The sequence below is a fragment of the Paraburkholderia atlantica genome (genome assembly GCF_009362785.1).
Classification (GTDB): domain Bacteria; phylum Pseudomonadota; class Gammaproteobacteria; order Burkholderiales; family Burkholderiaceae; genus Paraburkholderia; species Paraburkholderia atlantica.
This window is the reverse complement of record NZ_WHNQ01000006.1, coordinates 1-111,787: the sequence shown is the minus strand read 5'-3', so window position 1 is coordinate 111,787 and position 111,787 is coordinate 1. Positions and strand designations below refer to the sequence as shown.

Annotated in this window: 110 protein-coding genes, 4 tRNA genes, 1 pseudogene and 1 other annotated feature (1 of these 116 cut by a window edge); of the genes and pseudogenes, 59 read left to right on the top strand and 56 right to left on the bottom strand. The window is 64.0% G+C overall.

The window, feature by feature from the left end; genetic code table 11:
- The 3 genes from GCT19_RS11230 to GCT19_RS11220 all read left to right on the top strand — a co-directional run.
- On the top strand, positions 1-510 hold the 3' portion of the coding sequence (locus GCT19_RS11230) for an MATE family efflux transporter (protein WP_152851953.1). Its footprint begins 870 nt before the window's first position; only the last 510 of its 1,380 coding nucleotides appear in the window; the start codon falls outside the window, past its left edge; its stop codon occupies positions 508-510.
- Positions 511-990: 480 nt separating this feature from the next.
- Positions 991-1,563, top strand: a complete 573-nt coding sequence (locus tag GCT19_RS11225; protein WP_152851951.1) for a ComEA family DNA-binding protein — start codon at positions 991-993, stop codon at positions 1,561-1,563.
- Complete coding sequence (locus GCT19_RS11220) at positions 1,560-2,099, top strand: YidB family protein (protein ID WP_408582378.1); 540 nt, start codon at positions 1,560-1,562, stop codon at positions 2,097-2,099. The genes GCT19_RS11225 and GCT19_RS11220 overlap by 4 nt, the downstream gene beginning before the upstream one ends.
- 178 nt (positions 2,100-2,277) lie before the next feature.
- Here the strand turns inward: GCT19_RS11220 and clpB are convergent, their stop codons facing one another.
- The gene (gene clpB, locus GCT19_RS11215; RefSeq protein WP_018432081.1) at positions 2,278-4,875 is read right to left on the bottom strand and encodes an ATP-dependent chaperone ClpB; all 2,598 of its coding nucleotides are present in this window, start codon (positions 4,873-4,875) and stop codon (positions 2,278-2,280) included.
- 170 nt (positions 4,876-5,045) lie between these two features.
- Positions 5,046-5,576, bottom strand: coding sequence for an Rrf2 family transcriptional regulator (locus tag GCT19_RS11210; protein ID WP_018432082.1), 531 nt, complete (start codon positions 5,574-5,576; stop codon positions 5,046-5,048).
- A 252-nt stretch (positions 5,577-5,828) separates the two neighbouring features.
- Here GCT19_RS11210 and GCT19_RS11205 point away from each other — a divergent pair, with 252 nt between their 5' ends.
- Complete coding sequence (locus tag GCT19_RS11205) at positions 5,829-6,377, top strand: group III truncated hemoglobin (protein ID WP_152851950.1); 549 nt, start codon at positions 5,829-5,831, stop codon at positions 6,375-6,377.
- A 74-nt stretch (positions 6,378-6,451) separates the two neighbouring features.
- On the opposite strand, the gene moaE is transcribed toward GCT19_RS11205, so the two are convergent.
- From moaE to GCT19_RS11175, 6 genes are all read right to left on the bottom strand, one after another.
- A complete protein-coding gene (moaE, locus tag GCT19_RS11200) occupies positions 6,452-6,928 on the bottom strand; it encodes a molybdopterin synthase catalytic subunit MoaE (protein ID WP_018432084.1) in 477 nt (158 codons plus the stop codon).
- A gap of 59 nt (positions 6,929-6,987) precedes the next feature.
- Positions 6,988-7,245 carry a molybdopterin converting factor subunit 1 gene (gene moaD / locus GCT19_RS11195; protein ID WP_018432085.1) on the bottom strand — a complete coding sequence of 86 codons (258 nt, stop codon included), beginning with the start codon at positions 7,243-7,245 and terminating at the stop codon, positions 6,988-6,990.
- Between the two features lie 45 nt (positions 7,246-7,290).
- Positions 7,291-8,526: a molybdopterin molybdotransferase MoeA gene (locus GCT19_RS11190; protein ID WP_152852072.1), complete on the bottom strand. Its 1,236-nt coding sequence runs from the start codon at positions 8,524-8,526 to the stop codon at positions 7,291-7,293.
- 261 nt (positions 8,527-8,787) lie between these two features.
- Positions 8,788-10,239: a threonine synthase gene (gene thrC / locus GCT19_RS11185; protein WP_152851947.1), complete on the bottom strand. Its 1,452-nt coding sequence runs from the start codon at positions 10,237-10,239 to the stop codon at positions 8,788-8,790.
- Positions 10,240-10,247: 8 nt separating this feature from the next.
- Positions 10,248-11,579, bottom strand: a complete 1,332-nt coding sequence (locus GCT19_RS11180; protein WP_152851946.1) for a homoserine dehydrogenase — start codon at positions 11,577-11,579, stop codon at positions 10,248-10,250.
- 90 nt (positions 11,580-11,669) lie between these two features.
- Positions 11,670-12,917, bottom strand: a complete 1,248-nt coding sequence (locus tag GCT19_RS11175; protein WP_018432089.1) for a pyridoxal phosphate-dependent aminotransferase — start codon at positions 12,915-12,917, stop codon at positions 11,670-11,672.
- Between the two features lie 457 nt (positions 12,918-13,374).
- On the opposite strand from GCT19_RS11175, the gene GCT19_RS11170 reads away from it, so the two are divergent.
- From GCT19_RS11170 to GCT19_RS11115, 12 genes are all read left to right on the top strand, one after another.
- A complete protein-coding gene (locus tag GCT19_RS11170) occupies positions 13,375-13,749 on the top strand; it encodes an Mth938-like domain-containing protein (protein WP_018432090.1) in 375 nt (124 codons plus the stop codon).
- A gap of 119 nt (positions 13,750-13,868) precedes the next feature.
- Complete coding sequence (locus GCT19_RS11165; RefSeq protein ID WP_018432091.1) at positions 13,869-15,623, top strand: ArnT family glycosyltransferase; 1,755 nt, start codon at positions 13,869-13,871, stop codon at positions 15,621-15,623.
- 24 nt (positions 15,624-15,647) lie between these two features.
- Positions 15,648-16,019, top strand: coding sequence for an SMR family transporter (locus GCT19_RS11160; protein WP_152851943.1), 372 nt, complete (start codon positions 15,648-15,650; stop codon positions 16,017-16,019).
- A 176-nt stretch (positions 16,020-16,195) separates the two neighbouring features.
- Positions 16,196-17,347 (top strand): DegT/DnrJ/EryC1/StrS family aminotransferase, encoded by a 1,152-nt coding sequence (locus GCT19_RS11155; protein ID WP_018432093.1) that lies wholly within the window; start codon positions 16,196-16,198, stop codon positions 17,345-17,347.
- Positions 17,348-17,353: 6 nt separating this feature from the next.
- Positions 17,354-18,397 (top strand): glycosyltransferase, encoded by a 1,044-nt coding sequence (locus GCT19_RS11150; protein ID WP_013089324.1) that lies wholly within the window; start codon positions 17,354-17,356, stop codon positions 18,395-18,397.
- Positions 18,394-19,323 (top strand): formyltransferase, encoded by a 930-nt coding sequence (locus GCT19_RS11145; RefSeq protein WP_152851942.1) that lies wholly within the window; start codon positions 18,394-18,396, stop codon positions 19,321-19,323. Before GCT19_RS11150 ends, GCT19_RS11145 begins: the two co-directional genes overlap by 4 nt.
- The gene (locus tag GCT19_RS11140) at positions 19,320-20,366 is read left to right on the top strand and encodes a bifunctional UDP-4-keto-pentose/UDP-xylose synthase (RefSeq protein WP_013089322.1); all 1,047 of its coding nucleotides are present in this window, start codon (positions 19,320-19,322) and stop codon (positions 20,364-20,366) included. Before GCT19_RS11145 ends, GCT19_RS11140 begins: the two co-directional genes overlap by 4 nt.
- A gap of 10 nt (positions 20,367-20,376) precedes the next feature.
- Positions 20,377-21,270, top strand: a complete 894-nt coding sequence (locus tag GCT19_RS11135; protein WP_013089321.1) for a polysaccharide deacetylase family protein — start codon at positions 20,377-20,379, stop codon at positions 21,268-21,270.
- A gap of 179 nt (positions 21,271-21,449) precedes the next feature.
- Positions 21,450-21,911, top strand: a complete 462-nt coding sequence (locus GCT19_RS11130; protein WP_018432096.1) for a peroxiredoxin — start codon at positions 21,450-21,452, stop codon at positions 21,909-21,911.
- 355 nt (positions 21,912-22,266) lie between these two features.
- Entirely contained in the window at positions 22,267-24,114 is a 1,848-nt protein-coding gene (locus GCT19_RS11125; protein WP_018432097.1) for a PhoH family protein, read from the top strand.
- 211 nt (positions 24,115-24,325) lie between these two features.
- Entirely contained in the window at positions 24,326-25,411 is a 1,086-nt protein-coding gene (locus GCT19_RS11120; protein ID WP_152851939.1) for a C40 family peptidase, read from the top strand.
- A 51-nt stretch (positions 25,412-25,462) separates the two neighbouring features.
- Positions 25,463-26,269: an SDR family NAD(P)-dependent oxidoreductase gene (locus tag GCT19_RS11115; protein ID WP_013089317.1), complete on the top strand. Its 807-nt coding sequence runs from the start codon at positions 25,463-25,465 to the stop codon at positions 26,267-26,269.
- Between the two features lie 166 nt (positions 26,270-26,435).
- Here the strand turns inward: GCT19_RS11115 and GCT19_RS11110 are convergent, their stop codons facing one another.
- The 10 genes from GCT19_RS11110 to GCT19_RS11065 form a co-directional block, all read right to left on the bottom strand.
- Positions 26,436-27,446 (bottom strand): inorganic phosphate transporter, encoded by a 1,011-nt coding sequence (locus GCT19_RS11110; protein WP_018432100.1) that lies wholly within the window; start codon positions 27,444-27,446, stop codon positions 26,436-26,438.
- Positions 27,446-28,072: a DUF47 domain-containing protein gene (locus GCT19_RS11105; RefSeq protein ID WP_013089315.1), complete on the bottom strand. Its 627-nt coding sequence runs from the start codon at positions 28,070-28,072 to the stop codon at positions 27,446-27,448. The genes GCT19_RS11110 and GCT19_RS11105 overlap by 1 nt, the downstream gene beginning before the upstream one ends.
- A gap of 115 nt (positions 28,073-28,187) precedes the next feature.
- On the bottom strand, positions 28,188-29,576 hold the full coding sequence (locus GCT19_RS11100) for a replicative DNA helicase (protein ID WP_013089314.1): 1,389 nt from the start codon (positions 29,574-29,576) through the stop codon (positions 28,188-28,190).
- Positions 29,577-29,742: 166 nt separating this feature from the next.
- Positions 29,743-30,195: a 50S ribosomal protein L9 gene (gene rplI / locus GCT19_RS11095; RefSeq protein WP_013089313.1), complete on the bottom strand. Its 453-nt coding sequence runs from the start codon at positions 30,193-30,195 to the stop codon at positions 29,743-29,745.
- Between the two features lie 27 nt (positions 30,196-30,222).
- Positions 30,223-30,498: a 30S ribosomal protein S18 gene (gene rpsR / locus GCT19_RS11090; protein ID WP_008922421.1), complete on the bottom strand. Its 276-nt coding sequence runs from the start codon at positions 30,496-30,498 to the stop codon at positions 30,223-30,225.
- Positions 30,499-30,500: 2 nt separating this feature from the next.
- Entirely contained in the window at positions 30,501-30,800 is a 300-nt protein-coding gene (gene priB / locus GCT19_RS11085) for a primosomal replication protein N (RefSeq protein ID WP_013089312.1), read from the bottom strand.
- A gap of 68 nt (positions 30,801-30,868) precedes the next feature.
- Positions 30,869-31,243: a 30S ribosomal protein S6 gene (rpsF, locus tag GCT19_RS11080; RefSeq protein WP_013089311.1), complete on the bottom strand. Its 375-nt coding sequence runs from the start codon at positions 31,241-31,243 to the stop codon at positions 30,869-30,871.
- Positions 31,244-31,435: 192 nt separating this feature from the next.
- Positions 31,436-32,383, bottom strand: a complete 948-nt coding sequence (locus GCT19_RS11075; protein ID WP_018432101.1) for an anti-sigma factor family protein — start codon at positions 32,381-32,383, stop codon at positions 31,436-31,438.
- A complete protein-coding gene (locus GCT19_RS11070) occupies positions 32,373-33,257 on the bottom strand; it encodes an RNA polymerase sigma factor (RefSeq protein WP_018432102.1) in 885 nt (294 codons plus the stop codon). Before GCT19_RS11070 ends, GCT19_RS11075 begins: the two co-directional genes overlap by 11 nt.
- A gap of 187 nt (positions 33,258-33,444) precedes the next feature.
- Positions 33,445-34,359, bottom strand: a complete 915-nt coding sequence (locus GCT19_RS11065; RefSeq protein ID WP_018432103.1) for a LysR family transcriptional regulator — start codon at positions 34,357-34,359, stop codon at positions 33,445-33,447.
- Between the two features lie 171 nt (positions 34,360-34,530).
- On the opposite strand from GCT19_RS11065, the gene gcl reads away from it, so the two are divergent.
- From gcl to GCT19_RS11050, 3 genes are all read left to right on the top strand, one after another.
- Positions 34,531-36,306 carry a glyoxylate carboligase gene (gene gcl / locus GCT19_RS11060; RefSeq protein ID WP_152851937.1) on the top strand — a complete coding sequence of 592 codons (1,776 nt, stop codon included), beginning with the start codon at positions 34,531-34,533 and terminating at the stop codon, positions 36,304-36,306.
- A gap of 129 nt (positions 36,307-36,435) precedes the next feature.
- Positions 36,436-37,245: a hydroxypyruvate isomerase gene (gene hyi, locus GCT19_RS11055; RefSeq protein WP_152851935.1), complete on the top strand. Its 810-nt coding sequence runs from the start codon at positions 36,436-36,438 to the stop codon at positions 37,243-37,245.
- A 50-nt stretch (positions 37,246-37,295) separates the two neighbouring features.
- Positions 37,296-38,207, top strand: coding sequence for a 2-hydroxy-3-oxopropionate reductase (locus tag GCT19_RS11050; RefSeq protein ID WP_152851933.1), 912 nt, complete (start codon positions 37,296-37,298; stop codon positions 38,205-38,207).
- 263 nt (positions 38,208-38,470) lie between these two features.
- Here GCT19_RS11050 and GCT19_RS11045 read toward each other — a convergent pair whose 3' ends face one another.
- From GCT19_RS11045 to GCT19_RS11020, 6 genes are all read right to left on the bottom strand, one after another.
- Entirely contained in the window at positions 38,471-39,517 is a 1,047-nt protein-coding gene (locus GCT19_RS11045) for an asparaginase (protein WP_227749233.1), read from the bottom strand.
- A gap of 53 nt (positions 39,518-39,570) precedes the next feature.
- The gene (locus GCT19_RS11040; RefSeq protein WP_018432108.1) at positions 39,571-40,497 is read right to left on the bottom strand and encodes a CysB family HTH-type transcriptional regulator; all 927 of its coding nucleotides are present in this window, start codon (positions 40,495-40,497) and stop codon (positions 39,571-39,573) included.
- Between the two features lie 124 nt (positions 40,498-40,621).
- Entirely contained in the window at positions 40,622-41,680 is a 1,059-nt protein-coding gene (locus GCT19_RS11035; protein ID WP_018432109.1) for a sulfate/molybdate ABC transporter ATP-binding protein, read from the bottom strand.
- Positions 41,681-42,685 carry a sulfate ABC transporter permease subunit CysW gene (gene cysW, locus GCT19_RS11030; protein ID WP_018432110.1) on the bottom strand — a complete coding sequence of 335 codons (1,005 nt, stop codon included), beginning with the start codon at positions 42,683-42,685 and terminating at the stop codon, positions 41,681-41,683.
- Complete coding sequence (gene cysT / locus GCT19_RS11025; RefSeq protein ID WP_013089298.1) at positions 42,682-43,578, bottom strand: sulfate ABC transporter permease subunit CysT; 897 nt, start codon at positions 43,576-43,578, stop codon at positions 42,682-42,684. Before cysT ends, cysW begins: the two co-directional genes overlap by 4 nt.
- Positions 43,579-43,738: 160 nt before the next feature.
- Positions 43,739-44,785: a sulfate ABC transporter substrate-binding protein gene (locus GCT19_RS11020; RefSeq protein WP_018432111.1), complete on the bottom strand. Its 1,047-nt coding sequence runs from the start codon at positions 44,783-44,785 to the stop codon at positions 43,739-43,741.
- A gap of 311 nt (positions 44,786-45,096) precedes the next feature.
- Here GCT19_RS11020 and lexA point away from each other — a divergent pair, with 311 nt between their 5' ends.
- From lexA to GCT19_RS11005, 3 genes are all read left to right on the top strand, one after another.
- On the top strand, positions 45,097-45,747 hold the full coding sequence (lexA, locus tag GCT19_RS11015; protein ID WP_008922406.1) for a transcriptional repressor LexA: 651 nt from the start codon (positions 45,097-45,099) through the stop codon (positions 45,745-45,747).
- 102 nt (positions 45,748-45,849) lie between these two features.
- Positions 45,850-46,194, top strand: a complete 345-nt coding sequence (locus GCT19_RS11010; RefSeq protein WP_152851929.1) for a hypothetical protein — start codon at positions 45,850-45,852, stop codon at positions 46,192-46,194.
- A gap of 118 nt (positions 46,195-46,312) precedes the next feature.
- The gene (locus tag GCT19_RS11005; protein WP_152851927.1) at positions 46,313-46,921 is read left to right on the top strand and encodes a DUF2939 domain-containing protein; all 609 of its coding nucleotides are present in this window, start codon (positions 46,313-46,315) and stop codon (positions 46,919-46,921) included.
- Positions 46,922-46,992: 71 nt separating this feature from the next.
- On the opposite strand, the gene GCT19_RS11000 is transcribed toward GCT19_RS11005, so the two are convergent.
- Positions 46,993-47,460 (bottom strand): universal stress protein, encoded by a 468-nt coding sequence (locus GCT19_RS11000; RefSeq protein ID WP_013089294.1) that lies wholly within the window; start codon positions 47,458-47,460, stop codon positions 46,993-46,995.
- Between the two features lie 342 nt (positions 47,461-47,802).
- On the opposite strand from GCT19_RS11000, the gene nodI reads away from it, so the two are divergent.
- Together nodI and GCT19_RS10990 are read left to right on the top strand one after the other, a co-directional pair.
- Positions 47,803-48,717, top strand: a complete 915-nt coding sequence (gene nodI, locus GCT19_RS10995) for a nodulation factor ABC transporter ATP-binding protein NodI (RefSeq protein WP_018432114.1) — start codon at positions 47,803-47,805, stop codon at positions 48,715-48,717.
- 19 nt (positions 48,718-48,736) lie between these two features.
- Positions 48,737-49,564: an ABC transporter permease gene (locus GCT19_RS10990; protein ID WP_013089292.1), complete on the top strand. Its 828-nt coding sequence runs from the start codon at positions 48,737-48,739 to the stop codon at positions 49,562-49,564.
- A gap of 47 nt (positions 49,565-49,611) precedes the next feature.
- Here the strand turns inward: GCT19_RS10990 and GCT19_RS10985 are convergent, their stop codons facing one another.
- A complete protein-coding gene (locus tag GCT19_RS10985) occupies positions 49,612-50,034 on the bottom strand; it encodes a hypothetical protein (RefSeq protein WP_013089291.1) in 423 nt (140 codons plus the stop codon).
- Positions 50,035-50,315: 281 nt separating this feature from the next.
- Entirely contained in the window at positions 50,316-51,299 is a 984-nt protein-coding gene (locus GCT19_RS10980; RefSeq protein WP_018432116.1) for a LysR family transcriptional regulator, read from the bottom strand.
- A gap of 153 nt (positions 51,300-51,452) precedes the next feature.
- Here GCT19_RS10980 and GCT19_RS10975 point away from each other — a divergent pair, with 153 nt between their 5' ends.
- Complete coding sequence (locus GCT19_RS10975) at positions 51,453-52,877, top strand: M20 family metallopeptidase (RefSeq protein WP_152851925.1); 1,425 nt, start codon at positions 51,453-51,455, stop codon at positions 52,875-52,877.
- A 108-nt stretch (positions 52,878-52,985) separates the two neighbouring features.
- On the opposite strand, the gene GCT19_RS10970 is transcribed toward GCT19_RS10975, so the two are convergent.
- Complete coding sequence (locus GCT19_RS10970; RefSeq protein ID WP_013089288.1) at positions 52,986-54,038, bottom strand: NADP(H)-dependent aldo-keto reductase; 1,053 nt, start codon at positions 54,036-54,038, stop codon at positions 52,986-52,988.
- 168 nt (positions 54,039-54,206) lie between these two features.
- On the opposite strand from GCT19_RS10970, the gene GCT19_RS10965 reads away from it, so the two are divergent.
- The 6 genes from GCT19_RS10965 (at position 54,207) to GCT19_RS10935 (ending at position 57,958) form a co-directional block, all read left to right on the top strand.
- A complete protein-coding gene (locus GCT19_RS10965; protein ID WP_152851923.1) occupies positions 54,207-54,434 on the top strand; it encodes a DUF3820 family protein in 228 nt (75 codons plus the stop codon).
- A 248-nt stretch (positions 54,435-54,682) separates the two neighbouring features.
- On the top strand, positions 54,683-54,928 hold the full coding sequence (locus tag GCT19_RS10960) for a hypothetical protein (RefSeq protein WP_026228030.1): 246 nt from the start codon (positions 54,683-54,685) through the stop codon (positions 54,926-54,928).
- Positions 54,929-55,682: 754 nt separating this feature from the next.
- Complete coding sequence (locus GCT19_RS10950) at positions 55,683-56,048, top strand: hypothetical protein (RefSeq protein WP_321576785.1); 366 nt, start codon at positions 55,683-55,685, stop codon at positions 56,046-56,048.
- A gap of 123 nt (positions 56,049-56,171) precedes the next feature.
- Positions 56,172-57,173: a tRNA dihydrouridine(20/20a) synthase DusA gene (gene dusA / locus GCT19_RS10945; RefSeq protein ID WP_152851922.1), complete on the top strand. Its 1,002-nt coding sequence runs from the start codon at positions 56,172-56,174 to the stop codon at positions 57,171-57,173.
- Positions 57,174-57,262: 89 nt separating this feature from the next.
- Positions 57,263-57,338: transfer RNA gene (locus tag GCT19_RS10940), tRNA-His, on the top strand.
- Positions 57,339-57,688: 350 nt separating this feature from the next.
- Positions 57,689-57,958 carry a hypothetical protein gene (locus GCT19_RS10935; protein ID WP_013089283.1) on the top strand — a complete coding sequence of 90 codons (270 nt, stop codon included), beginning with the start codon at positions 57,689-57,691 and terminating at the stop codon, positions 57,956-57,958.
- 154 nt (positions 57,959-58,112) lie between these two features.
- Here GCT19_RS10935 and GCT19_RS10930 read toward each other — a convergent pair whose 3' ends face one another.
- Together GCT19_RS10930 and GCT19_RS10925 are read right to left on the bottom strand one after the other, a co-directional pair.
- Complete coding sequence (locus GCT19_RS10930) at positions 58,113-58,355, bottom strand: DUF6566 family protein (RefSeq protein WP_013089282.1); 243 nt, start codon at positions 58,353-58,355, stop codon at positions 58,113-58,115.
- Positions 58,356-58,465: 110 nt separating this feature from the next.
- Positions 58,466-58,663: a hypothetical protein gene (locus GCT19_RS10925; RefSeq protein ID WP_013089281.1), complete on the bottom strand. Its 198-nt coding sequence runs from the start codon at positions 58,661-58,663 to the stop codon at positions 58,466-58,468.
- Positions 58,664-58,821: 158 nt separating this feature from the next.
- Here GCT19_RS10925 and GCT19_RS10920 point away from each other — a divergent pair, with 158 nt between their 5' ends.
- Positions 58,822-59,082 (top strand): hypothetical protein, encoded by a 261-nt coding sequence (locus tag GCT19_RS10920; RefSeq protein ID WP_152851920.1) that lies wholly within the window; start codon positions 58,822-58,824, stop codon positions 59,080-59,082.
- 35 nt (positions 59,083-59,117) lie between these two features.
- On the opposite strand, the gene GCT19_RS10915 is transcribed toward GCT19_RS10920, so the two are convergent.
- The 4 genes from GCT19_RS10915 to ssuD all read right to left on the bottom strand — a co-directional run bounded on the left by GCT19_RS10915 (position 59,118) and on the right by ssuD (position 62,451).
- On the bottom strand, positions 59,118-59,333 hold the full coding sequence (locus GCT19_RS10915) for a TOBE domain-containing protein (RefSeq protein WP_152851919.1): 216 nt from the start codon (positions 59,331-59,333) through the stop codon (positions 59,118-59,120).
- A 66-nt stretch (positions 59,334-59,399) separates the two neighbouring features.
- A complete protein-coding gene (locus GCT19_RS10910; protein WP_152851917.1) occupies positions 59,400-60,425 on the bottom strand; it encodes an ATP-binding cassette domain-containing protein in 1,026 nt (341 codons plus the stop codon).
- A complete protein-coding gene (ssuC, locus tag GCT19_RS10905) occupies positions 60,422-61,270 on the bottom strand; it encodes an aliphatic sulfonate ABC transporter permease SsuC (RefSeq protein ID WP_013089278.1) in 849 nt (282 codons plus the stop codon). Before ssuC ends, GCT19_RS10910 begins: the two co-directional genes overlap by 4 nt.
- A 20-nt stretch (positions 61,271-61,290) precedes the next feature.
- The gene (gene ssuD / locus GCT19_RS10900; RefSeq protein ID WP_013089277.1) at positions 61,291-62,451 is read right to left on the bottom strand and encodes an FMNH2-dependent alkanesulfonate monooxygenase; all 1,161 of its coding nucleotides are present in this window, start codon (positions 62,449-62,451) and stop codon (positions 61,291-61,293) included.
- A gap of 222 nt (positions 62,452-62,673) precedes the next feature.
- On the opposite strand from ssuD, the gene GCT19_RS42685 reads away from it, so the two are divergent.
- Positions 62,674-62,814, top strand: coding sequence for a hypothetical protein (locus tag GCT19_RS42685; protein WP_018432127.1), 141 nt, complete (start codon positions 62,674-62,676; stop codon positions 62,812-62,814).
- A gap of 168 nt (positions 62,815-62,982) precedes the next feature.
- Complete coding sequence (locus tag GCT19_RS10895; RefSeq protein WP_018432128.1) at positions 62,983-63,408, top strand: hypothetical protein; 426 nt, start codon at positions 62,983-62,985, stop codon at positions 63,406-63,408.
- Positions 63,409-63,483: 75 nt separating this feature from the next.
- On the opposite strand, the gene GCT19_RS10890 is transcribed toward GCT19_RS10895, so the two are convergent.
- Positions 63,484-64,626 (bottom strand): enoyl-CoA hydratase/isomerase family protein, encoded by a 1,143-nt coding sequence (locus tag GCT19_RS10890; protein WP_152851915.1) that lies wholly within the window; start codon positions 64,624-64,626, stop codon positions 63,484-63,486.
- A gap of 46 nt (positions 64,627-64,672) precedes the next feature.
- A complete protein-coding gene (locus GCT19_RS10885; RefSeq protein ID WP_152851913.1) occupies positions 64,673-65,509 on the bottom strand; it encodes a TetR/AcrR family transcriptional regulator in 837 nt (278 codons plus the stop codon).
- Positions 65,510-65,614: 105 nt separating this feature from the next.
- Between GCT19_RS10885 and GCT19_RS10880 the strand changes: the two genes are divergently transcribed.
- Positions 65,615-66,589, top strand: coding sequence for an NAD-dependent epimerase/dehydratase family protein (locus tag GCT19_RS10880; protein WP_152851911.1), 975 nt, complete (start codon positions 65,615-65,617; stop codon positions 66,587-66,589).
- Between the two features lie 42 nt (positions 66,590-66,631).
- Here GCT19_RS10880 and GCT19_RS10875 read toward each other — a convergent pair whose 3' ends face one another.
- The gene (locus GCT19_RS10875; RefSeq protein WP_013089272.1) at positions 66,632-66,916 is read right to left on the bottom strand and encodes a DUF1488 family protein; all 285 of its coding nucleotides are present in this window, start codon (positions 66,914-66,916) and stop codon (positions 66,632-66,634) included.
- A 198-nt stretch (positions 66,917-67,114) separates the two neighbouring features.
- The gene (locus GCT19_RS10870; protein ID WP_152851910.1) at positions 67,115-67,402 is read right to left on the bottom strand and encodes a hypothetical protein; all 288 of its coding nucleotides are present in this window, start codon (positions 67,400-67,402) and stop codon (positions 67,115-67,117) included.
- Positions 67,403-67,688: 286 nt separating this feature from the next.
- Between GCT19_RS10870 and GCT19_RS10865 the strand changes: the two genes are divergently transcribed.
- Both GCT19_RS10865 and GCT19_RS10860 read left to right on the top strand, forming a co-directional pair.
- On the top strand, positions 67,689-67,880 hold the full coding sequence (locus GCT19_RS10865) for a hypothetical protein (protein ID WP_152851908.1): 192 nt from the start codon (positions 67,689-67,691) through the stop codon (positions 67,878-67,880).
- 80 nt (positions 67,881-67,960) lie between these two features.
- Entirely contained in the window at positions 67,961-68,350 is a 390-nt protein-coding gene (locus tag GCT19_RS10860) for a hypothetical protein (protein ID WP_152851906.1), read from the top strand.
- A gap of 46 nt (positions 68,351-68,396) precedes the next feature.
- Here GCT19_RS10860 and GCT19_RS10855 read toward each other — a convergent pair whose 3' ends face one another.
- Positions 68,397-68,735, bottom strand: a complete 339-nt coding sequence (locus tag GCT19_RS10855) for a DMT family transporter (RefSeq protein WP_152851905.1) — start codon at positions 68,733-68,735, stop codon at positions 68,397-68,399.
- A gap of 4 nt (positions 68,736-68,739) precedes the next feature.
- A complete protein-coding gene (locus GCT19_RS10850) occupies positions 68,740-69,237 on the bottom strand; it encodes a heme-degrading domain-containing protein (protein WP_018432135.1) in 498 nt (165 codons plus the stop codon).
- Positions 69,238-69,457: 220 nt separating this feature from the next.
- On the opposite strand from GCT19_RS10850, the gene GCT19_RS10845 reads away from it, so the two are divergent.
- The 7 genes from GCT19_RS10845 to GCT19_RS10815 all read left to right on the top strand — a co-directional run bounded on the left by GCT19_RS10845 (position 69,458) and on the right by GCT19_RS10815 (position 75,035).
- Positions 69,458-69,534: transfer RNA gene (locus GCT19_RS10845), tRNA-Met, on the top strand.
- A gap of 362 nt (positions 69,535-69,896) precedes the next feature.
- Complete coding sequence (locus tag GCT19_RS10840; RefSeq protein ID WP_152851903.1) at positions 69,897-70,442, top strand: NUDIX hydrolase; 546 nt, start codon at positions 69,897-69,899, stop codon at positions 70,440-70,442.
- 9 nt (positions 70,443-70,451) lie between these two features.
- Positions 70,452-71,189: a leucyl/phenylalanyl-tRNA--protein transferase gene (gene aat, locus GCT19_RS10835; RefSeq protein WP_018432137.1), complete on the top strand. Its 738-nt coding sequence runs from the start codon at positions 70,452-70,454 to the stop codon at positions 71,187-71,189.
- 102 nt (positions 71,190-71,291) lie between these two features.
- A complete protein-coding gene (locus GCT19_RS10830; protein ID WP_018432138.1) occupies positions 71,292-72,137 on the top strand; it encodes an arginyltransferase in 846 nt (281 codons plus the stop codon).
- A 125-nt stretch (positions 72,138-72,262) separates the two neighbouring features.
- On the top strand, positions 72,263-73,285 hold the full coding sequence (locus GCT19_RS10825; protein ID WP_026228034.1) for a quinone-dependent dihydroorotate dehydrogenase: 1,023 nt from the start codon (positions 72,263-72,265) through the stop codon (positions 73,283-73,285).
- 109 nt (positions 73,286-73,394) lie between these two features.
- On the top strand, positions 73,395-74,189 hold the full coding sequence (locus tag GCT19_RS10820; protein WP_013089262.1) for a cystine ABC transporter substrate-binding protein: 795 nt from the start codon (positions 73,395-73,397) through the stop codon (positions 74,187-74,189).
- Between the two features lie 186 nt (positions 74,190-74,375).
- Positions 74,376-75,035, top strand: coding sequence for an amino acid ABC transporter permease (locus GCT19_RS10815; RefSeq protein WP_013089261.1), 660 nt, complete (start codon positions 74,376-74,378; stop codon positions 75,033-75,035).
- Between the two features lie 34 nt (positions 75,036-75,069).
- Here the strand turns inward: GCT19_RS10815 and GCT19_RS10810 are convergent, their stop codons facing one another.
- From GCT19_RS10810 to GCT19_RS10790, 5 genes are all read right to left on the bottom strand, one after another.
- Positions 75,070-76,116 carry a Gfo/Idh/MocA family protein gene (locus GCT19_RS10810; protein WP_018432140.1) on the bottom strand — a complete coding sequence of 349 codons (1,047 nt, stop codon included), beginning with the start codon at positions 76,114-76,116 and terminating at the stop codon, positions 75,070-75,072.
- A gap of 190 nt (positions 76,117-76,306) precedes the next feature.
- Complete coding sequence (locus GCT19_RS10805) at positions 76,307-77,026, bottom strand: FadR/GntR family transcriptional regulator (protein WP_013089259.1); 720 nt, start codon at positions 77,024-77,026, stop codon at positions 76,307-76,309.
- A 338-nt stretch (positions 77,027-77,364) separates the two neighbouring features.
- Positions 77,365-77,928: a flavin reductase family protein gene (locus tag GCT19_RS10800; RefSeq protein WP_152851901.1), complete on the bottom strand. Its 564-nt coding sequence runs from the start codon at positions 77,926-77,928 to the stop codon at positions 77,365-77,367.
- The gene (locus tag GCT19_RS10795; protein WP_152851900.1) at positions 77,900-79,264 is read right to left on the bottom strand and encodes a sugar phosphate nucleotidyltransferase; all 1,365 of its coding nucleotides are present in this window, start codon (positions 79,262-79,264) and stop codon (positions 77,900-77,902) included. The genes GCT19_RS10800 and GCT19_RS10795 overlap by 29 nt, the downstream gene beginning before the upstream one ends.
- Before the next feature lie 115 nt (positions 79,265-79,379).
- The gene (locus GCT19_RS10790; protein ID WP_321576784.1) at positions 79,380-81,242 is read right to left on the bottom strand and encodes an alpha/beta fold hydrolase; all 1,863 of its coding nucleotides are present in this window, start codon (positions 81,240-81,242) and stop codon (positions 79,380-79,382) included.
- Between the two features lie 454 nt (positions 81,243-81,696).
- Between GCT19_RS10790 and GCT19_RS10785 the strand changes: the two genes are divergently transcribed.
- On the top strand, positions 81,697-83,166 hold the full coding sequence (locus GCT19_RS10785; RefSeq protein WP_152851896.1) for an oligosaccharide flippase family protein: 1,470 nt from the start codon (positions 81,697-81,699) through the stop codon (positions 83,164-83,166).
- Positions 83,167-83,174: 8 nt separating this feature from the next.
- On the opposite strand, the gene GCT19_RS10780 is transcribed toward GCT19_RS10785, so the two are convergent.
- The gene (locus GCT19_RS10780; RefSeq protein ID WP_013089254.1) at positions 83,175-83,708 is read right to left on the bottom strand and encodes a GNAT family N-acetyltransferase; all 534 of its coding nucleotides are present in this window, start codon (positions 83,706-83,708) and stop codon (positions 83,175-83,177) included.
- 368 nt (positions 83,709-84,076) lie between these two features.
- Here GCT19_RS10780 and GCT19_RS10775 point away from each other — a divergent pair, with 368 nt between their 5' ends.
- The 7 genes from GCT19_RS10775 (at position 84,077) to GCT19_RS10745 (ending at position 93,247) form a co-directional block, all read left to right on the top strand.
- Complete coding sequence (locus GCT19_RS10775; RefSeq protein WP_026228036.1) at positions 84,077-84,328, top strand: acyl carrier protein; 252 nt, start codon at positions 84,077-84,079, stop codon at positions 84,326-84,328.
- Positions 84,325-85,611, top strand: coding sequence for an acyl-CoA dehydrogenase family protein (locus GCT19_RS10770; RefSeq protein WP_152851894.1), 1,287 nt, complete (start codon positions 84,325-84,327; stop codon positions 85,609-85,611). Before GCT19_RS10775 ends, GCT19_RS10770 begins: the two co-directional genes overlap by 4 nt.
- Positions 85,612-86,685, top strand: coding sequence for an amino acid--[acyl-carrier-protein] ligase (locus GCT19_RS10765; RefSeq protein WP_018432147.1), 1,074 nt, complete (start codon positions 85,612-85,614; stop codon positions 86,683-86,685).
- Entirely contained in the window at positions 86,682-87,755 is a 1,074-nt protein-coding gene (locus GCT19_RS10760; protein ID WP_018432148.1) for a DUF1839 family protein, read from the top strand. Before GCT19_RS10765 ends, GCT19_RS10760 begins: the two co-directional genes overlap by 4 nt.
- A 15-nt stretch (positions 87,756-87,770) precedes the next feature.
- A complete protein-coding gene (locus GCT19_RS10755; RefSeq protein ID WP_152851892.1) occupies positions 87,771-90,461 on the top strand; it encodes a glycosyl hydrolase 2 galactose-binding domain-containing protein in 2,691 nt (896 codons plus the stop codon).
- A 629-nt stretch (positions 90,462-91,090) separates the two neighbouring features.
- On the top strand, positions 91,091-91,825 hold the full coding sequence (locus GCT19_RS10750; RefSeq protein WP_006048767.1) for a Crp/Fnr family transcriptional regulator: 735 nt from the start codon (positions 91,091-91,093) through the stop codon (positions 91,823-91,825).
- A 36-nt stretch (positions 91,826-91,861) separates the two neighbouring features.
- Positions 91,862-93,247 (top strand): undecaprenyl-phosphate glucose phosphotransferase, encoded by a 1,386-nt coding sequence (locus GCT19_RS10745; protein ID WP_152851891.1) that lies wholly within the window; start codon positions 91,862-91,864, stop codon positions 93,245-93,247.
- Between the two features lie 202 nt (positions 93,248-93,449).
- On the opposite strand, the gene GCT19_RS10740 is transcribed toward GCT19_RS10745, so the two are convergent.
- The 3 genes from GCT19_RS10740 to rpiA all read right to left on the bottom strand — a co-directional run bounded on the left by GCT19_RS10740 (position 93,450) and on the right by rpiA (position 96,753).
- On the bottom strand, positions 93,450-93,872 hold the full coding sequence (locus tag GCT19_RS10740) for a helix-turn-helix domain-containing protein (protein ID WP_041734613.1): 423 nt from the start codon (positions 93,870-93,872) through the stop codon (positions 93,450-93,452).
- Positions 93,873-94,367: 495 nt separating this feature from the next.
- Entirely contained in the window at positions 94,368-95,597 is a 1,230-nt protein-coding gene (locus GCT19_RS10730) for a glycosyltransferase family 4 protein (RefSeq protein ID WP_152851889.1), read from the bottom strand.
- A 460-nt stretch (positions 95,598-96,057) separates the two neighbouring features.
- Positions 96,058-96,753 carry a ribose-5-phosphate isomerase RpiA gene (gene rpiA, locus GCT19_RS10725; protein ID WP_152851887.1) on the bottom strand — a complete coding sequence of 232 codons (696 nt, stop codon included), beginning with the start codon at positions 96,751-96,753 and terminating at the stop codon, positions 96,058-96,060.
- A 206-nt stretch (positions 96,754-96,959) separates the two neighbouring features.
- Here rpiA and GCT19_RS10720 point away from each other — a divergent pair, with 206 nt between their 5' ends.
- Complete coding sequence (locus tag GCT19_RS10720) at positions 96,960-97,610, top strand: RNase A-like domain-containing protein (RefSeq protein ID WP_152851885.1); 651 nt, start codon at positions 96,960-96,962, stop codon at positions 97,608-97,610.
- Between the two features lie 41 nt (positions 97,611-97,651).
- Positions 97,652-97,945 (top strand): contact-dependent growth inhibition system immunity protein, encoded by a 294-nt coding sequence (locus GCT19_RS10715; RefSeq protein ID WP_018432156.1) that lies wholly within the window; start codon positions 97,652-97,654, stop codon positions 97,943-97,945.
- A gap of 92 nt (positions 97,946-98,037) precedes the next feature.
- On the opposite strand, the gene rlmB is transcribed toward GCT19_RS10715, so the two are convergent.
- Both rlmB and rnr read right to left on the bottom strand, forming a co-directional pair.
- Positions 98,038-98,781, bottom strand: coding sequence for a 23S rRNA (guanosine(2251)-2'-O)-methyltransferase RlmB (gene rlmB, locus GCT19_RS10710; protein ID WP_013089240.1), 744 nt, complete (start codon positions 98,779-98,781; stop codon positions 98,038-98,040).
- Positions 98,782-98,913: 132 nt separating this feature from the next.
- Positions 98,914-101,409 carry a ribonuclease R gene (rnr, locus tag GCT19_RS10705; RefSeq protein WP_152851883.1) on the bottom strand — a complete coding sequence of 832 codons (2,496 nt, stop codon included), beginning with the start codon at positions 101,407-101,409 and terminating at the stop codon, positions 98,914-98,916.
- Positions 101,410-101,831: 422 nt separating this feature from the next.
- Between rnr and GCT19_RS10700 the strand changes: the two genes are divergently transcribed.
- From GCT19_RS10700 to GCT19_RS10685, 4 genes are all read left to right on the top strand, one after another.
- A tRNA-Leu gene (locus GCT19_RS10700) sits at positions 101,832-101,918 on the top strand.
- Positions 101,919-102,145: 227 nt separating this feature from the next.
- Positions 102,146-102,232 (top strand) — tRNA-Leu (locus GCT19_RS10695).
- 155 nt (positions 102,233-102,387) lie between these two features.
- Positions 102,388-103,614, top strand: coding sequence for a tyrosine-type recombinase/integrase (locus GCT19_RS10690; protein ID WP_152851881.1), 1,227 nt, complete (start codon positions 102,388-102,390; stop codon positions 103,612-103,614).
- A gap of 973 nt (positions 103,615-104,587) precedes the next feature.
- Positions 104,588-105,550: a Gfo/Idh/MocA family oxidoreductase gene (locus GCT19_RS10685; protein WP_152851880.1), complete on the top strand. Its 963-nt coding sequence runs from the start codon at positions 104,588-104,590 to the stop codon at positions 105,548-105,550.
- A 201-nt stretch (positions 105,551-105,751) separates the two neighbouring features.
- Here the strand turns inward: GCT19_RS10685 and GCT19_RS10680 are convergent, their stop codons facing one another.
- The 3 genes from GCT19_RS10680 to GCT19_RS10670 all read right to left on the bottom strand — a co-directional run bounded on the left by GCT19_RS10680 (position 105,752) and on the right by GCT19_RS10670 (position 107,937).
- On the bottom strand, positions 105,752-106,741 hold the full coding sequence (locus tag GCT19_RS10680) for an ABC transporter substrate-binding protein (RefSeq protein WP_152851879.1): 990 nt from the start codon (positions 106,739-106,741) through the stop codon (positions 105,752-105,754).
- A 115-nt stretch (positions 106,742-106,856) separates the two neighbouring features.
- Positions 106,857-107,438, bottom strand: a complete 582-nt coding sequence (locus GCT19_RS10675) for a fumarylacetoacetate hydrolase family protein (RefSeq protein ID WP_152851877.1) — start codon at positions 107,436-107,438, stop codon at positions 106,857-106,859.
- A 316-nt stretch (positions 107,439-107,754) separates the two neighbouring features.
- Positions 107,755-107,937 carry a hypothetical protein gene (locus tag GCT19_RS10670; RefSeq protein ID WP_152851875.1) on the bottom strand — a complete coding sequence of 61 codons (183 nt, stop codon included), beginning with the start codon at positions 107,935-107,937 and terminating at the stop codon, positions 107,755-107,757.
- Positions 107,938-109,346: 1,409 nt separating this feature from the next.
- Between GCT19_RS10670 and GCT19_RS10665 the strand changes: the two genes are divergently transcribed.
- The gene (locus tag GCT19_RS10665; protein WP_152851874.1) at positions 109,347-109,841 is read left to right on the top strand and encodes a MarR family winged helix-turn-helix transcriptional regulator; all 495 of its coding nucleotides are present in this window, start codon (positions 109,347-109,349) and stop codon (positions 109,839-109,841) included.
- Positions 109,842-109,964: 123 nt separating this feature from the next.
- On the opposite strand, the pseudogene GCT19_RS10660 reads toward GCT19_RS10665, so the two are convergent.
- Both GCT19_RS10660 and GCT19_RS10655 read right to left on the bottom strand, forming a co-directional pair.
- A pseudogene (locus GCT19_RS10660) lies at positions 109,965-111,129 on the bottom strand (IS3 family transposase).
- Positions 110,781-110,898: a sequence feature (AL1L pseudoknot), on the bottom strand. It overlaps the preceding pseudogene by 118 nt.
- Positions 111,130-111,628: 499 nt before the next feature.
- Positions 111,629-111,787, bottom strand: a 159-nt coding sequence (locus GCT19_RS10655; RefSeq protein ID WP_152851873.1) for a transposase, incomplete at its 5' end; no start/stop codon positions are given.

Sequence of the window (111,787 nt, the reverse complement as noted above, 5' to 3'; positions counted from 1 at the left end):
TCGTCGACGCTGGTCGCGCAGGCGCTCGGCGCGCATCGGCCGCAAGCTGCGCGCACGCTGTCGCGTCATGGCATCGCGATGGCGGTTGCGATCGCGTGCTGCTATGGCGCGCTCGTGCTGGTGCTGCGGCCGTTGATCGTCGACGGCTATACGACGGACGCACAGGTCGCGGCGAAGGCGTTGCCGCTGGTGCTGATCGTCGCCTGCTACCACCTGTTCGACGCTTTGCAGATCACGACCGCGTTCGTGCTGCGCGCCTACAAGGTCGCGGTCGTGCCGACCGTCATCTATGCAGTGGCGCTGTGGGGTGTCGGGCTCGGCGGCGGCTATGCGCTCGGCTTCGACACGACCGGCCTCACGCCGCCCTGGCTGACCGGCGCGCGCGGTTTCTGGGTTGCGAATACCGCGAGTCTCGCGATTGCCGGAGTCGGCTTGCTCGTGTACTGGCGGGTGGTCAGCCAGCGCCATTTGCGCGAGATCGCTGCAGTGCGGGTTGATTCGGCGGTGTGAGGCGATGGGGTTTGGGAAGGCCCCGAATCGAATCAACCGGACGGTTAGTTGCGTCCAATCCTGGTGAGACAAACCCCCTCGGCCTCCCCCTTTCCCCTCCCCGCGCAGCCGGGCCCTCTCACGCTGCGGCCGCGGCCTCCTCTTCCTTCTACCTGGTCTCGAATATTTCCCGCGCCGCGAACACGTTTCCGCAACCTGAACGATGGTGAGCGCGGTCGAGTGTTTCGTGTCGGCGTTACCCGTTCTTTATCGCAAACTCTTTATCCCGACCGATATCGACCGATAAATTCACCGCAATTACATGCCGCTAAAAGTTTTAAAGATTGTGTGGCCGGATTTACTTGTCATCGATCGATGGGTATAAATCGTCCGCTATCTCAAATCGGGCCTGCGATTTGTCCTATGCTTAAACGCAGCGCCCGCTGACAGGATAGGTCGTCCGTTCCCGGCTAACTTTTCGCCCTCAATGGAGTGCTTGCCATGCTGAAGAAGCTTTTCATGCTTTGCGTCGCTGTGGCTTTGTCGCTGTCGGCCGGATTTGCCGCGGCTGTGGAAGTGAATACCGCCGATCAGGCCGCGCTCGAATCGGTCAAGGGCATCGGCCCCGTGCATGCGAAGGCGATCCTCGACGAACGCGCCAAAAACGGCCCGTTCAAGAACGCCGACGATCTGGCCGCGCGCGTGAAGGGCATCGGCCAGAAGTCAGTCGAGAACCTCGAAGCTGCCGGGCTGACGATCAACGGCTCGTCGGCGCCGCCGACCGGCGCGAAGACATCGACCAAGCCGGCCACGAAGACGCCGCTGGCGGCTCCCGCGGCAACCACCGCCGCCGCGCCCGCTGCCACGACGGCAGCGCCGGCCGAGGCTACTCCCGCGTCGGCCGCGAAACCGTCGAAGTCGAAGAAGAAGGCCGCTGCATCTGAAGCGGCAACCGCCGCGGCGCCGGCCGCCGCAGAAGCTAGCGCACCGGCCGAAGCATCCGGCACCAAGGCTTCGAAGAAGAAAGCGAAGAAGAGCAAGGCGGCATCCGCCGCGGCCGCGTCCGGCGCTTGAGGCCGGCGGGGCTGCCGCCCTTGCGTTTCACCGCGTCGCGCAACCGCGCGTCGTCGTCACCCGCCCGGCCGTCGTGCACGCGCCGGCATTCAAGAGAGACCGTCATGAGCCTACTCGACACCATCGGTTCCCTGCTTGGCAAATCGCCAGAAGGCGGCGGCCAGCAAGCGCTGATCGCAGCCGCGCTCGAATTCGTCAACAACCAGCCTGGTGGCCTGAACGGCCTGATCCAGCGCTTCCAGGAAAAGGGCCTCGGCGACGTCGTGTCGTCATGGATCAGCAACGGCGAAAACCAGCCGATCGCGCCCGACGCGCTGCATAACGTGCTCGGCTCGGAAGCCGTGAGCGGCCTCGCCGCCAAGGCCGGCGTCCAGCCGGATCAGGTGACGGGTCTGCTGTCGCAGATCCTGCCGCACGTCGTCAACGCAGCCACGCCGGAAGGCGAAGTGCCGGCCGATGGCAAGTTGAACGCGACGACGGTGCTCGGCGCGCTCGGCGGCCTGTCGGCGCTGCTCGGCAACAAGGGCAACGCTTAAGGACGCTGTGCGCGATGCGCTGACGGCGGCTTAGGCTGCTGCCGGTCAACGCCCGCGCCCGGTTTGAAAACGGCGGGTAAAAGAAAACCGGCAACGAAGTCGCCTCGTTGCCGGTTTCTTAACGTTGACGGGAACGGCTCGACTACCGCCGTCCCGTTGCGTCATCAGGCCAACGCGTTCAGTGCACGACGCGTTCGAATCGCAGCTGGCCGTCGTCCACTTCGACCGGAATGACATCCTTCGGACCGAACTTGCCGGCCAGAATCAGCTTCGCGATCGGGTTCTCGATCTCCTGCTGGATCGCGCGCTTCAGCGGCCGCGCACCGAACAGCGGGTCGTAGCCGACTTTGCCGATGTGCTCGAGCGCCGCGTCCGACACCACCAGCTGCATGTCGAGCTTCGCGAGCCGCTCGTGCAGACGCTGCAACTGAATCCGCGCGATCGACTGGATGTTCGAGCGATCGAGCGCATGGAACACGACGACATCGTCGATCCGGTTCAGGAACTCGGGCCGGAAGTGCAGCTTCACCTCTTCCCACACCGCGTCCTTCACCGCTTCCTGCGGCTCGCCGACCATCGCCTGGATCACCTGCGAACCGAGGTTCGAGGTCATCACGATCACCGTGTTCTTGAAGTCGACGGTGCGGCCCTGGCCATCGGTCATGCGGCCGTCGTCGAGCACCTGCAGCAGCACGTTGAACACGTCCGGATGGGCCTTCTCGATTTCGTCGAGCAGGATCACGCTATACGGCTTGCGGCGCACGGCCTCGGTCAGATAGCCGCCCTCCTCGTAGCCGACGTACCCCGGCGGCGCGCCGATCAGACGCGCGACGCTGTGCTTCTCCATGAACTCGCTCATGTCGATACGGATCAGGTGCTCTTCCGAATCGAACAGGAACGACGCCAAGGCCTTGCACAGCTCGGTCTTGCCGACGCCGGTCGGTCCCAGGAACAGGAACGAGCCGTACGGACGGTTCGGGTCCGCCAGACCCGCGCGCGAGCGGCGGATCGCATCGGCGACCGCGCTGATCGCCTCGTCCTGGCCGACCACGCGCTCATGCAGCTTCGACTCGATCTGCAGCAGCTTTTCACGCTCGCCCTGCATCATGCGCGACACCGGAATACCGGTCGCCCGCGACACGACTTCGGCGATCTCTTCCGCGCCGACCTGCGTGCGCAACAGACGCGGACGCTTCGGACTGTTCTGCTCCTCCGCTTCGGCGCGCGTGACTTCCTTCAATTGCGCTTCGAGACCCGGCAGCTTGCCGTACTGCAGTTCAGCGACCTTCTCGAGCTTGCCCTCGCGTTGCAGACGCACGATTTCCGCGCGCGTCTTCTCGATCTCTTCCTTCAACTGCGCGCTGCCTTGCACCGCTGCTTTTTCGGCGGTCCAGATTTCTTCAAGGTCCGAATATTCGCGGTTCAGGCGTTCGATTTCCTCTTCGATCAGCTGCAGACGCTTCTGCGACGCTTCGTCCTTCTCCTTCTTCACCGCTTCGCGTTCGATCTTCAGCTGGATCAGACGACGGTCGAGCCGGTCCATCTCCTCCGGCTTCGAGTCGATTTCCATCTTGATCTTCGACGCGGCTTCGTCGATCAGATCGATCGCCTTATCCGGCAGGAAGCGGTCCGTGATGTAGCGATGCGACAGTTCCGCCGCCGCGACGATCGCCGGGTCGGTGATGTCGACGCCGTGGTGCAGTTCATAGCGCTCCTGCAGACCGCGCAGGATCGCGATGGTCGCTTCGACCGACGGTTCGTCGACCAGCACCTTCTGGAAACGGCGCTCGAGCGCGGCATCCTTTTCGATGTACTTGCGGTATTCGTCGAGCGTGGTCGCGCCGACGCAGTGCAGTTCACCGCGCGACAGAGCCGGCTTCAGCATGTTGCCTGCGTCCATCGCGCCTTCGGCCTTGCCGGCCCCGACCATCGTGTGAATCTCGTCGATGAAGACGATGGTTTGCCCTTCGTCCTTCGCGATGTCGTTGAGCACGGCCTTCAGGCGCTCCTCGAACTCGCCGCGATACTTGGCGCCCGCGAGCAGCGCGGCCATGTCGAGCGACAGCACGCGCTTGTTTTTCAGCGTTTCCGGCACTTCGCCGTTGACGATGCGCTGGGCCAGCCCTTCGACGATCGCGGTCTTGCCGACCCCCGGCTCCCCGATCAGCACCGGGTTGTTCTTGGTGCGGCGCTGCAGGATCTGGATGGAACGGCGGATTTCGTCGTCGCGGCCGATCACGGGGTCGAGCTTGCCGGCGCGGGCGCGCTCGGTCAGATCGATCGTGTATTTCTTCAGCGCTTCGCGCTGGCTTTCCGCGTCCTGGCTATGCACCTGCGAGCCGCCGCGCACCGCGGCGATCGCGGTTTCGAGCGCCTTGCGCGACAAGCCGTGCTCACGCGCGAGACGGCCGACGTCGCCCTTGTCGTCGGCGACCGCGAGCAGGAACATTTCGCTCGCGATAAACGTGTCGTTGAGCTTCTGCGCTTCCTTGTCGGCCTGGTTCAACAGACCGGTCAGTTCACGGCCGATCTGCACATTGCCGTCGGTGCCTTGCACTTGGGGCAGCCGCGTGATCGCGTCGTTCAGCGCGGTCTGTAGCGGTTGTACATGCACGCCGGCGCGCGACAGCAGTGAGCGAGCGGAGCCGTCCTGCTGCGCGACGAGTGCCGCCAGCACGTGAACGGGTTCGATGTACTGATTGTCGTGGCCAACCGCCAGACTCTGGGCGTCCGCGAGCGCTTCCTGGAATTTAGTGGTGAGTTTGTCGATTCTCATCAAGAGACCTCCAATTTCGATTACCACCAAAATGAGGCGATTTATTAGGGTTTCAAGCGCTTTTTTGGCCTCGGTCGCAACTATTTAACATTTGAGCGCAAGAACTGCCGCGATCCCTCCCCACTGTGGGGTCCGGGCGGGTTTGCGCGCCGAGGAGCCGGCCCGAAGTTCTAGCTCTTGTGGCCCAACGTCGCCGAACCGCCGCCACGCGTGCTATCCGATGCCACCGGAATCGCCAGCGGCACCCTCTGTATGTTGGGCCCTAACCCAAGCAATGCCGCGAGCGGACTTTTCGGTTGCGCGACGTCGGCGATGGTAAAGCGATCGAGTTCGGCGAGAAAAGCGAGGTTCGCCGCCTGCAACGCGCCGCGCAGCCGGCAGTGCGGCGTGATGACGCAAGGCCGCTGTTGGCCCTGCCGGTCCGGCAGACAACCGACCAGCGCAAAGTCGCTTTCCGTGACCCGCACCACGTCGCCGACGGTCAGCGACAGCGATTGCGCGCTGAGTCGCAGCCCGCCATTGCGGCCGCGCACGGTTTCGACCCAGCCGAACTCGCCCAGCTGCTGCACGACCTTCATCAGATGGTTTTTCGAGATGCCGTAAGCTTCCGAAATGTCCTGAATCGTCGATAAGCCATCGCCCCGCACCGCCAGGTACAGCAGCACGCGCAGCGCGTAATCCGTATAGTCGGTAAGTCTCATAGGTCCTGGTATAGCTTGAAAAGCCGCGAGCAAGCGACTTGAACGTGTCCCATAACCGCGTCGACGCAAGGGTTGCCGTGAACCAGCGCCGCGCCCTAACATCACCGATTGGCGGCCTCGTTCCTCGAATCGCGTTGCAAAACTGTGTCGGATAGCAATAGTAGCTTTTTCCGCATCAACCGTTTGTTAGAAAAACCGGGGTTCGAAGTTCAGTTCGACCGCCACCGGCAACCGCATTTTTCTGGAATCCGCATGAATCCGTCTTTCCCCGCCGCGCCACCGGTCGAGCGCGCGGCCGAACCCACCGAGACCAATATCCGCGAGCTCGTCTACGGCTTTTACGATCGCGTGCGCGCCGATCCGCTACTCGGTCCGGTCTTCGACGCGAAGCTCGAGGGCCGCTGGGACGACCATCTGCCGAAGATGTGTACGTTCTGGAACAGCCTCGTGCTCGGCGCGAAGCAGTATCGCGGCAACGTGCAGCAGGTGCATCAGCCGCTCGAAGGCATCGAGCCCCAGCACTTCAGCCGCTGGCTGTATCTGTTCCTGGATACGGTCGAATCGCGCTATCAACCGGCCGCGGCGGTCCGTTTCATGGAGCCGGCGCTGCGAATCGCGCAAAGTTTGCAGCTGAGCCGTTTCGGCTGGGATTACAAGATTCCGGCGGAGCAGCAGGCGCTGCTCGAGCGGGTGGCGCCGAAGCGTCGGCCGCGCGATGCTGACGACGATGGCGAGCATCCGTCGCGGCCGGCTGGCGAGCCGTTTCCGGTGCCGATCATCGGACGCTCACGGGACCAGTGAACGTCGGTCGGGGCCGACGCGCCTGACACAAAGACGCCGTGTGCGCCGCCGCAGTTCCGCGGCCCACGCTTCGCCTACTCCGCAGTCTGGTTTCCCGATTCGATGCCCCAGCGCGCGAGTGCGGCGTCGTCGGTCACGCGCGCATCGACCCAGCGCTCGCCCGCGTCGGTCTTCTCTTTCTTCCAGAACGGCGCTTCGGTCTTCAGATAGTCCATCACGAATTCGCACGACGCAAACGCGTCGCCGCGATGCGCGGCCGTCGTCGCCACGAGCACGATCTGATCGAGCGGATACAGCTTGCCGACGCGATGTACGATCTGCACCTCGATGCCCGGCCAGCGCTGGCGCGCACGCTCGACGATCGCCTCGAGCGACTTCTCTGTCATGCCCGGATAGTGCTCGAGCTCCATCGTCTCGACCGCGCTGCCCTCGTTCAGGTCGCGCACGGTGCCGACGAAGCACGCGACCGCGCCGATCCTCGGATTGCGCGCGCGCAACGCGGCCACCTCGGCGCTGAGGTCGAAGTCTTCGGTCTGGACGCGAACGGGCATGGGTGACTCCTGAGGGCTTGTGACGCTGGCGGGGACGTGATGAGATGCTCGAGCCCGGTTCAGCCGCCGGTGACGGGCGGAAAGAATGCGACCTCGCAGCCCTCCGTGATGCGCGTGCTCGCGTCGGTCATCACGTGGTTGCAGGCCATGCGCAGCGCGCGGCCTTCGGCGAGCGTCTCGGCCCAGATGCCGCCACGCACGCGCAGCCACGCGCGCACGTCGCCGACGGTCGCGATGCCGTCGGGCACCTCGACGGTTTCGTCTGACGTACCGAGCGCTTCACGCACGCTCGCAAAGTATCGGAGTTCAATCTTCATCGGGTTACCGCCGGTTTGTGCCGCGCATGCCGCGGATGACCGGCCTCAGTTCAGTAGTTCGGAAAACGGAATGAAGCGCACGGTTTCGCCGGCGCTGATCGCGTGGTTCGGCGGATTGTCGATCAGGCCGTCGGCCCACACGGTCGACGTCAACACGGCCGAGCTCTGATTGGCAAACAGATCGAGCCCGCCCGCCGCGTTGACGCGCGCGCGCAGGAACTCGTTGCGGCGGTCGGCCTTGCCCTGCGTGAAGTCCGCGCGCAGCGACAGCGCGCGCGGCGCGACCGCCTGCACCCCGGCCAGCCGCAGCACGAACGGACGCACGAACAGCAGGAACGTGACGAAGCTCGACACCGGATTGCCGGGCAGGCCGATGAAAAACGTTTCAGCCGGCTCGCCTCCATTAGCACCACCCGTGCCCCCCGCGCCACGGCGCACCGCGCCGAACGCGAGCGGCTTGCCCGGCTTCATCGCGATCTGCCACATCGACAGACGCCCTTCTGCCTCGACCGCCGGCTTCACGTGATCCTCCTCGCCGACCGACACGCCGCCGCAGGTGAGAATCAGATCGTGCGCCTCAGCAGCTTCGCGCAGCGTCGCGCGGGTCGCGTCGAGCCGATCGGCGACGATGCCGTAGTCGGTCACGTCACAGCCGAGCTTCTCGAGCAGGCCGCGCAGCGTGAAGCGATTCGAGTTGTAGATCGCGCCGGGCTTCAGCGGCTTGCCGGGCATCGTCAGTTCGTCGCCGGTGAAGAATACGGCGACCTTCACGCGCCGGCGCACCTCGAGCTGCGCGCATCCGACCGACGCGGCAAGCCCCAACGCCTGAGGCGTGAGCCGCGTGCCGGCCGGCAGGATCACCGAGCCCGCGCGAATATCGGCGCCCTGCGCGGTGATCCACTCGCCCGCCTGCGGACGATGCACGATCGTCACTTCGTCGCCGGCCACCTCGGTCTGCTCCTGCATCACGACCGCGTCCGCGCCAGCGGGCACCGTCGCGCCGGTAAAGATGCGCGCCGCGCTGTTCGGCGCGAGCGGCGCCGGCGCATGGCCGGCCGGAATCCGTTGTGAGACCGGCAGGCGGCTGCCATGCGCGAGATCGGCGATACGGACCGCGTAGCCGTCCATCGCGCTCGTGTGCATCGGCGGCACGTCGAGCGGCGACGTGACGTCGGTGGCGAGCACGCGATTCAGCGCATCGAGCGTCGGCAGCGTTTCAATACCGTCGATCGGACGCGCGGCGTCGAGCAGGATCGCGAGCGCGTCGGCAGTGGCGAGCATCGGAGCGCGGGGCGTGGGTGTGGACATCTGGAGTGTCGAAGCCGCAGGTTAAAAGAATATTGTAGCGGCCGATGCCGTTAGCCTGGGCGGCCGGGCGTTATGGACAGTTTTTTGTGATTTTCTATGCGTGGCCGCCGAGGGTGCGGCCAGCGTTTTTCGTAGGGCGGGCGTGGGCGTCGATCAACGCGAATCGACACGGCCGCGGGATGCCGCGTGAGCCGAAAACGGCGCACGCGGCCCGCTTGCCGTCGCCGGTCGCCCTTATTCGCCGGTGTTCGCGACGATGAAGTCCTTAACCCGCTGCGCATCCGCGGGCACGACCTCGAAGCGCTGCGGCAGCGATTCGAGCCCCGAGAACGCCGCCGGCCGCTCCGGTTCGCGCAGTAGCGCTTCGCGGATCGTCTCGCCGAACTTGATCGGCTGCGCGGTCTCGAGCACGATCATCGGAATGCCCGGCTGCAGGTGCTCTCGCGCGACCTTCACGCCGTCGGCCGTGTGCGTGTCGATCATCGTGTCGTAGCGCTGGAACACGTCGCGGATCGTCTCGACGCGGGTGTCGTGGCTGCTGCTGCCGGACACGAAACCGAACTCCTTCACGCGCGCGAAGTCGCCGCTTGCCGCGAGGTCGAAACCGCCCTTCTCCTCGACGTCGCGGAACAGTTGCAGCACTCGCGCCGGATCACGGCCGAGCAGGTCGTACACGAAGCGCTCGAAGTTCGACGCCTTCGAGATGTCCATACTCGGGCTGCTCGTGTGATACGTCTCGGCTGCCTTGCGCACGCGGTAGATGCCGGTGCGGAAGAACTCGTCGAGCACGTCGTTCTCGTTGGTCGCGACGACGAGCTTCTCGATCGGCAGACCCATCATCCGCGCGATATGACCCGCGCACACGTTGCCGAAGTTGCCCGACGGCACCGTGAACGACACGCGCTCGTCGTTCGACTTCGTCGCGGCAAAATAGCCCTTGAAGTAGTAGACGACCTGCGCGACGACCCGCGCCCAGTTGATCGAATTAACCGTACCGATCTTGTACTTCGCCTTGAAAGCGTGATCGTTCGACACCGCCTTCACGATGTCCTGCGCGTCGTCGAACACGCCTTCCACCGCGAGGTTGAAGATGTTCGGGTCTTGCAGGCTATACATCTGCGCGGTCTGGAACGCGCTCATCTTCTTGTGCGGCGACAGCATGAACACGCGGATGCCCTGCTTGCCGCGCATCGCGTATTCGGCGGCGCTACCGGTGTCGCCCGAGGTCGCGCCGAGAATGTTCAGCGTTTCGCCGTGCTTCGCGAGCGCGTACTCGAACAGGTTGCCGATCAGCTGCATCGCCATGTCCTTGAACGCGAGCGTCGGCCCGTTCGACAGTTCGAGCAACGACAGCGGCGCGCCGTCTTCGACGCCGAGCGTCTTCAGCGGCGTGATCTGCGCGGCGCTTTCGTCGTCGCGCACGTTGCAGTAGGTCGCGGCCGTGTAGGTCTTGCGCGTCAGCGCGCGCAGATCGTCGGCGGGGATGTCGTCGCAGAACTTCGACAGGATCTCGAATGCGAGATCCGCGTACGGCAGCGTGCGCCAGCGCGTGAGTTCGTCCGCGGTGACGCGCGGATATTCGGCCGGCAGATAGAGGCCGCCGTCTTTCGCGAGACCGCCGAGCAGGATGTCGGAGAAGGTATGGCGCTCGCCGGCTCCGGCGCCGCGCGTGGAGAGGTAGTTCATAGTTCGGCCTAGTTCAGCGCTTCCATGCGCAGCTTCGTGACTTGCGAGACGACGGTCTTGAGCCCTTCGATTGACTTGATCGCGGCGTTGACCTGCTTTTCGACCGTTTCGTGCGTGATCAGCAGGATGTCGGTTTCGCCCTTGCCGTTCGCGTCGACGAGTTCCGATTCCTTCTGCAAGAGCGCGTCGATCGAAATGCCGGTGTCCGCCAGAATGCGCGTGATATCGGCGAGCACGCCGGTCACGTCGGCGACGCGCAGGCGCAGGTAGTAGCCGCTCGTGACTTCTTCGATCGGCAGGATCGGCGTGTTCGACAGGCTGTCCGGCTGGAATGCCAGATGCGGCACGCGGTGTTCGGGGTCGGCCGTGTGCAGACGCGTCACGTCGACCAGGTCGGCGACCACCGCGGAAGCCGTCGGCTCCGCGCCGGCGCCCTTGCCGTAGTACAGCGTCGTGCCGACCGCGTCGCCGTGCACGACGACCGCGTTCATCGCGCCTTCCACGTTCGCGAGCAGGCGCTTTTCGGGAATCAGCGTGGGATGCACGCGCAGCTCGATGCCTTTATCGGTGCGGCGCGTGATGCCGAGCAGCTTGATGCGGTAGCCGAGTTCCTCGGCGTATTTGATGTCGATCGCGGCGAGCTTGCTGATGCCCTCGACGTACGCGCGGTCGAACTGCACCGGCACGCCGAACGCGATCGCGCTCATGATCGTCGCCTTGTGCGCGGCGTCGACGCCTTCGATGTCGAAGGTCGGGTCCGCTTCGGCGTAGCCGAGCTCCTGCGCGGCCTTCAGCGCGGTCGCGAAATCGAGCCCACGGTCGCGCATCTCCGACAGGATGTAGTTCGTCGTACCGTTGATGATGCCGGCGATGTACTGGATACGGTTCGCGGTCAAGCCTTCGCGCAGTGCCTTGATGATCGGAATGCCGCCCGCCACCGCCGCTTCGAACGCGACCATCACGCCGTTCGCGCGCGCCGCCTCGAAAATCTCCGTGCCATGCACGGCGAGCAGCGCCTTGTTGGCGGTGACCACGTGCTTGCCGTTGTTGATCGCGCGCAGCACGAGGTCGCGCGCGATGCCGGTGCCGCCGATCATTTCCGCGACGATCGCGATCGACGGATCGTCGACGACAGCGTTGAAGTCATCGGTCAGCGCCACGCTGCCGGCTTCGGCGCCGAGCGCCGCGGTCGCCTTGGCCGGGTTGCGCACGGCAATGCGCGCAATCTCGATGCCGCGCCCCGCGCGACGTTTGATCTCTTCCTGATTGCGGCGCAGTACCGTGAAGGTGCCGCTGCCTACCGTGCCGAAGCCCAGCAGTCCAACTTTGATCGGTTCCATGCAGCGTGTGTTTCTAATAGAGGTTTGAAAAGGGTTTCAGGTGTGGCACGAGCGGCGCGCCTGATGCGCCACATCGTACGCGAGGCCGGCTCAGGCTGTGTGACGCTTGCGGTAGCCATCGAGGAAGCGCGCGATCCGGTTGATCGAATCCGCGAGGTCGTCGACGTTCGGCAGGAAGACCACGCGGAAGTGATCCGGGGTCTTCCAGTTGAAGCCGGTGCCCTGCACGAGCAGCACGCGCTCTTCGAGCAGCAGATCGAGGATGAACTGCTGGTCGTTCTGGATCGGATACACCTTCGGGTCGAGGCGCGGGAACATGTACAGCGCCGCTTCCGGTTTCACGCAGCTTACACCGGGGATCGCCGTGAGCATCTCATAGGCGAGCTCGCGCTGCTTGTACAGGCGCCCGCCCGGCACGATCAGGTCGTTGATGCTCTGATAGCCGCCGAGCGCGGTCTGGATCGCATACTGGCCGGGCACGTTCGGACACAGCCGCATCGATGCGAGGATGCCGAGCCCTTCCAGATAGTCTTTCGCCAGCCGGCGGTTCTCGCCGGTCAGGCCCGAAATGGCCATCCAGCCGGCGCGGTAGCCGCACGAGCGGTAGCTCTTCGACAGGCTGTTGAACGTAACGGTCAGCACGTCCTCGGACAGCGACGCCATCGACGTGTGCTTCTTGCCGTCGTAGATGATCTTGTCGTACACCTCGTCGGCGAAGATCACGAGGCCGTGCTGGCGCGCGATCTCGATCAGGCCGAGCAGCAGTTCGTCCGAATACAGCGCGCCGGTCGGGTTGTTCGGGTTGATCACGACGAGCGCGCGCGTGTTCGGCGTGATTTTCGCGCGAATGTCGTCGAGGTCGGGCATCCAGCTATTCGACTCGTCGCAGATGTAGTGCACCGGCGTGCCGCCCGCGAGGCTCACGCCGGCGGTCCACAGCGGGTAGTCGGGCGCGGGCAGCAGCACTTCGTCGCCGTCGTTGACGAGGCCCTGCAGCGCCATCACGATCAGCTCGGACGCGCCGTTGCCGATGTAGATGTCGTCGAGCTCGACGCCGTGCACGCCCTTTTGCTGCGTGTAATGCATGATCGCCTTGCGCGCGGCGAACACGCCCTTCGAATCGGAGTAGCCCGACGAGCTGGGCAGGTTCAGGATCATGTCCTGAATGATTTCATCGGGCGCCTCGAAGCCGAACGGCGCCAGATTGCCGATGTTCAGCTTGATGATGCGATGGCCCTCTTCTTCGAGCCGCTTCGCGTGTTCGAGGACGGGCCCGCGAATGTCGTAGCAGACATTCAACAATTTGTTGGATTTGAGAATCGGTTTCACGGCGGGCACTTCATCCTGGTTGATGGCTGGAGCAAACCTTGGGCAAACGGGGCCCGGCTGACGGCGCCGGGCCGCTCGGCTTCACCGATACGGGAATTCGGACGCGGCGGCGCCAGCGAAGGCGGCCAACTGCGAAAAGGGGTGGAACTGTCGAGCCGCCGCGGCTTTCCGGGTTCCGGCGCAGGGGAAAAAACGCAACGAAAGCGGGCGATGCCAGCACAGGTAGCCGGTGGGCCACGCCGATGCGCCCAGCGCGGCTTGTGGCGGCACTTGAGCGAGGGGCGCCGCAAGGCGGCTAAAAAGTTATAATTTAGCGGATTTTGGCCGACTTCCGCAATGCACCACCCGCAACGGCAAGCCTTTTCGGCCTTCTCGCGTGTCACACGCGTCGAACCGCGCGGCTTGTGCGACGTGCAGCCAGGCCCGCAATACGCATGACGTCTCACGACGACTTCGGAAAACCAATTTGAAATTACATCAGGATTCCAGCGGCGCGCTGAATACCGTTACCGGCTACGGCGCCGACTACGTGGAAATCAATCTGGTGCGTCACGCGGGCAGTATTCTCGTGCTGCCGGACGCGCCGGTCATTCCCTGGCCCGTCTCGTCGTTCGAGCAACTGAGCGCCGAGCATTTCGCGATGCTGGTCGACGGCGCGCCCGAAGTGGTCGTGTTCGGCAGCGGCGAGCGGCTGCGCTTTCCGCACCCGCGGCTAACCGCCGCGCTCACCGCGAAACGCATTGGCGTCGAGACGATGGACTTCAAGGCCGCCTGCCGCACCTACAACATTCTGATGGCCGAGGGCCGCAAGGTCGCGGCCGCGTTGCTGATCGAAGCCTGAGCGGGCCCGGCGCCGGTGCATCCCGCGCGAGGCCGCGGCGGCGTGCCCGCCCGGCCCCGTTCTGGCCCCCGCGCCGCGCCCGTGCGCGCGGCGTCGATAACAAGAAGGGTTGATATTTGATGAACGATACGCCGTCGAGGCTACCGCTCAACCGCACCGCGATCCTGTTGCTGGTGCTGGTTCTCGCCGTGATCTGGTTCGTGCCGCTCGGCTGGCGCCATCTGCTGCCGAGCGACGAAGGCCGCTACGCCGAAATGGCGCGCGAAATGTTCCTGACCGGCGACTGGATCACGCCGCGCTACAACGCCTACAAGTACTTCGAGAAGCCGCCGCTGCAAACCTGGGCGAACGCGCTGACGTTCGCGTGGTTCGGCATCGGCGAATGGCAGGCGCGCCTCTATACCGCGCTGACGGGCTTCGCCGGCGTGCTGCTGATCGGCTTCACCGGTGCCCGCGTGTTCAACCCGGCGACCGGCGTGTTCGCGGCGCTCGTGCTCGCCTGCGCGCCGTACTGGAACCTGATGGGCCACTTCAACACGCTCGACATGGGCCTGTCGTTCTGGATGACGCTGACGCTGTGCGCGCTGATGCTCGCGCAGCGGCCGAATCTGCGGCCCCCGTGCGTACGCGGGTGGATGTGGGTGTGCTGGGCGTCGATGGCGCTGGCGGTGCTCTCCAAGGGCCTCGTCGGGCTGATCCTGCCGGGCGCAGTGCTGGTGCTCTACACGCTGATCGCGCGCGACTGGGCGCTGTGGAAGCGACTGCACCTGGTGAGCGGCCTGATCGTCTTTTTCGCGATCGTGTCGCCGTGGTTCGTCCTCGTGCAGCAGCGCAATCCTGAATTCCTGAACTTCTTCTTCATCGTCCAGCAGTTCAAGCGCTATCTGACGCCCGAGCAGAATCGCCCCGGCGCGTTCTACTACTTCGTGCCGGTGCTGCTGGTGGGCTTCCTGCCGTGGCTGTCGGTAGCCGTCCAAAGCGTGCGCCACGCGTGGCGTCAGCCGCGTCAGCCGAACGGCTTCGCGCCGGTCACGCTGATGCTTACGTGGATCGTCTTCATTTTCCTGTTCTTCAGCGCGTCGCACTCGAAGCTGCTGTCCTACACGCTGCCGATCGCTCCGCCGATCGCGATGCTGATCGGCATGTATCTGCCGCTCGTCACGCGCGAGCAGCTGCGCCGGCATCTGGCGGGCTACGTGCTGTTTTTCGTGGTCGCCGCATTTGCGGCGCTGTTCCTGCCGCGCCTCGGCAGCGAGCGCAATCCGGCCGCGCTGTACGCCGAGTTCCGCGTGTGGGTGCTCGCCGCGCTAGCCGTGGCTTTCGTGCTCACGCTGCTCGCGCTGTGGCTGAACCGCCGCGGCCAGGGTGGCGTGGGCGCCAACGCACGAGTCGGTCTCGGCAGCCTCGTCGCGTTCGGCGCGGGCTGGCTGCTGCTCGGCACGATCGCGGGCACCGGTCACGACGTGTTCGGACGCCTGAGCTCCGGCGCGCCACTCGCGCCCGCGATCAAGGCAAAACTGGCGCAGCTGCCGCCGGACACCCCGTTCTACTCGGTCGGCGTGCTCGACCATACGCTGCCGTTCTACATCGGCCACACGATGATCATGGTCGCGCACCCGGACGAGCTCGCGTTCGGCGTGTCCGTCGAGCCGCAAAAATGGGTGCCGACGGAACAAGCGTGGATCGAGCGATGGAAGGCCGATCGCTACGCGCTCGCGCTGATCCCGCCGCCGACCTACGAGCGCCTCGTCAAGCAAGGCCTGCCGATGCAGGTGATCGCGCGCGATCCGCGTCGCGTGGTAGTGATGAAGCCGCTCGCCGACGGGGCTCCCGCCGCCGCTGCCCCCGCCTCCACGCCCGCTGCTAAGCCCTAACCCTTTCGAGAGCCCGACCGTTCGATGAACCCGATTTCCCTCTTCTGCATCCTCGCCGGCGTCACGCTGAACGCCGGCGCGCAGCTGCTGCTCAAGGCCGGCACGAATGCCGTTGGACACTTCGAATTCACCCGTGCGAACATCGTGCCCATCGGCTTCAAGCTGGCGACCCAGCCGCCGATCATCGGCGGGCTAGCCTGCTACGTGATCAGCGTGGCGGTGTGGATCATCGGTCTTTCGCGGGTGGACGTGTCGATCGCCTATCCGATGCTGTCACTTGGCTACGTCGTCAACGCGATCGCCGCGTGGTACCTGTTCGGCGAAGTGATGTCGGTGCAGAAGCTGGTCGGCATCGGCATCATTCTCGTCGGCGTGGTCGTGCTCGCGCGCAGCTAGGCGCCGCGCCTCGCGCAGGAACCCGCGCGGCACAAGAGCCGCCTAAGCCTGACGTAAGGTACGGCGCGGTAAGCTGCGCGGTTGCGTTTTTTCCGCCGCGGCCTTGGGTTTGCGCGTAGTTTGTGGTTTACTTCGCGCCCGTCGGGCCGCGCCCCTTTCAATCGAGCGATGCATTCATGAGCCAGTCACAAGTCCCGTTTTTGCCGTTTGTCAAACCCGAGATCGACGAGGAAACGATCCAGGGCGTCGCCGACGTGCTGCGTTCCGGCTGGATCACCACCGGCCCGCAGAACCAGAAGTTCGAGGCAGCGCTGTCCGAGTTCTGCGGCGGCCGCCCGGTGCGCACGTTCAATTCCGGGACCGCGACGCTCGAAATCGGCCTGCGCATCGCCGGCGTCGGTCCCGGCGACGAAGTCATCACGACGCCGGCCACCTGGGTGTCGACCTGCAACGTGATCCTCGAAACCGGCGCGACGCCGGTGTTCGCCGACATCGACCCGGTCACGCGCAACATCGACCTCGACCTGCTCGAAAAAGCCATCACGCCGCGCACCAAGGCGCTGCTGCCGGTGTTTCTGTCCGGCTTGCCGGTCGACATGGACCGTCTGTACGCGATCGCCCGCGCGCACAAGCTGCGCGTGATCGAAGACGCCGCACAGGCATTCGGCTCGACCTGGAACGGCGAGCGCATCGGCAAGCTCGGCGACATCGTGTCGTTCAGCTTCCACGCGAACAAGAACCTGACTTCGGTCGAAGGCGGCGCGCTCGTGCTCAACAACGAGGAAGAAGCGGTGCTCGCGCAGAAGTACCGGCTGCAGGGCATCACGCGCACCGGCTTCGATGGCATGGACTGCGACGTGCTCGGCGGCAAGTACAACCTGACCGACGTCGCCGCGCGCGTCGGCCTTGGCCAGTTGCCGCATCTCGCGCGCTTCATCGCGCAGCGCAAGAAGCTCGCGCGCGCGTACTTCGCGCAGTTCGAAGGCGGCGCGGCCGTGAAGCTCGGCGTCGGCCTGCCGCTCGCTGACTTCGAAAACAGCAACTGGCACATGTTCCAGATCACGCTGCCGCTAGAAAAACTGTCGATCGACCGCGCCGGCTTCATGGGCGAACTGAAGGAGCGCGGCATCGGCTCGGGCGTGCACTACCCCGCGCTGCACCTGTTTTCCCTGTACCGCGCGCGCGGCTTCAAGGAAGGCATGTTCCCGCACGCAGAGCGCTTCGGCGCCACCACCGTCACGCTGCCGCTCTTCACGCTGATGAACGAAGGCGACGTCGAGCGCGTGTGCCGCGCGGTCAACGAAATTTGCGAACACTACGGAAAGTAAGCGGACATGACTTATTCGGAACATCGCGCCGTCGCACCGGAAGTGTCGATCATCATTCCGGTGTACAACGAGGAAGCCGGACTGGCCGCGCTGTTCGCGCGCCTCTATCCGGCGCTCGACGCGCTCGGCACCGGTTATGAAGTGATCTTCATCAACGACGGCAGCCGCGACAAATCCGCGGCGCTGCTCGCCGGGCAGTTCCGCGCGCGGCCGGACACGACGCGCGTGATCCTGCTGAACGGCAACTACGGCCAGCACATGGCGATTCTCGCGGGCTTCGAGCAGTCGCGTGGCGACATCGTGATCACGCTCGACGCCGACCTGCAAAATCCGCCCGAGGAAATCGGCAAGCTCGTCGCGAAGATGCGCGAGGGCTTCGACTACGTCGGCACGATCCGTCGGCAACGCCAGGACAGCCTGTGGCGCCGCAAGGCGTCGCGCGCGATGAATCATCTGCGCGAGCGCATCACGCGCATCAAGATGACCGACCAGGGCTGCATGCTGCGCGCGTATAGCCGTCACATCATCGATACGATCAACCGCTGCGGCGAAATCAACACGTTCATCCCGGCGCTCGCGTACACGTTCGCGCAGAATCCGGTGGAAATCGAGGTCGCGCACGAAGAACGCTTCGCCGGTGAGTCCAAGTACTCGCTGTACTCGCTGATCCGCCTGAATTTCGACCTCGTCACCGGCTTCTCGGTGGTGCCGTTGCAATGGCTGTCGTTCATCGGCGTGATCCTGTCGCTAGGGTCTGCGGCGCTGTTCGTCCTGCTGCTGATCCGGCGCTTCATCATCGGCGCGGAAGTGCAAGGTGTGTTCACGCTGTTTGCAATCACCTTCTTCCTGCTCGGCGTGATCATCTTCGCGCTCGGACTGCTCGGTGAATACATCGGCCGGATCTATCAGCAGGTGCGTGCGCGGCCGCGTTATCTGGTGCAGACCATTCTCGAAGAACGCGACGGCGGGGCCATCGCCGAAGCGCCGCGTCAGACCGTCGCGCAAGGCGTGCAACCGGTGCCGGTCGCCGATCAGGGACACCAGCCATGAAGCCGCGCGCCGTCGTATTCGCGTATCACAACGTCGGCGTGCGCTGCCTGCAGGTGCTGCTCGCGCGCGGTGTCGACGTCGCGCTGGTCGTCACGCACGAAGACAACCCGAGCGAAAACATCTGGTTCGGCAGCGTCGCATCGGTGGCGGCCGAGCACGGCATTGCCGTCGTAACGCCGGCCGATCCCAGGAGCCCGGAACTGCGCGCCGCGGTGAGCGCCGCGCGGCCGGACTTCATCTTCTCGTTCTACTACCGCCACATGCTGCCGCTCGATCTGCTCGCGATCGCCGCACGGGGCGCTTACAACATGCACGGCTCGCTGCTGCCGAAGTATCGCGGCCGCGTGCCGACCAACTGGGCGGTGCTCAACGGCGAAAGCGAAACCGGCGCGACGCTGCACGAAATGGCTGCGAAGCCCGACGCCGGCGCGATCATTGCGCAAACACCGGTGCCGATCCTGCCCGACGACACCGCCGCGCAGGTCTTCGACAAGGTCACGGTCGCCGCCGAGCAAACGCTGTGGCGCGTACTGCCGGCGCTGCTCGCGGGCGAGGCGCCGCATCTGCCGAACGATCTCTCCCACGGCAGCTATTACGGCGGGCGCAAACCGGAAGACGGCCGCATCGACTGGAGCCAGTCCGCGCAGCAGGTCTACAACCTGATCCGCGCGGTCGCGCCGCCGTATCCGGGCGCTTTCACCGACCTTAACGGCCATCGTTTCATCGTCGCACGCGCGCGTCTGGCCGTGCCCGGCGCGCTCCGCTCGGATTTGCCCCCGGGCCTGCACGTAAGCGATAATGCCGTTTTCGCAATTTGCGGCGACGGCCGCGCGATCAACATCCACGAATTGCGGCACCAGCACGATGGCGGCGAGACTGCCGTCAGTCCGGCGAAATTCGCCCAGCTCATCCAATCTCATTCATGAAAAAAGTCCTGATTCTGGGTGTGAATGGCTTTATCGGCCATCACCTGTCCAAACGCATTCTCGAGACGACCGACTGGGAAGTGTTCGGGATGGACATGCAGACCGAACGTCTCGGCGACCTCGTCAATCATGAGCGGATGCACTTCTTCGAAGGCGACATCACGATCAATAAGGAATGGGTCGAATATCACATCAAGAAGTGCGATGTGATCCTGCCCCTCGTCGCAATCGCCACGCCCGCAACCTATGTGAAGCAGCCGCTGCGCGTGTTCGAACTCGACTTCGAGGCGAATCTGCCGATCGTGCGTTCGGCCGTCAAATACGGCAAGCACCTCGTATTTCCGTCGACCTCCGAGGTCTACGGCATGTGCACGGACGAGCAGTTCGATCCGGAAGAATCGCAGCTGTCGTACGGCCCGATCAACAAGCCGCGCTGGATCTACGCGTGCTCGAAGCAGCTGATGGACCGCGTGATCTGGGGTTACGGCATGGAAGGCCTGAACTTCACGCTGTTCCGTCCGTTCAACTGGATCGGCCCGGGCCTCGACTCGATCTACACGCCGAAGGAAGGCAGCTCGCGGGTGGTCACGCAGTTCCTCGGTCACATCGTGCGTGGCGAGAACATCAGCCTCGTCGACGGCGGTGCGCAAAAGCGCGCGTTCACGGATATCGACGACGGCATCGGCGCGCTGATGAAGATCATCGAGAACAAGAACGGCGTCGCGACCGGCAAGATCTACAACATCGGCAATCCGACCAACAACTTCTCGGTGCGCGAGCTCGCGCACAAGATGCTGGCACTCGCGGCCGAATTCCCCGAATACGCGGACTCGGCCAAGAAAGTGCAACTGGTCGAAACGTCGTCGGGCGCGTACTACGGCAACGGCTATCAGGACGTGCAGAACCGCGTACCGAAGATCGACAACACGAAGCAGGAACTCGGCTGGGCACCCACATCGACTTTCGACGAAGCGCTGCGCAAGATTTTCGAAGCGTATCGCGGCCACGTCGCGGAAGCCCGCGCACTCGTCGAACAGCAATAAGGGCGCGTCCTTGGCTCGCATCGTCCTGAAGATCGACGTCGACACGCTGCGCGGCACCCGCGAAGGCGTGCCGAATCTCGCGCGCATCTTCGACCGTTTCAAGGCACGCGCCACCTTCCTGTTCAGCCTTGGACCCGACCACACCGGCTGGGCGATGCGCCGCGTGCTGCGGCCGGGCTTTCTGAAGAAGGTGTCGCGCACGTCGGTGGTCGAGCACTACGGCGTCAAACAGCTGATGTACGGCGTGCTGCTGCCCGGTCCGGACATCGGCGCGAAGGCCGCGGCCGAAATGCGCGCGATCCACGAAGCCGGCTTCGAGTGCGGCATCCATACGTGGGATCACGTGTACTGGCAGGACAACGTGCGCGCCAAAGATCGCGCGTGGACCGTCGCGCAGATGCAGCAGAGCCACGCGCGTTTCATCGAGGTATTCGGCACCCCGCCCGTCACGCACGGCGCGGCGGGCTGGCAGATGAACGGCCACGCGTTCGAGCAGATCGACGCGTGGGGCATGCACTATGCGTCCGACGGCCGCGGCCACTCGCCGTATTTGCCGGTGGTCGACGGCAAGACGCTCAAGCACGTGCAGATGCCGACCACGCTGCCGACGCTCGACGAAGTGCTCGGTGTCGATGGTGTCGACACGCACAACGTCGCCGCGTGGATGTTGAAACAAACCGAAAAAAATCCGCACGACCAGGTGTTCACGCTGCACGCGGAACTCGAAGGTCAAAAGCTCGCGCCGGTATTCGAACAGTTGCTCGAGGGCTGGCGCGCGCAGGGCCATACGTTCGCGACGATGGGCGATTACTACGCCACGCTAGACCGCGACACGCTGCCATCGTACCCTGTTACGTGGGGCGAGATTCCGGGGCGCTCCGGCGAACTGATCGTCCAGCCCTGAAGGGTCGCGGCACGGCGCGGAGAGGTCGTCGGAAAGCACGTGAGGCCGGTCGATCGGAGAACCGCACGGCAGCCGCAAGACCGAGCGCCGACCGAATCCCCGAACAACAACAACCTCGACGACAGACCGGCCGACGCCGCGGCACCTAGCGACGCCGGCCCCAACCACCGGAGAACCTCGTGTCCATCGCAGTCGACCAACCCATCCCCGACTTCACCGCCGCCGCGACGGGCGGCGAAATCACGCTGTCAAAGCTGCGGGGCAAGAAGGTGGTGCTGTATTTCTATCCGAAGGACAACACGCCGGGCTGTACGACCGAAGGTCTGCAGTTCCGCGATCTGTATCCGAAATTCAAGAAGGCCGGCGCGGAAGTGATCGGCGTGTCGCGCGACAGCTTGCGTTCGCATGACAACTTCAAGGCCAAACTCGAACTGCCCTTCCCGCTGATTTCCGATCCGGAAGAAACGCTGTGCGCCCTCTTCGCCGTCATCAAAATGAAGAAAATGTATGGCAAAGAGGTACGGGGAATCGAGCGCTCCACGTTCCTCATCGACGCCGCTGGCGTGCTGCGCCACGAGTGGCGCGGCGTCAAGGTGCCCGGCCACGTCGACGAAATTCTGGAGGCTGTACAAGCGCTTTGATGCGCGTTATATTGGGCCGCAATGAGTGCCTGTCCACCCCATATTTTTCTCCGCTGCGCCAGTTCTGACGGCCGCTTGACCGGATCCACCGGTGCCGTTCGGAGCGTGAGGCGCAATGCGAGCATCATCGTCGAGCCGCTAGCCCCGAATGCCGGGGCGGCGGCTTTTTTAATTGCGCGCGACCGCTCGTTCACTGGTTCGCGCGCTTCCGTCAAGGAGCCTATCGAAGACCAGGCGAACCGGCATCTCTAGACCGAATGCGCGCCTCCTCGCGCAGACTGGGTGTCCCATGAGGGCATCGTCAGAATGCGACGGGCGGCGCACGATATGTGACCCGATCATTTCGAGGGAAACCATGCCTTTGCCTACTCCCCCCAGCAAGCTCGGCAATCTTTTGTCGCCTGACGAATACAAGGCCAAAGCCGTCACGCCCGCGCGCTCCACTGCGAAAAAACAGGCGCGTGAAGGGGAATCCGCAGAGTCGGCCGATTACGGCCGCGCCAATGTTGCCACCCCGATGGCGCACGCCGCCAACGCCGCCACCACGTTGTGGCCAGTGCCCGCCGTCGAATCGCCGCCCGCCGCGCAGCCCGCACCGGCGCGTGGCCGCAAGACCAAACAGACCGCCGCGCTGTTGCAGCCGGTTCCGTCCGCGCGCCCTCAGATCGACGCCGACGAGGCCGAAGCGCAGCCGGTCGTCGCACGCGCGCCCGCCGCGAAGCATCCCAAGGCCGACACAGCCGCCGCGCCCGCCGCGGCGACCCCGGCCGCCACGCGCAAGAAACGCGGCACCAGCGCCACGCCAGTCGAGGTGCAGAAGCTTTTCGTGCTCGACACCAACGTGCTGATGCACGATCCGAGCTGCCTGTTCCGCTTCGAGGAGCACGACGTCTATCTGCCGATGATGACGTTGGAGGAGCTCGACAACCACAAGAAGGGGATGTCGGAAGTCGCGCGCAACGCGCGTCAGGTGAGCCGCACGCTCGACTCGCTCGTCGCGAACGCGGGCGATATAGCCGACGGCATTTCACTCGCGCGTCTGGGCAGCCGCGAGGCGTCTGGCCGCCTGTACTTCCAGACCCGGCTGACCGCGATCGAGCCCGTCGAAGGGCTGCCCGAAGGCAAGGCGGACAACCAGATCCTCGGCGTCGTGCGGGCGCTGCAGCGCGATCGCGCGGATCGCCTGGTCGTGCTGGTGTCGAAAGACATCAACATGCGCATCAAGGCGCATGCGCTCGGCCTGCCCGCCGAAGACTACTTCAACGACCAGGTGCTCGAGGACAGCGACCTGCTGTACACGGGCATTCGCGCGCTGCCGCAAGACTTCTGGACCAAGCACGCGAAGGGCATGGAAAGCTGGCAGGACACGAAAACCGGCACCACGTACTACCGTGTGACGGGTCCGCTGTGCGCGTCGATGCTGGTCAACGAGTTCGTTTATCTGGAACCGCAGAACGGCGAGCCCGCGTTTCATGCGCTGGTGCGCGAGCTGAACGGCAAGACCGCGCTGCTGCAAACGCTGCGTGACTATGGCCACCACAAGAACAACGTGTGGGGCATCACGGCGCGCAATCGCGAGCAGAACTTCGCGCTGAACCTGCTGATGAATCCGGAAATCGACTTCGTCACGCTGCTCGGCCAGGCCGGCACCGGCAAGACGCTGGTCGCGCTCGCGGCGGGCCTCGCGCAGGTGCTCGACGACAAGCGCTACAACGAGATCATCGTGACGCGCGCAACTGTACCGGTCGGCGAAGACATCGGCTTCCTGCCGGGCACCGAAGAGGAAAAGATGCAGCCGTGGATGGGGGCGTTCGACGACAACCTCGAAGTGCTGCAGAAAACCGACGACGCCGCCGGCGAATGGGGTCGTGCCGCGACCCAGGAGCTGATCCGCTCGCGCCTGAAGATCAAGAGCATGAACTTCATGCGCGGCCGCACCTTCGTCGACAAGTATCTGATCATCGACGAGGCGCAGAACCTGACGCCGAAGCAGATGAAGACACTCGTCACGCGCGCGGGTCCGGGCACGAAGATCATCTGCCTCGGCAACATCGCGCAGATCGACACGCCTTACCTGACCGAGGGCAGTTCGGGCCTGACCTATGTGGTCGACCGCTTCAAGGGCTGGGCGCACAGCGGACACGTGACGCTCGCGCGCGGCGAGCGCTCGCGCCTAGCTGACTACGCGTCGGAAATTCTCTAGGCGTTTCGTCGGTTTTCACCGGCTTTCATCACAAGCCGCGTCCGGTTCGATCCGGACGCGGCTTTTTTATTGCGCCGACGTTCTCCGCAGGCAACACTTAGCGCACAAACTTCAAGTAATTTATCAACAATTCTTGCGGCAGCCATGTTGGGCGGCTACCATCCCGACATCGCCAGTGAGTAAATGGGCGCTTACCGCCCGTGCCGTCTTCATGCGCCGACTCGCCCTATCGCTGCTGCCCGTCCTGCTGCTCGCCGCCTGCGCCGGCGCGCCGCAGAAGACGTCGCGCGGGTCCGGCGGCACCGTCGTCGCGAACGGCGCCTATCACGCGCCGCCGCCCGGCTTCCCCCACTTCGTCGATCACAGCATCGGCCGCGAGGAAATCTCGATTCAGGCGATGAGCCTCGTCGGCGTGCCCTACCGCTGGGGCGGCAATACGCCCGACAGCGGCTTCGACTGCAGCGGGCTCGTACGCTACGTGGTGCTGCGCGCGGCGTCGGTGAACCTGCCGCGCACGACGGCCGAGATGAGCGGACGCGGCGAATCCGTCGAACCGGACGAAATCGCGCCCGGCGATCTGATCTTTTTCAATACGACCGGGCGCGCGCATTCGCATGTCGGCATCTACGTGGGCAAACTGCGCTTCGTCAACGCGCCGTCGACGGGCGGCACGGTGCGGCTCGACTATCTGACCAATCCCTACTGGGCAAAGCGCTTCGACGGCATCCGCCGGATGGCGGGAGCGGCGGCGACGCCCGCACCATTCGATACGCCGAGCTATCAGGCGGCGACGCCGCAAACGGAGCGCGGTGCCGCGGACGCCGCGGCGACGGTGGCGGTTCGGCCAGCATCGACCTATGCCGGCGCGACCCCGGCGACCAGTGCGGGCGGCGGCACGCCCGTCGCGCAAGCCGATCAATTCGAGCCGCCGCCGTCCGGCCTCAGCGCCGCGCAACTACAGGCACGCTCGGCGGGCGCCGTCGCACCGACGCTGGTCCCAGTGACTCAGACACGCACGTATGAAAGCGGCGCTCCTTCCACCGCTCAACCGATGCAGCCCGCCACGACCGCCCGCGTCCTCCCGCAATCCGCGCCCGACGCAATCGACGCCGCCGCCGATGCATTCGAACCGCCGCCGCCCGCTTCCATCGCGGAACGCCAGGCCCGCAAGGCGCAGCAGACCGACGGTAGTGGCAGCGTGCAGTTGATGCGCGCGTCGACGGCTTCCCACGGCGCGCCCGCGCCCACCCAAAGCAGCGACGACCCGATTGCCCGTTTCGCGAACGGCAACTTCTGACGCCGTGATCTGCTATCGTCATCGATATTCTTTCGACGGCGGGTAACGACCATGGAACTCGGGCTCAAAAATAAAGTGGTGCTCATCACCGGCGGCAGCAAAGGCATCGGTTTCGCCTGCGCGCGGGCCTTCGCACAGGAAGGCGCGAAGGTCGCGATCGTATCGCGCGACCCCGCCAACCTCGCGCGCGCCTACGAACAGCTGAAACAGGAAGGATTCCACGTGCATCGCACGCGTGCCGACCTGCACGAGCCGCACAGCGCCGCCGATATCGTCGAGGAAGTCAGTACCGCGGTAGGCCCGATCGACGTGCTGATCAATAGCGCCGGCGCCGCGCGCCGGTACGACCCCGAGACGCTCGATGCCGACGCATTCCGCGCGACGATGGAAGCGAAGTATTTCCCGTATATCTATCCGCAGCAGGAGGTGCTGCGCCGTATGGCCGAGCGCGCGAAGGCCAACGGCGGCGCCGAGCCGGGCACGGTCGTCAATATCATCGGCATGGGCGGCAAGATCGCGAGCGACATCCATATCGCGGGCGGCGCGGCCAACGCGGCGCTGATGCTCGCAACCGTCGGCCTCGCGCACTACTACGCGCGCTATGGCATCCGCATCAACGCGATCAATCCGGGCGCGACGCTGACCGAGCGCGTCGAGGAAGCGGTCCGGCTGGAGGCGGCGCAGCAAGGCATCGGCAACGACGAAGCGCTGGCGCGCGGCCAGGCCCGGATGCCGCTCGGCCGCTACGCAAAGCCGGAGGAAATCGCCGACGTGGCGCTGTTCCTCGCGAGCCGCCGCGCAAGCTATGTGACGGGCGCGATCATCCCGATGGACGGTGCAAACGCGCCGCTGATCTGAACGGATCGAGCAGCGCGACAGCCCTTCAGGACGACGCAAGCGCGTCTTGATCGAACTGCGCAAGGAAACCGGAGCGATGCAACGGGCGGCAGGAAGCCGAAGCCCGCGCGTGCTGTTCAGCCAGAGTCAGCCAGATCGAGCAGCGCAGGCCTGCATCGCACGGTGATTACAGGAAGTGGTGACCCAGCCACCAGGCGCCGCCGGACAGCAGCGCGGACGCCGGAATGGTCAGAATCCACGCCCACACGATGTTACCGGCGACGCCCCAGCGCACCGCGCTCAACTTCTGGGTCGCGCCGACCCCGACGATCGCGCCGGTAATCGTATGCGTGGTGGAGACCGGAATACCGAGCGCCGACGCGGTGAACAGCGTGAGCGCTCCGCCCGCCTCCGCACAGAAGCCACCGACCGGCTTCAGCTTCGTGATTTTCTGCCCCATCGTGCGCACGATGCGCCATCCGCCGAACAGCGTGCCGAGACCCATCGACAGATAGCAGCCGCCGATCACCCACAGCGGCGGCGCATCCGCCTTCAGCGACGCGAAGCCGGTGGCGATCAGCAGCATCCAGATGATGCCGATGGTCTTCTGCGCGTCGTTGCCGCCATGACCGAGGCTGTACAGGCCAGCGGAGAGCAGCTGCAGGCGGCGGAAGCGCCGGTCGACCTTGCTCGGCGGAGTGCGGAAGTACAGCCACGACACCAGCAGCATGAAGAACGAGCCGAGCACGAAGCCCAGCAGCGGCGAAACGAAGATGAACGCGACGGTCTTCATCAGACCGTCCCAGTTCAGCGCCCCCCAGCCCGACTTGGCGAGCGCCGCGCCCACGAGCCCGCCGATCAGCGCGTGCGACGAACTGGACGGAATGCCGTAGACCCAGGTGATCACGTTCCACGCGATCGCGCCGATCAGCGCGCCGAAGATCACGTAATGGTCGACGATGTCCGGATCGATCGTGCCCTTGCCGACGGTTGCGGCCACCTTCAGGTGAAACACGAAATACGCGATCACGTTGAACGCCGCCGCGAACGCCACCGCCTGCTGCGGCTTCAGCACGCCGGTCGATACGACCGTGGCGATCGAATTCGCCGCGTCGTGAAAGCCGTTCATGAAGTCGAACACCAGCGCAATGGCAACCAGGCCGGTTACGACCCAGATAGCGAGTTGTATCGATTGCATTATGCGTTTTCCAGCACGATGCCTTCGATGATGTTCGCCACATCCTCACACTTGTCCGTGATCGTTTCGAGCAGCTCGTAGATCGCCTTCAGCTTGATCAGGACCTTCACGTCGTCTTCCTCGCGGAACAGCTTCGACATCGCCGCGCGCAGCACGCGGTCGGCTTCCGACTCGAGCCGGTCGATTTCCTCGCAGGCCTTCAGGATCTGGCGCGCCTGCTTCATATCCGACAGCAGGCTGACCGCGAACTGCACGCGTTCGCAGGTCGCCGTGCAGATATGCGCGAGCTGGCTCGCCTCCGACGTGACCGCCTGGACGTCGTACAGCGAGATCGCAGTGGCGACGTCCTCCATCAGGTCGAGGATGTCGTCCATCGTCGTGATCAGCTTGTGGATCTCGTCACGGTCGAGCGGCGTGATGAAAGTCTTGTGCAGCAGGTCGATGGCTTCGTGCGTGAGCTTGTCGGCCGCTTTCTCGGCCTTTTGCACGTTTTGCTTGTGGATTTCGGCGTCCTGCAGATTGTCGATCAGGAGCTCGAGTTCGCGGCTCGCCGAGATGATGCACGTTGCGTGCGAATTGAAGATTTCAAAGAACTTGCCCTCGGTGGGCATGAATCGACCGAACATTGGGATCCTGGAAATGGGTCACGTAATGGCTGACATAAAACCGCCATATTGTACCGTTCCGCCATCATTGCCGCACTCGCGACAGCGCCGTTACAACAGCCTACGGCGCGTCGCGTCATTCGCCGCCGTAGAAGTTCTGCGCGCCCGCAAAATTATCGAACTTCGTGTATTGACCGTGGAACGTGAGTCGAACAGGGCCGATCGGACCATTCCGCTGCTTGCCGATGATGATCTCCGCAGTGCCCTTGTCGGGGCTGTCCGGGTTGTACACTTCGTCGCGGTAGATGAACAGGATCACGTCGGCGTCCTGTTCGATAGCGCCCGATTCGCGCAGGTCCGACATGATCGGCCGCTTGTTCGGCCGCTGCTCGAGGCCGCGGTTCAGCTGCGACAATGCGATCACCGGCACGTCGAGCTCCTTCGCGAGGCTCTTCAGCGAACGCGAGATTTCCGAGATTTCGGTCGCGCGGTTTTCGCCCGACGACGAGCCGCTCATCAGTTGCAGGTAGTCGATGATGATCAGCCCGAGCTTGCCGCATTGGCGCGACAGCCGGCGCGCGCGCGAGCGCAGTTCCATCGGGTTCAGACCGCCGGTTTCGTCGATGAAGATCTGCGCCTCGCTCATTTTCTGCACCGCGTGCGTCAGCTTCGGCCAATCCTCGTCGGTCAGACGCCCGGTACGCATGCGATGCTGATCGAGCCGGCCAACCGAACCGAGCATACGCATCGTGAGCTGTGTGCCCGGCATTTCCATCGAGAACACCGCGACGGGCAGTCCGTACTCGACCGCGACGTACTCGCCGATGTTCATCGAAAACGCCGTCTTACCCATCGACGGACGGCCCGCGACGATGATCAGCTCACCGCCGTGCATGCCTGAAGTCATGCGGTCCAGATCGACGAAGCCGGTCGGCGTGCCGGTCACGTCGCTCGGATTGGCGGTGTGATAGAGCGTGTCGATGCGTTCGACCACTTCGGTCAGCAGCGGCCCGATTTCGAGGAAGCCCTGGGTGCCGCGCGCGCCGTCTTCGGCGATCGAGAACACCTTCGATTCCGCTTCGTCCAGCAATTGCCGGACTTCCTTGCCTTGCGGGTTGAACGCGTCGGCGGAGATTTCATCGGCGACCGACACGAGACGGCGCAGCACCGCACGGTCGCGCACGATTTCCGCATAGCGGCGGATATTGGCCGCGCTCGGCGTGTTCTGCGCGAGCGCGTTCAGGTAAGCGAGGCCGCCGACCTCTTCCGCCTTGCCCGAGGTGCCGAGCGCTTCGTAGACGGTGACCACGTCGGCCGGACGCGTGGCCGCGATCAGCTTGCCGATGTGCTCGAAGATGATGCGGTGGTCGTAACGGTAAAAATCGCTCTGCGCGAGGAAGTCGGCGATGCGGTCCCACGCCGCGTTGTCGAGCAGCAGGCCGCCCAGCACCGATTGCTCGGCTTCGATCGAATGCGGGGGGACTTTCAGCGACTCGAGTTGGGGATCTTTGGACGGTGCGTTCATGGGGAGGAATTATCGGGCAATCCGACGACGGCTGCGAGCGGAAAAAACGCCAACTCGGGGATACACGACCGATAGTCGGGCACAAAAAAAGCAGGGGCCGGTTACCCGGCCCCTGCCCTTCACCAGCGAAGTGCTGGCTGATCCTGCGTGATGCTCAGCGCTCGACTTAGACGTGCTCGCCGATCACCGCCACCGTCACATCGACGAGAACGTCGGTGTGCAGCGAAACCTGAACCGGGTGCTCGCCAACCATCTTCAGCGGGCCTTCCGGCAGACGCACTTGCGCCTTTTCCACTGCGAAGCCTTGCTTGCCCAGTGCTTCAGCGATGTCAGCGTTCGTCACCGAACCGAACAGACGGCCGTCGACGCCAGCCTTCTGATTGATCTGAACCGTCTGACCTGCCAGCTTTTCGCCTTGAGCCTGAGCGGCTGCCAGCTTTTCAGCGGCGACCTTTTCGAGTTCTGCGCGGCGCACTTCGAATTCGGCCAGGGCTTCCTTCGTTGCACGGCGAGCTTGCTTGTTCGGGATCAGGAAGTTACGTGCGTAACCGTCCTTGACCTTCACGATGTCGCCCAGGTTACCCAGATTGACGACTTTTTCCAGAAGAATGATTTGCATTCGGATGCTCCTTATCGCGTCGTCGGGTTAGGCCTTGTGCTGGTCGGTGTACGGCATCAGCGCGAGGAAACGCGCGCGCTTGATAGCCGTGTCCAGCTGGCGTTGATAGTGCGCCTTGGTACCCGTGAGACGTGCCGGCGTGATCTTGCCGTTCTCGCCGATGAAGTCCTTCAGCGTTTCGATGTCTTTGTAGTCGATGTACTCGACGCCAGCGGCCGTGAAACGGCAGAACTTCTTGCGCTTGAAGAGCGGGTTCTGTTGCTGACGACGCTTGTCGAATTTCTTACCAGTCGGGCGGGGCATGATTAGTCCTTTCCAATGTCCTGCAATGCTGTGATGTGAAATACCAGAGTTCGCGCGTTACGGTGCTTTTTAGCCAGAAAACCTGTGAAGAGCGTTTCGACGCCCATCTGACAGTTTTCGAGCTTACCGCTCGCTTCGCCCGCGGCGACCGCCTGCACGGTCAGTTCGACCTGACGGGCAATGCCCGCCTCGACGACTTCCGTGCGGTGGTGCAACGTGCAGCTTGCAATCGGAACGCCGGCGGGGGTATACCGCACCGCTTCGCGTTCGACGACGCTCGCCGTGAGTTGCAGCCGGTTCATGTACTTGAGATGCCTTCGTGTACGTGAGCGGAGCGACGCTGCGTATCTGGTAGCTTAACTAGTGTGTCTTAAGCCTGCGCTTCGGTCGGCTGAGCGGCTGCCGACTTCTTGGCTTCTTCGCGCTGCACTTCCTTCATCATCGGCGACGGGCCGGTTTCGGCCTTCTTCATCTTGACGATGAGGTGACGCAGAACGGCGTCGTTGAACTTGAACGCGTGTTCCAGCTCGTCGAGCGTGGTCTGGTCGCACTCGATGTTCATGCAGACGTAGTGAGCCTTCGCGAGTTTCTCGATCATGTAGGCCAGTTGGCGACGGCCCCAGTCTTCGACGCGGTGGATCTGACCACCGTGCGACGTGATCGTGCTCTTGTAACGTTCGATCATGGCGGGCACTTGCTCGCTTTGATCGGGATGCACGATAAAGACGATTTCGTAATGACGCATTACACACTCCTTGTGCTGACTTTTGGATAGAAGCCGCCCGGGCGTCGGAACCGGTGCGGCAAGTGAGAAGCCGAAGAGTGTAACCCGAATGGGGACGGGTTGCAAGGTATTCCGCCGATTCGGCGGCGGAATCGGACATGTTTTCAAGAGCTTAGGGCGGCGGGTCACGGAAGCCGGGCTGTTTTTGTCCCGTCAACCGGCTTCCGTGCGTTGGCTGCCGCTCTGCAAGCGCGCTCTGAGCGCCGCTTCGAAGCCCGTGAGCGCATCGGGCGCGGCGTCCGTGATCGCCCACCAGGTCATGCCCGCCGCGTCCCAGTGCGCGATCGAATAGCCGTCGTGACCGAGCGCCGCTGGCGCCGCGCCCCCCGCCGTGGACTGCGGAAACACGTACACGTCGATTACGTGCTTGCCGTAGCGGTATACGAGCACCGCGACCCGCTGATGCGCGAGGTAGTCGAGCCGGCCACCCTGAAGCGCGAAGCCGGCCGCCGCGAGGTCCTCGACCGGCGGCGAGTAGTCGAGCCGGCCGTTGAACCATGGCTTCACCGTGTGACGGTCGGTCGAAATCACGTCGATGTCGCGGCCGGAAACCTGGGCGCGCACATGGCTTTCGACGAGTTCGTCGGTGAACGGCGAGGATGCGGTCGGGCGGTGCAGCGTCAGCGTCAGCACCGCGGCGGCCGCGCACAACGCGATCACCAGTGCCGCGAGGCCGCCGCGAGACGCCGCGCGGTTTGCACCGCCCGCGCCGAGCGGGTCGCCGAAGCCCCCGAGCCATCCGTCGAGCCAGCCGGGCCACCGCGCCCCGCGACGCTGACGCCGAGGTCGCTGCGTCGGCGGCTGCGTCATCCCGGCGGCAGACTCCTTCGGTGCATCGTCAGGCGCGGCCGTCGCGGCCGACACCGCGGACCCTTCGTCGCCGACGCCGGGCAAGCCCGCCACGATCCGCGCCCGCAACGACTGCGGCGCCCGATGATACGGCGCCGCGCGCAGCGCGCCGCTCAGCGCGCGCACGTTGTCGCTCGCGCGCCGGCAGTCGTCGCAGCCCTCGATATGCTGCTGGACCCGGCGCGCATCGGGCGCCGGCAGTTCGTGATCGGCATTCGCATCGAGGAGCGGCCGAGCTTCGTTACAGTCCATCCGGCGTCTCCTGAGCGGGGTCGGCGGCAGCGCCGGGAATGTTGAGGGGCCGGCCGTCGGCAAACGCCCGGAGCTGTGTCACTGTTGCGGTGGCGGGCATACCCGCCGACGATGCCGGGCGACCGTCGCCTGAACTTCTGGCCGGCTGGGCGCAGGGTGCAGGCGGCGCGGTGGCCGCCGACCTCGCGAGTCGCCCGGATTGCGCGTCCCGATCCGACCGCGCCTCCGGCCGGCTACCCTGCCCGCCCTTGCGCCCCTTGCCACCCTGCTCCCCTCCGCCTCGCTGCTGCGCCATCAACACCTCCGCCAGCTTGCGCCGCCCACGCGCGAGCCGCGACATCACCGTACCGATCGGCACGTCGGCCACCACCGCGATCTCCCGATATCCCATCTCTTCGAGCTCACGCAAGATCAGCACCTCGCGATACTCGACCGGCAAAAGCGCCAGCGCATCGTGCACCAGTCGCACGTCCTCGTCGCGGATCAGCAGCGTCTGCGGATCGTCGCCGCCAGCGCTCCAGCCGTCGAGGGTCGCATCGTCCATCGTTTCGTCGAATTCGAGCATGTCGTGCGACGGCGCGCGCCGCCGCCATTCCGTGTACCAGGTGCGGCGCACGATCGCGAGCAGCCAAGGCCGCGCGGAGTCGCCGCGAAACGTATCGAAGAAGCGGAACGCGCGCATGAACGCTTCCTGCACGACGTCCTCGGCATCGTTCGGATTGCCGCACAGCCAGCGCGCGAGGTTGTACGCGGCGTCGAGATGCGGCAACGCCAGCTGCTGGAAGCGGCGGCTTTTCGCTGCATCGGCATCGGCGTCGGTGCCAGCATTTGGCTCGCCGCGCGCGCTGGCGGCGTCTGAGTCGGTCTGGACCACGTGGGTCCCTCCAAGGGCATGGCGGCTGCGTCGTGCGGGTCGCTGCTGTCGAGCGCCCCGCGTGGTGTCGTTGCTGACGTGTCTTTCACAGCAGAACTGGCCATAGACCCAGTTTATTCCCGACTTCCGCCGAGAATCGCCAAAAGTTCGGGCTCGCCCGCGCGCCTCCCGCCAACTAGTACGCCCGCTAGTACGACGGCCGGTTCCAGTAGTCGTCGCTCGCGTACACGTCTTTCAGATAGTCGATGAAATAGCGCACCCGCGCCGGCACGTAGCGCTGCTGCGGATAGACAGCAAGGATGTCGTAATCGGGCAGCGCATACTCGTCGAGCACGGTTTCGAGCTCGCCGCGCGCGAGCTGCTGCTGGATTTCCCATGTCGAGCGCCAGCCGAGTCCGAGCCCTTCCGAAACCCAGCGATGCAGCAGTTCGCCATCGTTGCAGTCGAGCGAGCCGCCTACTCGCACCGTCGCGAGCTTGCCGTTGCGGCGGAAGTACCAGCCGCGGTTCTGCCCGCCTTGCAGATTGAACGCGAGGCAGTTGTGGGCCGGCAGGTCCTCGAGCGTCTTCGGCTTGCCGTGACGGCGGAAATACTCGGGCGTACCGCACACCACACGCCGGTTCGACGCCAGCTTCACCGCGACGAAGTTCGGATCGACCGTGCCGCCGATGCGAATCGACAGGTCGTAACCCTCGCGCACCAGATCGACGACCCGGTCGGTCAGATTGAACGACATCTGCAACCCGGGTTTGTCGCGCAAAAACGCGGGCGCGAGCGGCGCGACGTGCTTGCGGCCGAACGCGGCCGGCGCCGACACGATCAGATGGCCGTTCACCGCGCGGCGCCCCGCGCTCAGTTCGTTTTCCGCCTGATCCCATTCGCTGAGGAGACCGCGGCAGCGTTCGAGAAACGCGGCGCCGTCCTCGCTGACCACCAGCCGCCGCGTCGTGCGATACATCAGCTTCACGCCGAGGCGCTTCTCCAGCGCGTCGATACGCCGCCCGAGAATCACCGGCGACACGCCCTCCTCGAGCGCCGCCGCCGCGAGACTGCCCGCATCGGCGACCCGCACGAAGGTTTCGATCTGTTTGAAGCGGTCCATGCTCGTCTCCCACCTGTCTGTTGCCGGGCCGATGGCGGCCGTGCGCCGGGCGTCACGCCATTCCATACTTTTTGTTTCGGAATAAGCGACCCGGACTGATCTTATCAAACCTTTGGCGCAGCCCTACAGTGTCCCTCAACCGACGTAATTACCGACATTGAGGAGACATTCATGGCCAAGATGAGAGCCGTCGACGCCGCCGTTCTGGTGCTCGAAAAAGAAGGCATCGATACCGCGTTCGGCGTGCCGGGCGCGGCGATCAACCCGTTCTACTCGGCGATGCGCAAAGCCGGCGGCATCAGCCACGTGCTCGCGCGTCACGTCGAGGGCGCATCGCACATGGCCGAGGGCTATACGCGTGCCCAGCCGGGCAACATCGGCGTATGCATCGGCACATCGGGCCCCGCCGGCACCGACATGATCACCGGTTTGTATTCCGCTCAGGCCGACTCGATTCCTATTCTGGCTATCACAGGTCAGGCGCCACGCGCGCGTCTGTACAAGGAAGACTTCCAGGCCGTCGATATCGAAGCGATCGCGAAGCCCGTCACCAAGTGGGCCGTGACCGTGCGCGAACCGGCGCTGGTGCCGCGCGTGTTCCAGCAGGCGTTCCATCTGATGCGCTCGGGCCGTCCGGGTCCGGTGCTGGTCGACTTGCCGATCGACGTGCAGCTCGCCGAAATCGAATTCGATATCGACACGTACGAACCGCTGCCGGTCTACAAGCCGAAGGCGACCCGCAAGCAGATCGAAGCGGCGCTGACGCTGCTCAACGATGCCGACAAGCCGTTGATCGTATCGGGCGGCGGTGTGTTGAACGCGGTGGCCGAAGATCTGCTCGTGAAGTTCGCCGAAACGGTGGGCGTGCCGGTGATCCCGACGCTGATGTCCTGGGGCGCGATTCCCGACGACCATCCGCTGATGGCCGGCATGGTCGGTCTGCAGACCTCGCATCGCTACGGCAACGCAACGATGCTCGCGTCCGACTTCGTGCTCGGCATCGGCAACCGCTGGGCCAACCGTCACACCGGCAGCGTCGATGTCTATACGAAGGGCCGCAAGTTCGTGCATGTCGATATCGAACCGACGCAGATCGGCCGTGTGTTCGGCCCGGATCTCGGCATCGTGTCGGACGCGAAGGCCGCGCTCGAACTGTTCGTCGAAGTCGCCGGCGAGTGGAAGGCCGCGGGCAAGCTGAAGGATCGCAGCGCGTGGGTCGCCGATTGCCAGCAACGCAAGCGCACGATGCTGCGCAAGACCCACTTCGACAACGTGCCGATGAAGCCGCAGCGCGTCTACGAAGAGATGAACCAGGTGTTCGGCCGCGATACCTGCTACGTGAGCACCATCGGCTTGTCGCAGATCGCCGCCGCGCAATTCCTGCACGTGTACAAGGCGCGCAACTGGATCAACTGCGGCCAGGCGGGCCCGCTCGGCTGGACGATTCCGGCGGCGCTCGGCGTGCGCGCGGCCGATCCGCAACGGCCGATCGTCGCGCTGTCCGGCGACTACGACTTCCAGTTCATGATCGAAGAGCTCGCGGCCGGCGCGCAATTCAAGCTGCCGTACGTGCATGTCGTCGTGAACAACTCGTACCTCGGGCTGATCCGCCAGGCCCAGCGCGCGTTCGAAATGGACTACTGCGTGCAGCTCGGCTTCGAGAACATCAATTCACCGGAGACCAACGGCTATGGCGTCGATCACGTCGCGGTCGCCGAAGGTCTGGGCTGCAAGGCGATTCGCGTGTTCAAGCCGGAAGAGTTGAAGCCGGCGCTGCAAAAAGCGCAGTCGATGCTCGCCGAGTTCAACGTGCCGGTGATCGTCGAAGTGATTCTCGAGCGCGTGACCAACATCTCGATGGGCACCGAGATCGACGCGATCAACGAGTTCGAGGAACTCGCCGAGAAGCGCGAGGACGCGCCGACCGCGATCAGCCTGCTCGACTGAGCGTCGCGCCTTCGCGGTATCCGCAGCATTCAGCGCGCACGATGCGCGAGGGCCGAGCTCACGCTCCGCGCCCTCGCCTCATCACGCCCGGCGCGCCATTCCCTGACCGACCTGAGAGACAAACGCACCATGCCAAAATTCGCAGCGAACCTGACGATGCTGTTCAACGAAGTGCCGTTCCTCGACCGTTTCGCGGCAGCAGCCAATGCCGGCTTTCACGCCGTCGAATTCCTGTTCCCGTATCCGTATTCGATCGCCGAATTGAGCGAACGTCTGCAGCAGAACCGCCTGAAGCTGGTGCTGCACAACCTGCCGGCGGGCAACTGGGAAGCCGGCGAACGCGGCATCGCGTGTCTGCCCGAGCGGGTCGCCGAGTTCCAGGAAGGCGTCGGACGTGCGATCGAATACGCAAGCGCGTTGAAGGTGCCGCAACTGAACTGCCTCGTCGGCATTCCGGGCGCGAACATCTCTGCCGACACCGCCCGCGCGACGATCGTCGACAACCTGCGCTTTGCCGCGCGCGAGTTGAAGAAGGCCGGCATCCGGCTGCTCGTCGAGCCGTGCAACTCATACGATATCCCGGGCTTCGCGCTGAACCGTTCACGCGATGGACTCGACGTGATTCGCGAGGTCGGCTCGGACAATCTGTTCCTGCAATACGACATCTATCACATGCAGCGGATGGAAGGCGAACTCGCGGCGACGATCGAAAAGAACCTCGCGCAGATCGCGCATATCCAGCTCGCGGACAACCCCGGACGGCACGAGCCGGGCACCGGCGAGATCAACTATCCGTATCTGTTCGCGCTGCTCGACTCGCTCGGCTACGACGGCTACGTCGGTTGCGAATACAAGCCGCGCACGACGACCGAGGCCGGCCTCGGCTGGGTGCAAAGCGTGGCCGGTCAGGCGCGCGGCGCGGCGCACGCGGCGGCTTGAGACGCGTTGGGCTCAACGCACGCCCCCTATAACCCTGGAGATTCACACACATGGCAAAGATCGGCTTCATCGGACTCGGCATCATGGGCGCCCACATGGCGCGCAACCTCATCAAGGGCGGTCACACGCTGTTCGTGAACGGCGCGTATCCGGTGCCGGACGACATCGCGAAGAGCACAAACGTAGTCGCCAGTTCGACCGCGGTCGCGCAGGCCGCCGACATCGTCATCATCATGGTGCCGGACACGCCTGACGTCGCCAACGTGCTGTTCGCCGACGACGGCGTCGCCGCGGGTCTCACCAAAGGCAAGCTCGTGATCGACATGAGCTCGATCTCGCCGCTCGACACTCAGGCGTTCGCGAAGAAGATCAACGCGCTAGGCGTCGACTATCTCGATGCACCGGTGTCCGGCGGCGAAATCGGCGCGCGCGATGCATCGCTGACGATCATGGTCGGCGGCCCCGAAAAAGCCTTTGCGCTAGCCAAGCCGCTGTTCGAACTGATGGGCAAGAACATCTCGCTGATCGGCGAGAACGGCGCGGGTCAGACCTGCAAGGTCGCGAACCAGATCATCGTGGCGCTGAACATCGAAGCGGTCGCGGAAGCGCTGCTGTTCGCGTCGCGCTCGGGCGCCGATCCGGAGCGCGTGCGCCGCGCGTTGATGGGCGGCTTCGCGTCATCGCGGATTCTCGAAGTGCATGGCGAGCGCATGACGAAGCGCACGTTCAATCCGGGCTTTCGAATCGAACTGCATCAGAAGGACCTGAATCTCGCGCTCGATGGCGCGCGCAAGCTTGGCATCGCGCTGCCGCATACCGCGAGCGCGCAGCAGTTGTTCAGCGTCTGTGCGGCGAATGGCGGCAAGGCGTGGGATCACTCGGCGATGGTGCGCGCGCTCGAGATCATGGCGAATCATGAGGTCGCGCAAACGCCGGACAGCAACGAAGCGAAGGCGGCTTGAGGTCTCGCTTCGTGGTTCCTGTGTGATTGATCTCGTCGTCGATTGCGCTGATGACCGCTTCGGCATCCGCGAGGGGATGATGAGCACAAGTGGGGCGCCCGTTCGTCGCCCGGCGGCTTAGGCTGCTGGCGCGGGAAAACGGGCAAATCGCGCCGCTCTGGGCTGAGAGCGGCAAGTGGGGTCCGCAGCGGCACCCGGCGACGCCGAGGAAGCCTTGGTCGGTCAGACGTCGTCGTCGGGTGTCCGGCTGTCGGATTCGTCAATCAGTAGGTATCGAACACCCGCTGCAACGCAGCCGGCGCCGCATGGCCCGCTGCCAGCGCCAGCATCAACAGCACGCGCGCCTTGTACGGATTCAGCGTACCGGCGCTGACGAAGCCGAGCGCATCGTCAGCGGCGGCGCCGTTGCGCATCACATGTCCCGAGCCCACACGCGACGAGCGCACTACCGCGATCCCGCGCGACACCGCCTCGGCGAGCGCCTGCTGCAACGCCTGATGGATCGAGCCATTGCCCGTGCCCGCGACTACGATGCCGCGCACGCCCGCGGCGACGAGCGCGTCGACGGCAATGCGCGACACACCCGCATAGCTCGCGACGATCTCCACGTGCGGCCACACCGTATCGATCGCGAACCCGCTCGCAAGCGTATGCGCGCGCACCACGCCGCGCTGAAACTCGACGCGGCCATCCTGCACCCAACCGAGCGCACCGATTTCCGGCGACTGGAACGCGTCGACCGCATAGGTGCTCGTCTTCACGACGTCGCGCGCGCAATGGATGCGGTTGTTGAATGCGACCAGCACGCCCTGCCCGCGCGCAGCCGCATGCGCCGCGACCGTCACCGCGTTCAGCAGATTCAACGGACCATCGGCCGATAGCGCCGACGCCGGCCGCATCGCCGCGGTCAGCACGACGGGCTTGTCCGACTTGACGGTCAGATGCAGCAGGTAGGCGGTTTCTTCGAGCGTGTCGGTGCCATGCGTGACGACCACGCCGTCGACGTCGTCCGTCGCGAGCAGCGTGTTGATACGTTGCGCGAGCGTGGTCCACAGCGGCAGCGCCATGTCCTTGCTATCGACGCTGGCGATCTGCTCCGGCGCGATGCGCGCGACCGTCGACAGCGCCGGCACCGCCGCGAGCAACTGATCGACGCCGACGACGCCCGCCTGATAGCCGGACGTATTGGCGGCATCCGGTGCGGCGCCGGCGATCGTGCCGCCAGTCGCGAGCACGGCGATGCGCGGCAACGAGGAAGTGGCGCCCGGCGTGCAGGGAGGAGTCGGGAGAGAGGAAGTCGAGGTATTCATGGCGGCGATTGTAAGCGATGCATCGCGCGCCGCCATGCGTGAAAGCGCGAGGCTTAAGCGGCCTCGCGCAACTGCGCCGCGATATCGGTCTCGCTCAGTTGCGGCGCGAACATCTCGATCAGCCGATACGCGTACGCACGCAGGAACGCGCCCTTGCGCAGACCGACGCGCGTCGTGCTCGCCTCGAACAGATGCTGCGTATCCAGCGCGACGAGTTCGGTGTCGCGCTTCGGATCGTAGGCCATCGCCGCGACCACGCCGATGCCCATGCCGAGCTCGACGTAGGTCTTGATCACGTCGGCGTCGATCGCGGTCAGCACGACGTCGGGCAACGCGCCTGCTTTCGCGAATGCCTGGTCGATATGCGAGCGGCCCGTGAAATCCTGGTCGTACGTGACGATCGGGAATTCGGCGATCTCGTCGAGCGTCAGGTTTTCACGGCCGACCAGCGGATGATCCTTCGGCACCACCACCACGTGATGCCACGAATAGCACGGGAACGTGACGATGTCGGGGAAGCGGTCGAGCGCCTCGGTCGAGATGCCGATATCGGCCTCGCCGTTGATGATCATCTGCGCGATCTGCTGCGGGCTGCCCTGGCGCAGCGCCAGATGCACTTTCGGGAACACCGACGTGAACTGGCGAACCACCTTCGGCAACGCATAACGCGCCTGCGTATGGGTGGTCGCGACAACGAGGTGTCCGCTGTCCTGATCCGCGTATTGACGCGCGACGCGGCGCAGATTCTCCGCATCGAGCAGCATCCGCTCGATCAACTGATGCACGGCCTTGCCCGGTTCGGTGAGGCCCGTCAGCCGCTTGCCGCGGCGAACGAAAATGTCGACGCCGAGTTCGTCCTCGAGATCCTTGATCTGCTTCGACACGCCCGACTGCGACGTGTACAGCACGTTCGCCACTTCGGTCAGGTTCATGTTCTGCCGCACGGCCTCGCGCACGAAGCGCAATTGCTGGAAATTCATCGTTGGGTCTCCGGTTCTGCCAGAGTTGAGTTATTAGAGCCGCCGAACGCCAAATGGGACCACTCGGTGCGACGGCTGATACGTTTTTCTTCCGGTTCGAGCGCCACACCGCGGCGCTGCCCTCTCACTGCGCCGGAAACACCCGCAGCGCGCGAGGCACCGCGGTCACGCCGTCGCCGACCGCGAGTTGCAGATCGCGCCACGTTTCGCGATCGAGTTCGGCTTCGAGCAGATTGCCCTCGCGACCCGCGAGTTCGACGCGCACCGAGCCGCCGAGCGTCACCACGCGCCGCACGTCGACGACGATGCCGTCGCGATGCCCGGCCGCCTGCGGATACAACTGCAGGTCATGCGGCCGCACATAGGCGAACGCGGGGCCACTGAAACCCGCCGAAATGGAGACCGGCAGCGCGGCGCCATCGACGACGAAACCTTGCGCATCGACGTTGCCGTGCAGACGGTTCGCCGCGCCGAGAAACTCGTACACGAACGGCGTCTGCGGATGGTCGTACACGTCCTGCGGGCTGCCCACCTGCTCGACATGCCCGCGATTGAGCACGACGATGCGATCGGCTACTTCGAGCGCTTCTTCCTGATCGTGCGTGACGAAGATCGTCGAGATATGCAGATCGTCATGCAAACGGCGCAGCCAGCTGCGCAGTTCCTTGCGCACCTTCGCGTCGAGCGCGCCGAACGGCTCGTCGAGCAGCAGCACCTTCGGCTCGACGGCCAACGCGCGCGCGAGCGCAATGCGTTGCCGCTGACCACCGGACAGCTCAGACGGATAGCGTTGCGCGAGCCAATCGAGCTGCACAAGCTTCAGCAGTTCATGCACCTTCTCGCGAATCACCTTCTCCGACGGACGTTCCTTGCGCGGCTTTACGCGCAGGCCGAACGCGACGTTCTCGAACACCGTCATATGACGGAACAGCGCGTAATGCTGAAACACGAAGCCCACCTCACGCTCGCGCGCGCCGACCGCCGCGACGTCCTGGCCTAGCAGCTCGACCTGGCCGCCGTCCGCGTATTCGAGGCCGGCGATCACACGCAGCAAGGTCGTCTTGCCGCAACCCGATGGCCCGAGCAGCGCGACGAGTTCGCCCGGCGGAAAGTCGAGCGACACGTTGTCGAGCGCGACGAAATCGCCGAAGCGCTTTTGCAGGTTACGAACGGTGATACCCATTTACAGCTCTCCTTGCTTGAGCGGATGTCGCTGCGACGCAGGCGTGGCGTTGACGAAAAACGAACGAGAAGCGGACTGCGCGCTATTGGCCTGTGATGCATCGGCCGGCGCCGGCCCCGCATGCGCGGGCACCTCACGCGCCGCAGACAGTTCCGCCGACATATGGCGCTCGGCCAGCAGCTTGAGCCCCAGCGTGACCAGCGCCAGCAGCGCGAGCAGCGAGGCCACGGCGAACGCGGCCGAGAAGTTGTACTCGTTGTAGAGGATTTCGACGTGCAGCGGCATCGTGTCCGTCTGCCCGCGAATATGGCCGGACACCACCGACACCGCGCCGAACTCGCCCATCGCCCGCGCATTGCACAGAATCACGCCGTACAGCAGGCCCCACTTGACGTTCGGCAGCGTCACACGACGGAACGTCTGCCAGCCCGATGCGCCGAGCACGTGCGCGGCTTCTTCCTCGTCGTTGCCCTGCGCCTGCATCAGCGGAATCAGCTCGCGCGCGACGAACGGGAACGTGACGAAGATCGTCGCGAGCACGATGCCCGGCACCGCGAAAATGATCTGCACGTTGCGGTCTTCGAGCCACGGGCCGAACCAGCCCTGCGCGCCGAACATCAGCACGTAGATCAGACCGGAGATCACCGGCGACACCGAAAACGGCAGGTCGATCAGCGTGGTCAGCAGTGCCTTGCCACGGAACTCGAACTTCGCGATACACCACGACGCCGCGAGGCCGAATACGAGGTTCAGCGGCACCGCGATCGCCGCGGTGAGCAGCGTCAGCTTGATCGCCGACAGCGCATCCGGATCGGCGAGCGCTTCGAAGTAAAAACGCAGCCCCTTGTTCAGTGCCTGATAGAACACCGCGGCGAGCGGCACGACGAGGAACAGCGTCAGAAACAGCAGTGCGACGCCAATCAGCAGCCAGCGCACGACGGGCGACTCACTGACCGGATCGGGGCGACGCGCGACGCTCGCCGGGTTGGTCGGAACGCGGCTCATTGCACACCTCCACCGATTGCCGCGACGCTCGTCGCCGCTGGCGCCGGACCGGCATTGCCGCGGCTCGTGCGCCGCTGCAGCCACCACTGCAGCGTGTTGATCAGCAGCAGCATCAGGAACGACACGACCAGCATCACGACCGCGAGCGCCGTCGCGCCCGCGTAGTCGTATTGTTCGAGCTTCGTGATGATCAGAAGCGACGTGATCTCCGACTTCATCGGCACGTTCCCCGCGATGAAGATCACCGAGCCGTATTCGCCGAGCGCGCGCGCGAACGCGAGCGCGAAGCCGGTCAGCAGCGCCGGGAACACGGCCGGCAGCACGACGCGGCGAAACGTCAGCCAGCGCGACGCGCCGAGGCACGCCGCCGCCTCCTCCTGCTCGCGCTCGAACTCCTCGAGCACCGGCTGCACCGTGCGCACGACGAACGGCAGCCCGATGAAGGTCAGCGCGACCAGCACGCCGGCCGGCGTGAACGCGATCTTGATGCCGAGCGGCACGAGGAACTGGCCGATCCAGCCGTTGCCCGCATACACGGCGGCGAGCGAGATGCCCGCGACCGAAGTAGGCAGCGCGAACGGCAGATCGACGACCGCATCGACGATGCGCTTGAACGGAAACGTGTAGCGCACCAGCACCCACGCGACGAGAAAGCCGAACACCGCGTTGATCAGCGCGCCGCCGAGCGCTGAGAAGAACGTCAGCCGATAGGACGCGAGTACGCGCGGCGACGTGACCGCGCGCACGAACTGGTCCCAGTCGAGCGTCGCGGTTTTCAGAAAGGTCGCCGCCAATGGAATCAGCACCACGAGGCTCAAATAAGCCACCGTGATGCCGAGTGTCAGGCCAAAGCCGGGCAATGCGCTCGGCTTGCGGAAGGTCAACGTGGTCATGCTGGATACTCGTTCATGGTTGCTGCTCGCGCGGTGGTTCGTTTTGCTGTGTTGCGGTACTGCGGTATTCCCGCCTTGCTGGCCACCGGACCCCGGTTAGCCGAAAGCGCGCCCATTGGGCGCGCCCTTTTGCCTATGCCCGTGATTCAGGCGGTGGTTCTTACTGCGGCTGATAAATCGAATCGAACACGCCGCCGTCCGCGAAATGGGTCTTCTGCGCGTTGGTCCAGCCGCCGAACGAATCGTCGATCGTGTAGAGCTTCAGCTTCGGAAACTTCGCGGTCAGATCGGCCGGCACCTTGTTCGAACGCGGACGATAGAAATTGCGCGCGGCGATCTCCTGGCCTTCCTCGCTATACAGGAAGTTCAGATACGCGTCGGCCAGCTTGCGCGTGCCGTGTTTGTCGACGACCTTGTCGACCACCGCGACCGGCGGCTCGGCCAGGATGCTCACCGACGGCACCACGATCTCGAACTTATCCGGACCGAACTCCTTCACCGACAGGAATGCCTCGTTTTCCCACGCGATCAGCACGTCGCCGATATCGCGCTGCACGAAGCTGGTGGTCGCGCCGCGCGCGCCCGAATCGAGCACGCCGGCGTTCTTGTACAGCTTGCCGACGAACTCCTTGGCCTTCTGATCGTTGCCGCCCGGCTGATGCGCGGCGTACGCCCACGCGGCCAGGTAGTTCCAGCGCGCGCCGCCGGAGGTCTTCGGATTCGGCGTCACGATCGACACGCCCGGCTTCACCAGATCGTCCCAATCCTTGATGTGCTTCGGGTTGCCCTTGCGCACGAGGAACACGATCGTCGACGTGTACGGCGAGGCGTTGTCCGGCAGACGCTTCTGCCAGTTCTTGTCGACGAGCCCCTTGTTCGCGATGGCGTCGATGTCATATGCGAGCGCGAGCGTCACGACGTCGGCCTGCAGACCGTCGACCACGGAGCGAGCCTGCGCGCCCGAGCCGCCGTGAGACTGCTTGAAGGTGACGGCTTCGCCGGTCTTGGCCTTCCATTCCTTGCCGAATGCCTGATTGATGTCCTGATACAGCTCGCGCGTCGGATCGTAGGACACGTTCAGAATCGTGGTGTCGGCGTGCGCGACACCGCTAGCGCCCAACATGCCGAGCGTACCCGCCGCGCCGACGGCAAGCGCCGTGATCAGTTTTTTGGTTCGAGCCGCAAGCCCCGTATGCCGATGGTTCATTTCAGTTTTTCTCCGCGTGATGTCCGCTGTTGAGCGTCCGGTGTCGTTTTGCGTCGCGGTCACGTGCACATGAGCGCCAACCCGGGGGCCAGTCTATCGAAGGCCTTTCATCATTAAAAATAATGTTTCTTCATGTTTTAATGCCCAAAAGTGGTAACGGCAGACGCGCCGGCTGTTCAGACGCCGAAATCGCCGCCATGTCGCCGATAAACGACGCCCCAGCGCGCCCCTTGCGTCGAACTTAAAGTAAAGCTTGAAATGCGCCGAATACTGTATAAAAATACAGTCACCTGTTCATACATACAGTGGCCATGACAAAACTCACCGCACGACAGCAGCAGGTTTTCGATCTGATCCGCCGCGCGATCGAACGCACCGGCTTTCCGCCCACTCGCGCGGAGATTGCCGCCGAGCTCGGTTTCAGCTCGGCCAATTCCGCGGAAGAGCATCTGCGCGCGCTGGCGCGCAAGGGCGTGATCGAACTGGCGGCCGGCGCGTCGCGCGGCATCCGCCTGCTGTCCGGGCAGGAGGATGCGCCGCACCAGTTCACGCTGCCGCATGCGGGCCTGATGCAGTTGTCACTGCCGCTGATCGGCCGGGTTGCGGCGGGTAGCCCGATCCTCGCGCAGGAACATATCTCGCAGCACTACGCGTGCGACCCGGCGCTCTTCTCGAGCAAGCCCGACTACCTGCTGAAGGTGCGCGGCCTGTCGATGCGCGACGCGGGCATTCTCGACGGCGACCTGCTCGCGGTGCAAAAGCGCAGCGAGGCGAAAGACGGCCAGATCATCATTGCGCGGCTTGGCGACGACGTGACGGTCAAGCGTCTGAAGCGCCGGCCGAACGGCATCGAGCTGATCGCCGAAAACCCCGACTACGACAACATCTTCGTGGAAACCGGCAGCGCGGATTTCGCGCTCGAAGGGATCGCGGTCGGACTGATTCGCCCCAGCGAGTTCTGATTTTTCGCTGTCGCCGGAACGCTCGCGCCGGTGTGTCCGACCCAAGCCGCATTTACGCCCGCATTACGCCGCGCATTTAAGCCGCATCGTCTGGAGAGACTCATGGAACGCCTTGCCCGCCTGCTGCCTTTTCGCCAGTTCGGCCGTCTGCGCCATCTGCGCAAGCTCACGCCTTGCGCGCCGATCGAGGTGTCCTCGGCGCGCACGCCGTCGCTGTTCGACGTGCCTGCCGAAGCTTGCGGTCTGCCGTCGTCGTTGCCGGCGTTTGCGCGCGTATCGCTGAATTCGGCGCTGAATATCGCGGAGCCCGCGCGCCGCGCTCCGGTGCGGGTCTATCATGGTCCGTCGCGACTGATCATGGTCGGCACGGTCGACGCCGTATGCCGTATGATCGATCGTTGCATAGCCGACGAAGCCAACGTGCACGGCGCGGTGTTCGAAGCCTGAGCGATTCCTGAGCACGCATGCAATAAGCACTTCGGATGTTCAGAGATTCGCGTGGGATGGGATCGTTTCGACCTCGCCGTGGTCGACGTTAGATCATCACTGACGTGGAGTCCCATCGATGACAATTCCGAAACGCACACAGGGCAGCGCCACCCGGCCGCTGCTGATCACGCTGATCGTGGTGATCGTGATTGCCGCGCTGGGGTTTATTTACGCGTCACCGTATCTCGCGGTGAACAATCTCAAACGCGCGGCAGACGCGCGCGACGCGCAAACCGTCAATCAGTACGTCGACTTCCCCGCGCTACGCGATAGCCTGAAGCAGCAGGTGGGCGCCATGCTGACACGCCGACTCGAGGCGGATGCCGGCAACAAGATGGCCACGATCGGCGCGGTGATCGGCGTGACACTGATCGGCCCGCTCGTCGATGCCTATGCGACACCCGACGGCGTCGCGGCACTGCTGAACGGCATGCCGCCGCGTGGCACCCCGGGCGAACAACCGTCCGCGCCGCCAGCCGCGGGCGGCGGAGCACCAGCCGCGGGCGACACCACCACTCAGGCAAGCGCGCCGCCCCCCGGGCGTCAAAGCACGGCCGGCTATCGCAGTCTCAACGAGTTCGTTGTCACGTACCGGCGCGGCGAAGGCAACGCGAACTATTCGGCGATCTTTCGTCGTGAAGGTCTGGTCACGTGGAAACTCGCGGCCATCAATCTGAACGAGTGAGGTTCAAGCCGTGAACTGAAGGGATGCGCGGGCTGGCCATTGCGGCCAGCCGCGTGACAGGGTTGTGCGAATTACGCCGCAGCCGCCTGCTGCTGCTCCTGCGCCGACGAGCACGCCACCAGAATGCTGCACGACACGCGGTCCAGCAGCGGCGTATTGCCCGCTCCCATCCACCACCGCGACAAACCAGTCCGGCAGCGATGACCCACCACCACGAGGTCGACGTGCAACTCGTTGGCAAGATTGGCGATCTCGTCGATCGGATGACCGAACGCGAAATGCCCCTGCGCGTTCACGCCTCGCTCGGTCAGCCAGTTCACGCCCTCCTGCAGAATCTCGCGGGCCGTTTTTTCGAAACTTCCGCACGCTACATCGGTCAATAAGCCCGCGCTTTGCGCGATGCTGGAACGCATGTCGACGACCGACAGCAGATGCGTTTCCGCCTTCAGGTCCAATGCCAGATCGGCGCCGCAACGCAGGGCTTTGCGGCCTTCGCGCGAGCCGTCGTAGCACAACAGGATTTTCTGGTAGCTCGCCATCTGTCTTCTCCCATTCGCGCGGAAAGCGCGGTCTGAATCAATCATGGTGCGCCGCAATTCGGCTTGCAAGGGATGGAAAACGCTAAGTGCATAGTCGGTGCGTGCTGAAGCCGTCTGCACAAGCGTTGGGCCACCTGAGGCAGTATTCGCACACGTTTGCGGCACCGCAAAACTTCGTATGCGAACGCATCGCAGCCCACGCATTATGCGTTCCAGGACCCCCGCTCGCATCAGTGGCCGATGCCCTAGAATAAGCGGCCTCACGTGCGAAATGCGTGCGTCGCAGGTATGTTGTGTGTCTTGCGCGTACGTTATGCCTTCCTTCGGAGCCTCGCTCGAGTCATGCCCGCCGCCCCCATCGAATTCCATCAGGTCAGGAAAAGCTACGGCGAAAAAACCGTCGTCGACGGATTGTCGTTTCATGTAAACACCGGCGAATGCTTCGGACTGCTCGGCCCCAACGGCGCAGGCAAGACCACGACGCTGCGCATGCTGCTCGGCATCGCGGCCCCCGACGCCGGCGCGATCCGCCTATGCGGCGAGTCGATCCCGGGCCGCGCGCGCCTCGCGCGCTCGCGCGTGGGCGTGGTGCCGCAGTTCGACAACCTCGATCCCGATTTCACCGTGCGCGAGAATCTGCTCGTGTTCGGCCGCTATTTCGGCCTGAGCGCCGCCCAGTGTCGCGCGGCCGTTCCGGGTCTGCTCGAATTCGCCCGCCTCGAGAACAAGGCGGACGCGCGCGTGAGCGAACTGTCCGGCGGCATGAAGCGGCGCCTCACGCTCGCGCGCGCGCTGATCAACGATCCCGACGTGCTGATCATGGACGAGCCGACCACCGGTCTCGACCCGCAGGCGCGCCATCTGATCTGGGAGCGGCTGCGCTCGCTGCTCGCGCGCGGCAAGACCATCCTGCTGACCACGCACTTCATGGAAGAAGCCGAACGACTTTGTCATCGACTGTGCGTGATCGAGGAAGGACGCAAGATCGCCGAAGGTGCGCCGCGCGAGCTGATCGAGTCCGAGATCGGCTGCGACGTGATCGAGATCTACGGTCCCGATCCGTTTGCATTGCGCGACGAACTCGCCCCGCTCGCCGAGCGCACCGAGATCAGCGGCGAGACCCTGTTCTGTTACGTGAATGACGCGCAGCCCGTGCATATGCGCCTGAAGCAGCGCGCGGATCTGCGCTATCTGCATCGGCCGGCGAATCTCGAGGATGTATTTCTGCGGCTCACGGGCCGCGAAATGCAGGACTGAACCCGCAGCGAGACACTTGATGGACGCACGCACCTACGAAACCCAAGAAGGCACGCCATCGGCGCAAGAGCCGTTCGGCGCCTTCCCCGCCAACGCCACGAACTGGATCGCGGTGTGGCGCCGCAACTATCTGGTGTGGAAGAAGCTCGCGATCGCGTCGATGTTCGGCAACCTCGCCGATCCGATGATCTATCTGTTCGGCCTCGGCCTCGGGCTCGGGCTAATGGTCGGGCACGTCGACGGCGTGTCGTATATCTCGTTCCTCGCGGCGGGCACGGTGGCGTCGAGCGTGATGATGTCGGCGAGCTTCGAGTCGATGTATTCGGGCTTTTCGCGCATGCACGTGCAGCGCACGTGGGAGGCGATCATGCATACGCCGCTCACGCTCGGCGATATCGTGCTCGGCGAGGTGGTGTGGGCCGCCAGCAAATCGGTGTTGTCTGGGGTGGCGATCATGCTTGTAGCGGGCGCGCTCGGCTATGCGAGTTTTCCGTCGATGCTGCTCGCGCTGCCGGTCATCGTGCTGGCCGGTCTCGCGTTCGCGAGCCTCGCGATGATCGTGACGGCGCTCGCGCCGTCGTACGACTTTTTCATGTTCTATCAGACACTCGTGCTCACGCCGATGCTGTTGCTCTCCGGCGTGTTCTTTCCGATCTCGCAACTGCCCGGCGCCGCGCAAGCGGTGACCGCCGCGCTGCCGCTCGCCAACGCGGTCGATCTGATGCGCCCGGCGATGCTCGGCCGGCCGATGGAGCACGCGGCGCTGCATGTGAGCGTGCTGGCCGCTTATGCGGTCGGCGGCTTTATCGTGTCGGCGATCCTGTTTCGGCGCCGCATGATGAAGTAAGCCGAGCGCGCGGGGCGGCGCGATGCGCGTTTGCTATCGTCGCGCGCTCAGTCCTCGTCATCGGTCCACGGAATGTCGACGTCGGAGATGAACGCGACCGTCGCGAATGGGCCGCCCTCGTGACGCCCGATCTTGCCATCGGCGCGCTGCCACTCGACGCGGAACACGGTGGCCGGATCGTCCGCGATCAGCCGCACCGTGCGCAATTCGTCGGGATCGGCATCCTCGACCGGACCGTCGAGCGAGATCAGCAGCGCCTGCGGCCATAGACCATCGGCGGGATCGTAGATCTTGTCGCCGTCGTGAATCAGTGTGAAGGCTTCCACGCCGATGGTCGCCGACGCATCGACGATCATCTTGGCGAGCGCACGCAACAGCGCGGTCGCTCTCGCCGAGTTTGCCTGGCGGATCGCGAGATCACCGCGCGTGAGCGCCTGCTCGAGTTTCGGATTGGTTTTCTGTTGCGCCATGGATGTGTTGGTCCTATCGCTCTGTTGTGGGCAACGCGCCATCGGGTCGACGCGCCGCGTTTCTTTTTGGGTCCATCTGTTGCCGCCTGGGTGCATTGCAGCATCGCGGGCTGCGCGGCCGGTCCGCGCTTCGACCGCCATTGTTGTGCCGTTTCCCCCGATCGTGGCGCGCACCATCAGGGCCGTTTTCTGAGGGCCGTCTTTGCCGTCCACCACAGTTTAGGTCGTGATTCGGATTCCGGGAGAACATTTGCCGCTTATTGCGTGGCATGTGTCGCATTTCATGCATCGGCTCGCGGGCGCCGCGGCGCGCGCTTGCCGCGCCCGCGGTCCGTCTTCGACGCCTGCGCCCCGGCCGGCTTCGGACCCTCGATCCGCGCGATCAGATGGTCGCGAAACGCCCGCACCGACGGCGGCAACTCGCGCCCCGCCATCGTCTGTACCTGGATGCTGCGCTGGCGCATCTGCGGGTCGGTCAGCGGAATCACGACGAAGCCGTCGTCGGCATAGCGGTCGCGCACCGACAGCAGCCCCGTGAACATGATCGCGCCGGACTTCTGCGCATAGCGATAACTCGCGCCGCTGTTGTTGCAGATCAGGTCCGGCTCGAGCAGGATGCCTTCGAGCGCGCATGTGATGTCGATCAATTGACGAAGCGTGGTGCCGGCCTCCGACAACACCAGCGGATAACGGCTCACCTCGGCGAGCGACAGCTTCGCGCGCGCCGCGAGCGGATGATCGGCGCGCACCAGCACGAACACCGGCGCGGGTTCGGTGTGCTCGACCTTGACGCCTTTCTCCGGCGCGAGGCTGAACGACAACGCAATGTCGACGTCACCGTCGCGCACATGGCGGGTCGCGTCGGCCGGCGACATCACGGTCAGTGTGAAATCGATGCCGGGGTGCTCGGCGCGGAAATCCGCGATCGCCGCGGGCAGGAAGTCGACCGCGAAGCCCTCGGCGGTCGCGATCTTGATCCGACTGCCGTGCAGGCTCGCGAGACCGCTGAGCTCCTTCATCACGTGTTCGGCTTCGAGCAGGCTGCGTTGCGCATACGCAAGCAGCCGCTCGCCGGCCTCGGACAGCGCCATGCCGCGCGGACGCCGCTCGAACAGCGTGACGCCGAGTTCGCTCTCGAGCCGCGCGATCTGCCGGCTGAGCGCCGATACCGCGACATGCAGCCGTTCGGACGCGTCGCTCAGCGAGCCGCTGCGCGCGACTTCGACGAAATATCGCAGCGCGATGCCATGCAGTGAACGTGCCATTCGGGACGCCTCGATTGAATCAGTTGCAACGGTGCGGTAACGCTTTGCCTTTCCGGCAACGCAAGCTTCGAAACATGATCATTGTGACAAAAACGGCACGCTTCTAGAATCGGTCGCAGCGCCCCACCCATCCCCCGCATTGGAGACACCGACATGAGCCGCAACCAGGCCATCGAGCTTGCCACCCGGCACTTCGAATCCGGCGCTTTTCTCGCCGACCTGAACCGCCGCGTCGGCATTCGCACCGAAAGCCAGGAAAGCGATCGCGGCGCGCTGCTGCTGTCTTATCTGAGCGACGAAATCCAGCCCGCAGCGGAGCACCTCGGCTTCAGCACGCGCATCGTCGATAACCCGGTGGACGGCTTCGGTCCGTTCCTGATCGCCAAGCGTCACGAAGGCGATCATCTGCCGACCGTGCTGATCTACGGCCACGGCGACGTCGTGCGCGGCTACGACAGCCAGTGGCGCGCGCCGCTGACGCCGTGGGCGGTGACCGTCGAAGGCGAGCGCTGGTTCGGTCGCGGCACCGCCGACAACAAAGGCCAGCACTCGATTAACCTCGCCGCGCTCGCGTGCACGCTCGCCGCGCGCGATGGCAAACTGGGCTTCAACACGAAGCTGCTGATCGAAATGGGCGAGGAAACGGGCTCGCCGGGGCTCGATGCGATCTGCCGCGCGCACCGCGACGAACTCGCCGCCGACGTGCTGATCGCCTCCGACGGCCCGCGTCTCGCCGCGCGTCGTCCGACCGTATTTCTCGGCTCGCGGGGCGCGGTCAACTTCAGGCTGTCGCTGAACCTGCGCGACGGCGCGCATCACTCCGGCAACTGGGGCGGCCTGCTGCGCAATCCGGCGACGGTGCTCGCCAACGCGCTCGCGAGTCTCGTCGATGCGCGCGGCGTGATCGCGGTCGATGGTCTGCGCCCGCCGCCGATCCCCGAGGCCGTGCGCCGCGCGCTTGCCGACATCACGGTGGGCGACGGTCCGGGCGACCCCACCGTCGACGACGACTGGGGCGAGCCGGGTCTTTCCGCGCCCGAGCGCGTGTTCGGCTGGAACAGCTTCGAAGTGCTGGCCTTCAAGGCGGGCAATCCGGAGAACCCGGTCAACGCGATTCCGCCGTCGGCGTTCGCGGTCTGCCAGTTGCGCTTCGTGGTCGGCACCGATTGGGAAAATCTCGGCAAGCATCTGCGCGCGCATCTCGATGCGCACGGCTTTGAGCTGGTCGAACTCGACGTCGAACGCGGCGCGCCAGCCACGCGGCTCGATCCGGACGATCCGTGGGTCAGCTGGGCGCTCGCGTCGCTCGAAGCGACCACGGGCAAGAAGACCGCGCTGCTGCCGAATCTCGGCGGCACGCTGCCGAACGAGGTATTTGCCGACACGCTCGGTCTACCGACGATCTGGGTGCCGCATTCTTATCCGGCCTGCTCTCAGCATGCGCCGAACGAGCACCTTCTAGGCCCGGTGGTGCGCGAAGGCCTGCAGATGATGGCGGGACTGTTCTGGGATCTCGGCGAGAATTCGCCGCTTGCGGCGAAGCGCGAGACGGTGGATGCGGCAAAGGCCGCGAGTTGAGTTCGGCTAGCGCCGATTGATTCGTTGTGCCTGCCGCGGCCGGCCCCGGCATTCGACCGGGGCCACCGCGGCAAGCGGGTCGCGCTTACATCGACATCGACACCGGCATCAAGGCGCCGGATTCGGCTGCAGCTCGTGCAGCCTGTCGATTTCCGCAAGCACTTCGGGCGACAGCTTCACGTCCGCGCTGGCGATGTTTTCCTTCAACTGCTCGAGCGACGTCGCGCCGATCAGATTGCTGGTCACGAACGGCCGGCTATTGACGAACGCGAGCGCGAATTGCGCGGGCGACATGCCGTGGCGCTTCGCGAGCTCGACATAACGCGTGGTCGCCTGCACCGCTTGCGGCTTGCTGTAGCGCGCGAAGCGCTCGAACAGCGTAATGCGTGCGCCGGCCGGACGCGCGCCGCCTTCGTACTTGCCCGACAGCCAGCCGAACGCGAGCGGCGAATACGCGAGCAGACCGATGTTGTCGCGATGCGCGTACTCTGACAGACCCGCTTCGTACGTGCGGTTCAACAGGCTGTACGGATTCTGGATGCTGACGATGCGCGGCAGGCCGAGCTTTTCGGCCGCGCGCAGAAACTGCGCGACACCCCACGGCGTTTCGTTCGACACGCCGACATGGCGCACCTTGCCAGCCTTCACGAATTCGGCGAGCACCGTCAGCGTTTCCTCGATCGGCACAGTGTACGCGTCGTCGACCCATGGATACGACGCACGGCCGAACGTCATCGTGCTGCGATCGGGCCAGTGCAACTGATACAGATCGACGTAATCCGTTTGCAGACGTTTGAGGCTGTCGTTGAGCGCCTCGGTCAGGTTCTTGCGGTCGAACTGATTGCCTTCACCGCGAATATGACGCGGATTGTGCGGCTGACGCGCGGGGCCCGCGATCTTGGTGGCGAGCACGATCTTCTCGCGCGCGCTCTTGTGCTGCGCGAGCCACGTGCCGATGTAGCGCTCCGTCGAACCCTGCGTTTCGGCGCGCGGCGGCACCGGATACATTTCGGCGGTGTCGATCAGGTTCACGCCGTGATCGAGCGCATAGTCGATCTGCGCGTGCGCTTCCTGCTCGGTGTTCTGCTCGCCCCACGTCATCGTGCCGAGACCAATCAGGCTGACCTGCACGTCGGAGTCGCCGAGTCTGCGGTATTCCATCTAACTTGTCCTGTTGAAGAGGTGAACGGAAAGCGCAGACGTTACCACGCCGGCGCATTACCTGCAGCAAGGCTAGAATGCGGAGCCATGCGTTGCAGCGCGCCGCCTGGCGAGTTGCGCAGTACATGCTTGCGCTCAAGAGGCGCGCTTCATCACGACTCAGTTGCCATGAATCACGAACACCTCGAATTGCTGGTCACGCGCGTGATGCCCTACGGGAAATATAAAGGCCGCGTGATTGCCGACCTCCCCGGCCACTATTTGAACTGGTTCGCGAGCCAGGGCTTTCCGCCCGGCGAGATCGGCCGTTTGCTCGCGTTGATGCACGAGATCGATCACAACGGGTTGAAACCGCTGCTCGATCCTTTGCGCAAACTGAAGCCCACCGAGCGTTGAAACCGTCTCCGTGAAAGCGTTGCCAAGCCCGCTGAAAGTCGCGGCGAAGGCAAGCTGCAAGCAATGTCGGGCAGTCCGAATTCATACAGGTTTTTTCCTTGCGGATCGCGTTTGCATCGCCTTTAATCGGCATAGGTCGTCGCGCTGTGGGACGTCGATAGTGAAGCGGTTCAGTCATCGTTCTCTGAACTGTTTCGATGTGTTCCGGCGCCGTGCGATCCCCCGCCTTCGTGACTGCCTGTATGTCCATGTCGCAATTCAACCTGTCCGCATTGCTCGACTTCATCGGCCACGATCTGTCGCCGGTGCGCGCGGTCATCCTGTTCTTCGTGATCGGCTACGTCGTGGTCGGCCTACCCGTGCATTTCCGCCAGGGCGCGGCATCGCGCGACGTGTGGGGCACGGCCGCCGGCGTGACGATGGCGGCGATCTACGTGGCCTTCATTGCCGGCGTCTACCCGTGGCTGCATCACGTGTCGGTGATCGGGCATTGAGCGTCGGTCGCCGCCAGCTCGGCGCCGAGACCTTCCCATAGCGGTTCGACAATTCGCGTCGCGGCTGCCAGCGCCCGACGAATGTTCGCATCGAAATCGTCGACCAGTGCCTCGTACTGGATTTCGAGCCTCGCGCCCCCGCCAGTGTCCCATCAACGCGCGCGGTGAATCGCGCGCGGATACGCTCCGTGCGCTTCGTGCGCTTCGTCGAAACGACCGTGCGCCTGCAAGCAGTTGCCCATGTTGTTACTCGAACCGTCGGCTCGCGGATTCAGGCGCACCGCTTCGCGATAGGCGTCGACTGCAGCCTCGATAGGGATCGGCGTTGCGTGGATCGCGCGATATCGCTTCGCCCTCGGCGCGCCATTGCTCGGCTGTGTTCGATTGAGGGTTGAGCTTCCTTGACGGCGGTAAATCGCTTGTGCGCACTGGCGAAAGGCTGGCGCAACGGCAGGCAGAAGCGCGGATTGCCACGCAGGCAAGCGCATCGCTTGCGACTCAAAAGACGAATCGTCCGACGGAAGTTAGCAGCGGTGCGCTGCAGTCGCGTTTCGGACCGTTGACGAAGTGTTACCGCAGCGCCGTCCGGTAATGCGCGGGAACATTGGCGCAAAGGTCGAGCCTCGCGGCAACGGCTCGCATGGTCGAAGCCCCGAGCGCGCGGCGCCGCGCCGACGCCGGTAACGCTCGGACACAAACACGGCTGAACTCCGTTGCGCGCGGTTTTTCTGAGGTTTACGTGAAGGAGAAAATCGTGACCAGGCTCATTGCATCGATGACGCTGCTAACGGCCGTGGCAGCGAGCATCACTGGATGCGTCGTCGCGCCGCCAGCGGACTATGGCTACGCAGAACCCTATTATCCCTACGCGTACGGACCGCCTTACTACGGACCGGTGTACGGCTCGGTGGGTATCTACGGCGGTTTTGGCGGGCCGTGCTGCTATTACGGACATGGGTATTGGCATGGGCGCGGCGGATGGCATGGCGGTGGTTGGCACGGCGGTCACGGCGGATGGCATGGCGGGGACGGCGGATGGCACGGCGGCGGATTCGGCGGCATGCATGGCGGCGGCAGCGCGTGGAGCCGTGGTGGCGGGATGGGGGGACATGGACACTGAGACATTGAGCCTCGACGAACCGGTGCCCGCCTCCGTTGCGACAGTGACACGGCTTCAGCGCGCCCGGCGGTTTCTGGCCTTGCGGTAAAATTATTGTTTTGATTCAAGCCGCTTGGCCGTTCCATGTCATTACCCCGCACTTCCAGCCCCCGCCGCGTGTCCGTCGCTCCGATGATGGATTGGACGGATCGCCATTGCCGCTCGCTGCATCGAATGATTTCGCGCCATACGTGGCTTTATACGGAAATGGTGACGACCGGTGCGCTGCTGCACGGCGACGTGCCGCGCCATCTCGCGTTCACGCCCGACGAAGCGCCGGTCGCGCTGCAACTCGGCGGCAGCGAGCCCGACGATCTCGCGCGTTCGGCAAAGCTCGGCGAGCAATGGGGCTATGACGAAATCAATCTGAATTGCGGCTGCCCGTCCGAGCGCGTGCAACGCGGCGCGTTCGGCGCGTGCCTGATGAACGAGCCGAAACTAGTCGCCGATTGCGTGAAGGCGATGCGCGACGTCGTCTCGGTGCCAGTCACGGTCAAGCACCGCATCGGCGTGGATACGGTCGAGGAATATGGCTTCGTCCGCGATTTCGTCGGCACGATCGCGGAAGCCGGCTGCGAGGTGTTCATCGTTCATGCGCGCAACGCGATCCTGAAGGGCTTGAGCCCGAAGGAAAACCGCGAGATTCCACCGCTCAAGTACGACTACGCGTATCAGCTGAAACGCGATTTTCCGCAGTTGGAGATCATCATCAATGGCGGCATCAAGACGCTCGACGAAGTCGACACGCACCTTCAGCACGTCGACGGCGTGATGCTCGGGCGCGAGGCGTATCACAACCCCTACGTGCTCGCCGATGTCGACGCGCGCTTCTATGGGTCGACGCAGGCGCCGCTGACGCGCGATCAGGTCGAAGCGAAACTGATCGAGTATTGCGCGACCGAAATGGCGCGCGGCACCTATCTCGGCGCGATCACGCGCCATGCGCTCGGGCTCTATCGCGGTGAGGCGGGCGCGCGCGGTTGGCGTCGAGTTTTGTCCGACAGCAAGCGGCTTGCAGCCCGCGATCTGACCATCTTCGACGAAGCGAGACAGCATCTGCGGGAGCCTCTCGAAATTTTTGAATAAAGGACTAGGCAAACCCAAATCTAGTCCCTATAATCTCGTTTCTTCGTCGGCGAGACAGGTTTTTAAAGCAAGTCAAGCGGATGTTAGTGGTGGCTGTAGCTCAGTTGGTAGAGTCCAGGATTGTGATTCCTGTCGTCGTGGGTTCGAGTCCCATCAGCCACCCCAAAGAATTCAAGCGAACGGCGTTGTGAGCAATCACAACGCCGTTTTCGTTTTGCCGCCAGCCTTCTGCGTTCTCCATGACGAACGTGCGGTCTTCCGCCCCGCACCGCCCCTTCCCACCTTCTGCCGATCTTCAAAAACCGCTTGGCCAACAGGGCCGGATCACCGGTCTGGCTTGCCGCGCTTACGTCTGAACGATTGTTTCTTCGTCGGGAATAGTAATTTCAGATTATCGGCACAAATTCTCGATAGTAGGGGTATACACTGCCTTCCATCGACGTTGCAGACACCTGGTTCACTGGCTCCTGCAACATCTTCCTGAAATGCAGTCGAAACGTTATCGGAGTCCTACCATGAAGACCAAGTTTATCGCCGCCCTGCTGGTTGCCGCTTCCGCCTCGATCGCCGCTCCCGCTTTCGCAAGCGGCTATGGTCCGGCGCCGTACTATCGCCCGTCGGTTGGCGCGCCGGCTTCGCAACAAGGCCAGAATGCGCAGACCGTCGCTGCTGAACGCGCCAACGCGCAATCGAATGCGTACGGTGGCGTGAATAGCGTGTCGACCCAATCGGGCTCGCGTAGCGAACCCAAGTCGGGCCCGCAATCGGTGTACTTCGGCCACTAAGCCGCCAGCAGTTGCAGTACCGTTAGATCCGCTGCCTCCGAAGGCAGCGATCAAACTGGGCGCCGCGCATGCAGTATCGATGCCGGCGCCCAGTTGCGTTTGCGCCGGCTGTAGTACGCCTGGCACCCTTCCTTCGCGACACGGCTATCCGCCTCTAACTCGCCAGCCCCGCATCGATCAACTCACGCGCCGCGCTAAAAGCCGCCTCCGCAGCCGCATGCTCGGTGGACCACAAGGTATCGATATGCACGAGCTGCCAGTCGACCACCGTCGAATCGTCGCGCAGCACCCGAAAATGCGCCTTGACGCCGGTCAGCACCTGTTCGACCGCCACCTCGATGTCGTAGTCGCCATAGCGCGCCTGGTAGTCGCCCATGTCGACGCCCTTCGGCTCCATGTTCGTCTCCGTGGTTTCGCCGATCGCGGGCAAGCGAACGCGCGCGCCTTAGCCGCGACGCGCCGCCTCGCTCTTCACCCCGGCCCTGCGGCCGGTCACCGACCAGCGGATCAGTTGCAGTCGCCCGAAAGATACTGTCGGCCGTTGCAGTTGATTTCGACCCCACCGCTGCCCGCTTCGGCAACGAGGTCGCATGCCAGCAACTCCGCCGCGACGGACTGCGCGACTTCGGGCGCCGTCTGTCCGACGCCGACGTCGTTCAGACGCCGCAACGCTTCGACCGCTTCGGGACTCAAGGACTTCGACATGGCCGTCTCCGTCGGAATGCTCGATTCATCGTAGCAAGTTTCATCGGCGGATGCAGGCGTGCGCGCCAGCCGCGGCCCCCGGAACACCGTCTGCTACTAGTGAATCGTGCACACAGCCGCGTGTCTACAGACGACGCGCGACATCGAAGGAGAACGACATGAAGCGAGGCAATTGGGCCACGTTGACCGCCACTGCCGCAGCGCTGGCGGCGCTGCTCGCGAGCGGCGCGAGCGCCGTCGCGCAAACGGCATCCAGCGCGCCGCCGGACAGCCATGCGCCGATGGCCAAACCGCCCGAGGCGGCATCGGGCGCCGGCGGTTCGAGCAACCCGGACAACATGCCGATCAAGCGACCGACGAAGCCAACCAACGACCACATGTCGCACGAGCCGCCGGCAAGCGGCGCAAACGCGAAGTAGCCGCTGCGCACGCCGCTCGCACTAGCGGAACGTCATCAAAGCCGCGCAATCGACACTTCGGTCGACTTCACGAGCGCGACCACCTCCGAGCCGACTGTCAGTTCGAGTTCGTCGACCGAGCGAGTCGTGATCACCGATGTGACGATGCCGAACGGCGTCTCCACGTCGACTTCGGACACCACCGAGCCGCGGATGATTTCCTTGACCTTGCCTTTGAACTGATTGCGTACGTTGATGGCGGAAATGCTCATTTCAGATAACTCCACAGAAGCGGTTGATAACGGAATGGATCGGATGGGATCGATTTGCTGGAAAGCTCAGACGGCCCAGCGCACGTCGGTTGGCCGCGTCAGACGGCCCGCTTCCGGCAGGCCGTACGGGTCATAAGGCTCGTACGCGCGATGCGCGAGCGTGTCGTCGTTCGGGGCGTTTTTCAGCACGCGTTGCAGCACGTGGTCTTCGAGCGCCGCGAAGCCCGCCGACGCCCGCGCGCGCGGACGCGCAAGCGCGACCGGCTGATCGAGCGCGATGCGGCCGTCCTCGATCAGCAGAATCCGGTCGCCGAGCGCGACGGCTTCGTGCACATCGTGCGTGACGAGTAGCGCGGTGAAGCGATGCTCGCGCCACAGCCTTTCGATCAGCGTGTGCATTTCGATGCGCGTCAACGCATCGAGCGCGCCGAGCGGCTCGTCGAGCAGCAGCAATTGCGGACGATGCACGAGCGCCCGCGCGAGCGCGACGCGCTGCCGCTGACCGCCCGAGAGTTGCGCGGGCCAGTCGTTCGCGCGTTCGAGCAGACCGACTTCGGCGAGCACCGCGCGCGCATCGTCGCGCGCGCCTCGGCCACGGCCGAGGCCGAGCATCACGTTCTGCAGCACGCTTTTCCACGGCAGCAGACGCGCATCCTGAAACATGATGCGGGTGTCGAGCGGACCGCCATTGCCGGCGCGTTTTTCGAGCACGCCCGAACTGGCTTCTTCGAGACCTGCGACGAGCCGCAGCAGCGTCGACTTGCCGCAGCCGCTGCGACCGACGATCGCGACGAAGCTGCCCCGCTCGATCGACAGATCGAAGCCCGACAGCACCTCGCGCTCGCCATAGCGTTTGCCGACGCTGCGCAATTGCACCGCGTAGTCGCTGGCGGGGCGCGCGTCGCTGCGGCTCAGGGCGGGAGCGACTTGCAAGCCGGGTTGCGAGCCGTGGCGCGCGGCGGCCACCCCATCCCGCTCGATCTCCGCGGCCTCGTCCGCGTCGTGATCCGCAAGCCGCGGCTGCGCGAGTTCGGTCTCGAGGTCGCTGCCGGCGATACCGCCGAATGTCGTCGATAACGTCGTTGCGCTCATGCTTTTGCTCCCCGCTGATAGGCCGGATGCCAGCGCAGCGACAGGCGCTCGAGGCTTTTCGCGAGCATGTCGGCGAGCTTGCCGAGCGCCGCATACAGCAGAATGCCGACCACGACCACATCGGTTTGCAGGAATTCGCGCGCGTTCATCGTCATATAGCCAATGCCCGATTGCGCGGAAATAGTCTCGGCGACGATCAGCGTGACCCACATCAGCCCGAACGCGAAGCGCACGCCGACCAGAATCGACGGCAGCGCGCCCGGCAGGATCACGTGGCGGTACAGCGCGAAGCCTTTGACGCCATAACTGCGCGCCATCTCGATCAGGTTCGCATCGACGGAGCGGATGCCGTGGAACGTGTTCACATAGACCGGGAAGAACACGCCGAGCGCGACGAGGAACACCTTCGCTTGTTCCTCGATGCCGAACCACAGGATCACGAGCGGAATCATCGCGAGCGCGGGGATGTTGCGGATCATCTGCACGGTGGAATCGAGCACGATTTCAGCGGGCTTGAACAAACCCGTCGCCAGTCCGAGCACGAGACCGATGCCGCCGCCGATCGCGAAGCCCGACACCGCGCGCCACGTGCTGACCTTCACGTCGGCCCACATTTCGCCGGACTGGATCAGCGACCAGGCGGCCTTGACGACCGCGAACGGCTCGGGCAGCACGCGTGTCGACAGCGCGCCGCTGCGCGCGGCGATTTCCCATGCGAGCAGGATCGCGACAGGCGCGAGCCACGGCACCAGGTGCGCGCCGAACCGGCGCAACGCGGCCGCGCGCGCGTTGGACGCGGGCTGCGGGGTTGCCCCCGTGGCCGCGCTCAAAGCAGTGTCACTCATGTGGCTTTTCTCCTTACCGGTCAGCTCGCGCTCGCCGCCTTCGGCAGATCGCTAGTACCGACGATTTCGCCGAACGGTCCCGACAACGGCCCGTTGGCAACCTTGCTGAAGCGTTGCGGCAGCAGCGGAAACACGAGTTCGGCGAACCGGTAGGATTCTTCGAGATGCGGATAGCCGGACAGGATGAACGTCTCGATGCCGAGCGCCGCATACTCCTTCATACGCGCGGCCACCTGCTCCGGACTGCCGACCAGCGCGGTGCCCGCGCCGCCGCGCACGAGCCCGACGCCCGCCCACAGATTCGGATAGACCTCGAGCTGTTCGCGCCCGCCGCGCTTGCCACCGTGCAGCGCGGCCATGCGGCGCTGGCCTTCCGAATCCATCTTCGCGAACGACGCCTGCGCACGCGCGACTGTGTCGTCGTCGAGCTTGCTGATCAGCTTGTCGGCGGCGGCCCACGCTTCTTCCTCGGTCTCGCGCACGATCACGTGCAGGCGGATACCGAAGCGGATCTGCCGGCCGCGCGCCGCGGCGCGTGCGCGAATGTCGGCGATCTTCTTCGCGACCGCTTCGGGCGGCTCGCCCCACGTCAGATAGGTGTCGATGTGCTCGGCCGCGATATCGTGCGCGGCCGCCGACGAGCCGCCGAACCACAGCGGCGGATGCGGGTTCTGCACCGGCGGATACAGCGCCTTGCCGCCCTTCGATTGCAGATGCTTGCCGTCGAAATCGATCGCTTCATTGGTGTGCGACGCCGCGAGCAGCTTGCGCCAGATATGCAGGAATTCGTCGGTGATTTCGTAGCGGGTGTCGTGATCGACGAACACGCCGTCGCCGGCCAGTTCGGCCGCGTCGCCGCCTGTCACCACGTTGATCAGCAGGCGCCCGTTCGACAGCCGGTCGAACGTCGCCGCCATGCGCGCGGCGAGTCCCGGCGACGACAGCCCCGGGCGAATCGCGACGAGGAACTTGAGCCGCTGCGTCGCGGGAATCAGGCTCGACGCGACCACCCAGGCGTCCTCGCACGAGCGGCCGGTCGGCAGCAGCACGCCTTCGTAGCCGAGCGTGTCGGCGGCGACGGCGATCTGCCGGAAGTAGTCGTAATCGGCTGCGCGTGCGCCTTGGGACGTACCGAGATAGCGGCTGTCGCCGTGAGTCGGAATGAACCAGAACACATTCATGTTGTTGCTCCTGCCTGTTCTTGAATGAAAACGGTGGGCGCGAGCGCCGGCCGCACGCATCGAGCCGGCAACCGGCAAGGCGCTGCGACGTGTAAAAGGATTAAGAAACGGACGGTGGACTCAGACCACCGACAGCCGCGTCAATGCGATGAAGGCTCTGCGCCTGGCGGGCGGCACCGCGAACACAACCGCGCGCGGGCCCTACGGCAACGGAGATTCGGCATGAGGCTCGACATTGCGACGGTTTTCCTCGACCAACGTGCGCGTGATGCGCCCGATTCAACGGATGACGGCGACACCCGCGCCGTCTGCATGAGGAAACAGTCTATGGAGCGGTCCGCGGCTTTTGAACGATTTTTTTGAGCTTAGGAATTCCGCTTTCGTGATTAGCCCGGCGCTACCGCATACGGTTGTTGCGCTTTACACACGCGGCCCCGGCCGCCACACCCCGATCGATATAATGGCGCTCGTTTCCAATCACCTGGTACAGGCCTTGCGATCCGCGCCGCCTGTACGTTGCCGGTGCAATGCATGCACAAAATAATTCTGCCGTTCATCGCCGGTTTTCTGGCTTCTTTGTTCTTTCGCGAATCGACGCTGGCGCTGATGCATGCCGCCGGCATGATCGACCCCACCGGTTTTTCGACCGCGCCGTTTTTGCCGCTCGGCCTGCCTGAGTTCATCGCGAACGCAATCTGGAGCGCGTGCTGGGCCGTGCTGATGGCCTGGCTGCTGCGCATCGCGCCGCATCGGCACGCGCCGTGGGTACCGGCGTTCGTGTTCGGCGGCATCGTGCTGACGGCGGCGAGCGTGTTCGTCGTCGATCCGCTGCGCGGCATCTGGCCGAGCGGCAACATGCTGCCGCGCCTCGCGGTGGGCTTCGCGGCGAATGCAATGTGGGGCTGGGGCGCGCTCGTGTTCATGCGCGCGTTCATGGCGAGCGAGGCCGAGGAATAAGCGCGTCGCGCGTGAATTCGCGCAACGCGACGATTTTCGCGGGCGGGTTAGCGAGGCGGCGCGTTCAGTGCGCGTTCACCCGTGCAGCGCGCCTAACGGGTGTTCGTCCGCCGGCCACGGACTGTCGAACATCTTCTCCACATCGGCCTGGTTGACGTCCTCGATGCGCGCGAAACGCCAGCGCGGCGCGTTGTCCTTGTCGATGATGCGCGCGCGAATGCCTTCCACCGTATCGCCAAGCAGGAAGCTCGAGCGTGTCAGATCGAGATCGACACGCAGCACGTCGGCCATCGACCCTTCCGCGCGCGTGACCACTTCGAGCGAGACCGCCATCGACAGCGGCGAGCGCTCGCGCAGCACCGCGATCGTCCGCTCGGCCCACTCCGCCTCCGCCGCGTTGCCGCCGCGCTCGCGTTCCCGTTCGAGCGACACGAGTATCCGCGCGACGTCGGGCAGCGCGAAATGCCGGTCGATCAACGTCCGTGCCTTCGCGAGTGCGCTCTCGTCGGGCCGCGGGGCGACCTGATACGCGCGCGTCTCGCGCTCGACGCACGCAACCACATCCGCGCCGCGCTCGAACGGTTCGCGGCTCAGCGTATCGACGAGCGCAGGCAACGCCGCGTCGTCGATGTAGACATCGGCGAGGCCCGCGTACAACGCGTCAGCCGCGCCGATCGTCTCGCCAGTCACCGCCAGATAGCGGCCGATCGCGCCGGGCGTGCGCGCGAGAAACCAGCTCGCGCCGACGTCGGGAAACAGGCCGATGCGCGTTTCGGGCATCGCCATCTTCGTCGACTGCGTGACGACTCGCAGGCCGCCGGTGCGATGCGCGGCCTGCGAAATACCCATGCCGCCACCCATCACGATGCCGTTCATCAACGCGATATACGGCTTGGGATACACGAAGATCGCGTGATTGAGGCGGTATTCCTCGCTGAAGAACGTATCGCGTGCCTCCTGGTCGCCGCGTTGCGCCGCCTCGTACATGAAGCGGATGTCGCCGCCCGCGCAGAACGCGCGCTCATGCCGACTGCGCACGACGACGGCCAGCACCTCGGGGGCCTCGCGCCACTGGTCGAGCGCCGCGTGGATCGCGCGGATCATGCCGGTCGACAGCGCATTCAGCGCTTTCGGCCGTTCCAGTTCGATGAAACCGATGCGGTTGGTTACGTGGGTCGCGATTTCGTCGCTAGTGGCGGGCGAGGCGGACGTTGACATGGAGAACTGGGCGCGGCGGCGCGGGTTGACGTGGAACTGAACGTTATCACGGGCCTGCCGCTTTGCGTTTGGTGGCGCGCTCGGGGGCCGGGTCCGCGGATTCGGCAGGCTCGGCGTGGCGCCGCGCGACGGTTTTCTTGCCGCGCACTGCGGCGCTATTCGATGCGCCCGCTGGCACGGCCTGCGGCGCGCCTAGCCAAGCATCGAGCGTTACGCCGACGAGCGTCTCGAGCGGCGCACTCGGAAATACCGGACACGTCAGGTTCAGCGCGACGATGCCATGCAGACTCGCCCACAACGCCTCGGCCCACACGGCCGACTCCATCGATGCGACCGACGCCGACAGGCGCCCCGCTGCTCGCAACTTGTCGAGCGCGTCGATCATGATGTGCAGCGCGGCGTCGCCGGGGTCGTCGTCGGCACTGTCGCGGGACGCGGTTGAACTACTGGTCCCGGCGTTCGCGCTCGAGTCATCCGCACTACCGCCGTCTTTGCCAGCGGCGGCCGCCGCACCACCGAGCGCCGCGCCGGTATAGCTCGGGTCCTCCATGAAAATCAGCCGGTACGTTTCCGGATGCTCGACGCCAAACGCGACGTACGCGCGCCCGAGCGCCCTCAGCCGTTCGGCGGGGTCCGCGATCCGCACGAGCGGCACGAAGGTCGCGAGCAACTGCGCGTAACCCTCCTCGCACAAGGCCCGCGCAATGTCGTCGCGACTCGCGAAATGCAGATACAACGTGGCGGGCGAATATTCGATCGCGTCGGCGATCTTGCGCATCGACAACGCGGCAAAGCCTTCGCGCACGACGATGCGCCGCGCGGCATCGAGGATGCGTTCGCGCAGCGCCTGTTTCTGGCGGTGTTTTCGTTCGGCGATTCCCATGAGTCGCAATTTTCAGGTTGACAAACTGAAAAGTCAATTTAAACTGAACAGCGTTTACTGAACGATGTTTAGTAAATTTTCATCAGTCAAATTGAAGGAGTCGTCATGCAAGCCACGGGAAAGGTCGGTTTATTCGGTGCCGCGGGCGCGGCGGGTCAAAGCATTGCCGCGGCGCTTGCTGCGGCGGGCCGCGATTATCGGGTGGTCGGCCGCTCGCGCGAGGCATTGCAACGGACCTTCGGTGATGACCCGCACGCGGAAATCGTCACGTGGAATCCCGACGACCCTGCCTCGATCCGCGCCGCTGCCGCCGGTCTGCAGACCGTGATCTATCTCGTCGGCGTGCCCTACGACCAGTTCGCCCAGCACCCGCCGTTGATGGAGAAAGCGCTGGCGGGCGTGACGGCCGCCGGCGTCGAGCGCTTCATTCTGATCGGCACTGTGTATCCGTATGGCCGCGCGCGCGGTAACCCGATCCGCGAAGATCATCCGCGCGAGCCGCACACCTTCAAGGGCCGCATGCGGCTCGAACAGGAAAAGCTCGTACTGGCCGCGCATGGCCAGAAAGGTCTCGAGACGCTGGTATTGCGGCTGCCTGATTTCTACGGACCGGGGGTTGAACGCAGCCTGTTGCACGGTGTCTTCGTTGGCGCAGCTACCGGTAAGCGCGCGCAGGTGCTTGGTCCCATCGACGTGCCGCACGAATTTATCTTCCTGCCGGATGTCGGCCCCGTGGTCGAACGACTGACGCGCACGCCCGAGGCATACGGCCGCTGGTGGCATCTCGGGGGCGCCGGCACGATCACGCAGCGCGAAGTGGCGCGCGAGGCCTTCGCGCTCGCCGGCCGCGAGCCGAAGCTGATGGTGGCGGGCAAGGGCATGCTGCGCGTGCTCGGGCTATTCAATCCGCTGATGCGCGAACTGGTCGAGATGAACTATCTGCTGACCGAGCCGGTCGTGCTCGACGATTCGGCGCTGGCAACGTTGATCGGGCCGCTCAGCAAGACGCCGTATCAGGAAGGGATCAGGCGGTGCTTCGAAGCCGCACGCGAGGCAGTGCCGGCGCACAGCGTGAATTAGCGGCAACGCGTTGGCGATGCGTTGGTGGAAGGACAGTTCCGCTCAGCCTGCCATCTGCCCCGGCGGAAAATGACCGCTCTTGAGTAGCACGGGCGTGCCGTTGCTGATCTGCAAATGCTCACGCGCAACGGCCTCGATGCGCGGCCGGCCCGCATCGAACGCGCGCAGCCAGCCGTCGAGGTCCTCGCTGTAAGCGCCGAAGTGATCCTCGAGCGCTTCCACCGAGATCGCGCACGGCACCGGCTCCCCGTCCACCAGCGCGGAAAACACGACGGTCAGGTTGGAGTCGCGGTACGCAGGCGCGTCTTCGGGAAAACGGATTTCCATGGTCGCCTCGTCAAAAGGTGGCGGCGGGAACGTAGCACGCGCGGAAGGCCGCTATGCGCCGCCGATCCTTGCGGGTCCCGCTATGGTACTCGCGCCGCCGGATCACGGTCCAGCGTGCGCGGGCGCCAGCTTCAAGGTATCGCGCGCTACATTGGCGAGCGCTTCGGCCGGCCGTTCGCACGAGAATCGCCGACACGCTCACTGCCCGTCCAGCAATCGGTCGACATACTCGCGGGCCGCCCGTTCGACGAACGCGAGCGCCTCCTCTTCGCTGCTAAAGCGTTGCCGGTCGCCGAGTTCGAGCAACGTTTCCATCCGATGCGGATCGTCCGGGCCGGCTTCGGCGAGGCTGACCGAGCCGACGTAAGTACCATCCGCTTTGGCGTGCGCGTCGCCCGCGGCGCCCGACGTGCCGCCTCCCGGCACGAGGCGCGCGGCGGCGCTGATGTAATAGCCGCGATAAGGGCCACTGACCCGTTCAGCCATCTTCGTCCTCCTGTTGCGGTTGCGGAGCCGGCGCCGGTCGCGACGGCGCCGCCTTGATGCTTCAGCATGCGGCGCGCCGCTGCACCGGAGGTGTGGGGGCAGCGCGCCCTATTACGATAAGGCGCGTTGCAGCGCGATAAGTTCTGCTCGCGAGACACCCACTCGCCCCGCACCGCAGTCGCGCCGCACGCCAGCCACGCGCGCTGATCGATCGGCCCGGATCGGCATGCTCCATGCTGTCGAACGGTAGTTGTGGCGACGCCATTTCGAGGCCAGCGAGCGCAATATGGGAAAATATTTTCTGCAGAATCACGAACTGCCCGAGCCGGATGCGGCGAACCGCTGGTTTGAGTACGCCGGCGGTCACGGCATCGACATCCCAAAAGCGATCAGCATCTGGGAAGATGCGGCCACTGAAGAAGGCGCGGAAGCCCGGCGGCTCGTCAGCGCGGCGGGGATCACCGTCGAAACGATCTGAGCCGTGGCGCGCGCTCTTGCGTTCCGCAGCGGCCGACCCGGCCCGGCACACCCTCTATCTGAATGAAAGGACACAACACGATGCAATTCACGACGCAACCGCGGCGCGCCGGCCGATTCCACCGCCTCCGATCCAGCGCCGCGTTTGCCCTCGTGCGTCGCGCGTCGCTGTCGGCGGCATTGCCCGCCGCGCTGCTGCTCGCCGCGGGACTGGGCGGCTGCGCGTCGTCGAACACGACCACGCTGATCAATCTGCCGAACGGCCAGACCGGCTTCGCGGTCAACTGCAGCGGCGCCGACGCCGGCTCGAGCTGGGCCTCGTGCTACGTGCAAGCGGGTAAGGCGTGCGGCGCGACCGGCTACGACATCGTGTCGAAGGATAACGACGAAGGCGGCACGGCCGGCGGCAGCGTCACGAACGTGGCGTCGGCGAATGTGAAAGGCCGCTCGATGATCGTGCGCTGCAAATAAGCCGATTTACGTTCCTGGCGGCAATCGAGCCGGCTTGCGCGGGCGCTCAATGCGCCTGCATCTTCGAAAAGAGATTCAACACCGCGACGCCTGCGACGATCAATCCCAGCCCGACGATCGCCGGCACGTCGGGTACCTGCCGGTACAGCACCAGCGCGACCAGCGTGATCAGCACGATGCCGGCGCCGGACCAGATCGCGTAGACGATGCCGACCGGAATGCTCCTGAGCGTCAGCGACAGGCAATAAAACGCGATGCCGTAGCCAAGCACGACGACCATCGACGGCAGCAGGCGCGAGAAACCGTCCGAGGCCCGCATCGCGGAAGTCGCGATCACCTCGGCGACGATCGCGATCGCGAGCAGCGCATACGGGGGTACGCGCATCGCGTCAGCTTTTCGCGAGCGCGAGCTTGCCGTAGTCGTGACCCAGATGCGCGCACAGCGCTTCGACCACCAGTTCATGATCGGCGCGCTGCGGCAGACCGGACACCGTGATCGAACCGATCACGCCCGCGCCTTCCACCGTCAGCGGGAATGCGCCGCCGTGCGATGCGTACTCGGTGGCCGGCAGACCGTGCTTGTCGGCGAGCGTCGCACCCGCGAGCTGCATTTTCAGACCGATCGCGTACGAGCTACGGCGAAATTGCGCGACGGTGTTGCTCTTGCGGCGCACCCAATCGACGTTGTCGGGCGTCGCGCCGTCGAGCAGGCTGAAGAACAGCGGCTGGCCGAACGTGCGCACGTCGATCGCGGCGGCAATGCCGCGCGCTTTCGCGACCTCGTGCAGGTACGCGCCGACTTGCCACGCGCGGTCGGCATCGAAGCGGGGAAACACGAGGGTCTTTTCCTGAAGGGCGATGACCTGCAGATCGTGAGCGATATCCATGGGATTCAGAACGGGTCGGAGGATCAGAGTCGAAGGGGTCGCCGTCGTGAAGATTCGGCGAGCCGCGTGGAGAATCTGAATTCTAGCGCAGCGTCCGCGCGCGACTTTCCGGGGCCCTTCCGATAGGCGACGTCGCGGCGCCGCGAAGCGCAATGAAGCCAATCCTTACATGGCTATTGCGCTGGCTGTCTGGCTGGTCTATAATCTTTTCTTCGACGGACGCGGGGTGGAGCAGTCTGGCAGCTCGTCGGGCTCATAACCCGAAGGTCGTAGGTTCAAATCCTACCCCCGCAACCAGAACGAAATCATTGAAGGGTTACAACGCATTGGCGTGTAACCCTTTTTTGTTTTGGTGGCCATGACCTCACGATTCTCTTGACCGCCTAACCTCAGGCGAAAAAAAAAAGCGCGTCACTGAATGACGCGCCAAACTACGAGGCAATGTACAAGAGAGAAAAGATGACTGTGGTGGACGCGGGAGCCTCCATCGCAACCATCACGACTGATGCTATCAGCGCATCCGAAAATCGACTGTCAACCAATGTCAGACGCGAAGGCACTCGCCGCACCGAACCTCCCATCGCGCAGCCCGTGCCGGCCCCTCAGTAATCGCGCGCCCCGGTGATAAACTCCTATCACCCTTTCTCGTCCCCTTTCCAATGAAATTCTGTTCTGTCTGCGGCCACGGCGTCAGTCTGAGCATTCCGCCGGGCGACAATCGCGAGCGCTTCGTATGCAGCAGTTGCGGCACGGTGCATTATCAGAATCCCCGTAACGTGGTCGGCACCGTTCCCGTGTGGGACGACAAGGTGCTGCTGTGCCGTCGCGCGATCGAGCCGCGCTACGGTTACTGGACACTGCCCGCCGGCTTCATGGAAATGGGAGAAACGACGGCCGAAGCCGCCTTGCGCGAAACGCTAGAGGAAGCCGGCGCGCGCGTCGAGGTGCAGAACCTGTTTTCGCTGCTGAACGTTCCACACGTGCATCAGGTGCATCTGTTCTACATGGCGCGGCTGCTCGATCTCGACATCGCCGCCGGCGAGGAAAGCCTCGAAGTGAAGTTGTTCGAGGAGCACGAGATTCCGTGGGACGAGATCGCGTTTCCGACCGTCGGCCAGACGCTGCGCTTTTTTTTCGCCGACCGCGCGGCCGGCAGTTTCGGCCTGCATACCGGCGATATCTTCCGCTCCCTGCGCGAAGGTTGAGCGGCGCGCATGGTTCCCTGGCTCGGAGCTGACGATCCGTTTCCGCCCGTCGAGCGCGCGCTCGGCGCCGCGAGCGGCGCGCCCGGTCTGCTCGCGGCAAGCGGCGATCTGCTGCCGTCGCGCCTGATCGACGCTTATCGGCGCGGCATTTTCCCGTGGTACTCGGACGGTCAGCCGGTGTTGTGGTGGAGCCCCGATCCGCGGATGATCCTGCGCCCCGCCGAATTCAAGCTGTCGCCGTCGCTGCGCAAGACGCTCAAGCGGATGTTGCGCGATGACGCGTGGGAAATCCGTGTCGATCAGGATTTCGCCGCCGTGATGCGCGCCTGCGCGCAGGCGCCGCGCCGCGGCCAGCGCGGCACGTGGATTACCGCCGACGTCGTCGAAGCCTATTCGTCGTTGCATCGCCTCGGCGACGCGCACAGCATCGAAACCTGGTTCGATGGCAAGCGCGTGGCGGGCCTGTATGGCGTGTCGCTCGGCCGGATGTTCTTCGGCGAATCGATGTATACCGACGTCACCGACGGCTCGAAAATGGCGCTGGCCGCGCTGGTCGGCCACTTGCGACGTCACGAAATAGAAATGATAGACTGCCAGCAGAACACGTCGCATCTGGCGTCGCTCGGCGGCCGCGAGATAGCGCGCAAGGCGTTCGTCGCGCATGTTCGCGCGTCTGTCGGCGCACCGGCCATTCCGTGGCGCTTCGACAAGACCGCCCTGCTCGAAATCCTCGCGCGCGCGGCGTAGGAAAAATCAGGCCGAATCCGGGTCCGCCGCCCATCGAATCGCGGCATCAACCGCCAGGCGCGCCGGGTTTGCATTACCAGAGACGCTTCGAGAGCTGCCAACGTGACTCATCCCAACGAGCTGCCTCTTTCGCCGCTTTCCGCGCTGCAATTTTATGCAACGGCGCCCTATCCCTGCAGTTACCTGGACGGCCGCATCGCGCGCTCGCAGGTCGCCACACCCAGTCACCTGATCAATTCGGACGTCTACACGGATCTCGTCAAAGCGGGCTTCCGGCGTTCGGGCGTATTCACGTACCGCCCGTATTGCGACGGCTGCCGCGCGTGCGTGCCGGTGCGCGTGCCGGTCGAGCGTTTTCAGCCGAACCGCACGCAGCGGCGTGTATGGAGAAAGCACGGCGACCTGATCGCAACCGTCGCGCCGCTGCATTACGACGAAGAGCATTACGCGCTGTATATGCGCTATCAGTCGGCGCGCCACGCAGGCGGCGGCATGGATCGCGACAGCCGCGACCAGTACGAGCAGTTCCTGCTGCAAAGCCGGATCAACTCGCGGCTCGTCGAGTTTCGCGAGCCGGCGCCGCTGCGGCCCGATGGGCGGCCTGATCCGCGCCCCGATGCGCAGGGCGCGCTGCGCATGATCAGCATGATCGATATCCTCGGCGACGGGTTGTCGTCGGTGTACACGTTCTTCGAGCCGAGCCTGCCGCATGCGAGCTTCGGCACCTACAACATCTTCTGGCAGATCGAGCAGGCGCGCAGCCTGAACCTGCCGTACGTGTATCTCGGCTACTGGATTCGCGAAAGCCCGAAAATGGCGTACAAGGCGAATTTCCGGCCGCTCGAAGGCTTGATCGACGGCGAGTGGCGCGTGCTCGATCCGGCCAGCATCGACCTGCCGCCGGTCGATCTGGCGATGCACGGGCGACGCGGGCCGCTCAGGCCGTAAGTCGAGGCACCGTCCGTCGAGTCGTCGCCGGGTGCTGCTCTCCCCGCAACGCCCCATCAGTCTCATCAGAGCCCAAAGCCGGTAAAATAGCGGGTTCCCATTTTCCGGCCGCCCGGCTTCATCTCGTGTTCAGTTCCCTTTATCCGCTCGTTCGCGCCCAACTCTTTCGCATGGACGCGGAAGACGCTCACCATCTGACTTTGCGCATGCTCGGCGCCGCCGGCCGCACCGGCCTCGCGGGCGCGCTCGCCGCGCGCGTGCCGGATTCACCCCGCACCGTGATGGGCCTCACGTTCCGCAATCCGGTCGGACTCGCGGCCGGACTCGACAAAGACGGCGCGTGCATCGACGGTCTGGCCGCGCTCGGCTTCGGCTTCATCGAAGTGGGCACCGTGACGCCGCGCGCGCAGCCGGGCAATCCGCGCCCGCGCATGTTCCGGCTGCCGCAAGCGAACGCGGTGATCAACCGGATGGGCTTCAACAACGCCGGCGTCGACCAGTTCGTGAAGAACGTCCAGGCCGCGCGCTATCGCGGCATTCTCGGCCTGAACATCGGCAAGAACGCCGACACGCCGATCGAGCGCGCCGCCGAAGACTACCTGTACTGCCTCGAGCGCGTGTACCCGTTCGCGAGCTACGTGACGGTCAACATCTCGTCGCCGAATACGAAGAACCTGCGCCAGTTGCAAGGCGCCGACGAACTCGACGCGCTGCTCGCCGCGCTGAAGGACAAGCAGCAACGACTCGCCGACATGCACGGCAAGCTCGTGCCGCTCGCGCTGAAGATCGCGCCCGACCTCGACGACGAGCAGATCAAGTCGATCGCCGACACCTTGCTGCGCCATCAATTCGAAGGCGTGATCGCGACCAACACGACGCTGTCGCGCGCTGCCGTCACCGGCATGCCGCATGCCGACGAAGCCGGCGGCCTGTCGGGCAAGCCGGTGTTCGACGCGTCGAACGAGGTGATCCGCAAGCTGCGCGCCGAAGTCGGCGAGGCGGTGCCGATCATCGGCGTCGGCGGGATCTTCTCGGGCGACGATGCGCGCGCGAAGCTCGCGGCCGGGGCCTCGCTGGTGCAGCTTTATACTGGTTTCATCTACCGCGGTCCGGCGCTCGTCGCCGAATGCGCGCAGGCGTTGCGCTAAGCATCCGCGCCGACAGCGCATATAGACATAAACAAACGATATTTAGGTTGCGATAGTCGCGTTTGCTATGCTCTCGACCGTCAAAACGTCAGACGTACAAAGGAACACGATGAAATTTGGCCTGCTGAAGAAACTCCTCGCCACCGCGCTGATCGGCGCATCGTTGAGCGCCGTCGCCGCGCACGCGGAAGACCTGCTCGACCAGGTCAAGCAGCGCGGCACGCTGCGCGTCGGTCTCGAAGGCACCTTCCCGCCGTTCAACTCGAAAGCGCCGTCGGGCGAGCTGGTCGGCTATGACGTCGACATCGCCAAGGCCGTGGCGGCCAAGCTCGGCGTGAAGCCGGTGTTCGTCACGACCGAATGGAGCGGCATCATCGCCGGTCTGCAGGCAGGCAAGTTCGATGTGATCGTCAACCAGGTGGGCATCACCGACGCGCGCAAGCAGACCCTCGACTTCTCGCCGGCGTACACGTACTCGGCCGCGCAACTGATCCAGCGCAAGGACGACACGCGCCAGTTCACGTCGCTCGAAGACCTGAAGGGCAAGAAGCTCGGCGTCGGTCTCGGCACGAACTACATGGACATGGCGAAGTCGGTGCCCGGCATCGACGTGAAGACCTATCCGGGCGCGCCCGAATATCTGCGTGACCTGGCCGCCGGCCGGCTCGACGCGGCGTTGAACGACCGTCTGATGCTCGCGTACCTGCTGAAGAACTCGAACCTGCCGCTGCGCACCGGCGCGAACGTCGGTACCGGCAACCCGTCGGGCATTCCGTTCAAAAAGGGCAACCCGAAATTCGCGCAGGCGATCGACGAAGCGATGACCCAGCTCGAAGCGGACGGCACCTTCACGAAGATCTCGGACAAGTGGTTCGGCATCGACGTCAGCAAGCCGATCAAGTAACACGCTTGCAGGCGAACGAAGGGCGGCATCGTGATCGATGCCGCCCTTCGCGTTTTTGCGGCCCGCGCGAGGCCTTGGACCCCGGACCGCGCGTCGCGTATACCCCAAGCCGCATCGCGCGACCCGCGCCTTAACGCGCGCCAAAGTTTATGATGTGCGCTTTGTGCGTCAATAAGAACACTACCCATGTCCATCACATCCCTGCTGCTCGAATCGCTGCCGGTACTCGCACAAGGCGCCTTGCTGACGATCAAGTTCGCGATCCTGTCGATGATCTTCGGCTTGATCGGCGGCGCCATGCTCGCACTGATGGGGATCAGCCACAGCCGGCCGCTGAACTGGATTGCACGCGTTTATGTGAGCGTGATGCGCGGCACCCCGCTGCTGGTGCAGATCTTCGTGATTTACTACGGGCTGCCGAGCTTCGGCATTTCGCTCGAACCGACGCCGGCCGGCGTGATCGCGCTATCGGCGAACGTTGCCGCCTATCTGTCCGAGAGCATGCGCGGCGCGATTCTGGGCATCCACCAGGGGCAGTGGCTCGCCTCGTACAGCCTCGGGCTGTCGCGGCGTCAGACGCTGCGCTATGTGATCGCGCCGCAGGCACTGCGCATCGCGGTGCCGAGTCTGTCGAACAGCCTGATCAGCCTGATCAAGGACACCTCGCTCGTGTCCGTGATCACGGTGACCGAGTTGCTGCGCAGCGCGCAGGAAATGATCGCGTCGACCTATCAGCCGCTGCCGCTTTATCTGGCGGCCGCGGCCGTGTACTGGGTGCTGTGCCAGGTGCTCGAGTGGGCGCAGCGCTGGTACGAGCGGCGTTTGTCGCTGCCGACGCGGCACTGAGCGCCACCCACGCCTTTTCGTTCACCGCAGCGGCTCATTCCCCCGCGAACTTGAGCCCCAACGCCGTGCGCGCCGCGTCGGCCATCGCGATCATCTGTCGCGACATGTCGTGCGGCATCAGCGGACTCTCCAGCGCACCCGCGCGGATCAGCGCGCAAAAGTGCGCGGTCTCGTAGTTCAAACCACCGCCTTCGAACGGCTCGTCGAGTTCGACGACACGGCCGTCCGCATACCGGATGGTCGCGCGCGACGGGTTCCACCACGGCTCGTGCAGCGTCACGTGGCCGCCTTTGGCCATCAGCAGCGCATCGCCCTTGCCATGCAGATCGAGCCCGCAGAATAGCTGCGCGATGCCGCCGCGCTCGTGCTGGCTGTTCAGACTCGCGAACGTGTCGACGCCGGTCGCGCCAAGCCGGCCGAAGGTCTGCACGTCGCGTGGCGCGCCGAGCCAGTCGACCGCGAGAAACATCTCGTAGATGCCGATATCGAGCAGCGCGCCGCCCGCATGCTCGAACGACAGCGACGGATGATCGGCCGGCACGCCCGGCACCGAGCAGCCCGCGCGCACGAGACCGATGTCGCCGATCGGGTCGGCCGCGAGGTGCTCGCGCAATCTTCCGTAGAGCGGATAGAACGGCGGTTTCATCGCTTCCATGAAGAGCCGTTGCGAAGCGCGCGCGGTCTCGAGCACGCGCTCGAGCTGCGCACGATTGATACACGCGGGTTTCTCGCACAGCACATGCAGCCCGGCTTGCAACGCGGCGATAGCATAGTCGGCGTGGCTGTCCTGCAGCGTCGCGATATAGAGCGCGTCGATGCCGCTCGCGAGCAGCGTGTCGAAACTGTCGTAGACGGTACCGCCGAATTCATCGGCAAATGCCTGGGCGGGTCCCACGCGACGCGACCACAGCGCGGCGAGGCGTGCGCGCGGCACGAAGGCGAGACCTTGCGCGAAGCGGCGCGCAATCCGGCCAGTGCCGACGATCCCCCAGCGGATCTCGCGCGATGGAGTGGTGTCCTGAGCTGCCCGATCGGTCGGCTGGGCGGTGGCTGCGTGCGGTGCCGCTGTCGTGTCTGTCATCGTGTGTGCAAGGGTCCATGCGGTTCGGAACAGCCGCTATTGTCGCCGATGCCGTTTGAGAATGCGGCGTATGCGGCCAATACGAACCATGCGGCATCACCGTCGCGCACCGACCTTCGGCATCCGCCCCGCCGCTGCCGCGGCCAGGCGCTCACACATCCAGCTCACGCATCCAGGCTAACACCGAGACTCAAACCCGCGCCGGCGGCTCCGCGGAAAACCGGCCGCCGACCTCCTCGGCCGAGTAATCGATCATCGCGAGGGAGGCGAGCTCGGCCTCCTTCGGATCGCGCCGCTCGATCGCCTCGACGACGCGCTGATGCGACGCGATCGCGCCCTCCCATACCCCGGACCTGTCGTGCACGATCGGGGTAACGGTCGACAGCGCGCCGCGAATGATCGCCGCCATCTGCTTAAAGAACTGATTGCCGCTCGCGATCACGATACGCGTGTGGAACAGCTCGTCGGCTTCCTGATAGCCGGGCTCGCCCGGAGGGATCACGCGAAACGCCTCGAAAGCCTCGCGAATCGCCGCGACGTCCGCGGCACTGCCGCGCGCGGCCGCCTGCGCCGATGCGCGCGGTTCGATCAGGATGCGAAACTCGATCACGTCACGCAGAAACATCGGATCGGGCTTCGCGCGAAAACGCCAGTTGACGACGTCCTCGTCGATCATGCGCCAGTCGCTCATGGGTCGGATGCGCGTGCCGATCTTCGGCCGCACGTCGAGCATGTCGCGCGCGAGCAGCATCGATAGCGCCTCGCGCATTACGGTGCGGCTCACGTCGAATTCCTTCGACAGCACATCCTGCGGCGGCAGAATCGCGCCGTATTTTTCCTCGACGATGCCGCTGACGAGCCCGTCCATCACCTTGCTCACCAGCGAGCGATCCTTGTTTGCGTGTTCCATGACATATCCCCGAAGCGGTGTTGACCCCGCGTGGCCTGTTGATGAAGGGCCCGTACGTATCTGTTATGCAAATAGGATCGTTTTCCGATACGTTGCTAGCTTCGAAACGGATGCGCCAGTTGGGACACTTCCTGACAGGGTTATCCCTCTGAAGATTTGTTTCGTTCGTGTAACGCTATCTGTTCCGCCAGGCTCAAAGCTCGCTCGTCAAAGCGTGCCTGCGTTGTCAGGTTTGATTAGTGCGCATTCGCACGTTGGCGTGATGAAATTGTCTGAATTTCACGGACGTGGTCCGTCGATTGCGTGCTCCGACGAACGAACCTGCCGTGGCACACGCATCACGCCGAATCTTCGTTCGACGCGCTCGCCGCCACCGACGCATAGCGGCCGCCGAAGAACAGCAGCGGCGCGTGCTCGTCGAGCGAGAACACCAGCACCTCGCCGACGAACAGCGTGTGGTCGCCGCACGGATGGCGGTCCACCACGCGCGCGGCGAAGCGCGCGGCCGCGTGCTCGAGCAACACGACGCCGGCAAGGCCGTCGACCGCCGCGAAGCGCGGTGCGCAAGGCGGCGCCAAGCGGCTTTGCGCCTCGCCCGCGAAATGGCGGCTGTGCGACTCCTGCGCCTCCGACAGCACGCTGACGCCGAACAGGTCGGCATCCATCAGCCGTGCATGCATCCGCGCCCGATGCCCGACCGACACGAGGATCAGCGGCGGCTTCAGCGACCCCGACATGAACGCGTTGGCGGTCATCGCGTGAAGGCTGTCGCCGCTGCCGGTCGAGATCACCACCACGCCCGTTGCGAAGCGCCCGAGCGCGCGACGAAAGCGCCGCTCGTCGAATGACGGCGACCGCGCTTCATCGGCTGGCTTATCGGTTCGAGCTGCATGCACGCGCATCGGCGCTCCCCTGCTCGCGGCCGTACTGCTCGCCGAAGCGCACGATGTCGTCTCCGCCGAGATAGCCGCCCGAATGCACTTCGATGATTTCCAGCGGCGTCTTGCCGGGATTTTCGAGCCCATGCGTGACGCCGAGCGGAATGAAGGTCGACTGATTCTCCGACAGCGCGAAGCGCTCGGCGCCGCGCGTGACGAGCGCAGTACCGCGCACCACGACCCAGTGCTCGGCGCGATGCTGATGCCTTTGCAACGACAGGCATTCGCCCGGCTTCACGACGATGCGCTTCACCTGATAGCGCTCGCCCTGTTCGAGCGAATCGAAAAGGCCCCACGGCCGCGCCACCTTGCGATGCTCGTCGGCCGCGCCGAGCTGCTGCGTCTTCAGCTGTCCGACGATCTTCTTGCCCGCGTCGAGCGGCACCGTCACGCCGAGAAGGCGCGCGTCGGTGCCGATGCGCTCCATCACCGCATGGTCGACCGAATCGGACGGACACGCGGCGAACGCGGCGGGCGCGAGACACAGCGCGCCGGCATCGTCGATGCTCGCGCCCGCGAATGCGTCCTTGCAGGCCGCCGCGATCAGCGGACGGCACAAGCCGATCGCGTCGAGCCATACCGACGCGCGCACCACGAACATGCCACTGTTCCACCAGTACTCGCCCGACGCGAAGTAGCGCTCGGCCAGCTCGGAATCGGGCCTCTCGACGAAGCGCTCGATCGTCCGCGCGCCCCGGTTGCCCAGGGGCGCGTCGGTGCGGATATAGCTGTAGCCGGTCGCAGCGTGCTGCGGCAGCACCCCGAACGCGACGATCGCACCGCGCGAAGCATGCGCGAGCGCCTCGTTGAGCGCCGCGCCGAATGCAGCGTGATCCGCGATCAGAGGAGCGGCGGGCAGCGCGACCAGGATCGGATCGTCGCCGGCCACGGCCGACGCGCGCGCGGCGAGCGCGGCGACAGTCAGCGCCGGGGCGGTGTTGCGCGCCATCGGTTCGAGCAGCATGCGCGCAGGCTTGGGGGATTGCCGGACGCGCTCGAACGCCGACAGCCGCAGTTCCTCGCGGCAGACCACCAGTGGCGCGGCGGGCGGCGTGGCGCGGGCCGCGTCGTGCGCGGCCGAGTCGAATGCATCGTCGAGCCAACGCGCCGTCGCTTCGAGCAGCGACTGGTCGTTCATCAGACCGACCGGCTGCTTCGGGTTGCGTTCGCGCGACAGCGGCCACGCCCTCGTCCCGGAGTCGCCCACGAGAATCACCGGTTGCACGGTCAGTTCGTGAAGCGCGGCGGCGGCTCGAGTGTGCGGCGCGAGCGGACTACCTGGCTCTGCTATTCGGTTCATTTGCGATCCTCCCGAATCCAACTCCTGTTCACCGGCGGGCATGACGCCAGCAAGTGCCTCGTGGTCGCAATCGTTTCTGGTCGTACGCGCGCGCCCCCTCCTTCCGCGCGTCTCCCTATGCTTCTCCGAACGGACGCAACGCTCCCGCGCCGCGATGCTCATCGTGTTCGGGGTGCTGCCTGTGCAATTCGCCGTCGAGCGCCGCGCTGTCGGGCCGACGCAGCTTCGTGAAGCCGCCGCGATAGACGTTCTCGACGTAGGACATGATGTTTTCCTGCGCCACCGACGACAGGATCGCGTGATCGGTGTGTTTGCAGAAGGCCACGTGAATGCGCGTGAAGCGCGCGAGCCGCCTGCCGCGCACGCCGAAGTAGCGCTCGAGCTCCTCGACGCCTTCGTCGAGCACACCGAACACCAGGTGCGTGTCGACGCCCCGCGCATCGAGGTTGGCGAACAGATGCCGCTCGTCACGCGCGCCGAGTTCGAGGCCGCACAGCCGCTCGATCCGGTCGGCCAGCGTTTCGCCGGCCTTCGCGAGCTGGCGTACCACCAGCTCGCGCACGAGGCCCCAGCCGCCCGTCTCGCCCTTGAGCACGCGCAGCCATTTGCCCGGCTGCTTCATCGAGCGCATGTAGTTGCGCGTCGAACCGAACGCGGACACCGGGATCATCGGCTTGCCGTGTTCGTCGCAGACGTTATGCCATCTGAACTTCTGCACGTTGACGATCACCGCGCCCACCACCGCGGGTTCGCGCGTCGCCGCATGCAGGCCGGTGTAGGCGCCCGAGCAGATGCCGACCGGCATCGCTCCCGCGTGACCGCGAGCGACGAGCCAGCGCGACGCGCATGCGGCGTCAGCGGCGCTCGACTGCGAGTACAGCGCGTCGAGGCTCAGCGTGTCGCACGACGGCATGCTGTCGCCGACACCGCCGACGTCGATGCGCAGCGAAGCGATCCCCTGGCGGGCGAGCCGCCGCGCGAAATGGACGCCGAAACGTCCGTTGCCGATGCGCGACACCGCGCCGGTATTGAGCAGCAGCACCGCCGGGGCGTGCGCCGCCGCGGCGCCGTCGGGCCGGCAGTAGATACCGAACACCTTGCCGCCGTTCAGCCACACCGGCGTCTCGTGCAGCCTCGGCGCGACATAGTGGCCGCCCGCCGGCTCTTCGCCTCGCTCGGGCACGCGCGCCACCGCGTGGGTTGTTCGCGTGCTGCCCGCGAGGAGCCAGTTCTCGATGGTCTCGAACGCGGCGTGCGGCATTTCGCTTTCGAGCGGCTCCATCATGAAGCGGCTGTATTCGTCGAACGGGTGACGCTCGAGCTCGACGCCATGTTCCTTGTAATGCGCGGCGAGCGCACCGGTGCGCACCGGGTTCAGTGAATCGAGCAGCAGCACGCGCGCGGCCGGCCGGCTCGTCGCGCGATACAGATCCGCCGCGTGCAGGCTTTCCAGCGTGTCGCGATACATGCGGAAGCCGTACGCTTCGACGAACTCGTCGGTATCGGGCTCGACCACGCAATCCATCGCGGCCGGATCGTTCAGCCATTGCCGGTAATGCGCGCGCAATTCGCGCTGATAGGTCTTGCCCGACAGCACCGGCGACATCAGCACGAGACCGTGCACGTCACCGAGTTCCTGCGCGGCAAGCGCGGCCAGCATGCCGCCAAGACGCAGACCGCACAAGCTGACCCGCTCGACGCCGGTCGCCGAGCGCAGCTGCGCGACCGCCTGTTTGACGCTGTCGATCCACGCGCGCCACAGGCCGGCGTCGGTCGGATCGCCGGCCGAATCGCCGGTTGCCGGGTAGTCGAAGCGCAGCACCGGCATGCCGCGGGCGGCGAGGCGCTCGGCGAGCCGGCGCATGCCGCGATACGTGCACAGCGTGTCGTAGCCAAACGGGGAACACATCACAACGCCATCCGGGCCGTGGGCTGAATGCAACCAGCCGAAGTTGCCGTCGAAGACGATGGGTCTCACAGTCCGCTCCTTACGTTTTCTTCCTTTTGATGTGATTACAACAAAGGTGCTGTCGCCCATATGTGCGTCCCGCCACACTGGTTTGGGCTCCGAATCGAGCTGGGCTCGTGTGTCGATGAGCATGCTGTGCAGTGCAGCATGCCCCGCGCATGGACTGAAACGCGGCTGATCGCGTCGCTGATGCGCTGTATTGAATGCCGGCGGCTCCGTGCAGCGTGCCGCGAACATCAGGTGATGGAGAAGGTGCGGCCGCGCCCGGGCACGCGACGCCAAGGCTCGTGGCCAACCACCACGCTACGTATGACCTTTGCCATTTAACTCCCTCCCGATCGCGGCCATCTGTACGGCCACCCACACAGTCACGCGGCGCCTGGGGGCAAGATGCAAGACCTGCGACGGCGCCGACGCGCAAGTCATACGATAGGTTCGCCCGTCACCGGCCGGACAATGGACCATGGAACGAAGCATCGTCAGGAACATCTTCATCAACTTTGCCGGAGCCATCGCGCCGACCTTCGTTTCCCTCGTGACCGTGCCCGCCTACATCCATCTGCTGGGCGCCGAGCGTTATGGGGTGATCAATCTGGTGTGGACGCTGATCGGCTACTTCAGCGTCCTCGATCTGGGCACCAGTCTCGCGACGGAAAACCAGATCGCCAAGGCGCGCGCGGCCAACGACGATTCGATCGAACCGATCTTCTGGAGCGCGTGGTTCATGAATCTCGGCACCGGCATCATCGGCGGTGCGCTGATTTATGCGGGCACCATCGTCTACCTCACCTACGGCGGAAAAATCGAGCCGGCGTTCCAGCGTGAAGTGATGGCGAGTCTGCCGTGGATCGCGGTCGCGGTGCCGATCGCGAACGTCACGTGGGTCTTCGCGGGCGCGATTACCGGCGTCGAATGCTTCGCGAGCTACAACATCAACCAGATGCTCGGCACCGCGATGTTCCAGCTGCTGCCGATCGCGGCGATCTTCTGCTTTTCGCCGTCGCTGGCGTTCGTGATTCCGGCCGCGGTGATCGCGCGCTTCATCGCCGGCCTGATGCTCGGCGTGGCCGCCATTCGCGCGCTCGGCATTCGCCGGATGCGGATGCCGCAATGGCGGCTGATGATCGGACTGTTCCGCTACGGCCGCTGGCTGCTGATGTTTTCCGGCGCCAACATGATTGCCTCGACGCTCGACCGCGTGTTCGTCGGCGGACTGCTCGGCGCGCGCTTCGTCACCTACTACGCGACGCCGCAAAACCTGATCAATCGATTGAACCTGCTGCCGCTCGCGATGGTGCGCACGTTGTTTCCGCGTCTGTCGGCAGCGTCGCGCGAGGATGCGGATGCGCTCGCGCACCACGCGCTCGCGTTTCTCAATGGCGCTTTTACGCCGTGCGTGATCATCGCGCTGTTCGCCTTGAAGCCGTTCCTGCTGTTGTGGCTCGGACCGCAGCTCGCCGCCTCGGCGCCGGTCGCGAGCGTGCTGATCGTCGGCGTGTGGCTGAGCGGCCAGTCGAGCATCCTCGGCAGCCTGTTGCAGGCGCAGACCCATCCCGCCGCAGTAGCGAGCGTCAGCTGGCTTCAGTTGCCGTTCTTCACCGGCGCGTTGTGGTGCGGCATCCACTGGTTCGGCATCATGGGCGCGGCGGTCGTCGTCGTGTTGAAGGCGCTGTTCGATTACTCGGTATTGCTCGCATTCTCACGGCTGCATGCGTGGACGATCGTGCGCAACATGCTCGCGCATCTGACGTTTCTGCTCGTCGCGCTCGCGCTCGCGGACTCGATCAACGCGCTGCTGCTGGCGATCGTCGCTGCGCTCGCGTTGAGCGCAGCGAACTTCGGCATGTCGCTGCGCGGCTCGAGCGAGTTGCGCGCCGCGCTTTATCGGCTCTGGCTGCGTTTCGTGCCGTCCTCCGGTCGGGCACAGGGCTGAGCCCGGCATCACAACAGTTCGAACGTATTGACGAACGATGCGCCGTCGCGCTCGCGGCGCCGCTGCCCGAAGCGCGCCTGAGCGCCGCGCACCTGACGCGTGAGACCGATGAACGGGATACCGTGTTCGAGGTACGGCCCCTCCGTTTTGCGAAAGCCGAACTGCTCGTAAAACCCACGCAAACCGAGCGGCGCGCTTACGCGCGTGGCGCGGCCCGGCCAGCGTTCTGCGACCGCTTCGAGCACACGCTCGATCAGCATCTCGGCGGTGCCGTCGCCGCGCCGCAGCGGACTCGTCAACACCTTGTCGATCGTGACTTCCGGATCTTCCGAATCGCCGGGCTGCACCCGCGCATAGGCGAGCACCGGCATCGGCCGCGCCATGTCGTCGACCGCGAACACATGCAAGGCCTGCTCGTCGCGACCGTCCGCGTCGAGGCACACATGCGACTGCTCGACGACGAATACCGCACTGCGCGCACGCAGCACGACATACAACTCACGTGCAGATAGCTGATCGAACTCCAGCGTTTTCCAGTTCATCACGCCCCCGGCGGTCAAAATACTTGGCGAAACCGGCGATGCCTGCCGTGCGCGACAGCAGGCCGATCCATGACGGTCCCTCATCATCGACTACACGGTAGCCTGCGCGAAAGACGTGCTTCCGTGCGCCATCGCACTGACGCTCGGGGTTGCCGATTCTTAAATACGAGCCAATGAAGCGCAGTCTCACCACGTGCCCCCGGTATCGCAGATGGCTCCACACAGCCCCGCCTGCATCACCGCACTGCACCATCGCGCACACACTGCGGTCTTCGCACCGCACGAACCTACCTACGAAAATCAGGCGCCCACGATCATTCGATCCCGGCACCCATCGGCAGACCTTTGACCATAAGGGGGAGCACTGCATGAAAACTGCATTGAGACGCATCCTTTCAGAATCCGCACGCCTGGATGTCCCGGTGGAAAGCCTCGCCGACGACGCCGATCTCTATGCTGCCGGACTCTCATCGCTCGCGACCGTGCATCTGATGCTTGCCATGGAAGACGAATTCAACGTCGAAATTCCTGACCGTATGCTGACGCGCCGCCTGTTCTCGAGCATCGACTCGATGGCCGCCGCGATCACGGAGTTGCAGCAGGCCAAGGCGGCAGCATGAGTGCGCCGCTGCTGGATCAGGCGGCCGCGAACTCGACTACCGACGCACAGGCCGGCGCTGGCCAAGGCCCTGCCAGCGGGGCGCTGACCGCGCTCGACAGCGGCCCCGAATGGCGCGCTGCAGCGCATCGTTGCGCGGCGATCGCCGCGCAGTACGCGGACGCCGTCGATCGTGACGCGCGTTTTCCGGTCGAGGCGTTCGACGCGCTGAAGGCCGAGCGTTTGCTGTCGGCGATGGTGCCGACCGCTTTCGGTGGCGCGGGCCTGTCGCTTGCCGATATCGGCGCGATCTGCGAAACGCTCGCCCAGGGCTGCGCATCGACGGCGATGATCTATGCGATGCATCAGATCCAGGTCGCGTGCATCGACTCTCATCGCGGCACCTCGGCCTGGCAAGCGAGCCTGCTCGCACAATTGGCCGAGCAGCAATGGCTGCTCGCGTCGGCGACATCGGAAGAGGCGATCGGCGGCAACATGCGCACGAGCGCGTGCTCGGTCGAGCTCGATGGCGCGCGTTTTCGGATCGAAAAGCTCGCACCGACGATCTCGTACGGCGCGCACGCCGACGGCATCCTCGTGACCGCGCGGCGCACCGCCGAAGCGGCCGCGTCCGACCAGGTACTGATCGTCGCATTGCGCGCCGAAACGCGGCTCGAGCGACGCGGCGGCTGGGACGCGATGGGCATGCGCGGCACCTGCAGCGAGGGCTTCCGGCTCGTCGCGACGGGACTGGCCGAACAGATCCTCGCGACGCCGTTCGCCGACATTGCCGATCAGACCATGCTGCCCGTATCGCACACGTTGTGGGCGTCGGTGTGGACCGGCATCGCGATCGACGCGGTCAATCGCGCGAAAGCGTTCTTCCGCGCACAGGCGCGCGCGAAGCCCGGCACGATGCCGCCGGCGGGACTGCGGCTGGCCGAAGCGGTCGGGCTAATGCAGATGATGCAGGCGCGTCTGTCGGTCGCGCTGGAGGCTGCGCGCGCCGCGCATCAGGCGCGCGAAGGCGCAATCCAGGCGGACGCGCCGCTCGCGGCGATGCTCGGTTTCGCGTCGGACATGAACACGCTGAAGACCAGCATTTCGACCACCGCGCTGCAGGTCGTACAGGAAGTGCTGATGATCTGCGGCATGGCGGGCTACAAGAACGGCACGCCCTATAGCGTCGGGCGCCATCTGCGCGACCTGCACTCGGCGCCCTTGATGATCAATAACGACCGTATCGCGCAGAACACCGCGAGTCTGCTGCTCGCGCAACGTCCTGCCGCGCCGGGGAGACCCTGAATGAAGCTGACGACCGATACCGCCGCTGCCGCCACTGCTGCGGCGGCCAGCGCCGCCGACGTGGGGCCTTCGCTCACGCTGCGCGACGAGATGCTGGCCGCCGGCCTGCTGATCGATACCGGCGAAAACGGGCTGTATGGCCGCAGCCAGATTTTCGAGGACGTGATCGACCGATTGAACGTCGCGATCACGCATCTCGGCAAAGATCAGCGAGCCGAAGTACTGCGGTTTCCGCCCGCGATGCGCCGTACCGACTTCGAGGATAGCGAGTACCTGAAGAGCTTTCCGAATCTCGCGGGCACCATCCATTCGTTCTGCGGCGACGACATGGGCCACCACCGTCTGTTGCGCGCGCTCGACGATGCGATGGCCGACAGCAACGACGAGCGCGGCGACGCGTGGCTCGCGCAACAGAAACCGACGCGCGTCGTGCTGACGCCGGCCGCCTGCTATCCGATCTATCCGGTGCTGGCGCGACGCGGCCCCCTGCCCGCCGACGGCCGCACGGTCGACGTGCTGTCGTACTGCTTCCGCCACGAGCCATCGCTCGATCCGGGCCGGATGCAGATGTTCCGTCAACGCGAATACGTGCGTCTGGGTAGCCCCGAACAGGTGATGGCGTTCCGGCAGATGTGGATCGAGCGCGGCTCGTTGCTCGTGAAGCTGCTCGGCTTGCCCGTCGAAGTCGATCTCGCGAACGATCCGTTCTTCGGCCGCGGCGGCAAGATCGTCGCCGATAGCCAGCGCGCGCAGGCGCTGAAGTTCGAGTTGCTGATCGCGGTCGCCGATCCGCGCGGCAAGACGGCGTGCCTGTCGTTCAACTATCACATGGACCACTTCGGCGCGATCTGGAAGATCGCCTGCGAAGACGGCACGACCGCGCATACGGGTTGTGTCGGCTTCGGCATGGAGCGCATCACGCTCGCGCTGTTCCGTCATCATGGGCTCGAGGTCGACGCGTGGCCCGACGACGTGCGCGCGCTGCTGTGGGGCGATACCGCAACCCGCGTCGCGGATGCGCTGCAGGCTGCGCAACCTACGCAAACCGTGACCGTCGTCGGGGAGAGCGCATGAATCCCTCGCCGACCTCGGCGCTTGCCGGCTCGCTCGCCAACCCGTCGCTGCCGCGACGCGCAGGCGATCCACCGACGCATCAGCAGACCCATGCGGTGCCTCGTGCCGGCACGCAATTGCGCGAGCACGTAGCGCACGCGCTGCATCAGGGCGAACGCGTGTGGCAGGAGACCAACTGCTATGTCGATCTGTGGATCGAGCTGCTGCATGGCTTCGGGCTCGATCCGCGCGCGGCGCTCGCGTTCACCGTCACGCAGGATTTCGAAGGCGATCAGTTCACGTTCTTCAAGTTTCCGCTCGATGATCTCGAACGGCTGTACGGCACCCAGGTGCAGGAGCTCGCGATCTACGACTCGCTCGAAGAACGCGTGCTCGCGCAGACGCTGCGCGGCCACACCGTGCTCGTCGAAGTCGACGGCTACTACCTGCCCGATACGCGCGCAACTTCGTATCGCAGCGAGCATCCGAAGACCACGATCGGCATCGACTTCGTCGACACCGCCGCGCGCCGCCTCGGCTATTTCCACAACACCGGCTACCACCAGCTCGACGGCGACGACTACGACGGCGTGTTTCGCAAGCTGCCGCATTTCACCGGCCAGCCCGATCTGCTGTTTCCGTACGTCGAGTTCGCCAAGCAGGCGCGGCCTGCGCTCGAAGGCACCGCGCTAGCGGAGGCGTCGGCGGAACTGCTGTGCGCGCATCTGGAGCGGCGTCCGTTGAGCAATCCGATTTCGCAATGGCGTGCCGCGTTTCCCGCGCATCTCGACACGCTGTTCGAGCGCGACGAGGCCTACTTCCATCTGTACTCGTTCAATCTGATGCGGCAGCTCGGTGCGAACTTCGAGTTTCTGTCGAAGTATCTGCAGTGGCTGTCCGCGCAAGGCTTCGAGATGCCGCCGACGATACCGGCCGCCGCGCAGCGCATCGCGTCGGAGTCGATGGTGATGCAGTTCCGGCTCATTCGCGCGCTCGCGCGCGGTCGTCGCGATAGCTGCGAAGACTGCTTCGACGTGCTTGAAAGCGCTTATGAACAAACGCTGCCGCCGCTAGCCGCTCTGGTGCGCTAATGCGTTGATGCGTTGATGCGCGCGCTTCGTGCCGCGCGGTTTTTCCGGGAATTGACCGTGGATGTATCGACACTCGATCCGGCGGCTGACGAGGGCGGCGCCGGCCGTCCGCGCGCGGCCGACGCGAGCGCGCAAGCGCACGACGCAAGCACTGCCCTCGCCTCGCCCTCGCTATGGCCGCAACGGCTCGATACCGGCTGGGCCTGTCTGAGCACCCCACCCAACGCCTATGCGTCACCGCTCGAGCTGCCCGCGCAAGGCTGGCTCGCCGCGCCCGTACCCGGCACCGTCGCGAGCGCACGGCGCGCCGCCGGGCTGCTCGATGTCGATCACCCGCCACCGCTCGCGTTCGACGATCACTGGTATCGCCTCACGCTGATCGGCACCGGTCGGCGCCGCTTGCGATTTCATGGACTCGCGACGCTCGCGCAAGTGTGGCTCGACGATGTGAAGCGGCTCGATTGCGCATCGATGTTCATCACCCATGATCTCGATATCGAACTGAATGGCCGTGCGACGCTCGTGCTGTGCTTTCGCTCGCTGACGCCGGCATTGGCGGCCAAACGCTCGCGTGCACGCTGGCGCCCTCGGCTCGTGTCGCCGCCGACGCTTCGCAACGTGCGCACCACGCTGCTCGGCCATATGCCCGGCTGGTGTCCGTCGATTCAGGCGGTCGGTCCGTGGCGTCCGATCGAGATGCTCGGCGACGCGCCGCACGCATTCGACACGATTGATCTGACCAGCCGGCTCGAGCACGACGATGGGGTTGTTTCGTTGACGTTACGTTTCGTACACCCCCACGACGTCGCCACCTGCCGCGCGACACTTGCGTGCGGCAACCATGTTTCGTGTTTGCAATGGCACGATGCATATACACTCACCGGCGACGTGCGCGTGCCCCACGCGAAACGCTGGTGGCCGCATACGCATGGAGAGCCCAGTTTATATCCTCTGACGTTGCAGCTCGCCGACGTCAACGTGATCTGTCAGCCTCTGGGCTCGATCGGCTTTCGCCGTATCGAAGTGGACCGCGGCGCCGATGCCGCGGGCTTTACCTTGCGCGTGAACGACGTGCCCGTGTTCTGTCGCGGCGCGTGCTGGACCAGCGCCGATCTCGTCACGCTGGCAGGCACCGAAACGCAATTGCGCCATACGTTCGAGCTCGCGCGCGCCGCCGGCATGAACATGCTGCGCGTCGGCGGCACGATGCTCTATGAATCAAATCTGTTTTATGAACTCGCCGATGAGTACGGCCTGCTGATCTGGCAGGACTTCGCACTGGCCAATTTCGACTACCCGAACGATGCCGCATTCAGCGCACTGATCGAGCGCGAAGCAAGCCAGTTCCTGACCCGCACGCGTCGCTTCGCGTCGCTCGCGGTGCTGTGCGGCGGCAGCGAGGTCGACCAGCAGGCGGCGATGTTCGGACTGCCTGCGGCGCGGCGCGAGCAGCCGTTGTTTACCGAGCTGCTGCCCGCGCTCGTCGCACGCGAACGCGAGGACGTGCCCTATGTCAGCAATTCGCCCTCGGGCGGCGCGTGGCCGTTTTCGACTAGCGAGGGCGTCACGCACTACTACGGCGTTGGCGCGTATCAGCGTCCGCTCGCCGACGTGCGCCGCGCGCAGGTGCGCTTCGCCGCCGAATGCCTGGCATTCGCCAACGTCCCCGACGACGCGACGCTGCACGACGCACTCGGCACGGTCCACGCGCACGATCCGCGCTGGAAGGCCGCCGTGCCGCGTGATGCTGGCGCGGGCTGGGATTTCGACGACGTGCGCGATCATTATCTGCAGGCGCTTTACGGCGTCGAGCCGGCACGCTTGCGCTATGAAGACACGGCGCGTTATCTGGATCTGTCGCGCGCGGTGGTTGCCGAACTGATCGGCGACGTGTTCGCCGAGTGGCGGCGCGCGGGGTCACCGTGCGGCGGCGGCCTCGTGTGGCAGTTGCAGGATCTGCGCGCGGGCGCGGGCTGGGGCATGATCGACGCGACGGGACGGCCCAAAAGCGCGCTGCACGGCTTCGCGCAGACGTTGCAGCCGTTGCAGGTCACGCTGACCGACGAAGGCCTGAACGGCCTCGATATCCATCTGATCAACGAGCGCGCGCAAACGTTTAGCGGCGAACTCGAACTGGTCTGTCTTCGCGACGGCAGCGTGAAAGTCACGTCCGCGCGCCGCGCGCTGGCGCTTGCCCCGCGTAGCCTGCAACGCATCAGCGCGGCCGCGCTGCTCGGCCAGTTCTTCGATCTCACGCATGCCTACCGCTTCGGCCCACGCGCGCACGATGTCACGATTGCAACGCTATACGATGCCGCGAGCGGTGAGATCGTGTCCGAGGCGTTTCATCTGCCCGAGCGTAGCGTGCACGCGCGTGATGAGCTCGGTATGACGGTCCAGGTCGAACGTCGTGGCGACGGCAACGGCTGGCAGCTGGCGATCGAAACGAAGCGCTTTGCGCGCTTCGTTCATATCATTGACCCGCACTATCGTGCGGCGCGCGACTGGTTCCATCTCGCGCCGAACCGGCGCTGTATCGTGCCGCTGCATGCGTTCGAACCGCTGCTGCCGACCGCGTTCGCCGCGTCGCCGCAAGAAGTCGTTGCACCTGCATCAAACGCGGCCTTTAAAGTGGATGAAACAAGCGCGGCACCTCAGGGGGAAGTCCGCGCGATCAATGCGCTTTCCGCCATCTTCTACGGCTAGTGGTCATTCCGAACTAGTCGCGCGCCCGCGAGGCGCACCAAAGCCCGCTTCGCACCTCTCGAACTGTCTGCTCCGCGCACTCACTGTTGGCTCGAACGCGACTGTTAGCAGGTCTGAAAGGCCTTGGGTGCGGCAGCGTACGCACTCCATTTAACACTTCTGAATCATTTCCGGCACTTTAGGAGGAGCGCTTCAAAACGTGCATGCGGCGCCAGGTTCAAATCTGAGACAGCTTCGACAGCCCTCCTGTTTTTGGCCGTGAAGCCTTTGATATCAAGGGATTCCCGGAAACCCAAAGCTTTCATCCGATGCATTCCCCATCCTGAGGGGGTGTGCAGAACTGAAACAAAAAGCCGCTTTTCCTCTCCGGCTACCCTCCGGGTTTGTTCGCTGCGCCGCATCAGCACGCGCTTTCTCTAACGTTGGCACGGTCCTCGCTATTACCTTCACGCAACAGAGTGCCACCGCACACGAGCGCAACAACAGACGCGGTGGCAGACAGGCCTAAAACGGGGCCGATGCTGTTCATCCTAGCTGCTCGCCGGGCAGCCCTGTCCCGAGGATGCGGGCATCGGATCAAATAAACGGAGAGAGGCGCGCGAGGCGCGACTTTCATGCGAGGACCGATCATGTTGACACTTCAATCCGATTTGCACGGTAACCATCTGCTGGGCGCATTGCCGTCGCACGAATGGCAAGCGCTGGCCCCGCACCTCGAACTGGTTCATCTGCGCACCGAGCAACTGCTGTGCGACTCGGGTCAACGGATCCATCACGTGTACTTCCCCACCACGGCGATCATCTCGATGCTCTCGACGATGGAAGACGGCAGCTCCGTCGAGATCGCCGCGGTCGGCCGCGAAGGCATGACGGGCGTGCCGGTCCTGACGGGCGGCGAAACCATGCCCAACCGCGTGCAGGTGCAATGCGCGGGCTTCGCCTACCGGATGAGCGCGCAGGCGCTCAAGCAGCAGTTCGCGCGGTCCGACTTTCTGCGCCGCCTGATGCTGCTGTATATGCACGCCCTGCTGACCCAGGTTGCGCAGACCGCCGCATGCAATCGCCATCACGCGCTCAACAAGCAACTATGCCGCTGGCTGCTGATCGAAGTGGATCGCGTCGCGTCGAACGATTTGACCGTCACGCAGCAGCTGATCGCCGACATGCTCGGCGTGCGTCGCGAAGGCATCACCGAAGCGGCCGGCAAGCTGCACGACGAAGGCCTGATTCATCATAGCCGCGGTCATATCAAGGTGCTCGACCGCAAGGGCCTCGAAGCCCGCGCGTGCGAATGCTACGGCCTCGTGAAACGCGAATTCGATCGTCTGCTACCGCGCCTGCGCCAGGCGGAGACCGTCGAATAAGCGGCACGCCGCTCGATGACCGGGGTCGATTTGCCTATGTTCAGGGCTATTTCTCGATGTCTCGACGTACTCTTCGTCATTGCAGGCGGTCTGCTAGCCCACTCGATGCGCTTTCCCGCGCCAATCCCGTTTGGCGATACCCAGCGCCTTCTGATTGCGTTCAACTGTGTGCTGGTTCTGCTGCTGTTTCCGGGCTTCGGCGCCTATGAGACGTGGCGCGGCAAGGCGCTCGCGCCAGTGCTCGCGAGAATCGCCGCCGCGTGGGTCGTGGTGGTCGCGACCTCGCTCGTGCTCGCGTTCACGCTGCATCGGACGGATGCGGTGTCGCGCCTTTGGTTCGGATATTCGACGCTGATCTCCGGCGCGCTGATCATCGCGACCCGCTGCATCATGCAGCTGGTGCTGCGCTTCGTGCGCCGCCGCGGCATGAATGCGCGCACCGTCGCGATCGTCGGCGCACCGGGCTTTGCGCGCACGCTGCTCGCGCATCTCGAGCATGCGCCGCAAGCGGGCTTCAAACCAGTGTGCGTGTTCGACACCAGCGTGGAAGGCCCCGGCGCGTATGGCGCCCGTCTGGCGCGCCTACCCGTGCTGACCGATCTGAAAGCGTTCGCGACGAAGGTGCGCGACGAACGCGTCAACGAAGTGTGGCTCGCGTTGCCTCTTTCCGAGGAACACACGATCTACCGCTTCACGCGCACCTTCAGACACGACTTCGTCAATCTGCGCTTCATCCCCGACGTACGCAGTCTGTCGCTGTTCAATCATGCGATCGTCGATGTCGTCGGGTTGCCGACGCTGAATCTGAGCGCGACGCCGTTCTCGCCGCCGCAGATGTGGCCCAAGCTGATGTTCGATCGCCTGTTCGCCGCGCTCGCGCTGTTCGCGCTCGCGCCGCTGTTCGTCGTGCTCGCGGTCGGCATCAAGCTCACTTCGCCGGGACCCGTGTTTTTCCGGCAGATCCGCAAGGGCGTCGATGGTCAGCCGTTCCGCATCTACAAGTTCCGCTCGATGACCGTGCACAAGGAACAGGCCGGTCAGATCACCCAGGCGACCCGCAACGACTCGCGCGTGACGAAGCTCGGCAGTTTCATGCGCCGCACGAGTCTCGACGAGCTGCCGCAGTTTCTGAACGTGCTGCTCGGTCAGATGTCGGTGGTGGGTCCGCGTCCGCATGCGATCGAACACGATGATCTGTACAAGGATCAGGTGTACGGCTACATGCACCGTTACCGCATCAAGCCCGGCATCACCGGCTGGGCCCAGGTCAACGGCTATCGCGGCGCGACTACCAAGGTCGAGAAGATGGAAGCGCGCGTCAAATTCGATCTCTTCTATATCCAGAACTGGTCGTTCTGGTTCGACGTGAAGATCGTCTTCATCACGATTTTCAAGGGCTTTGTCGGCCGCAACGCGTTCTGATCACGCCATCGATGCAATCGCATCCGACGGTGCCGGTCATCGTGCCGGCGCTGCGGTGCGCCGCAAGTAGCAAATAGCAAATAGCAAATAGCAAATAGAAACGCCAACTCCGGCGGCCCGATCGACAGCCGCCATCGTTGACGCAAGACAACGAGCCGCGACGGACCCCGTCCTGGACGGGGTCCGTCGCGCGATCCCGCCGTTACAGGAACTGGCTCACGTCGGTCTGAAACCGCACCGCGAGCGCCTTGGCGACTTTCTTGCTGATCGCGCGGCGCCCCGCGAGAATATCGCTGACCACGGTCGGCGACGCGATGCCGGCCAGATCCTTCTGCTTCAGACCATGCGTGGTCAGCAAATGGCGCAGGACCTCGCGCGGCTCCGCTTTTGGAATCGTCAGATTGCGCGCTTGCCAGTGACCGACCAGCTCCTTCACGATCGCATGCAGATCGGCGAGTGGATCGTTGTCGTCGCCACTTAGATGATCGGACAGCGAGTTTGCGATGCGCACCATCTGGTGATAATCCTCTTCGGTGCGAATCGGCGTGATCGGCAACTGGCTCTTCAGCGCAGCCCAGGTTGCGGCAATGTCGGGAAAGGGTCCCGGAAGGCGATCGGCATTCATGAGTTTAAATTCGTCCTCGTCCAAAAGCCGTCGGCGCGTTAATCGGTGACGCGCGAATGACGACTGCCTGTTGTAGTGAATCGCCGTGGCACGCCGAATTGCCAGCACGGCGAAACTTCGCAGTGAGGTCATTCAGCGGTCACGATAGCGAACGTCTGCTTCAGGTCGTTATGGCCACGCGAGGCATGCCGCGCCAGCGAATATCTCGCCCGTAGCGCGTGGCGCGCACCCCGATGTCGTTTTTTGAAGTCCAGTCCTGCCTGCTTGACAATGGCCCGCCGCGGCTCGCCTTGCACGCGCAGTGCGTTTCGCGCGAGACGCGATATGCACTGCCGACACAAAGCGCGAAGCGGACGCGCCCACACCAATAGCCGCCCGGACGCGTTGGTCAGAACGGCTCGTTACTGCCTGTTGCGAAATCACTGCATGACGACGAAAACCTTTTTCTCTCCTATCGAAAACTCCACGAGGCGAGAACAGCGAAAGACCCTCACCTCATTGCCTCCACCTGCTTTTCGGCGCCGTGTCGCTGGCGATGCCCAGTTCCCGGGCCGCTAGATCGGGCTCTGCCCACGTCACGTGCTCTCCCAGCTCCGTCGCCGGTAGACCCTGAGCGACGGCCGCAATTGTGCGCGTGACCTCCGCCATGAACGCCCGCCGGAACACCTGCGCCGAAAACCGTTCGGCATTCGCGCGACAGGCCGCTGGCGTGATGTATGAGCTCAGGCGCTCGAAGCGGTCGATCGCGTCGAGCACCGACACCGCCGTCTGACGCGCGAAGAAAACGCCGGTCGGATGCGGGTCGCCGACCGGCACCACCGTTTCGAGTGCCCCGCCCTTGGCGAACGCGATGACCGGCGTGCCGCAGGCCTGCGCTTCGAGCGGCACGATGCCGAAGTCTTCCTCGGCGGCGAACACGAAGGCGCGCGCGCGCGCCAGATAATCCTTCAGTACGCCGGATGGCTGATAACCGAGGACCGTCACGTTCGGGCCGGCTTTCGCGCGAATCGACGCCATCTGCGGCCCGTCGCCGATCACGATCAGCTTGCGCTGCGGCGTGGCGTTGAACGTCTCGACGATCAGATCGATGCGTTGGTGCGGTACCATCCGCGACACGGTCAGATAGAAATCGTCTTTCTCGGCGCACAGTTCGAATTCGTTCACATCGACGGGCGGCGGAATCACCGCGGCATCGCGCCGATAGGTTTTCAGCATGCGCCGCGCGACCGACTGCGAATTCGCGATCAGACGGTCGACGCCATTCGTCGACTGCGCGTCCCAGCCGCGCAGATAATGCAGCAAGACCCGCGCGGCCCACGACTTCGGCCCGCGCAACAGATTCGCTTCGCGCAGATACTGATGCTGCAGATCCCACGCGTACCGCATCAGCGAATGCACGTAACTGATGTGCGTCTGATGTGGGCCGACCAGTGCGCCCTTCGCGACCGCGCAAGAACTGCTTATGATCAGGTCATAGCTCGACAGATCGAAGCGTTCGACGGCAAGCGGCATCAACGGCAAATAGGCGCGATACCGGGTGCGCGCAAACGGCAGGCGTTGAATGAACGATGTGGTGACCGGCTTACCGGCAAGCGGCGTGCGATCTTCGAGAAAATCGACGACGCTGAAAACATCGGCGTCGGGAAAGCACTCGATGATCTGCTCGAGCACTTTCTCGGCGCCGCCGGGAGCGACCAGCCAATCGTGCACGATCGCCACTTTCATATTCCGTCCTATCTGTCACGAAACGCCACCTGGCCTCAGAGAAGAGTGTATGTGCCACGTTCCTGACTGTGCGTGCGCGTGCACACATTCGACATGCGACAGTACGCGAGTAATTCGCAGAGTCCGTTCGCGTCTGCAAAGTCACGGCTTTATTGCTGAGCTTTCGTCTGTGCACCACGGCTGACGTTTTCGTTCCGACGTCTTGTCGATAGTCCGGCCCCCGCGCGTTGCGATCGCAGCGCTGCGCGAGCGAAGAGCGCGCGACGTGGCGGGCATCGGGCGCGGCTAGTATCGTCGGTGAATTGTCTGAGCACGTGGCCAGGCATTTTCCGCCAGGTACGCGTGCGAATGCGGCCGCGGCGAGCGGTGAAACCGGATCGTGCGGCACGAGCGCAATAAAAAACGCGTGTGAACCGTTGGAACGGCTCACACGCGTCAGAGCGAACGGAAACGCAGTCGCTTAATTCTGGCCGTACGTGATCGTTTGCACGCCGGTGTCGGTGCCGAGCAGGCACAGATTTGCGCCGCGGCCCGCGAACAGGCCGACCGTGACGACGCCGGGCCATGCATTGATATGCGCCTCGAGCGTGCGCGGGTCGCTGATGCTCAAGCCCTTCACGTCGATGATCTCATTGCCGTTGTCGGTGATGAACGGCACGCCCTCTTTCGTCACGCGCACGACGGGCACGCCGCCGAGCGCCGTCACGCGGCGGCCGATCGCGGTGCGCGCCATCGGCACCACTTCGATCGGCAGCGGGAACTTGCCGAGCGTCTCGACGACCTTGCTCGCATCCGCGATGCAGACGAATACTTCCGACACCGACGCGACGATCTTCTCGCGCGTGAGCGCGCCGCCGCCGCCCTTGATCATCGCGCCGCTGCGATCGATTTCGTCGGCGCCGTCGACGTACACCGGCAGCGAGTCGATCTCGTTCAGATCGAGCACCTTGAAGCCGTGCGCTTGCAGACGCGCGGTGGTGGCGAGCGAACTCGACACCGCGCCGCGATAGCGGGATTTGGTGGCGGCCAGCGCGTCGATGAAACAATTCGCGGTGGAGCCCGTGCCGACGCCGATCACCGAGCCTTGCGGCACGTTGGCGTTCACATAATCGGCGGCGGCCTGGCCGACCAGTTGCTTGAGTTCGTCTTGAGTCATGGGAGAGGCGGGAGAAGCGTGAAAAACCGATAGTTTACCGGAGTGGCGGGGGGAGGGTTCGGTTTGGGCGCGCTTTGTGCCGCGGAGTGCGCTCGATTGCCGGACACCTTTGGACACATTGAGTCGCAAGAATCATCCATCGCCCCTATCAAACCTCTGTGGTGCTTGCTGGTTTTTAGGCCCGCAAGACCACAGAGGATTCTGGAATGTCGCAGGAATACGATGGAGATGGCATGCGCGTGGTGCTCAGTGCGCCGCAGCTGGCCGCCATATTGACGCGCGGATCGATCAGCCAGACGGAGATGCTGAGTAACCGGCTCTGGGGCGGCCTACAGGTCGCCGCAGGGGTAGCGGAGATGGTCGGAGCGGCAGCGCTATGCGTGCTGCCTGAACCGACGATGGCAAGTAAGGCCGGCTGCGTGGTGTTCGGCGTGTCGCTCGACATCGCCGTTCCGTTCGGACTCATCGGCTCGATCAAAGCCGCGCGTGTCGCGCGGATTACGATGGGGCGGATTAGTCTGGATGCGCATGAGGCCACAGCCGGTAGCCGGATCGGCGGGCATACCAAACTGAAGCATGTGGGGAGGACTGAGGCACAGTTGCGGGAGAGACTGCGATTGGAATCCGAGAGAAGAGTAGTATCGTCGTTTCGGGACTTGGCGGCGGCGGAATGGGCTATCTCCAAGGTGATGGAGTCCAACACGCCGAAGATCAGGAATTGGGCTCGGTCGAATCCGAGGCGAGATCTCGTTCTGTATCAGGATGTCGGAAGGAATGTGGGCTATGGCGTCATTCGAGCGACAGGAGAACTCAAGCAAATGAGTACGGTTCAGGTCGTCTTTAGATTTGAAGAGTAGAACGGAATGCCCTATTACATTTTTACATCGTACCTGGTGAAATGATCGACGAAAGCGCATACCCTGAGTTCCACGTGCTGTTCGGCGCGTATCTCAATCAGGATTCAGAATACTGGGGCGAAACCGTGGACGAAATAGTCTCGTGTTTCAAGAGAGATAGCTCCCCAGAAGAAATCCAGGCTGCGCTGACCGAAATAGATAAATTCAAAAAAGAAACAGGCGAGAATCTCGATGAAATATTTTCAGAAACGTACGGTTTCAATTTCGATCCCATCTTATGGGGATACACAACGGAGTCCTTTTTTGAGGAACTAAAGCGTCTTCTGCGCGAATAGCCTCATCCTCCACACCCAAAACAAAGCGCCCGAAACCACCACCGCGTTCCGGGCGCCAAGAATCATCCAACAACGAGTCCAACGACAGAAAACTACTTCTTCACCGCCCTCTGCCGCACCGCCTCGAACAGGCACACCCCGCTAGCCACGGACACATTCAAACTTTCCACCGTCCCCGCCATCGGAATGTTCATCACGACATCGCAGGTTTCGCGCGTCAGACGCCGCATGCCCTCGCCTTCCGCGCCCATCACGAGCGCCACCGGCCCGTCGAGTTCCGTTTCGTAGACGCTCTTCTGCGCGTCGCCGGCCGTGCCGACCACCCACACGCCCGCGTCCTTCAGTTCGCGCAGCGCGCGCGCCAGATTCGTGACCGTGATATACGGCACCGTGTCGGCCGCGCCGCTTGCGACCTTCGCGGCAGTCGCGTTCAGTCCCACCGCGCGATCGCGCGGCGCGATCACCGCGTGCGCGCCGGCCGCGTCGGCGACGCGCAGGCAGGCGCCGAGATTGTGCGGATCGGTCACGCCGTCGAGCACGAGGATCAGTGGCGAACCGCTGATGCCGTCGAGCAGTTCGGCGAGGTTCTGCGCGAGCGGCAGATCGCCCGCGCGCGCGACCACGCCCTGATGGCGCTCGGTGCGCGCGAGGCCCCACAGACGCGTTTCGTCGGCGGCGATCAGACGCACGCCCGCGTCCTTCGCGGCCTGCAGGAATTCGGTCATACGACGGTCCTTACGCGTCGCGTCGTAGTAGACATCCTCGACCGTCGACGCATCGTGCCGGATACGCGCGGTCACTGCGTGGAAACCGTATAAAACCTTATGACGTGCCATGACTGAACAACCTTTGATTGGGCGCGCATTCAACGCGCGCCGCTGTGATGAAGATGAAACCAAAAGGCAGACCGCGCGCAACCGGCACGCGTTCACGTGCCCGCTGCGCGCGGTCCCGGCGCGGTGAAAGCCTCAGCGCTTCTTGCGTGCCTGCTTCGACGCCGCCTTGCTCGCGACGCCATGCTTCCTCGCCGCGCCACGCGCGGCGCGCGCTTCCTTGACCGCCACGCTCTGCGCGGGCGCGGCTTTCTTGCGCCGCGGACCCTGCACCGAGGCACCGCCTTCGACTGACGACAACGCGCGCACGCGCGGGCCAGCGCCTTCACCCTTGTCCGCGGCGATGCCGCGTGGCGCCGGCGGCTTGATCGGCGTATCGCGCACGAGACGGAAGTCGATCTTGCGCGCGTCGAGATCGACGCGGCTCACCTGCACGCGCACACGATCCGACAGCCGGTAGCGAATGCCAGTGCGCTCGCCGCGCAGCTCGTTCCTGATCTCGTCGTACTGGAAGTAGTCCGAGCCGAGTTCGGTCACATGCACGAGACCTTCGATGAACAGCGAATCGAGCTGCACGAAGATGCCAAACGACGTGACGCCGTTGACCATGCCGCCATACTCTTCGCCGAGCTTGTCGCGCATGAAATAGCACTTGAGCCACGCTTCGACGTCGCGCGATGCTTCGTCCGCGCGGCGCTCGTTGGCCGAGCAGTGCAGCCCGAGCTCTTCCCAGATCGCCACGTTGTTCGTGCGAGCGCGGGCACCGCGCTTTTCCTCGTCGGCCTGCTGCATTGCGCGGGCGCGCGGCGACAGCGCGGTATTGAGCTCGACGCCGTGCGGCGGCTGCGGCTGATACTTGCGGCCTTGCAGGATCGCGTAGATCGCGCGGTGCGTGAGCAGGTCCGGATAGCGACGAATCGGGCTCGTGAAGTGAGCGTAGGCCTCGTAGGCGAGACCGAAGTGGCCGATGTTGTCGGGGCTGTAGACCGCCTGCTGCATCGAGCGCAGCAGCATCGTCTGCAGCATCGAGGCGTCGGGCCGGTCGCGGATCTGCGCCATCAGTGCGGCGTAGTCGCTCGCGTGCGGCGTGTCGCCGCCGCCGAGCGTCAGGCCCATGCCGCGCAGGAACGTGCGCAGGTTCTCGAGCTTTTCCGCGCTCGGGCCCGCATGCACGCGGAACAGGCCCGGGTGTTTGTTGCGCTTCAGGAAATCCGCCGCGCACACGTTCGCGGCCAGCATGCATTCCTCGATCAGCTTGTGCGCGTCGTTGCGCGTGCGCGGCACGATCTGCTCGATCTTGCCCTGCGCGTTGCAGACGATGTACGTCTCCGTCGTATCGAAGTCGATCGCGCCGCGCTTCTGGCGCGCCGCGAACAGCGCCTTGTAGACGCTATACAGATTCTGCAGTTGCGGCAGCAATGCCGCACGGCGGGTCGCCTCGGGGCCCTTGGTGTTTGTCAGCACCGCGGCGACTTCGGTGTACGTGAGCCGCGCGGCCGAATGCATGACGCCCGGATAGAACTGATACGCCTTCACGTCGCCACGCGCGGTGACGATCATGTCGCACACGAGCACGCAGCGGTCGACTTGCGGATTCAGCGAGCACAGTCCGTTCGACAGCTTCTCCGGCAGCATCGGGATCACGCGGCGCGGGAAATACACCGACGTGCTGCGCTCGATCGCGTCGGTGTCGAGCCCGCTTTGCGGCAGCACGTAATGCGACACGTCCGCGATCGCGACGATCAGGCGGAAGCCGTCGCCGCGGCCCACCTTGACCGGCTCGCAATAGACGGCGTCGTCGAAGTCGCGCGCGTCCTCGCCGTCGATCGTGACGAGCGGCACGTCGCGCAGGTCGACGCGATGGCGGATGTCGGCCGGGCGCACTTCGTCGGGCAGCTTGGCCGCTTCGCCGAGCGCGGCCTCGCTGAATTCGTGCGGCACGCCGTACTTGCGCACCGCGATTTCGATTTCCATGCCGGGGTCGTCGATATCGCCGAGCACTTCGACCACGCGGCCGAGCGGCTGCGAATGACGGCTCGGGAAATCGGTCAGCTCGACCACCACGACCTGGCCGACCTTCGCCTTGCGGGTGTTCTGCGTGATCAGGATGTCGTGGCCGATGCGCTTGTCTTCGGGCGCGACGATCAGCGCGCCGTTCTCGTTGAGCAGACGCCCGATCACGCGCTTGTTCGCGCGGTCCGTGACCTCGACGATGTGCCCTTCGGGCCGCCCACGCCGGTCATAGCCGACGATGCGCGCGAGCACGCGGTCGTTGTGCATGACCTTCTGCATCTCGCCGTTGGGCAGGAACAGGTCGTCCTGGCCGTCGTCGCGAATCAGGAAACCGTAGCCGTCGCGATGGCCCTGCACGCGGCCCGCGACGAAGTTCGACGGATGAGTCAGTTGATAGAGATTGCGCTGATCGAGCCGGATCTGGCCGTCGCGCTCCATCGCGCCGAGACGCTTGAAAAATCCTTCGCGCTCCTGGCGCTTGATCGACAGGGCTTCGGCGATGTCGTTCGCGGCAAGCGGCGTTTCACTCGTGCGCAGCACGCCGAGGATTTCTTCGCGGCTTGGAATCGGATACGGAAATTTGCTCAAGGGCTTGTCGATGATTTTTTCTCGTTGCATGGACGTCGGTCGGCGATGTGGTCCGGCCTGGAAGGCGTTTGCTTAATGCGCGCAGTTGCGCTCGGCTGCATCTGTAAGGCGGCTGCGCTGCCTCGGTCATTACACCTGCTGCTTGCTGCTCTTCTGCTCGACTGCTCTACTGCGATTAGCACAGGAAACTGCCTGGGTTCGGCTCGTTCAACGCGAGGCCGACGCGCGTCTGGCTGATCGCATGTCGACACTCGCGTCGCGACACCGGATGTGCATCGTGCCAACGAACTACTGCGAGGCATTCTAACACCCGTGTCGGGCGCCACGCGGGCCTGCGCCGGTGGTTCGGACGCGTCGTGCGCCGGCTCGCCGCGAGGTTCAAACGCGTTCGGCGAATCGCTTGACAGGTCGGAATCGGTCGCTATAATGGCGGTCTTTGCAGTTCATCACCTGCCCAGGTGGCGAAATTGGTAGACGCACTAGGTTCAGGTCCTAGCGGTGGCAACACTGTGGAGGTTCGAGTCCTCTCTTGGGCACCAGATTCGAAAGTAGAGCCGCCTTCTGGCGGCTCTCTTTTTTGTGTAAGGCCTGGCAATCGAAATCGCTGTTCCTATTTCGATTGCCGGATCAGCAGGACGGTGGTTCGGTAGCGGTTGTATCACTTCGCTGCGCGTTCAACCGGGCGGATGAGATAAGCAAGTTTGTTTGAAGCAGAGATTGACAAACTTAATCATCTTGCTAAAATAGCGGTCTAGCTTGAAGACGTGCCCAGGTGGCGGAATTGGTAGACGCACTAGGTTCAGGTCCTAGCGGTGGCAACACCGTGGAGGTTCGAGTCCTCTCCTGGGCACCATTAGTTTTTCCGGCGTAAGCCGGTGTAGTCCGAGAAACCCCGTAAGATCAAGGTCTTACGGGGTTTTTTGTTTCCGCTGGCAACCGCCATATACCGGCGGCATCAGTGATTTTTGCGTATACTCTTGCGTATACACGGAATCGAGGTGCCGAGCGATGCCCAAACGCGCCGAACCGAAGTCCGAAGTCGTATTCCGCGTCGCCAAACCGCGCGAGCGCCCTTACCTGCTCTCAGACGGGAACGGGCTTGCCTTACGCATCTGGCCGGACGGAAGCAAAACGTGGCTGCTCCGCTATCGCCGCCCGAGTACTGGCAAAGAAAACTTTCTCAGTCTTGGTCCATATCCCGAAGTTGCACTCGTCGAGGCGCGCAAGTCCGCTGCGATCACGCGTAGTCTCGTGCGTGATGGTACTGATCCGGTCGAGCACCGCAGAGCCGAAGCCGCTGCACGCAAACGCGCCGCTGAAGGGGCGTTCCATCTCGTCGCGGAGAATTGGCTCGCGTTCAAGCGCAAGGAGTGGGCCGACGAGACTTACCGCAAAGCGGAGTTCGTAGTTCGGCAATACCTGATCCCGCCACTACGCAACAAGCCCATTTCGACGCTCGCGACATCGGAAGTCAAACCGGTGTTGGAAGCAATAGCGGAGCATGCCCCCAACCTCGCAACCAAGGCACGCCAATACGTGGGCGGCATCGTGACGTACGCGATCCACCATAGTCTGCGGGAGGACGGTGTTCCGTTGTCGCTGCGCGGCGTCATCCCGCGACACGAGAAAGGCCACATCCCGGCAATTACGAAACCCACGGACATCGTCCCGCTGGTGCAAGCGATCAATACCTATAAGTCACCGATCACCAGGGCCGCACTGAAACTGACCATGCTCACGGGCTTACGCCCCGGAGTGATCGCAGCCGCACCGTGGGACGAAATTGACCTGAAAGCGGGCGAATGGCATGTTCTGGCCGTGCGGATGAAGATGCGCCACGACCATATTGTGCCCTTACCTAAGCAAGCGGTTACGTTGCTCGGCGAGTTGCAGTCGCTCACAGGCCGCGGACACTATGTGTTTCCATCTCCGGCTCGCCAGAAAACACCGCATTTGCATCGAGACGCGTTAAGCAAGGCTCTGCGCGAGATGGGATTCAAAGGAAAGCATGCTACGCACGGATTCCGGGGTATGCTACGGACCGTTGGCCGGGAGCGACTCGGCATCGACATCGACGTCCTCGAAGCGCAACTCGCACATGCAAAACGAGGCGACGTACAGAAGGCCTATGACAGAACAACTTTCGATGATGATCGCCGCCGCGTGATGCAAGAGTGGGCGGACTATATCGACGGACTATGCAGAACAACGCCGGCAGGTGGCGCAGTCGATTGACACCGCGGTTCGGACGATATGTCGCTCACGAATCCGCACACCGATGGCCGCGAATCCCCATTCAATTGACAACCACCTGCCGCAAACCAAACGCTGGGCCTAATTGGGGTCCCATACCGGCCGCCGATACCGTCAGCGATACCGACATTCCCGCCCGGCACTGAACGGCTTTAGGTGGGCCGCATCGGAAAATCAGCTACGCCCGCTTAAGAAAGATCGTCCAAGCCATGCGTCTCCAGATGACTTCGGAGGTTGATACCGTCAGCGATACCGTCAGGTCACAGTTGCCTAACTGAGCCGGCCGGCGGCTGGTCTTTAGGTTTGTTCGACGCCTGCCCATGTCCGCAGGCTCGGGCAAGCGCGCGTCAGCGCATGCGGGCAGGCGTCGAACAAACCTAAAGAACTACCGTCATCGGCCCTTATATGCCCTTGACGGCTCGACCGGCGGCTGGAGGTAAGTGGCCGCCCCGCTCCGCCGCGCGGCGAGGGAAATTTTTAGTGTAGACGCTGGCGCGCGGATTGCGGCGATAGCGGGTGCAATCACCGCGCCGCTTCCCGGTCCGGAACTGGTCGTTTGAACGCAACTAGAAGTGGGCTATAACTTAGCTCCTTCAGTTGTGCGAGGGACAATTTAACTTATGGCAAATTTACGCGCCATTTCTCGCTACTGGGTTGGCAACCACGGCGGCAGGATCTCAACGACTTCTCCGCTGCAACCTCATGCCGATTCTTGAGTGGGCCTCTGTTGAACGCGCGACTCGGAGCAGCACTTCCAGTGCTCGCGGTCGACCGGAAGCCGATACTTCATCGCCTTCATTTGAGCACAAATGCGTATCGGATTTCCGCTTCCGAAGGCGGTCTTGTGCTCCAATAGTGCTGTTCTGTGCCCCAAGGCACGGCGTCGCGGACAGACCGGCACATGCCGTCGGCCAGGCAGATTGTGGCAACTTTCTTTACGGAAGATTCTTCACAGATGGAAAACGACACCAAAGTCAAGGTCGCGCTGGTCGGAGCGGGCGCGTTCGGCATTAAGCATCTCGACGGACTGCGCGACATCGAAAATGTCGAAGTCACGTGGCTTGTAAGCCGCGACCCAGAGGTTGCGCGCGACGTTGCGGAACGCTACGGCATCCGCCACGTGAGCGCAGATCTGAGCGACGCACTTTGCAGCGATGATGTCGACGCCGTCATTCTCTGCACGCCGACGCAGATGCACGCAAGTCAGACGATGGCGTGTCTCAGAGCCGGCAAGCACGTCCAGGTTGAAATTCCGCTCGCCGATTCGTTGCAAGATGCACAGGACGTGGTGAGACTCCAGCGCGAGACAGGGCTTGTGGCCATGTGCGGTCATACGCGCCGATTCAACCCGAGCCATCAATGGGTGCATCGACGCCTCTCGCGAGGCGAATTTCATATCCAGCAGATGGACGTGCAAACCTACTTTCTCCGCCGCACGAACATCAACGCGTTAGGCCAGCCCCGTACGTGGACTGATCACCTGCTCTGGCACCACGCCGCTCATACAGTCGACCTGTTTGCGTACCAATGCGCAAGCCCTATCGTGAAAGCCAACGCGATCGCCGGCCCGATCCATCCAACGCTCGGCATCGCCATGGACATGTCCATTCAATTAAAAGCGCAGAACGGCGCCATCTGCACGTTGAGCCTCTCCTTCAATAACGATGGACCGTTGGGAACGTTCTTTCGTTACATAGGCGACAGCGATACCTACATCGCGCGCTATGACGACCTGTTCAATGGCCGCAAAGAAAAGATCGATGTATCGAACGTCGACGTTTCGATCAACGGAATCGAACTTCAGGACCGCGAATTCGTTTCCGCCATTCTTGACGGACGCGAGCCTAATGCGAGCGTCGCGCAGGTACTGCCCTGTTACGAGGTGCTGCACTCGCTTGAGCTACAGCTGCGCGAGTGACCAGCACGTCGATCCACACGGAGAGCGCCACGAGGTCAGGAAGACCGCCACAATGAGCGACGATGAAAGCGCGCTGAGCGCTCGTTTGCTTACAACGTTTCCTGCCATCGTGCCGGTCTCCTTCGCGCCGTTCTTATGCGGCAATGGATTTGAAACGAGGCCCGATGTCTGCGGGACACCGGCGATGCACCTATGGGTTGATTAGACCTGGAACGATGCCAGCGATTGTGGCGCGAACAGTTCCTCGACCGTCATCTGACGGGCCGACAGGCCTTGCTCGAACGACCAACGCACGGAGGCCTCCAGCGTCGCACGATTGGCTTCCACGCCGTACGGCCAGAAGTCCGGGCCGAACGTCTGGTGCAGTGCTGTGACCTGTGCGGGCAGGAACGGCATTGCGATCTTGAGGGCCGTCGCTTCCGCGAGTTCGTTCAGGGCAATGTCTTTCGCTTTCGTGAACGCCTTCATCAGCGAGCTCGGCAACCACGGATTGGCAGCCAGCACGTCATTGCGGACGCCGATCAGGTGCATGATTGGGAAAATACCCGTCTTCTTGAAGTAATCTGCTTCAGCGTTCGGGTCGGTGAACAGACGTTGGACCGAACCGTCGCCCGAGGGATCGAAGCCCTTCGGTGCACGCGGGGACACGAGTGCGTCGATCTCGCCGCGCTCGAACAGTTCGGGAATCGTGCGGTCACGGATCTTCTCGATGGTCACGCCTGAGGGCGGAATGAAGTTGACCTTGTCGATGCGATTCGTGCTCGTCAGACCAGCCTGAATCCATTCGACATCCGAAGGATGAACTCCGTATTCGTCCTGGAGGATGCCACGAGCGACCATCGCTGCCGTGACCTGATATTCGGGCGTGGCCACGCGACGGCCCTTCAGGTCTTCGGGGGTCTTGATGCCGGATCCGGCACGGACGTAGATGCCCGAGTGACGGAATGAGCGCGAAGGAAACACGGGAATCGGCGTATACGGGCATTCGCCGCGCGACATCGTCATCAGAGTCGTGGACAGCGACAGTTCGGTGATTTCGAATTCGGCGTTACGGAACGCGCGAAAGAACGTTTCTTCGGGTGTCAAGGCCAGGAAGTTCAGATCCGCACCATCGACGCGGACGTGGCCGTCCATGAGGGGACGCACGCGGTCGTAATCCCAGCAAGCGAGGCTAAAACGAGGGCTGCTCATAGTTTTTCTCCAACATAATTTTAATAAACGCTTCCGAAGCAAATTAGACGACGTTGACCGACATCGAACCCACACATTCAATTTGGCATTGCATTACATCCACAGGTACAACACGTCATACACCTTTGGACGTGCCGGTCACGATTACGTCGCAAGGCCAAAGCGTGCGACATTCGCTGATCCAAGCAATCTGTTCCCCAATTTTGATAGTCATATCGCGAGGAAAGGACGACAGGCGCTGCTCGCCGCTGACCCTCAACGTTATGTGCAGACTTGAGACGTCCGGTATCCCATCGGCAGCGATCACATACGGACCGAGCACCGAATAAGTGTCGAGCGACTTGCGCAATGAACGATCCTCCGGATCTCGGACAACCATGTCGAGTCCAGTACAATAGCCGGCGACATAGGATGGTGCATCGTCGACACTTATGTTCCTACCCTTCCGACCAATGACGACCGCAAGTTCAAGTTCGTGATGAGTCTCGCGATCGGGGAAGCGAACAATCACGCCCTCCCCGGCGCCAACGACGGAACCGGAGGCTTTGAGGAAGTGGCCCTGCTTCCGAATCTCCCCGGCATACCAAGGTGTGACGTGGTCAGGCGGCGGCTTATGCGTTGTCGGGCTCTTCCACAAGGGCGCGAGACCGGCGTCTTTCCACGCACGCCGTACCGCCTCACGGTCAGATTCGTTCACGATGCGATATGTTCAGGATTGGCAGCTAATACTTGCTGCTGTGTAGATCGGCTCAGATCGCTATTCGGCGTCACGGGTTTCATCAGAATGCGCATAAACTCGGACCTTTCGTCGGCGGCCAAAGGCGCGAGAATCAGATGAACGACCACATCTAGTCTCTTCTGCATCCGCGCAACAATGCTCTTGGTGCCAGACGTTAAGAACAACGAATGCGTACGCCCGTTCTTTGCGTTTCGATCCACAAAACCCTTGTCTACTAGACGCTGCGTTAGAGTGCTGGCCGGTTGACGATCGAGTGCGGCACACCGACAAAACGTCACTGATCGATGCCGGGAGCAGCATTTGCAATGGTGACCAACGTGCCGAATTGCACCTGCATCAAGCCAATGGTTTCTGCCTCTCGAAGAAAGATTGACCCGGATATCTGATGAAGTCCGCGAATGGACTGACCAAGATCATCCAGAGGATCTTTTTCCTGGGCTACAGTCGGCTTCGCCATTACTTTTCTTTCAGAGATCGAATTGTCACTATAGTGACGATTTCGTTGAGCGTACGCTTGGCAACATCGCCTGTCAACAATTAATCACTCTAGTGACAATCCCGAATCGTGATCGCCCTTCTGGGCAAGAGCAATCTATTCTGGTGCGGCAAAGGAAGCGGCGGCGCGGTCGCGTTGCGGTGGGCCGCTGCAAGACATGCCCGTGCCCGATGCGTTTGAGTTCCGGTGCGATGATGGCACGGCGTCGCGCGTAGCATCCGCGCTGGACTGCTACGGCCGGAGGCGACGAGCTGGGCGACGACGACCGGGCGGCTGAGCGAAGAGGTAGTGTGCGACGTGATGCTAGCCGCCGTCGAACAGCAGTTCGGCACCGCGCATGCCGCGCAGCCCTTTGTATGGACGAGGGACAACAGTTCGGCCTACATCGATTACCGCATGTGCTGCTTCGCTCACGAGCCGGAGCTTGAGCCGCTGGCTACACCGGAATGTTCGCGACCGAGCAATCGGATGGCCAGATCGTTCGCGACGACCACGAAGCAGAATCAGGTTGCCTACGTACAGGCCTGACGCACCAACGGCGTTTTCGCGCCTGGCTATCGGACTTGAATACTACGATGAGCAGGACCGGCGTAAAGCTCTGAAGTACTGCACGCCGCGCCAGCTTACGCGCGCGACGCCGCCATCAAACCAACAGCGTCTGCGTGTTTGAGTCCTCAGTCTGTTCGTGTCCACGTTGGTCAAAATGAGGGGCGTCGAATAGGGAAAGGCACCGCAAAAAAATTGCATGCCCAATGTCGGCGTGGTCGCTTACGATAATTTGGGGCGACAGCACGAGCGCCTTTTTTTGGGGAGTTTAATTGTCGTTCCGCCAGACGGGAAGCATGCTGATTCTGATGGCATGTAACTAAAATTAAATGATACCTTTTCTTAAATTAACACCCTCATTCTAATCGACTCCTGTTAAGGCTATATCCCTAGAGGGTTTTCCTCCGACGACTCCCTGCATTGACAGCATGCTGTTGATCGATTTAATATTCGTTCGCGAAATGATCGATTATAGTCGCGGGTCAGCAGTTAAAATACTGGGAGGTCGTTATGACGACCGGTTGTAGTTCAGGGATGGATACGATTACCAGTTCGCTGCGTCAGATTTTGCGCGATACTGATCCGGTTCCGTGGTGGGACATCCTACCGCACATGGCTCGATGTCAAGGGTGCGCAGCATCCTATCTTATAGCGGAATGCAACTCGTCCCATTCCACTCGAGACGGCGAATATCTCATCAATCGTGGAGTACAGGAAGTTGGGATTGCTCAAGGAAGCATCCAAGGATTGAGTCCTAGCTGCTCCATCGGAAGCGGCGCTAGCGCCGTTCTTTTGAATTAATCCATCGGCTAATTTTATCCTCTATGTTCAATCCTTTTACAAAGCCTGGGGCGCTCATTCGCCGACTTCAACAAGTGTCGGTGCGTCTGTTTGCAGAAGAAACAAAAGACTACAACATGACGTCGATTCAATTCGGTGCCCTTCAGGTTATCGCCGACAGGCCGGGAATCGACCAGATAACGTTGTGCCAGGCTACTGACATAGACCGCACCAGCATCATGCGTGTGCTAGAGCGTCTCAAGTCTGAAGACCTTATAACCAAGGAAGCAAGCACTGAAGATCGCCGAGTCAGCAATATTTCCATTACAGAAGCGGGTCGCGAACGCATTGACAGAGTAGTTGACGGCGCCGAGGCGTCTCAAGTTCGCTTGCTGGCTCCGTTGACGCCGGATGAACGTAAAGAGTTCATGCGGATGATGATCAAACTGGTGCTCGCGCACTCATCCCAAGAAAGCCCAGCTATTCGTGACCTTGTGAAGGACGCCCGGAAACGAATTCGTTCGAAAATTGGATCTTGAATGGGTAACTACGTCGTCATGTAGTGCCGGACAAGCCTGATCGGGCGTTGCACTGGCACCGCCAATCCACCCGTTTTTTAAAGAAATGATGAATCACATCAGGAATCGTGGAGGCCGGTTGATCTAAGTTGATACAAGCACGTCAGCGGTAGTTCTGTGTTGCCTGTTGTAGGCTGCCACAGGTTCGGCGGGCGGGATATAGCCGACAGTTCCATCAATCGATGATGGTTGTACCCCCGCAACCCATTCGAGCGTCGTCAGTTCGGCGGATTCTCCAATTTTCCACGGGGAACGCCGATGAGTCAGTTCCGACCGTTGATCGTTTCAGCCAACGCGTTATCGTAGTTGCCGACGGGCGGCTCGATGCCCGCTTCGGCCGAACGCCCGTTGCACCATATGCTGGCATTTTGAGACCACTATCAGAGCGGTGTATCAAAGTCCCATCGTCGGCCGGTTGGCGCGCGTACAGCGCCAGTTCAAGTGCATCCAGAACGAGATCCGTGGTCATTGACGAACTGACGCGCCAGCCAACGATGCGGTGGGCGAACACGTCGATCACAAACGCCACGGTACAGCCGGCCCAGTCATGTCGAGACAGAGGTGAAGTCCGACCCCACAACTGGTTCGGCCGCGTGGCCTTGAACTGCCAGTTGACCCGGTCCAGCGGACACGGCGCGGACGTATCGGGAGTCGTCGTGCGAACTCGCTTGCCGCGAACTGCGCCTCGCAAGCCTCGCAGCTTCATCAGCCGCCCGACCGTGCAACGCGCAACCACTATGCCCTCCCCCTCACCTGTTTGCAGACTTCCTGCACTCCATAAACTTGCGTATTGGCCTGCCAGAAACGCGTGAACTCCGGTTGCAGAAGCTCATCGCGTTTGGCGCGGGAGCAGCGCTTGGACAGATCGCAAAGCTGAGCAGGACGGCGTCGGTACCCCGACGGGGTAATCCGCAAGACCTTACAGATCGGCTCGCCTCCGAAGGTGTCGCGATGCTGATCGACGAAAAGCCTCCAGGACCTGAATCGGCGGTCGCGCTCCGCCAGGGCGAAAACCGCGCTCGCCAGCTTGAGAATCTTGTTGGTACGGTGCAGCTTCTTGACCTCACACTCCAGGGCCTTGACGCGTTCTCGCTCGGTTGTGCTCATACCATCGTGTTCGTCACGCTCGACCTCCTCGCGCTTGTCCAAACCAGCAGCGTCTGGGCGTACAGCCGATCATCGGCGCAGTCGATTCGACCGTCGTCCACATCGACGGATGTTCGCGATGCTGCTCGCGTACCAGACGCATTGCGCCCTTCCGGACTTCCGCGGAAGACCCATGTTGCCTACTTGTCTATGGCTCGATTCTCTCGAGAATGCGAGCCTCCACAAATTCCGGTACGGTTCAGAACTCTTCCGTTATCGACCGAGGCTGCGTGAAAACGCATGCCGAATGCTCAAGTCGAAAAACTCGAGCCTTCAGATCGACCCGTATTGGCTTGTCAACAGTCCGGGAAGATTAAGGCGACACCCGAAAACTGAGGCGTTTTGCGTTCTGACCCAGCCTCGACCATTACCTTCCGTTATAGATTGTTATTTTCCCAGTACAAAAAGCAAAAGGGAGGGTGATCCATCAACTATCACCAGCCCTGCTCCTTTAGAAAATCCCTAGGGCTACGCTGAACAAGCCGCTGAATTTGCGACGTGTCGGCGATGTTGAGGTGTTCAGGTCGTGAAGCCGACCGTCACCCTTTGGCTTTTGGCCCTTGCGGGCATTGCACGCGGGCGTTTTGCCCGCGTTTCGCCCATTACGGGCACACCTGTGCCATCAATCGCGTGCGCGACAGGTACACGTTGGCGAGCGCCAGAGCTACGAAGGCCCGGTTCGCATTCTTCGCCAACCCGCGGTAACGCACCTTCGTGAAGCCCCACAGTCGTTTGACCACCGCGAAGACATGCTCCACACG

What these genes read in the sequence shown, in the direction of transcription:
- GCT19_RS10815 (WP_013089261.1), top strand. Translation starts at nt 74,376, where the DNA reads ATGTCCATCACATCCCTGCTGCTCGAATCGCTGCCGGTACTCGCACAA.
- lexA (WP_008922406.1), top strand. Translation starts at nt 45,097, where the DNA reads ATGACAAAACTCACCGCACGACAGCAGCAGGTTTTCGATCTGATCCGC.
- GCT19_RS11040 (WP_018432108.1), bottom strand. Translation starts at nt 40,497, where the DNA reads ATGAATTTCCAGCAATTGCGCTTCGTGCGCGAGGCCGTGCGGCAGAAC.
- rpsR (WP_008922421.1), bottom strand. Translation starts at nt 30,498, where the DNA reads ATGCCCCGCCCGACTGGTAAGAAATTCGACAAGCGTCGTCAGCAACAG.
- GCT19_RS10730 (WP_152851889.1), bottom strand. Translation starts at nt 95,597, where the DNA reads ATGAAAGTGGCGATCGTGCACGATTGGCTGGTCGCTCCCGGCGGCGCC.
- hyi (WP_152851935.1), top strand. Translation starts at nt 36,436, where the DNA reads ATGCCAAAATTCGCAGCGAACCTGACGATGCTGTTCAACGAAGTGCCG.
- GCT19_RS10690 (WP_152851881.1), top strand. Translation starts at nt 102,388, where the DNA reads ATGCCCAAACGCGCCGAACCGAAGTCCGAAGTCGTATTCCGCGTCGCC.
- rlmB (WP_013089240.1), bottom strand. Translation starts at nt 98,781, where the DNA reads ATGGCACGTCATAAGGTTTTATACGGTTTCCACGCAGTGACCGCGCGT.
- GCT19_RS10880 (WP_152851911.1), top strand. Translation starts at nt 65,615, where the DNA reads ATGCAAGCCACGGGAAAGGTCGGTTTATTCGGTGCCGCGGGCGCGGCG.
- gcl (WP_152851937.1), top strand. Translation starts at nt 34,531, where the DNA reads ATGGCCAAGATGAGAGCCGTCGACGCCGCCGTTCTGGTGCTCGAAAAA.
- GCT19_RS10820 (WP_013089262.1), top strand. Translation starts at nt 73,395, where the DNA reads ATGAAATTTGGCCTGCTGAAGAAACTCCTCGCCACCGCGCTGATCGGC.
- GCT19_RS10875 (WP_013089272.1), bottom strand. Translation starts at nt 66,916, where the DNA reads ATGGAAATCCGTTTTCCCGAAGACGCGCCTGCGTACCGCGACTCCAAC.
- GCT19_RS10885 (WP_152851913.1), bottom strand. Translation starts at nt 65,509, where the DNA reads ATGGGAATCGCCGAACGAAAACACCGCCAGAAACAGGCGCTGCGCGAA.
- GCT19_RS10680 (WP_152851879.1), bottom strand. Translation starts at nt 106,741, where the DNA reads ATGAGCAGCCCTCGTTTTAGCCTCGCTTGCTGGGATTACGACCGCGTG.
- GCT19_RS10860 (WP_152851906.1), top strand. Translation starts at nt 67,961, where the DNA reads ATGCAATTCACGACGCAACCGCGGCGCGCCGGCCGATTCCACCGCCTC.
- GCT19_RS10770 (WP_152851894.1), top strand. Translation starts at nt 84,325, where the DNA reads ATGAGTGCGCCGCTGCTGGATCAGGCGGCCGCGAACTCGACTACCGAC.
- GCT19_RS10780 (WP_013089254.1), bottom strand. Translation starts at nt 83,708, where the DNA reads ATGAACTGGAAAACGCTGGAGTTCGATCAGCTATCTGCACGTGAGTTG.
- GCT19_RS10750 (WP_006048767.1), top strand. Translation starts at nt 91,091, where the DNA reads ATGTTGACACTTCAATCCGATTTGCACGGTAACCATCTGCTGGGCGCA.
- GCT19_RS11205 (WP_152851950.1), top strand. Translation starts at nt 5,829, where the DNA reads ATGAATCCGTCTTTCCCCGCCGCGCCACCGGTCGAGCGCGCGGCCGAA.
- GCT19_RS11160 (WP_152851943.1), top strand. Translation starts at nt 15,648, where the DNA reads ATGAACCCGATTTCCCTCTTCTGCATCCTCGCCGGCGTCACGCTGAAC.
- moaD (WP_018432085.1), bottom strand. Translation starts at nt 7,245, where the DNA reads ATGAAGATTGAACTCCGATACTTTGCGAGCGTGCGTGAAGCGCTCGGT.
- GCT19_RS11065 (WP_018432103.1), bottom strand. Translation starts at nt 34,359, where the DNA reads ATGGACCGCTTCAAACAGATCGAAACCTTCGTGCGGGTCGCCGATGCG.
- moaE (WP_018432084.1), bottom strand. Translation starts at nt 6,928, where the DNA reads ATGCCCGTTCGCGTCCAGACCGAAGACTTCGACCTCAGCGCCGAGGTG.
- aat (WP_018432137.1), top strand. Translation starts at nt 70,452, where the DNA reads ATGGTTCCCTGGCTCGGAGCTGACGATCCGTTTCCGCCCGTCGAGCGC.
- GCT19_RS10755 (WP_152851892.1), top strand. Translation starts at nt 87,771, where the DNA reads ATGCGCGCGCTTCGTGCCGCGCGGTTTTTCCGGGAATTGACCGTGGAT.
- GCT19_RS10975 (WP_152851925.1), top strand. Translation starts at nt 51,453, where the DNA reads ATGAGCCGCAACCAGGCCATCGAGCTTGCCACCCGGCACTTCGAATCC.
- GCT19_RS11210 (WP_018432082.1), bottom strand. Translation starts at nt 5,576, where the DNA reads ATGAGACTTACCGACTATACGGATTACGCGCTGCGCGTGCTGCTGTAC.
- GCT19_RS10740 (WP_041734613.1), bottom strand. Translation starts at nt 93,872, where the DNA reads ATGAATGCCGATCGCCTTCCGGGACCCTTTCCCGACATTGCCGCAACC.
- GCT19_RS10965 (WP_152851923.1), top strand. Translation starts at nt 54,207, where the DNA reads ATGAATCACGAACACCTCGAATTGCTGGTCACGCGCGTGATGCCCTAC.
- GCT19_RS10720 (WP_152851885.1), top strand. Translation starts at nt 96,960, where the DNA reads ATGTCGCAGGAATACGATGGAGATGGCATGCGCGTGGTGCTCAGTGCG.
- GCT19_RS42685 (WP_018432127.1), top strand. Translation starts at nt 62,674, where the DNA reads ATGAGGCTCGACATTGCGACGGTTTTCCTCGACCAACGTGCGCGTGAT.
- GCT19_RS10870 (WP_152851910.1), bottom strand. Translation starts at nt 67,402, where the DNA reads ATGGCTGAACGGGTCAGTGGCCCTTATCGCGGCTATTACATCAGCGCC.
- GCT19_RS11035 (WP_018432109.1), bottom strand. Translation starts at nt 41,680, where the DNA reads ATGGGTATCACCGTTCGTAACCTGCAAAAGCGCTTCGGCGATTTCGTC.
- GCT19_RS11100 (WP_013089314.1), bottom strand. Translation starts at nt 29,576, where the DNA reads ATGAACGCACCGTCCAAAGATCCCCAACTCGAGTCGCTGAAAGTCCCC.
- GCT19_RS11000 (WP_013089294.1), bottom strand. Translation starts at nt 47,460, where the DNA reads ATGGCGAGCTACCAGAAAATCCTGTTGTGCTACGACGGCTCGCGCGAA.
- GCT19_RS11190 (WP_152852072.1), bottom strand. Translation starts at nt 8,526, where the DNA reads ATGCTCGCCACTGCCGACGCGCTCGCGATCCTGCTCGACGCCGCGCGT.
- GCT19_RS11105 (WP_013089315.1), bottom strand. Translation starts at nt 28,072, where the DNA reads ATGTTCGGTCGATTCATGCCCACCGAGGGCAAGTTCTTTGAAATCTTC.
- GCT19_RS10960 (WP_026228030.1), top strand. Translation starts at nt 54,683, where the DNA reads ATGTCGCAATTCAACCTGTCCGCATTGCTCGACTTCATCGGCCACGAT.
- GCT19_RS10990 (WP_013089292.1), top strand. Translation starts at nt 48,737, where the DNA reads ATGGACGCACGCACCTACGAAACCCAAGAAGGCACGCCATCGGCGCAA.
- GCT19_RS11045 (WP_227749233.1), bottom strand. Translation starts at nt 39,517, where the DNA reads ATGAATACCTCGACTTCCTCTCTCCCGACTCCTCCCTGCACGCCGGGC.
- GCT19_RS11165 (WP_018432091.1), top strand. Translation starts at nt 13,869, where the DNA reads ATGAACGATACGCCGTCGAGGCTACCGCTCAACCGCACCGCGATCCTG.
- GCT19_RS11075 (WP_018432101.1), bottom strand. Translation starts at nt 32,383, where the DNA reads ATGGACTGTAACGAAGCTCGGCCGCTCCTCGATGCGAATGCCGATCAC.
- GCT19_RS10985 (WP_013089291.1), bottom strand. Translation starts at nt 50,034, where the DNA reads ATGGCGCAACAGAAAACCAATCCGAAACTCGAGCAGGCGCTCACGCGC.
- clpB (WP_018432081.1), bottom strand. Translation starts at nt 4,875, where the DNA reads ATGAGAATCGACAAACTCACCACTAAATTCCAGGAAGCGCTCGCGGAC.
- GCT19_RS10935 (WP_013089283.1), top strand. Translation starts at nt 57,689, where the DNA reads ATGAAGACCAAGTTTATCGCCGCCCTGCTGGTTGCCGCTTCCGCCTCG.
- cysW (WP_018432110.1), bottom strand. Translation starts at nt 42,685, where the DNA reads ATGAGCCGCGTTCCGACCAACCCGGCGAGCGTCGCGCGTCGCCCCGAT.
- GCT19_RS10760 (WP_018432148.1), top strand. Translation starts at nt 86,682, where the DNA reads ATGAATCCCTCGCCGACCTCGGCGCTTGCCGGCTCGCTCGCCAACCCG.
- ssuD (WP_013089277.1), bottom strand. Translation starts at nt 62,451, where the DNA reads ATGAATGTGTTCTGGTTCATTCCGACTCACGGCGACAGCCGCTATCTC.
- GCT19_RS11140 (WP_013089322.1), top strand. Translation starts at nt 19,320, where the DNA reads ATGAAAAAAGTCCTGATTCTGGGTGTGAATGGCTTTATCGGCCATCAC.
- GCT19_RS10840 (WP_152851903.1), top strand. Translation starts at nt 69,897, where the DNA reads ATGAAATTCTGTTCTGTCTGCGGCCACGGCGTCAGTCTGAGCATTCCG.
- GCT19_RS10890 (WP_152851915.1), bottom strand. Translation starts at nt 64,626, where the DNA reads ATGTCAACGTCCGCCTCGCCCGCCACTAGCGACGAAATCGCGACCCAC.
- GCT19_RS10980 (WP_018432116.1), bottom strand. Translation starts at nt 51,299, where the DNA reads ATGGCACGTTCACTGCATGGCATCGCGCTGCGATATTTCGTCGAAGTC.
- GCT19_RS10865 (WP_152851908.1), top strand. Translation starts at nt 67,689, where the DNA reads ATGGGAAAATATTTTCTGCAGAATCACGAACTGCCCGAGCCGGATGCG.
- GCT19_RS11155 (WP_018432093.1), top strand. Translation starts at nt 16,196, where the DNA reads ATGAGCCAGTCACAAGTCCCGTTTTTGCCGTTTGTCAAACCCGAGATC.
- GCT19_RS10805 (WP_013089259.1), bottom strand. Translation starts at nt 77,026, where the DNA reads ATGGAACACGCAAACAAGGATCGCTCGCTGGTGAGCAAGGTGATGGAC.
- GCT19_RS11180 (WP_152851946.1), bottom strand. Translation starts at nt 11,579, where the DNA reads ATGGAACCGATCAAAGTTGGACTGCTGGGCTTCGGCACGGTAGGCAGC.
- GCT19_RS10920 (WP_152851920.1), top strand. Translation starts at nt 58,822, where the DNA reads ATGAAGCGAGGCAATTGGGCCACGTTGACCGCCACTGCCGCAGCGCTG.
- GCT19_RS10915 (WP_152851919.1), bottom strand. Translation starts at nt 59,333, where the DNA reads ATGAGCATTTCCGCCATCAACGTACGCAATCAGTTCAAAGGCAAGGTC.
- GCT19_RS10795 (WP_152851900.1), bottom strand. Translation starts at nt 79,264, where the DNA reads ATGAACCGAATAGCAGAGCCAGGTAGTCCGCTCGCGCCGCACACTCGA.
- GCT19_RS11125 (WP_018432097.1), top strand. Translation starts at nt 22,267, where the DNA reads ATGCCTTTGCCTACTCCCCCCAGCAAGCTCGGCAATCTTTTGTCGCCT.
- GCT19_RS10670 (WP_152851875.1), bottom strand. Translation starts at nt 107,937, where the DNA reads ATGGCGAAGCCGACTGTAGCCCAGGAAAAAGATCCTCTGGATGATCTT.
- dusA (WP_152851922.1), top strand. Translation starts at nt 56,172, where the DNA reads ATGTCATTACCCCGCACTTCCAGCCCCCGCCGCGTGTCCGTCGCTCCG.
- rplI (WP_013089313.1), bottom strand. Translation starts at nt 30,195, where the DNA reads ATGCAAATCATTCTTCTGGAAAAAGTCGTCAATCTGGGTAACCTGGGC.
- rnr (WP_152851883.1), bottom strand. Translation starts at nt 101,409, where the DNA reads ATGCAACGAGAAAAAATCATCGACAAGCCCTTGAGCAAATTTCCGTAT.
- GCT19_RS11110 (WP_018432100.1), bottom strand. Translation starts at nt 27,446, where the DNA reads ATGCAATCGATACAACTCGCTATCTGGGTCGTAACCGGCCTGGTTGCC.
- GCT19_RS10715 (WP_018432156.1), top strand. Translation starts at nt 97,652, where the DNA reads ATGATCGACGAAAGCGCATACCCTGAGTTCCACGTGCTGTTCGGCGCG.
- GCT19_RS11115 (WP_013089317.1), top strand. Translation starts at nt 25,463, where the DNA reads ATGGAACTCGGGCTCAAAAATAAAGTGGTGCTCATCACCGGCGGCAGC.
- GCT19_RS10910 (WP_152851917.1), bottom strand. Translation starts at nt 60,425, where the DNA reads ATGAGCGCAACGACGTTATCGACGACATTCGGCGGTATCGCCGGCAGC.
- GCT19_RS11005 (WP_152851927.1), top strand. Translation starts at nt 46,313, where the DNA reads ATGACAATTCCGAAACGCACACAGGGCAGCGCCACCCGGCCGCTGCTG.
- GCT19_RS11010 (WP_152851929.1), top strand. Translation starts at nt 45,850, where the DNA reads ATGGAACGCCTTGCCCGCCTGCTGCCTTTTCGCCAGTTCGGCCGTCTG.
- GCT19_RS10765 (WP_018432147.1), top strand. Translation starts at nt 85,612, where the DNA reads ATGAAGCTGACGACCGATACCGCCGCTGCCGCCACTGCTGCGGCGGCC.
- cysT (WP_013089298.1), bottom strand. Translation starts at nt 43,578, where the DNA reads ATGACCACGTTGACCTTCCGCAAGCCGAGCGCATTGCCCGGCTTTGGC.
- thrC (WP_152851947.1), bottom strand. Translation starts at nt 10,239, where the DNA reads ATGAACTACCTCTCCACGCGCGGCGCCGGAGCCGGCGAGCGCCATACC.
- priB (WP_013089312.1), bottom strand. Translation starts at nt 30,800, where the DNA reads ATGAACCGGCTGCAACTCACGGCGAGCGTCGTCGAACGCGAAGCGGTG.
- GCT19_RS10745 (WP_152851891.1), top strand. Translation starts at nt 91,862, where the DNA reads ATGTTCAGGGCTATTTCTCGATGTCTCGACGTACTCTTCGTCATTGCA.
- GCT19_RS10810 (WP_018432140.1), bottom strand. Translation starts at nt 76,116, where the DNA reads ATGACAGACACGACAGCGGCACCGCACGCAGCCACCGCCCAGCCGACC.
- GCT19_RS11120 (WP_152851939.1), top strand. Translation starts at nt 24,326, where the DNA reads ATGCGCCGACTCGCCCTATCGCTGCTGCCCGTCCTGCTGCTCGCCGCC.
- GCT19_RS10930 (WP_013089282.1), bottom strand. Translation starts at nt 58,355, where the DNA reads ATGGAGCCGAAGGGCGTCGACATGGGCGACTACCAGGCGCGCTATGGC.
- GCT19_RS11150 (WP_013089324.1), top strand. Translation starts at nt 17,354, where the DNA reads ATGACTTATTCGGAACATCGCGCCGTCGCACCGGAAGTGTCGATCATC.
- GCT19_RS10775 (WP_026228036.1), top strand. Translation starts at nt 84,077, where the DNA reads ATGAAAACTGCATTGAGACGCATCCTTTCAGAATCCGCACGCCTGGAT.
- GCT19_RS10785 (WP_152851896.1), top strand. Translation starts at nt 81,697, where the DNA reads ATGGAACGAAGCATCGTCAGGAACATCTTCATCAACTTTGCCGGAGCC.
- nodI (WP_018432114.1), top strand. Translation starts at nt 47,803, where the DNA reads ATGCCCGCCGCCCCCATCGAATTCCATCAGGTCAGGAAAAGCTACGGC.
- GCT19_RS10665 (WP_152851874.1), top strand. Translation starts at nt 109,347, where the DNA reads ATGTTCAATCCTTTTACAAAGCCTGGGGCGCTCATTCGCCGACTTCAA.
- GCT19_RS10850 (WP_018432135.1), bottom strand. Translation starts at nt 69,237, where the DNA reads ATGGATATCGCTCACGATCTGCAGGTCATCGCCCTTCAGGAAAAGACC.
- GCT19_RS10970 (WP_013089288.1), bottom strand. Translation starts at nt 54,038, where the DNA reads ATGGAATACCGCAGACTCGGCGACTCCGACGTGCAGGTCAGCCTGATT.
- ssuC (WP_013089278.1), bottom strand. Translation starts at nt 61,270, where the DNA reads ATGAGTGACACTGCTTTGAGCGCGGCCACGGGGGCAACCCCGCAGCCC.
- rpsF (WP_013089311.1), bottom strand. Translation starts at nt 31,243, where the DNA reads ATGCGTCATTACGAAATCGTCTTTATCGTGCATCCCGATCAAAGCGAG.
- GCT19_RS10855 (WP_152851905.1), bottom strand. Translation starts at nt 68,735, where the DNA reads ATGCGCGTACCCCCGTATGCGCTGCTCGCGATCGCGATCGTCGCCGAG.
- rpiA (WP_152851887.1), bottom strand. Translation starts at nt 96,753, where the DNA reads ATGACTCAAGACGAACTCAAGCAACTGGTCGGCCAGGCCGCCGCCGAT.
- GCT19_RS10895 (WP_018432128.1), top strand. Translation starts at nt 62,983, where the DNA reads ATGCACAAAATAATTCTGCCGTTCATCGCCGGTTTTCTGGCTTCTTTG.
- GCT19_RS10925 (WP_013089281.1), bottom strand. Translation starts at nt 58,663, where the DNA reads ATGTCGAAGTCCTTGAGTCCCGAAGCGGTCGAAGCGTTGCGGCGTCTG.
- GCT19_RS11020 (WP_018432111.1), bottom strand. Translation starts at nt 44,785, where the DNA reads ATGAACCATCGGCATACGGGGCTTGCGGCTCGAACCAAAAAACTGATC.
- GCT19_RS11050 (WP_152851933.1), top strand. Translation starts at nt 37,296, where the DNA reads ATGGCAAAGATCGGCTTCATCGGACTCGGCATCATGGGCGCCCACATG.
- GCT19_RS10800 (WP_152851901.1), bottom strand. Translation starts at nt 77,928, where the DNA reads ATGCGCGTGCATGCAGCTCGAACCGATAAGCCAGCCGATGAAGCGCGG.
- GCT19_RS10685 (WP_152851880.1), top strand. Translation starts at nt 104,588, where the DNA reads ATGGAAAACGACACCAAAGTCAAGGTCGCGCTGGTCGGAGCGGGCGCG.
- GCT19_RS11225 (WP_152851951.1), top strand. Translation starts at nt 991, where the DNA reads ATGCTGAAGAAGCTTTTCATGCTTTGCGTCGCTGTGGCTTTGTCGCTG.
- GCT19_RS11145 (WP_152851942.1), top strand. Translation starts at nt 18,394, where the DNA reads ATGAAGCCGCGCGCCGTCGTATTCGCGTATCACAACGTCGGCGTGCGC.